The sequence below is a fragment of the Marinomonas pontica genome, assembly GCF_026191375.1.
GTDB classification, from domain to species: domain Bacteria; phylum Pseudomonadota; class Gammaproteobacteria; order Pseudomonadales; family Marinomonadaceae; genus Marinomonas; species Marinomonas pontica.
The window spans coordinates 1-115343 of record NZ_JAODTL010000022.1 but is presented as its reverse complement, the minus strand read 5'-3'; the positions used below and the strand labels follow the sequence as shown (position 1 = coordinate 115343).

Sequence of the window (115343 nt, the reverse complement as noted above, 5' to 3'; positions counted from 1 at the left end):
CGCTCTTGGCGCCACGTTAGCAGTAACAGAGATATTGCCTTTACCGCCCAAAAGCATCAACGAGACAGCGGTCGGATCGTCACCAGAATAGACAGCAAAACGGTCAGGCAACGCTTTGATTAACGCTTCGCCTCGCTCTAAATTGCCCGTTGCGTCTTTGATACCAACGATATTTTTGATGGTAGACAGGCGAACAACGGTGTCATTTTGCATATCACATGCCGTTCTACCCGGTACGTTATATAAAATTTGAGGGATATCCACCGCATCGGCGATGGCTTTGAAATGTTGGAACAAACCTTCTTGAGTCGGTTTATTGTAATAAGGGGTCACCAGCAAACAAGCATCTGCACCTGCGTCTTTCGCGCTGCGAGTCAAATCAATGGCCTCATGAGTTGCATTAGCTCCAGTGCCAGCAATAACAGGAACGCGACCCTTTACCGTATTAACCACTTGCCGAATCACATTGGCGTGTTCTTCTGGTGTCAGTGTTGAGGATTCACCTGTTGTGCCAACTGCCACTATACCGTGAGTACCCTCGTTGATATGAAACTCTATTAGATCATCTAATTTTTTAGTATCTACAGCGCCATCAGCTGACATAGGTGTGATAAGCGCAACTAAACTACCTGTGATCATTTCGAGTCTCCGATAAAATTATAAGCGCGCCTATAGTAACGTCCAGACTCTGGTTTAACAATAATTGAGGGGCGTAAAGCCCGAGTAAATTCATAAGAAAAGCAATCCAAGAGGATTTTTAACTTGGCTCTTGTTAAGCTAAAGAAACAAATGTCGCATACATAGAATAAATAATAGACAACCCACCGTCTTCGACTTTTAAAAATGAATAAAGAGAGCTATATGACAATTAAAATAGGACAAACTGCACCAGACTTTACCGCCAAGGATCAAAACGGTGACACGATCACCCTTGCTCAGTTCAAAGGCAAAAAAGTCGCTTTGTATTTTTACCCAAGAGACAACACGCCAGGCTGCACAGCTCAAGCGTGCGATTTGCGTGACAACTACCAAGCACTATTAGAACAAGGTTTCGTTGTCGTAGGTGTCAGTACAGATACCGAGAAAAAACATCAAAACTTCATAGCAAAATACGAATTACCTTTTCCTTTGATAGCAGACACCGAAAAAGAAGTGCATGAGTTGTATGGCACTTGGCAACTGAAAAAATTTATGGGGCGTGAATCCATGGGCACAGTAAGAACCACATTTATTATTGATGAAGAAGGCGTTATTTCCGACATCATCGGTAAAGTGAAAACCAAAGCGCATGCTGAACAAATTTTAAAATAGGCTGAATCACAAAATGGCGCGAGATTTTTCGCGCCATTCTCTCTCAGACACTTCCAGTTAAATCCCACCACGAATTGCATTTCTGACGTCGGACCGATAAAAATCCCCTAACATCTCATGCAACTCTTTACTCAGTGGAGGCAAACTCGATGCCGCTGCATTTCGTACCACTTGAGATGAGCGACTGGCTCCTACAATAATGCTTGATACCTGAGGCTGATCTAAAATCCAGCGCAAAGACACGTCCAGAATATTATGACCTTCAGGCAATTTCCCATTGAGTTTATCAACCAGCGCTACGCCTTTTTCATATGGGATGCCGTTAAAGGTTTCTCCAACATGAAATGCTGCGCCGTCTTTGTTATAAAATCGATGATCTTGCTCATCAAAAATACGATCCAACTTCATTTTCCCGGTTAATAATCCACTGGCGAGTGGCAAGCGAACAATAACACCGACATTATTTTTTTCAGCTAACGGCAACAATGACTCAACGGCATCTTGACGGAATACATTGAACAAAATTTGCAAACTGGCGATCTCAGGATGATCACAACAAAACATCGCCTCATCGAGCATTTCTACACTCGCCCCAAAATGCTGGATGATGCCGTCCTTTTTAAAATCTTCCATCCAGGCCAGCAAATCACCAGAAAACAAAACATCACGAGGCACGCAATGTAATTGCGCAAGATCGATAGATTCAACCCCCAAACGTTGAGCAGAAGCTTGCAGACTTTGCTTCACCTTTGCTTTGCTGTAACCATCCGGATAGAGCTCAGGATTTCTTCCCACTTTAGTGGCGATAACGGGCGGTTTACTCAATGCTGCTCGCCACTGCCCTATCCGCTGCTCACTTAGGCCTCCACCGTATACGTCAGCGGTATCAAAAAATTGCACACCTTCATTCAGCGCTGCTTGCAGTATCGCAGCGGCCTCGCTGTCTTCTATCGCGCCAAAGTCATTGCCTAGCTGCCAGCAGCCTAAACCAATTTCAGACACATTAAACCCTGTCTTTCCAAGCACTCTGGTTTTCATACACTCTCCAAATAGATTAATTGTCGAATATCCCTACTATACGAGCCTCTTCACTGTTTATAATTATCAATACATTAAAATTATTGTTTAATGAGACTGAACAATTATGAAAGCAAATTTTCCTGAAGGTATAAGAGAGTTCCTTGTCGTCGTTGAAGCACAAAGCTTTTCAAAAGCCGCCGAACAATTAAACATTTCTAGAGCTAGGGTCTCGCAAATCATCAGTCGTCTTGAGAAAGACATGCAAATCCAGCTCCTCTATCGTTCTACACGCTCCCTTTCTTTATCTCCTGCTGGCGAGACTTTTTACCAGCTCTCACGTCAGGGCGTTGATCAACTTGAGCATGCCGTAATGTCTGCCCAGAATGCACACGCAAACATTGCAGGTCAGATTAGAATTAACACTGTAGGCGGTCGATTTGGAGAAGAGATACTCGCGCCACTGTTACTTCAGTTTATGAACTTGCACCCAAAGGTAGACATAGAGTTGAGCTTTTCTAGCACGAGAGAAAACCTCATTGATGCGCAATACGATCTGGTGGTCAGAATGGGAGAGCTGACCAATTCGAACCTTATTGGCCGAAAACTCACAAGCTATACAAATCACCTAGTCGCCAGTCCAAATTACATTGAAACCATGTCAGCATTGCATCACCCGAAGGATTTACTTGAACACAACCTGATAAATGGCTCGGTGAAACGGTGGCCTTTTATTCATCGTGACAACCACGACAGGTATGAGCTGCCAATAAAGGGAAAACTCAACTGCCCTAACGGACATGTCGTAAAATCGGCAACTTTAGCGGGCATTGGCATATCAAGACAGCCTGAATACTATGTAAAACAGGAGATTGAGTCTGGAAAATTAATGGTATTACTGCCTGACTGGACACTGCCTCACTCTGATGTGTCTTTACTTTACCCCCATTCAAGAAATATCAGCTCTAGAGTCAATACACTAGTGAACTATCTTGTGGAAGCCTTTAACATAAAGGCAGACGACAACGAATAATATTCATTAAGGACATCTATGCTCTTAGCATTGGCAGGATCACTCACCCCGATTTTATTACTCATTTGTTTGGGCTTCATCCTCGGAAAAAAAACAGACTATTTAAACAGTCCTTCTTTGGGTGCGCTGGTTTCTAGCATTGGATTACCGGCACTATTGCTGTACTCAGTGCTGTCAATGCAAATGCAAGTTTTCAGCATGCTGAAAATCATCGCAGCAACGGTACTTGTCTTACTTATCGTGTCGTTGATCTCATTTATTATTTTGAAAACACTCAAGCTACCCACGCGATTTTATTTACCGCCCTTGGTGAACCCGAATACAGGCAATTTGGGCATTCCGATTGCGTTCGCTTTATTTGGTGCAGAAGGCATGGCCATCGCGGTGGTTATCTCATCTGTGGTTCAAATCAGCCACTTTACTTTGGGTGTTGGTTTCATGTCCGGCACCTATCACCCTAAACAATTGTTAAGGAATGGACCTGTCATCGCACTGGTCGTAGGCGCGCTTTTCTTAGGGTTTAACATTCGTTTGCCAACGCCCATAATGAGCACGCTAGACATGCTAAGTCACATCACCTTGCCAATCATGCTGATGCTGCTGGGCAAATCCATCAGCGGTTTGAAGGTAAACGAAAAAGGAAAAATAAGTCGGGCGTTATTACTGTCTGCGTTTCGACCTGCAGTAGGGGTATTCGCTGCGACCATCGTTGTGTTCTTATTTCCACTCAGTCCACTAGAAAGTGCCGTTCTCTTGGTACTTAATGCCATGCCTGTCGCTGTCATTAGCTACATGCTTGCCAGCAAATTTAAAGGGCCAGTAGACGAAATTGCCTTAATGATTCTACTGTCCTTACCACTATCTCTGTGTGCAGTGGGCGCTCTTTGGTGGCTGAAATTGCACTAATCATTACGACTTAAGCCAAGCTAGAAATGCCGACACTGGGGCTGTAGGCGTTCTCTGCTTGGATAGCACAGTGTAATACCCATTGTCTGATTGCACCGTAAAATCGGACAAAGCAACCAACACGCCACTTTGAATGTAATCATCCAAAAGGGGCGACCAGCCAAGACCAATTCCTTGTCCAGAAATAGCAGCCTGCACCAGAAGTGTGTAGTTATCAAATTCCATCACCGACTCAGAAGGCTGCCACAAAGACCCATTCAGCTGAAAGAGTCGCTCCCAGTCGATCCATTTTTGCCCCATGTCCGCATTTAATTTCAACAAGGGGGCTTTGATGAGATCCGACAGACTTTTGAAACCAGAACACTCCTCCAGCAATTTTGGACTGCAGACCGGATAGACCATTTCAGGCAACAATTTCTCAGTAAAATACCCTTGATACTGGCCTTCACCAAACAAAATAGCGATGTCCGCTTCCATCGAGACTAAATCAACTTCGGATTGCGACGTTTGAATGCGTATGTCTATTTCTTTATGCAGCCTCCGAAACTCTGGCAGTCGAGGCATCAGCCAAAAAGCGGCAAAAGCAAAATCCGTTGCGACAGTAATACGTTGAGTTTTCGGTTTTTGTTTAATTTTTTGCAACACTTCGCGCAAATCTCTAAGACTTGACTGTGTCGTTTTTAGTAACACATAGCCTGAGTCGGTCAATACAACACCACGGTATATGCGCTCAAATAAAGCCACGCCCAAAGTATCCTCTAGAGCACGGATTTGCTGGCTTACTGCAGGCTGGGTGGTGCCCAATTCACGCGCCGCCGCGGTAAAGCTCAACAATCTCGCTGATGCTTCAAAAACGACAAGTGACTGTAATGGTGGTAATTCAGAATCAGATAACATAAGTTCAGCTTATCCCATATATAAATATTTAGTCAGTTTACAGCTTCTTTTCGATAGCGCAATCTAGATAAAACAAGGCAATTTCTTTGTATTTGCCAATCTTTCCTTATTTATACATTAGAGATAATCATGGCAGAAAAACAACCCAATATACTTTTTATCATGGCTGATCAATTGGCTACATCCGCTCTTCCCATATACGGCAACCCAGTTGTAAAAACTCCCCACCTATCATCACTCGCTGAAAAAGGAGTGGTGTTTGATTCAGCGTACTGCAACAGCCCTCTGTGCGCGCCATCTCGGTATGTTCTCATGACAGGACAACTACCGAGTAAAATTGGCGCTTACGACAATGCCGCAGACTTCCCCGCTGACATTCCGACCTTTGCTCACTATTTAAGAGAAAAAAATTACAAGACCGCATTATCAGGAAAGATGCATTTTTGTGGACCCGACCAATTGCATGGGTTCGAAGAAAGGTTAACCACCGACATTTATCCTGCCGACTATGGCTGGTTTCCAAACTGGGACGATTTAACAACACGCCCTACTTGGTATCACAATATGTCATCCGTCACTCAAGCCGGTCCTTGTATTCGAAGCAATCAATTAGACTTTGATGATGAAGTGGTTTTTCATGCGCAACGATATCTATATGACTATGTAAGACGTGACCAAGATAGACCCTTTTGCTTAACCGTTTCCATGACGCACCCACACGACCCTTATGCCATTCCTCAGGAATATTGGGACAGATACACAAATGAAGAAATTGACCTACCAAAAATCCGTATTCCTAAAGACGAGCAAGACCCACATTCCGCTCGGCTTCAAGAGGTTTATGCATATTTCGACCAAGAGTTAACAGATCAGCAAGTTCGCAACGCGCGACGTGCTTACTATGGCGCCATTAGTTATGTCGATGACAAGATCGGTCTGCTTTTAAAAGCACTCAAAGAAACGGGCTTAGATGACAACACCATCATTGTGTTCTCAGGTGACCATGGCGACATGCTAGGCGAAAGAAACCTTTGGTACAAAATGTCATTCTTTGAAGGCTCTGCTCGTGTACCAATGATCGTACACGCGCCAAAACACTTCTCCGCAAAACGCATTAAAGAATCGGTTTCCACCATGGATTTATTGCCCACTTTTCTTGAAATGGCAACAAACAAATCGGATTATCAATACGCCATGCCCATTCAAGGAAAGAGCTTAATGCCTCACATTACGGGTAAAACAGAGGGCCATGATGAAGTCATTGGCGAATATTTTGGTGAAGGCGCAATCGCCCCGATTTTCATGATTCGCCGCGCCCAATACAAATACATCTATTGCCATATCGACCCAGAACAATTGTTTGATTTGTCAAATGACCCAGATGAACTGAATAATCTTGCTGAACATCCAGATTACAAAGACATTATTGATGAATTTAGGAAGGAAACCTCAGCGCGCTGGAATTCAGAAGCACTCACACAAGACGTGTTGGTAAGCCAACGCCGTCGTCGTCTCATTGTTAAAGCACTCAATAAAGGCAAAAAATTGGCGTGGGATCACCAGCCTATCTTTGACAGCAGTGAAATGTATATGAGAAACCATATTGATCTAGACGACTTAGAAACTCGCTCTCGCTTCCCTAAAGCAGAGTAAATTGATAAATAACTATCACAACAGGAGCACACAAATGAAAGCAATATCATTTAGTCGTACAGAACTCAAAACCTTTGGCCTCGTTAGTCTACTTCTTGGAAGCAGTGTTGCTTTGTCCGCAGAACCTGAACAATGCAAAAAAGTCACGTTTAGTGATCCTGGCTGGACCGATATTGGCGCCACAAATGGTGTAGCAACGACTTTATTAAAAGCATTGGGATACGACACACAAGTCTACCTTCTGAGCGTTCCCGTGGGCTTTGAGAGTATTAAAAATGGCGAAATTGATGCATTCATGGGCAATTGGATGCCCGCCCAGTCTGCTTTCATTGACAAATACAAGAACGACATTGATGTAGTTCGTACCAACTTGGAAGGCGTCAAATTTACACTGGCTGTGCCAAAATACGTCTTTGACGCAGGAGTGAAAGATTTCTCCGACTTGGAGAAATTCAGTAAAGAATTTCGTCAACGAATCTACGGTATCGATGCCGGCGCTCCAGCCAATCAAAAACTTCAGACCATGATAGATACTAATGATTTTGGGCTAAAAGACTGGAAAGTCGTCGAATCAGGCGAACAAGCAATGCTTTCACAAGTAGCAAGAACCATAAAACGTGATAACTTCATTGTCTTTTTAGCGTGGGAACCGCACCCAATGAATGTCAATTACGATTTAAAATACCTGACTGGTGGCGACAAATATTTTGGCCCTAATTATGGTGGCGCTACGATTAGAACTCTGACCAGAAAAGGCTATTCATCAGAATGTTCCAATGTTGGCAAACTGCTGTCGAACCTTGAATTTGGTTTGACCATGGAAAACGAAATGATTGCGTCTCCTGAAAAACCAGAAAAAGCCGCCGCCGATTGGATGAAAGCTCATCCAGAAATATTGGACAAATGGCTGCAAGGTGTCACCACCTTTGATGGCAAACCTGCGCTTAATATCGTGAAACAACAGCTTAGCGCCATGTAATACATGCACTAAATATAATGTCAAAAAAATGCCGCCTGATTTTTCAAGCGGCATTTTATCTTTACTTTATTGGCGCGTGAGACGATCATTCCCTAGCACCAATGGCACGGTTGAACGATAGGGATTGATATCTAATCCTCCTCGTCTGACATACCTTGCATACACGGTTAAACTTTCAGGCTGACATTGGCGCATAATATCAATAAAAATACGTTCAACGCATTGCTCATGAAAATCTGTATGCTCACGGAAAGAAATGACATATTTCAGCAGACTTTCATGCTGAATCTTTGGTCCTTTGTAGTCGATAAACACTGACCCCCAATCCGGTTGATTGGTAACAGGGCAATTAGACTTCAACAGATGGCTCACCAAACGCTCTTCCACTAAACCTATAGACGTATCTACCGCCAGCAAATAAGGGTTAGGGTGATAATCAGACACTTCAATATCCAATTCATCAATGCAGTAGTCTGGCGTTAGAACAACCAAGGATGCCATTGAATCCACATCGCGGATTATCACGGTGACGTCTGCGCCTGCGGCTGCCGACAAATCTTTTTCTAGCAACATCTGCACCGCTTGAGGCGACTCATATCGCATTTGATTTAACGAATTAAGATACAATTTGAACGATTTTGATTCGATAATATTAGGCGAATCATATGGCAAACGAAATTCTGCCAACGCAACAATTGGCTTGCCTTTCGTATTTAACCACGACAATTCATAAGCATTCCAAACATCTTCCCCATAGAATGGCAGGCGCTCAGATTCAATGCCCATTTCAGTCCATTTGTCCACTCTTGCAATGGGGTAAAGCAACCCTGCATCGTATTCAGAAACATATTCTGTTTGCTGACCTAAGGGTAAAAAGCCCATATAACACTACCTCAACTTCTAATACCTTTGCCCTGATTGAGCAAACGCAGACCGAAACTAAACAACACAACAATAAACACACTCACAATGACCAAGGCCCAATATACGTTAATATCAGATACCCCCAAGATGCCATATCGGAATGCATTAACCATGTACAACACAGGGTTTAACATAGAAACCGACTGCCAAAAGTCAGGCAACAAATCGATGGAATAAAATACCCCACCCAAATACGTTAACGGCGTCAGAATAAACGTTGGTACGATAGACACATCATCAAAGCTTCTTGCGTAGATTGCATTCACAAAACCACCTAAAGAAAACATCACAGCGGTTAAGCACACTACAAGCACCGTAAGAAACAAATTTTCTAGCGCCAAATGGGTAAAGAAAAGCGACAATAAGGTCACAATAAGACCAACACACAACCCACGGGCCACACCACCTAGCGTGTAACCTAATAAAATGACCCAATTTGGCGTGGGTGAAACCAACAACTCTTGCACGCTATGTTGAAACTTCGCAGAGAAAAACGACGAAGACACATTAGAGTAAGAGTTCGTTATCACAGACATCATGATCAACCCAGGCACAATGTATTGCATGTAACTAAAACCGCCCATCTCACCAATTCGGTCGCCGATTAGATTCCCGAAAATAGCAAAATACAAAGACATGGTAATAGCAGGTGGTAACAAGGTTTGTGGCCATATACGCGTGAAGCGACGCACCTCTCGCACAATAATCGTATAAAACGCGACCCAAATTTCTGAGTTTTTCATCTCGCTAGCCTTTAATTAATTTGACGAAGAGTTCTTCGAGTCGATTGGATTTATTACGCATACTTACGACATTAATCGAAATAGAATCAAGCGCACTAAAAATGGCATTGATCGATTGCCCTTTAACCACCTCTACCTCGATTGTACTGCCGTCTTTACTTATCGATACCGCGAAGTCCGACAATGACCAACCGGACGGCAATGCCTTGTCTAAATCAAGAATAAACGTTTCTTGATTCAAAGTTTTAAGCAACGCTTTCACACTGGTATTTTCGACAATTTCACCCGCATTGATAATCGCGATATTACGACATAGCTGCTCAGCTTCTTCCAAGTAATGCGTCGTGAGGATAATGGTAGTACCTTGCTCATTGAGTTTTTTGATGAACTCCCACATAGAGCGGCGCAATTCAATGTCCACACCGGCAGTAGGCTCGTCTAAAATCAACACTTCCGGTTCATGGATTAAGGCTCTCGCTATCATTAATCGGCGCTTCATACCGCCTGACAACATTCGCGACTGAGCGTCTCTTTTATCCCATAAATCCAATTGTTTCAGATATTTTTCGGCTCGCTCTTCTGCCACAGCGCGGCTAATTCCATAGAACCCTGCCTGCGTAACAACAACATTAAATACCGTCTCAAAAACATTAAAATTGAATTCTTGAGGAACGACGCCAAGAAACTTCTTAGCTTTTGCAAAATCCGTATCAATATCCGTATCGAAAATGGACACACGCCCCGATGTTTTATTCACCAACGAGCATAAAATACCAATAGTGGTCGACTTTCCTGCCCCGTTTGGACCCAGCAAAGCAAAGAAATCCCCTTTTTCAACTTTTAAATCGATACCTTTTAGTGCTTCAAAACCACCATCGTAGCGTTTTTTAAGGTCACTAATTTCGATTGCATATGTCATAATTGAAGTTCTCATACGGCATTGCCGACTAATATAGTTACTTACTTGAATAGGGTTTTACGTGGAATCACGCACACAATACATACTTGACGCATTTGCTGACTTGCGCCATCGAATCGCAGAACATGACCCCTTTAATCAGCCAGAACTGGCTGAAGAAGAAATTGACTTCTTAGCAAAATGGGATGAACTCGTTAAAAGCATTCAAGAAAACTCTCATGATTATACTTTTGACGCCCAAGAAGTGCTGTCTCGCTTCATACGATGCTACGCAAATCTCGTCCCTCTTATAAAAAGAGAGCTATTGTGGTTTGTAGGCGGAGAATGCCTACACTTTCTAGGAGACGAAGAAATCACCCTTTACCAGCAGCTAGAAGACCGCCTTTACGAACTCGACAGTCAACATCAAAGCTACGACATCTCAAAAGAAATAGCCGCTCTACGCGGCTTATCTACTCAGATACACTAAGTTGGGATACTAAGTAGAACTTCAACCCTCGCTAGTTTTTAAGATACTTTCTTAAAAACTAGCGTTCCATTTGTTCCACCAAAACCGAAAGAATTATTGAGCACAACATCAATCTTACGTTTTTGAGGTGTACCTGGCACGTAGTTCAAATCACAGCCTTCGCCCGGCTCCTCAAGGTTGATCGTAGGCGGTGCAACTTGATCACGAATGGCTAGAATAGAAAAAATAGATTCTACTGCGCCTGACGCACCAAGCAAATGACCAATCATGGACTTAGTTGAACTAATAGCAACATCTGAAGCGTCCGCGCCCATTAACGCCTTAACGGCCTGTGTTTCGGCCAAATCACCTGCTGGTGTTGATGTGCCATGCGCATTAATGTAATCAACATCCAGAGGCGTTAATTTCGCATCGTTTAATGCCGCCTGCATCGCCATTGCCGCCCCTTCACCGCCCTCTGGCGGCGCAGTCATATGGTAAGCGTCATCGCTCATCCCGAAGCCAGCAAGTTCTGCATAAATTGTCGCGCCACGCGCAACCGCATGCTCATACTCTTCTAGCACCAAAATGCCCGAGCCATCTCCCATGACAAAACCATCACGGTTTTTGTCCCATGGTCGACTTGCCGTTTTATGGTCATCATTGCGGGTTGATAACGCACGAGCAGCACCGAACCCACCAATACCCAACGGCGTAATAGCCATTTCAGCACCACCGGCAATCATGACATCCGCATCGCCATAAGCGATCATCCGCCCAGCCATACCGATATTATGGGTACCCGTTGTACAAGCTGTGACGATTGAAATGTTAGGTCCTTTAAACCCAAAACGAATCGCAACATGACCTGAAATCATATTAATAATCGCGCCTGGAACAAAAAATGGAGAAATACGTTTTGGACCAGATTCATTCAATAACTCAAGGTTCTTTTCGATCATTGGCAAACCACCAATACCGGAACCTATCGCACAGCCTACGCGGCTCAAATCGGCAGTATCTGCATTGAGATTAGCGTCTTCCAAAGCCTGAACTGCTGCGGCGATACCGTATTGAATGAAAAGATCCATTTTGCGAGCTTCTTTAACGCTCATGTACTGAGTCGCATCAAAATCATTAACTTGCGCTGCAAAACGAGTGGAAAACTGGCTAGCGTCGAAAGAAGTGATCTCCGATACACCGCTTTTGCCTTCCAAGATATTATCCCACGTATCTTTCACATTATTGCCAAGGGGTGTCACCATTCCCATTCCTGTGACTACAACCCGACGACGAGACATAAGATTTCTCCAACAATCCGCCCTCAACCGTTAAGGGCTATTAATAAGAAAAGCCGCTGTAACAAGTACAAGCGGCTTTTCGGAAAACTCAGTTCACTTATAGATTACAAGTTAGCGTTGATGTAGTCGTTCGCTGCTTGTACTGTAGTGATTTTTTCAGCTTCTTCATCAGGAATTTCAGTATCGAATTCCTCTTCAAGAGCCATAACCAACTCTACTGTATCTAGAGAATCTGCACCTAGATCATCAACGAAAGATGCTGATGCAACAACATCTTCTTCGTTAACGCCTAGTTGTTCACAAACGATTTTCTTAACGCGTTCTTCAATGCTACTCATTAGAAGTTCCTACTCTACTCATTAACAGCTCAGTGTGAGCATATTATAAAAATTCGGGCACCTATAAAGGTGTGATTCTCGACATGAACCGGAGACGTATTTTCGTTGAATTAAACATAAAATTCAACTCAAATTACGACATATACATACCGCCATTGACATGTAATGTCTCACCGGTAATGTAACCCGCGCCATTTGACGCTAAAAATGCAACTGCCGCCGCAATTTCTTCTGGTTGACCAAGGCGAGAAGAAGGCACTTTTTCGACTAATTTAGCCTTATGCTCTTCCGGTAAAACCTTAGTCATATCTGTTTCAATGAAGCCTGGAGCAACACAATTCACCGTGATACCACGAGAAGCAATCTCCGCAGCCAAAGAACGACTAAAGCCCTCTAGTCCAGCCTTCGCAGCAGAATAATTAGTTTGCCCGCCGTTACCCATAGAGCCAACCACGGAACTAATACTAATAACACGGCCAAATTTTGCTTTGGTCATGCCGCGCAAGCAGGCTTTAGTAACACGAAATACAGACGTCAAATTCGTGTTGATCACTTGATCCCACTCATCTTCCTTCATCCGCATCATTAGATTATCACGCGTAATACCAGCATTGTTAACCAAAACCGTTGGCGCGCCAAATTCGGCAGTGATTTCTTTAATTACCGCATCAACAGATTCACTTGAAGATACATCCAAAACCCAACCTTTACCGTTTTCACCCAAGTATTCACTAATACTCTGAGCACCGGATTCACTTGTTGCCGTGCCAATAACAGTAGCACCTTGTTCAACTAATGCAGTTGCAATCGCTTTACCAATACCACGAGTAGCCCCAGTTACCAGAGCAATTTTTCCTTCAAGACTCATGTTTGTCTCCAATTAGTTACTTTTAGATCAATAAAATGACGCTTACGCAGACAAAGCCGCTTCAAATCCAGACAAATCTCCCAAAGAAGCCGTCTCCAATCCTTTTACAATTCGTTTATTCAAACCGCTGAGCACTTTACCAGGTCCACACTCAATCGTAGAAGTCACACCCAACTCTGCAAGCAACGTAACCGACTGAGTCCATAAAACAGGTTCACTTAGCTGAGAAACCAAGTTCGCCTTAATGACAACAGGATCTGAAACTGCTTGAGCCGAAACATTCTGAACCAGAACACAGTTAGGTGCCTGAAAAGCGATAGACTCCAACTTTTCAGCTAATTTTTCACCAGCAGGAATCATCAACTCACAATGAGAAGGAACACTAACAGGAAGAGGAAGCGCACGCTTAGCCCCCGCCTCTTTCGCATTAACCATAGCCGCCTCAACCGCAGCAACATGACCCGCAATAACAACTTGACCAGGCGAGTTAAAATTAACCGCACTAACAACACCTGGCGCAGCAGCACATGCAGCGACAACGCTATCATCATCAAGGCCAATAATAGCTGCCATAGCACCTTCACCAGCTGGAACGGCCTGTTGCATATATTCACCACGCAACTTAACCAGCGCCACGGCATCCGCGAATGCAATCACCCCAGCACAGACTAAAGCAGAATATTCACCAAGACTATGACCAGCAACATAAACAGGCTTTTCACCGCCTTGCTGCTCCCAAAGGCGCCATAAAGCCACACTTGCAGTCAATAAAGCAGGTTGCGTTTTATCAGTCTGACTCAGTTTCTCTGCGTCATTCTGCACAAGATCCCACAAATCATAACCAAGCACACTGGATGCTTCTGCAAATGTTCGCTCAATGATTTCATGTTTCTCTGCTAAATCTGCTAGCATTCCCAATTGTTGAGAACCCTGACCTGGAAAAACAAAAGCTAATTTAGTGCTCATTTAATCTCCTGACTATACAGCCTCATTACAAAGACGCGCCTCTATCGCAGAATACAAATCCGCACGCGCAATATCAATTCCATACTCAATCGCACCTACCATTGCAGGCAAATCGGAACGACCATGACCTTTTACCAAATTGCCACGCACACCGACTAAACAAGCCCCATGTCGACGTTCAGTTTGGTAAAAAGTCTCAAACAATGAGGACACACCATTCGCATCCTTGAATTTTCTCATCATAAATGACAAAAGCCCTTCGGATGCCTTTAGAACCGCATTTCCGACCATCCCATCACAAACAATGACGTTTTTGTCACCCTCAAACAGCTCCGTACCTTCCGCATACCCCTTGTACGATAACCATGCATTTTCCGCCAGCAATCTATCCGCCTCACGAATTACAGCACTTCCTTTCGAGCTCTCAACACCAACATTCAAAAGCCCAACTTTAGGACTCTCTTGACTCAAAGCTTCAATGTAAGCCGCACCCAATTCCGCAAAGCCAACCAACATGGACGCAGGACAATGCACATTCGCCCCCAAATCAACCAAACAACGCAGTGGGTTAGAATGTAACTCCCTAATTAAAGCAGGATAAAGCTTAGGCCGCAAAACACCTAGAATGTGCCGCGCCAATGCCACTATAGCACCTGTATTCCCCAAGGTTACAACAACATCCGAAGACTTATCAGTCAGTGCTTTTAACGATTGATAGAGCGTACTATTACGACGGCGAAACAAAGACAAGACTATTTCTTCATCTCCATCAATGACATCAGAGCAAGAGATCAGAGATAAGCGTTCATGAGGCGCAGGAAGTTCCAGATCGGAATAAGGGGAATAATAAACAGTGATAAAGACATCGTGATGGCGGGAGAGGATCTCCACGGCTCCATCTAATGCAATGCGGGGACCTAAGTCCCCGCCCATAGCATCTAAAGCTACCCTGATCATGGGTATCTTAGTTACTCACCTTTAGGGGTGATAACTTGACGACCACGGTAGAAACCATCTGCAGAAATGTGGTGACGACGGTGAAGTTCACCAGTTGTCTTTTCTACAGAAAGAGTTGGACCAGTCAAAGCATCGTGTGAACGACGCTGGCCGCGACGTGAACGAGTAACTTTACTTTTTTGTACTGCCATTTTTTGGAGCTCCTAACTTTACTTGGCCTTTAATTGGGCCAATATACTAAATGGATTCGGTTTTTCGTCATCCGGTGCGTCATCGGTAGACGAGGCATACTTTACAGCTGTTGGGTTGCAACCACTTTCTTCGTGATAAGCGACAATTGGTAAGGCAAGTATAATTTCTTGCTCTACCATATCGGCTAAAATTACTTCACCATCGGTCATGACAACAGGATCGTAACTATTCGGCAGATTTTTCGCATGGTCTTCGTCATAAACAAAGCCAAGAGACAAATCCAACGCCAAATCATGAGCAACAGCCCCCATACAACGCTGACAAACAACGTGTACTTGAGCCGCTAATGATCCGGTAGCAATATAGCGCCTATCCTCATCAACTCTAAAGTCTAGATGAATAAATACATTACCCTCATCAGAGGCTAATATAGCACAAAGCTCCTCAAACTGATTGAGAGGCACGTACCCTTCGAATGACATCTCATTATGAGCGTACTTTCGAGGGTCAAAATATTTAGGTAATGAGTCATTCAACATGGCGGGGAATAATATTGCCAAGGGGGCTTTTTGTCAAAGTCTATGTGCCCTTAAAGTGCCTTTTTTTAGATTTTTACGCCTTTCCTGACAAAAAAAAGTAAAATAGCCTGTTACCGAAACAAATTGGCGAATCAACCATGCAAAAAAAATAATTTTAGGCTCATCATCAACTTACCGAAAAACACTACTGGAGCGCTTAAACCTAGCATTTGAATGCCATTCACCGAACATTGATGAAAGCCCTTTACAAAATGAATCTGCTCAAGATTTGGTAAAACGCCTTACCATAGAAAAAGCACAAGCCGTCCACGTCGAACGCAAAGCCCGCGGTCGTTCAGACCCTGCCCTAATCATCACTTCTGACCAAGTCGCAACCCTAGAATCACACATACTAGGAAAGCCACATTCAACGGAAAACGCTATAAAACAGCTGACGCAATTCAGCGGCAAGAAAGTCAGTTTTTTAACTGGGCTTTGCCTGTTTGATGAAAAAAGCCAGTCTCACCAATACGAGCTCAGTGAATATCACGTGTATTTTCGCGCTTTAAGCCAAGATGAAATTACTCAGTACATTGCGATAGAACAACCGCTTGATTGCGCTGGCAGCTTCAAATGCGAAGGTTTGGGCGTATGTCTGTTTGAACGAATGGAAGGCAACGACCCTAATAGCCTAATCGGCTTACCCCTAATATTACTGTCAAGTTTCTTAAGAAACGCAGGGGTAAACCCAATCGATCGATCAACTAATAGCCTTTAGGAAATGAGTGATAACTTGAAGCTGGAGACTCAAGGGCATCAATTGCCTTCAAAGCAACATCATAGCCAAATTCGATCAACTCATTGGCTCGCCAGAATTCATAAAAACCAGAAATATCTTTTGGAATGGAAATCAGTAAGTCTGGCGGATAACCGGCAAGCTTGTACTGGGTCAAGGACTCTTGCATGGTTTCAAACATCATATTAATTGTTTGTAATCGTCCCCAGTTTTCAGGCGTGTACTCTGGCTTATCCGCCTCTTTGTTTTTGCTAAAAAAGTCTTTTGTGTTTGACCACCAAGCAGGTTCTTCAGAATCACTCTCTTGTACCTCTTCATAATCCCCTTCTGCCGGACCATTAAGATCAACCGCAACAATATAGTCCGCACCAGCAGGCACACATGGAATGATTGGCAAAGGATTTAAAACACCTCCATCTACGTACATTCGACCATTAAAAGCCACAGGTGAGACTAGAGACGGTATTGCAGAAGAAGCTCTCATTGCACTAATAAGATCGCCACGCTGAAACCAGAATTCTTTCTGATTTAACAAATCAACCGCGACAGAAGTATAAGAAATCGGCAACGAAGCAATGTCTGTTTCGCCGATCATCTCTTCAATTTTCTCAAAAAAACGGTCCCCTTTTATGTAACCGCCCTTTAGTATTGACATATCCAATAAGCGAATCACCTTCATGCGGTCAAGCGACTCAGCCCACTCACGATATTCTGCTAGTTTTCCAGCGGCATAAACACCGCCTACGATCGCGCCAATGGAACAACCGGAAATACTGACAATGTCGTAACCTCGCTCTTCAAGTGCCTGAATAACACCAATGTGCGCATGACCACGTGCAGCACCACTCCCTAATACCAACGCTACTGTTTTCTTAGTTCCCACAACTCTCACCTAAGGCCGAACATACACAAATGAAATTCTATTGACACCAAGAGACTCACGCCCAAGGTCTGCCAAATTAATAAAGCGGACCCGCCCTTGTAACCGCTCACCAATGCCAGCACTCGCATCCGCTATCAACTTATCTCCAGACTGTATAGCGCTCAGCACGCCAGAGTTTTGACTTGTGACAAAAGCCACAACATTTTGACCCGCTGGCAAACCTTCGATAAATCGTCGAATACGTGGAATGTCCTTAGCATCCATTTGCGCCACAATTTCAAACTCAGTGTCTTTGGCATCAGCCGACTTCACTTCATCTAAACGCACCATCACATCACCTGCGCCGCGACGATTAAGATACAAAATCTGGTAAATACCCTGATTATTTTGCACCACCAGCAAATATTGACTTTGATCGGCACCGTAAAGCAGATAATCACCAAAAAAATTGTTCGCCCATGCATTACTGCTACCACAGCCACGGCTTTCGCATTCAAACAACACATCACGACCACCTGATAGCATTTGAGCACGATAATGCGCGTAAACATCAGGCAGCAGAGCATTTCTGTTAACCTTATAAAGAGAGGAAAAGTAATCACCTTGCAAACGAATAACGGATTCCGGCTCCCATCCGCTGCCAGCTCGGCGAATTTTACTCAGAGGTATTTCCACTTCCTGATCGGACTTAGTACTGCTTTTTACGAGCTGAGCTTCACGATAAGGCTCTAATCCAATAAAGCCAGCAAAAGACGCATTACTGCAAAACAAAAACACACAAAACATCGCACGAAACGTGTTCATAAAACCTTCCTCTCATCCCATTCAAGATGGATTAACACTCTAATTTTGATCAATAAAGCGTTGAATTTCAGTCGCCACAGAAAGACAAGTGTCTGGCTCCAGGTGAAAATGGTGATTTCCTTCCAACCATTTCAATTTAATCCATGGAAATTGAGCGGCACGCTTTTCCACCAACGGATGATCATTTTGATAAATACCGCCTTTTGCGACCAAAGCCAGCGTTGGGCACTTAATCTCTTTTATAAAAGCCTCTACGCTTTCCTCATCCATACGAAATGGCGACGGGAAAGTTAATTTGCCATCATGACGCCACACCCAATCATCTTGCGCATTTTGCTTCGCACCACGCTCCACCAGCATTTTAGAGGCATCATGCGACAATGAGGTAAAACCTTCCATACGAGCCTTAATCATAGCGTGCTTACTTGAATAACACGTTTCCCTACCTAGCCGATACTTCGCCATTTTATTAACGGCTCGTTGCAAAGTAGCCACTCGGGTCGAAGGAGTACCGCTTAGTGGACCCATGTTATCAAGAACAATCAAACCACGGATTTTGTCAGGAACGACAGCGGCAACCAACATGGCGACGGCCCCACCCATACTGTGCCCCACCAACCAAACACTCTGTTTAGATTGATTCAAAATAGACACAACGTCCAAGACATAGTCCCATAAATGATAAAAACTGCCCGCAGGACGATGCATAGACAAGCCATGCCCAGCAAAATCTAAAGCAACATGAGAAAAATCAGACAAATGAGGAGACAAGCTAGAAAAACTGGCCGCATTATCCAACCAACCGTGCAACGACAACACTTTTAGATCAGAGGCTTTCTTTGGTAACCACTGCAAACCAGACAATTCGGTATGCGCAAGCTTATACACAATTTCATTTTCCATAGCTTTAAATCTTCACCAACATCAAAATTTTAACTAAATAGACTACGAAGGAGATTCACTCCATCGAAACTGGCAACAGGCAGCCGCAAAAAGCTCACCTTCAACAGCGGCTAATGTGGCCGTGGTCATAGCAAAACTTACTGGAAGAGGCTCATCGACCAAAAAGTCCACAAACTGATGAGCAAATGGCTGATGAGTAACCAACAAAATAGAGTCGTAAGGTTGCTCATTCAACCACAGCGCAACGTCCATGTATTTTCCATTTGGTGTTATGAATGGACAGGTGATCACTTCAGCAGACACATCAAGGTCTGCTAACAATATTTTCGCCGTTTGTTGAGCGCGCACATAAGGACTGACGTACACGACATCAAACACCTCTGACTTAGCCTTTAATGTGCGAGCAGCCATTTTAACCTCTGCCACACCCAACTCAGTCAATTCCCTCATCTCATCACGATCATAACCGTAAGGCTGCGCATTACCGTGACGCAAAATAAAAAGGCGCTTACGCTTCGTCATCCAACGTCACCTGCGGCCAAGGTTGAAACGGATAAGGCTTTTCTTCTGTTTTATAAGACATGAACCAGAAAATTTGTTGGATAAAAGAAGCCATTTGCTTCAACCACGACGACAACGTTTTTGGCTCATGCTTTGAACCCAGCTTGATAAGGCTAACCAAAACAAGCAGCACACCAAAAATGGTCACGGAGATATTCAACACCACCCAATACAACAACATAAAAATTACACGAAACCAGAAACCTTGATCAGCATACCCAGGCTTAGACATTGTCATTCTCCTCATTTGTCGCGAATTCGACATCCCATTTTTGTTCACCAGTCATCATCGAACCAATCAACGATTCCAGCTTAGCATTCTCAAACAGCAGTTTAGATAAACCTTCAGCTAGCGGCATATAAAGGCCATGTTTATGAGCTTCATCCACCACCATTTTTAACGTATTCACCCCTTCGGCCACCTCGCCAATACCACCGACAGCCTCTTCTAAATTTTCACCTGAACCAATAGCAAACCCAACACGATAGTTACGGCTTAGCGGGGAAGTACACGTGGCAATCAAATCCCCCATACCAGCCAAACCTAAAAACGTCATAGGATTGGCGCCGAAATGCACAGCAAAACGGCTCATTTCCGCCAAACTACGCGTCATAATCATCGACATGGTGTTCTCACCAACATTCAGTGCTTTGGCCAAACCACATACAATGGCATAAATATTCTTTAAAGCCCCTGCCAACTCAACACCTTTGCTGTCTCTATTTTCATACACTCGAAAGGAAGGAGACTTCAATAATTCGATAACGCGCTGACGAACCAAATCATCAGAACTGGCAATCACCGACCCGGTCATTTGGCCTGCCGCAATTTCTTTCGCCAAATTAGGGCCGCTCAAGACACCTATTTTTTGCGTAACAGGATTTCGACGCAAAACATCACTCATAAGTTCAAAACGATTTGGATTAAATCCTTTTGTGGTACTGATTAATATTTTATCTGCCGTTAATAATGGCTCAATGCGCTTAACGACTTGCTCAAACGACTTGGATGGAATCGAAACAAAGACGGTATCGCTATCACGAATTGCCTGCTCAAGATTACTGGTTGCTAACAACTCTCTATGCAATGGCGCATTCGGTAAATAACGGCTATTTAGGCCGGTTAAATTAATTTCTTCTACTTGTTCTTCATTGCGCATCCACTGACTCACCTGATGGCCATTTTTCGCCATTATATTTGCCAATGCAGTGCCAAAACTTCCACCACCTAATACACACACCGAATGCTTCATATCATTTCTCTTTGTAAAAAATCGTCAACTAAACTACGACGAACAACTAACTTCTAAAGACTTACCCCATTCAGGTGCTCGCTGGGCCAAAACATTGGACTCAGGGTGCTCCTCGAATGGCGAATTGAGCACGTTCAATAGCCTACGAAAAGGGAGATAATCACCACGCTCGGCAGCTAAGATAGCCTCATGAGCCAAATAGTTTCGCAGTGTAAACTTAGGGTTAGCTTTCAGCATATCAAAACTGGTTTGCGACCAGTCCACATCAACCATTGCTAGCCTCGCCGCTTGATAACGCTCTACCCATGTTCGCAATCGCTCTCTATCCACCACTTCATCCAGCAATAGTTCACAGTCATTTGCCTCTAAATGACTCAACAATCGAAAGAATACAGTATAGTCCAGCTTTTCTGCGGCCAAAATGGTCAACAAATCAGGCACTAAATCCTGCATAACCTCTACAGAATCCAAGCCCATTTTTTGCATCATTAAAGTGTCGTAATGGGATTGAAGCTCAGGCTCATAGCATTGCAAGATAGCTATCAGTTGGTCACGCTCAAGGCACTTAGAAAAGCATCGCATTAGACAATTAAGATTCCAAAGCCCAACGCCAGGTTGACGCGAAAAAGCATAGCGCCCTTCGTGGTCAGAGTGATTGCACACCCAATTAGGCTCGTAGTCTTCCATAAAGCCATATGGCCCATAATCAATCGTCTCACCCGTGAATGAGAAATTGTCTGTGTTCATCACACCGTGCTGAAACCCAACAGCTTGCCACTTAGCGATCAATCTAGCAGTACGCTTGACAACTTCCGTCAACATACTTACCAAGGGCAATTCGGCTGCCAAACAGTCAGGATAATAATGCGTTAAACAGTAATCGATAAGCTGATCCAGCTCTGCATGCTTACCTTGATAGAAGAAATATTCGAAATGACCGAAGCGAATGTGCCCATGGGCGGTTCGTAGTAACATTGCCCCTGCTTCTGGGGTTTCTCGATAAACCGCTTCACGGCTATCATAAAGCGCCAAAGCACGTGAAGAAGGCACCGCGAGTGCAGTCATCGCCTCACTGGCCAAATATTCACGCATACAAGATCGCAACACAGCGCGCCCATCACCGCGACGAGAAAAAGGCGTGGGCCCAGCCCCCTTCATATGCAAATCATATAAAAGGCCATCTTGACCGTACACCTCACCCAGTAAAACACCTCGACCGTCACCAAGTTGCGGCGAGAATCCTCCGAATTGATGCCCAGCGTAAACCATACTCAAGCTCGATTTTTGCGGCAACTCTCCACTCAAAATGCGTTTGGTTTCAGGGGATTTAATATCGACTGACAAAAAAGCAGCAAGCGGTTGATTAAATTCAACCAATCGCTGCTCAAGAAGTGGCTGGATAAGGGTTTCCGAAGAAAACGCCTCACCCAAGCTTGCAAAGTGGTGTTCTAACTTCATTTTATCTCACTTAAAAGTAAGTGATGTTTATTGAGACGTATCAACCATGTATTCACAACGAATACTCTCGCCGACAACTTTCTCAATTTCAGGAATCATAAACGCATCGTCTTCGCTGGCAAAGCTGACTGATTTACCTGTTTCTCCACCACGCCCTGTACGACCAATGCGGTGTACGTAATCTTCAGGGTCTTCAGGCAAAGAATAGTTCACTACCAACTCCACATTGTCTACGTGAATACCACGGCCAGCCACATCCGTTGCAACCAAGACTTGAATCACACCATCTTTGAAATTTTTCAGCGTCTTGACGCGTTTATCCTGCGCCACTTCACCCGACAGAATTGCGCAGTTTATATTCGCTTTACGCAACCGTTCATACAAATCACGCGTTTCATCACGACGGTTTGCAAAAATAATGGTGCGTTGTCCGCCATTTTCCTCAATCAATTGTTTTAAGACTGGCCATTTTTGATCCGCTTCAACGGTATAAATCACCTGATCAATATTTTGGTTGGTCGCTTCTTTTGGGACCACCGACACCTCCTTAGGGAAGTACGTCCACTGTTGCGCCAACGCCTGAATATCTTTCGGGAAGGTTGCACTAAACAACATAGTTTGACGAGTCTCTTTATGAGGCGTCATACGAATAATGCTTTTCACATCCGGAATAAAGCCCATCGATAGCATACGATCCGCTTCGTCCAACACCAAACACTCAACCTTACCCAACTGCACTTTACGGCTGCGAGCAAAATCCAACAAACGCCCCGGTGTGGCTACCAAAATATCGACGTTTTCGGTTTCCAAAGCAATTTTTTGCTTCTCGTAACTCAACCCACCAACCAAAGTCACCACATTCAAGTGACAGTTCGTGGTTAACTTGATCGCTTCATCCGCAATCTGAATGGCCAATTCTCGTGTCGGCGCAATAATTAAACCACGCGCGAAATTGTTTGGTCGCTTTTCTTCCAGCGGATAATCAAGAAAGTCACTAATCATGGCGATTAAAAATGCCGCCGTTTTACCCGTCCCCGTTTGCGCCTGACCAATAATGTCATAACCCAACAAAGTCATTGGTAGCGTTTCCGCTTGTATTTCGCTGCAGTACTCAAAGCCCATTTCAGCAATGGACTTAATAACACGATCCGGAAGGTTTAAATCATGAAAACGAAGCTTTCCTTCCACTTCTGCAACCGGAAAATCTTCTATGGACCAAATATGACCTTTTGCATTGCTTGCAGACACTTTTGCGTCACTTGAATTTGTGGCGGTTTGTTTGGTGCTGCTAGATTCATCGCCATTGCTTTTTGGGCGTTTGTTAGGGCGACGAGTACGCTTAGGTTTTGTTGAGGTTTCTGATGGCACTTCTTGGTTTTGGTTTTCCATATTGGAATCTATACGCTTCTATTGTGTTTTGAGGTTAATTATTTGTGCATGGAGTGTACCTAAATGATACGGTTTTATCACCCTTTGCTTACGGTTTGTTAAATCACTCTTATTGATATCGATAGGGTGGCAAACTGTTAATCAGTTGCGAACCGTATCGTTTTGTACGCAATCTTTTGTCGAGAATGTGTATTTCGCCTTTATCACTCTCGCTCCTCAACAATCGGCCGGTCGCCTGGACCAAACGCAAAGAAGCATCTGGGATGGTAATCTCCATAAAAGGGTTGCCGCCACGTTTCTCAATCCATTCAGCCAAGGTCGCCTCTACCGGGTCATCAGGCACAGCAAAGGGGATTTTCGCGATATAAACACACGTCAAATAATCACCAGGCAGGTCAACCCCTTCTGCAAAACTGGCAAGCCCTAATAACAAACTTCCTTTTCCATCATCAATACGCGACTTATGAGAGTCTAAAATAACCCGCTTAGACTGCTCACCTTGCATTAACAATATTTCCTGCAAAGAAGGCGAAACGGATTGCGCAACGTCCTCCATTTGCCTACGCGATGAAAACAACACCAGACTGGCCTTATCAACATCCACATGGGTATTCAAGTAAGCAACAATTTCAGCGGTATGCTGCTCAACACGGTTAGGCTCGTGTTCCATATTTGGCACAACCAACACTCCATTTTCTTTAAAATCAAATGGGCTAAGCACACGCAAATATTCACTTTCTCTAGGAACGCCAGAACGCATATTAAAACGATGAAACTGATTAAGCGCCGTTAAGGTTGCCGAGGTTACGACCGCCCCGAAACATTTATCCCAAAGCTGCTGCCTCAATGTGTTGGCCGCCAAAATAGGCGAAGCACCAAGTTCAACATCCTGCTCCATGCCTTGCCCAGAAAGCACCAACCAACGAGCATTAGGCGGGAAATTTTCATCGTCTACTGTAGAATAAAGGCGCCACAAACCAACACACTGCTCTAATCGTCCAAGCACAACCCCTAAAATCGGCTGCCAAGTCTCTGCCGTTTCAGGGGTAACGCCCATACCTTCGTTTTGTTTGGTTTTTTTGCATTCATCTTGAATACTTTCAATATTATTAAACAGCTTCTGATAAGAGGTTTGTAAACTGTACGCCAATTGACGTAATTCATCTGGAATTTGACCAAATTCAAAGCGGTGCTGGTTATTTTCTTGATCCAAGCCCAAACCTTGAATATAAGGAGCTAAGCCTTGCTGAGCATATTGTATGAAGTTAACAATACTCTGTATCTGCTGAGGTATTTTTAATAATAATTGGCCCGTCAAGCTCACATCATCTGTTAGCTCTTGTTTCAAATTGACAAGATTTTTTTCGAGTTGGCGCAACCAGGTAACGCTTTGCTGCAACCTCACCTCATGACGAAAATGACCTATCGCCTTATCAGGAAGGTGATGCCCTTCATCAAAAACATAAATGGTCTCTTTAGGTGGAGTGAGAATAGCCCCTCCCCCTAATGACAAATCCGCCAGAACCAAATCGTGGTTTGCCACAATCACATCAGCCACTTCAATTTCAGCGCGCGCTTTAAAAAATGGGCACGCTGAATAATTTGCGCAATTTCGGTTGGTGCATTGTTGATGATCGGTTGTTAAACGACGCCAATCCTGATCACGCACAATGCCGGTCCAATTGTCTTTATCGCCATCCCAGTCACCTTTTTGCAGGGCAGCATCCATTTCTTGATACAGCACTGTATTCACATCATCAGAATGAAGATGTTGCTCAAAAAGACCAGCAAACATGTCGTCCATTGCTTGTTCTTCAGCGCTTAAAAAACCTTCAAGATTATTTAAGCACAAATAACGCCCACGCCCCTTGGCGAGCGTGTATTTGAAACTGAGCTCAGTGTGCTCAAGCAGGTTTGGCAGTTCCTTGTGAAGAATTTGCTCTTGCAACGCCACTGTCGCGGTCGAGATTATTAGTTTAAGGCCACGGGCTTTTGCAATGGGAATAGCCGCAAGACAATAAGACAAGGTTTTACCTGTCCCTGTACCTGCCTCAATTACAGCAACGTGTTTTTCATCAAGCCTTTCACCTTCTGAGCCTTGTTTTATGTTACCCAAAGTACGCGCTATTGCACCAATCATTTGGCGCTGGCCAGACCTTGGTTTATGGGACTTCGCATCTAACGACGCTCGGTATGCAAGTTGAATTTGATTTTTTAGTTCGTCTGAAAGCATTTATATCATTGAGTATAGTTAGGAATGCTGTATATAATAACAGTAACTGTATAAACAACCAGATAACCTATGATTAAATTAACCAAAAGACAATCTGACGTACTAGAAACCATTCGCGAATTTATTAATGAAACGGGGTTTCCACCTACAAGAGCAGAAATTGCGCGTCGACTTGGGTTTAAGTCCCCTAACGCCGCAGAAGAGCATCTAAAAGCCCTCAGCAAAAAAGGCGCTATTGAAATGCTATCTGGCGCCTCACGCGGCATCCGCTTAATCGACAATGAGCCCATCAATGATGCCTCTGACGATCTTGGCCTACCCGTTATTGGCAAGGTCGCAGCAGGTTATCCCATTTTGGCTCAGGAAAATATTGCTTCTCATGTCAACATACCTGCGACCATGTTTTCGCCACAGGCAGATTATTTCTTATCTGTTTCTGGCACAAGCATGAAAGACATTGGCATCATGGAAGGCGATTTGTTAGCCGTACACAAAACCACCACTGTTCGTAATGGCCAAATTGTCGTTGCCCGTATCGGTGACGAAGTCACCGTAAAACGATTTGAACAAAAAGGTCAAATCGTAAGACTGATTCCAGAAAACGAGGAATTCAGTGACATTATTGTTGACCTAGAAAGTGAAGAGTTTGCCATTGAAGGATTGTCCGTCGGTGTCATTCGACAAGGGCTTTGAGCAGAACGCTCAGCACTCTCGCCGCATCAACAAATAAAAAAGCGAAGCTCATGCTTCGCTTTTTATTTGTGAACACACCTTACATTTTGGACGCAGCCCATAGGCTTAATGCAAAATTTTAGGGCGAAACTCTTCATCATCAAGATAATCCGATTCATCATCAAAGACAGAATCGTCTGAATACACAAAATCTATCCCCGCATGAAACATGTGCTTCGCCAACTCAAAATACCTGTCTTTTAGGTAGGATCGAGTGTCGTCCGAAATTTTCAATGTTGCCAGGGGAACGGTTTCCTCACCATCTTCACTGGCCGGACGCAGCACAATATCGCCGTTATCCAGCTCAACAATCTCTAGGTAGGATTCTTTCATATTCAATACTCTGATGACTCTTCTCTAAAACGTAACACCAATTCTACCAATTTGGCCAAGTAAAAACTAACGGATGCGCCCGCGTCACTTCCTCGACCGATCAGGTTATCACTCTGAACCACAGACGACGCTGCGATTTTACATTCAAACTGCGCCAAATAAGCTTGTTGCAGCTGAAAACACCAAGAGTCCTTGCGAGAAAAAAGCTCAGCCAATTCCGCAAGCACAGGAACGATGATCTGTTTTTTCTCGGTTTCAGCAAACAAAACATCAACATCCAGCGATCCAGACAGCGAATAGGTCAACGATACCTCTTTAAGAAGGCCATTTAACGCGCTTCTTAGCTGAAAAAGCGCAGAGCTCTCTAAACCTACTTTTAGCCACGCCTCGTCACTGTCTTGACTTTGCTTGATGAAGCGCCGCGCAGTGTCCAGCTTTTGATTAGTTAAGCTGGCCAAACTCGCGCTACTCATTTCTTCTTACCTTCTTCAATAACCCACTTAGTGCCAACATAGAAGGCCTTCCAGCCCGTCGGCTTACCCTCTTCTTCCGTCATGACATATTGCTCTTTTGTCTTACGACTATATCGGATAATAGTAGGTCGACCTTCCGAATCTTTTTTAGGCGCATTGGCGAAAAAATGATATTTCGGGTCAATTTGATCCATATAAGGCAGCAACTCTTCAACTAACGGAGCGCGGGTTTCTCGCTTACGTGGAAATTGGCTTGCCGCCAAAAATAACCCCGTCGCACCGTCACGAAGAACATAATGATCCTCTACCTTTTGGCAAGCCAAATCGGGCATGGGAACAGGGTCCATTTTAGGAGGCGCGGCTTCACCGCTCTTTAGCAATTTACGCGTGTTTTTACATTCGTCATTCGTGCAACCAAAGTACTTACCAAATCGGCCAGTTTTTAGCTGCATCTCAGATTCACATTTATCGCATTCAAGCGTAGGACCATCATAACCTTTAATTTTGAACACACCCGTTTCGACTTCATAGCCAGAGCAAGCGGGGTTATTACCGCATACGTGCAGTTTGCGGTGTTCATCCATTAAATAACTGTCCATTGCAGAACCACAAATTTGACAACGATGCTTGTTAATAAGCGCTTTTGATTCGCCCTCTTCATCGTCCACCGCAACGGCTTCGTCACCACGCGTTAAATTAATGGTTGCCTTACAGCGTTCTTTTGGTGGCAAGGCATAACCAGAACAAGACATAAACACACCCGTACTAGCCGTACGAATCTGCATAGGTCGCGAACAGGTCGGACATTCAATGTCAGTCGGAGTAGGCTCATTCAGCATCATGCCACCTTCTGGCGATTCTGCTTTGGCCAGTACAGAACTGAAGTCCTTATAAAATGCATTAAGCGTTTTGATCCAGTCTTTATGTCCTTCAGCAATGTCATCCAACTGCTCTTCCATCTGAGCAGTAAAGCTGAAATTCATCAAAGAGTTAAAACTATCTACCAAACGTTCAGTAACGATATCACCCATTTTTTCAGCGTAAAAACGTCGATTCTCTACGCGTACATAACCCCGATCCTGGATCGTAGAAATAATTGATGCGTAGGTTGAAGGGCGACCAATGCCACGTTTTTCAAGCTCTTTAACCAAACTTGCTTCGCTAAAACGCGCGACAGGTTTAGTAAAATGCTGCTCAGGCAAAAGTGCTTGTAACGACAAGAACTCTCCCTGTTCAACATCTGGCAGGATATTATCTTCGCCTTTTTTAGCAACCGTTTGCATTGCACGAGTGTAACCATCGAAACGCAGAATTCTTCCTTTGGCTTTAAACTCATACTCGCCACTGGTAACAGTAATAGTCGTAGAAGTGTATTCTGCCGGTGTCATTTGACACGCCATAAATTGACTACGAATCAAGTCGTACAAACGATGTGCGTCTTTTTCCATACCGAGCAGGTCATCCACTCGAACAGTAACATCAGAAGGGCGAATGGCTTCGTGAGCTTCTTGAGCACCCTCTTTACTGCTATAACGGATTGGTTCTGCAGGCAAATACGCATCACCAAAATTAGAAGCAATATAGCCACGCAACGTCTCTACCGCTTCCGCACTCAAATTCGTCGAGTCGGTACGCATGTAAGTGATATAACCACCTTCATACAAGCGCTGAGCCAGCATCATGGTCTTTTTAACGCCATATCCTAGACGCGTGCTGGCAGCCTGTTGAAGTGTCGATGTAATAAACGGCGCAGACGGCTTGCTGCTGGTTGGTTTATCTTCGCGACTACTAACAAGGTACTTCGCATCATTCAAACGAGCAACATGCTCATCCGATTGCGCCTTGTTAACAGGGCGATATTCTTTGTTTTGATATTTTGCCGCTTCAAATTTTATGACGTCTTTCGCTGGCGTTGCCAGCATCGCATCCAACTCCCAAAATTCATCAGGAACAAACGCGCGAATTTCTTTTTCTCTTTCGACTATTAATCGCACAGCAACCGACTGAACACGACCAGCAGACAATCCACGAGCTACTTTCGCCCAAAGTAAAGGCGATACCATGAACCCTACGACACGATCTAAAAACCGTCGAGCCTGCTGAGCATTCACACGGTTCATATCCAATTCGGAAGGCGTTTCAAAAGCCGCTTTAATGGCTTTTTTAGTAATCTCGTTAAACACCACACGCTTATAACGGCTATCATCGCCACCAATGGCTTCACGTAGATGCCAAGCAATCGCCTCACCCTCTCTATCCAAATCGGTTGCGAGATAGATGGTGTCAGCGTTTTTAGCCAATCGTTTTAATTCATCAACTACTTTTTCTTTGCCAGGCAATATTTCATAATGAGCCGCCCAGTCTTTCTCAGGGTCAACGCCCATTCTGGAAATCAACTGCTTACGTGATTTGGCACTTTTGTATTCAAGCTTTTCTTCTGGGCTCATTTTTCGCGTCAAAGCAGCCTGCTTCGCACGCTCTTGAGGTGTAGAGGTTGCTGTTGTACCTGTAGGTAAATCTCGAATGTGTCCGACACTCGATTTGACAACAAAGTCATTACCTAAGTATTTATTGATGGTTTTCGCCTTAGCCGGCGATTCCACGATAACCAGTGATTTTCCCATTGAACTGTGTAAGCCTTTTAATAAAGTAGGTCTGCAAATCCACGTTGCACGAAGTTTAATCTCTAGGGGCGCTGATATTAAGCAAACACCTTTTATATGACAAGCGATCCCTGTATTGTTTCACACATTAAATCTTGCTGAACTTAGTATTTCTTATTTAACATACTGAATTCATTGCTTAAGGACAATCATGGCTACCCTTCAAATTTTAACCATTGCATTTTTGATCATCATTGTACTTTTGTCAGTGGTCATTGGATCACGCGCACACCAAAAAGAAAAAGAGATAACAGAACGACGCGTTAAGCAACTTCAACTATCAAACAGAGCAGACCGCGTTGAACAACATATTCGCGGTTTGAAAGATATTAATACTGACACAATTGCCACAGATGTCCTGTATGATTTCTATCTAGACACACTTCGCGAACTTCTGCAATACACCGATGACCCTGAAAAAATTGAAATCCGTATAGCCACAGCCGAAGAAGGCAGAGATACCGAAGCTCTTATTTTCAACCCTGAGCCCGATCTTTTTAGCTTCCAAGAAAAAACCAACTATAAAGAAAGATTAACCAAACTGGCAAAAATGCTGCTGTATTTACGCCGAAAAGGACGCATCAGTAATACGCACTACCAAGCCTGCTATGAATATTTACGCTGGCTGAATTTGTGGATTCAACTCAATCGCCAAATGGTACAAGCCAATAAAAACTTTGCCGGTGGTGATATGCGTGTTGCCCAGACTCTATACGGTGTCATTTTGTCTCACATTAAATCAGATGCAACCGAGAGACCTGAAAAAAACACACTTAAGAACTTCATTACAGAACGCATGAAAGAAATCCTTTCCCCTCAAATTGAAGCAATGAAAGACAGCGATAACCCGGAAGAAGCCTTAACCGAACTCATGCATGATCTAGAAGTTCCAAAAGGACACTAACCGACATCACGCTAGGTAAATAGCAATACACTCAATTCAAGCTGCTATTTACCTTTTCCAGCGCGTAAATCAATTCAGACAATTCATTTAAAGTAGACTCATCCCCCGCCTCATTCCAATACAATGAAACGCTTTCTGGTGCGATTTTTATCCCAGTCAATAACGAGCCATGCTTAGACAAAATGTGCCCCATCCGTTCTTCTATCAAAATAGGCTCACTGCACCACCAGCCCTTTGAAATACTCTGATATTTCCACACTTCGTAAGGCAAAATCCAAATACAATCAGGCAATGTGATCAACTGTTTGGGACGGTAATAGGAATAAGCGACTGTTTTTTGCCGATTTTTTGATTTATCCCACTTGTCAGGAAGGTCAATTGATGTAAGCTGAACCGTAATACCAAGCTTTCGAGCATGCATACGCAAGCTCATTTTTTGACGCTCTTTTTTAGGCGGCACTATCCACAACGCCGACCCCATTAACGAAAGTGTAATAAAGATAACAATAAGAGCAGTCATAATTTTAATGTCTCTCTGGTTTTAAACTAAAATAAGTATATCGAGCTAATATTGGAGGTGTTCTATGATGTATAGCAGAATTCTACTCGCTGTTGACCTAACAGATGAAAGTATTAAGGTAGCAAACAAGGCCGTTGCACTCTGCAAAGCCACAGGCGCAGAACTTACCATACTTCACGTCATTGAATCACTCAATTACGCCTATGGCGGTGACGTTCCGATCGATATCACAGACATTCAGGCCCAATTGCAAGAAACGGCCAAAGAGCGGATTGCCATACTGGAAGCACAACTGGACGTTCCTGTACAAGAAAGCTGCATTTCTCAAGGCGGCATCGAAAGCGAAATCCACCGCATTGCCGAAGAGAAAAAAGTAGATCTGATCGTTGTTGGCAGTCATGGCCGACACGGTTTAGCACTACTTTTAGGTTCAACAGCAAATGGCGTTCTTCATGGCGCACCATGCGACGTACTGGCCGTTAAGGTGATAAAAGACTAACGCCACTTCAATAAGCAATAAAAAAGGCGATGGAACACATCGCCTTTTTACTCACATCCTAAACTAGCTTCTGGTCCAAGTTGTCCCTTCTCGACTATCAAGAAGCTCTATACCCTGGCCAGCCAACTCATCACGAATTTCATCACTACGAGCAAAGTTTTTGTCTTTACGCGCTTGCGTTCTTTCATCGATCAAAGCTTGTATTGCCGCCTCATCCAACCCTTCAGACACCGTACTGTTTTGCAAGAAATACGCAGGATCTTGATAAAGCAAGCCAAGCAGCTCAGCCAAAGAGCGCAGCTCTGCAGCCAACGATGCCGCCTTCTTAGCATCTTCCGCTTTGGCTTTATTCAGCTCACGAACGAGTTCAAACAACACAGAAACCGCAACAGCCGTATTGAAATCATCTTTCATCGCATCTTCGAAGCGTTCAGTAAATACCGACGGCTCAAAGGTCTCAGCTACATCTTGATCTCGTAATGCTGTATACAGGCGGTCAAGGGCTACTTTCGCTTCCAGCAAACTTTGATCTGAATAATCTATCGCACTGCGATATTGACTGGAAACCATCAGATAGCGAACCACTTCCGGATTAAACTTAGCCAACACATCACGCACCGTAAAAAAGTTACCCAAAGACTTGGACATCTTTTCGTTATTCACACGAACCGCGCCACAGTGCATCCAATAATTCACATAGTCTTTTCCGGTCGCCGCTTCTGATTGAGCGATTTCGTTTTCATGATGCGGGAACTTAAGATCAGGTCCACCGCCATGAATATCAAAATGACTACCAAGGCAGTTTGTTGACATAGCAGAACACTCAATGTGCCAACCAGGTCGACCATCACCCCACGGAGAAGCCCAAGAAACCTCACCCGCTTTTGCCTGCTTCCACAAAACAAAGTCCGCTGGGTGCTCTTTTGCCACCTCAACATCAATACGCGCACCAGCCAACATATCTTCAAGTTTACGATTATTTAGCTTGCCATAATCTTTAAATTTAGTTGCACGGTAATACACGTCGCCAGACGTACCCTGATAAGCAAACTCTTTATCGATAAGGATTTGCACCATATCGATTATTTCTTGCATAAATTCTGTGGCTTTTGGCTCACGGTCTGGCATTTTGTTGCCGAGGCGCAACTCATCTTCGCGCTGCGCTGCGATCATGCGCTCAGTCAAAGACTGAGTTGATTCATTATTTTCTTCTGCTCGCTTGATAATCTTGTCATCAACGTCGGTAATGTTACGAACGTAATTGAGTTCGTAACCTAGGTGACGAATAAAACGCGAAATAATATCAAAGGAAATCATCGCGCGTGCATGACCAATGTGGCAAAAGTCGTATACCGTGTTACCACAGACATACATGCCTACTTTGCCTTCTTCGATTGGCTTGAAAATTTCTTTCTTCCCGCTAAGGGTGTTGTAAACCTTCAACATGCGCTTAATTTCCTTTCGCTTCGATTTTCGCCCAAGAATCACGTAGTGTCACAGTACGGTTAAATACCATACCGTCTTCTTTCAAATCGCGACAGAAGTAGCCTTCACGCTCAAACTGGAACCCTTGACCTTTATCAGAATTTACCAAAGAAGGCTCAACTTTGGCGTTAGTTAATACCGTCAAAGAGTCTGGATTGATAAAATCCAAGAACGTTTTGTCTTCATAGTTAGCGTCTGGCGCTTCATTGACGAACAAACGATCATAAAGATTCACTGTCGCGTCTACCGCGTGTTTCGCACTCACCCAATGGATAACGCCTTTTGGCTTATAATCTTCTGGGTTCACACCAAGAGTTTTTTCATCGTAGCGACAAAGTAATTCGACTACTTCACCCGCTTCGTTTTTAATGGCTTCATCACAAGTAATCACATACCCGCCGCGTAGACGAACCGCACCATCAAGCGTTAAACGCTTCCATTTACGCGGTGGCACTTCAGAAAAATCTGCAGCGTCAATGTATAACTCTTTACTAAACGGTACTTCACGAGTACCCGCTTCTTCGTTTTTCGGATGATTACCCACAATGAAGATTTCTTCTTTGTCAGCTGGGTAGTTGGTTAAGGTCACCTTAATGGGATTCAACACGACCATTACGCGATTAGCGCTCGCATCCAAATCTTCGCGAATAGCGTGTTCAAGCATGCCAACATCGACGACACTGTCTGACTTGGTCACACCAATACGCTCACAGAAATTACGGATGGACAAAGATGTATAACCACGACGACGCAAACCAGAAATCGTAGGCATACGCGGGTCATCCCAACCATGGACATGTTTTTCATCCACTAACTGCTTCAATTTACGTTTACTTGTCACTGTGTAGTTTAAGTTCAAACGAGCAAATTCAATTTGCTGTGGATGAGCTGTTTTTAACGTTTCCAATACCCAATCATACAAAGGACGATGGTCTTGGAATTCCAATGTACATACAGAATGAGTAATGTTTTCCAATGCATCAGACAAACAATGAGTGAAGTCATACATTGGATATACACACCATTTATCGCCTGTTTGATGATGATGCACATGGCGAACACGGTAAATAATTGGATCACGCATGTTGATATTTGGGCTGGCCATATCAATTTTGGCACGCAAAACCACTTCACCGTCTTTGTACTTACCGTTTTTCATGTCCATGAAAATGGCCATATTTTCTTCAACGGTACGATCACGGAATGGGCTGTTCTTACCAGGTTCTTTTAATGTGCCACGGTATTCACGCATTTGCTCAGCATTCAGCTCACACGCATACGCTTTGCCAGCTTGGATAAGCTGCACCGCAAAATCAAACAGCTGATCAAAATAATCTGAAGCAAACTTTGGCTCATCTTTCCATTCAAAGCCCAACCACTCGACATCACGCTTGATGGATTCAATGTATTCAACACTTTCCTTCTCTGGGTTAGTGTCATCGAAACGTAGATTACATTGACCGTTGTAACGCTGTGCTAAGCCAAAATTAAGGCAGATGGATTTAGCATGACCGATGTGTAAATAGCCATTTGGTTCAGGTGGGAAGCGAGTAAGAACCTTACCGCCGTGCTTGCCTGATTCGTTATCTTTATCAATGATTTGGGTAATAAAATTACCTGGTTTAGACGTTTCTGACATGTTTGATGTAAGTCCCGATAAGTGTTGATCTAACAATATTGTTACTTTGACCGACAAGTATATAGTATTTCGGATTGCATGGGATATTGAGCAAAAAATCTTTTCGACCTTTTTGTGCTTTTTAACCAAAAATTTGCCCACAATTAAAAACAAAAACCTGATGCCACCAAGGATTAGATAGTTTGAATGATTGGCTGTCTGGTATACTCCGCAATTCACCAACTCTCGCCCTATGCTTACCGCTCAAATAACGGTTTACAGGGTTAATTGTGAGGAACAAAATAGATGTCTGAAAAAGCCGTTGTTGTGTATTCCGGTGGGATGGATTCATTTACCGTCTTGAATACCGCTATCCAAAATGGTCTTGAAGTGTTCGCCTTGTCCTTTAACTATGGACAAAAACACAGCAAAGAATTAGAAGTCGCTGCACAGGTATGTCGTGAATTAGGCATTTCCCATAAAGTTGTAGACATTACCGCGATCAATAGCCTAATGGCTAACTCGTCGCTTACAGGCGATGCCGAGATTCCTGAAGGACACTACGAAGACGACAACATGAAGTCTACCGTGGTGCCAAATCGCAACATGGTTTTGCTTTCGATGGCGATTGCTTATGCCGTTTCCCTAGAAGCTGGCAAGGTTTACTACGGTGCTCATTCAGGTGACCATCATATTTATCCCGATTGCCGTCCAGAATTTGTTGAAGCAATGAACGCCGTGTCCAAAATTGCCAACTATCAATCGGTTGAAATTGTCACACCATTTTTACATGTTTCAAAAGGTGAGATTTTAAAAGCCGGATTAGAGATGAATCTTAACTATGCCAATACATGGACTTGTTACAATGGCCGCGAAAGATCATGTGGCAAGTGTGGCGCTTGCTGTGAGCGTTTAGAAGCGTTTGCCGAGCAAGGTAAAACCGACCCTTTGGATTACGAAGCGTAACCAAGCAATTAAATATTTTTTTCTGATTTTAGTGTGTTTGTTTTAGTGCTGATTGGCTTTTGTTCCACAAATGACCCATGTAGCCGTTAAATTATCAACTAAAGTTATAACCCTTACCTCGACTGTTTTTCGAGACGCTGCTTGTCAGCATGTAAATGGTGTAACCCAATGTATTCTATTAAAGAAGCTTTTTATTCACTACAAGGTGAAGGCGCTCATGCTGGACGCCCCGCACTATTTTGCCGTTTTACCGGCTGCAACTTATGGTCTGGTCTTGAGAAAACGCGCGCAAAGTCCGAATGCCAATTCTGTGATACTGATTTCATCGGCACAAACGGCCAAAATGGCGGAAAATTTAACTCTGCCGAACAACTATGCTCTCACCTTGACGCACTTTGGCCAGACGGACAAGATCATAAATATGTGGTATTTACTGGCGGCGAACCTGCCCTTCAATTGGACGACGAAGTCATCGCAGAAATGAAACAGCATGGATACACCATTGCGATAGAAACGAACGGCACAATGGCATTACCTCAAGGAATTGACTGGGTTTGTGTTAGCCCTAAAACAACCACACCATTAATTGTTAATAAAGGCCATGAGCTCAAACTGGTGTACCCACAAGCGCACCTTTCGCCAGCATTATTTGAGAGCCTAGATTTCCAGAACTTTTATTTGCAACCTATGGACCAAAGCCACTTATCCGCCGACCAAATTCCACTTATTGACACTCAACAAGCTACTTTGAACTATTGTTTATCGCATCCACGGTGGCGTCTTAGCTTACAAACACATAAAATGCTCAACATTGATTAGACAATCGACACTTCGCTATTAATTAAACAAGGAATCTTAAATGATCATTCTACACACCAACTACGGCGACATTCACGTTGAACTCGATTATGACAAAGCACCAAAGTCAGCAAAAAACTTTGAAGATTATGTAACATCCGGCTTTTACGACGGCGTTATTTTTCACCGTGTAATCAACGGCTTCATGGTTCAAGGCGGCGGTTTTGAGCCAGGCATGACACAAAAAGAATCCCGCACAGCGATCGAAAACGAAGCGGATAACGGCCTAAAGAATGAGATCGGTACATTGGCCATGGCTCGTACTATGGATCCTCACTCTGCCTCTGCTCAGTTCTTCATCAACGTTGCAGACAACAGCTTCCTAAACCACCGCAGCAAAACGCCAGACGGTTGGGGCTATGCCGTATTTGGTAAAGTCACTGCAGGAATGGACGTTGTGAACAAAATCAAAGAAGTGAAAACAACGATGAAGTCAGGACACCAAGACGTTCCTGCTGAAGACGTAATCATTGAAAGCGCTGAACTAGTAAAAAGCGAAGACTAATGCTTCGCTATTTTATTTCAGATCTGCACTTAAGCGACAAACGCCCGGATTTAATCCGGGCGTTTGTACAAATGAGCGAAGCACTTATTGCGCGAAATGAGGCATCTGAACTCTATATTTTAGGTGATTTCTATGAAGCGTGGATCGGCGACGATTATCACGCAGACTGGAATACTGAAATAGAGAATGCATTGCTAAATGTGTCTAAAGCTGGAATTGGACTGTTTTTTCTGCATGGCAATCGAGACTTTCTAATTGGCAAAACTTGGTTAGATCGCGTTGGTGCCACGCTCATTCAAGAGCAAACGACAATCGAGCTTGATGGCAAATCTGTGCTACTCACTCATGGTGATGAATACTGTTTAGAAGACACAGAATATCAAGCTTTTAGACAAACCGTTCGCTCGCCCGTTTGGCAGGAACACATTCTAACTTTGCCACTTGAGCAACGTATTGCGTTGGCTGCCCAACTTCGAAATGACAGCAAAACCATGGCATCCGAGAAATCTCTCTCCATTATGGATGTAACACCATCAGCCGTTGAGCATTCGCTAATTCAACACCGCTGCAACAGCGTGATTCATGGGCACACTCACCGCCCAGACCTTCATCAGGATAGCTCTTATCTTAGGTGCGTTCTTGGAGACTGGGATGAGTTTGTTTGGCTAGCAAGCATTGAGAGCAATGTCTACACTCAATACAAAGCCTCGGTTGACCGTTTCTCAAAGCAAGTACTGGCAGGACTGGAAGAAGTGCATAAAGTAGTGCTTACTTAAAAGCACTACATGATACCTATCGATTTAGACAAAAACGCCAGCAACCGCTGGCATTTTTTGACTCATCGTTTTAATAACTCGCGAACCCACACAGTTTCATCTGCATTCCTCGACCGACTAAACTCAATATTGCGGTTATGCAGCATCGCAACAGCACGGAAAAAAGCATTGTTTACAATAACTGGACTCAATTGAATTGAATATTCATTCCACCAATGTTGCTGCGCTTTGCAGGTTAATAATTGATATAAAAAATCCAACTCCAATGAGCCTCGATACATGACATCCAAATCAACTATAGGGTCGACTTTTGCAATTTCTAATGCAAGCCAATAAGTGACATCTGGCAGGGTTTCACTTTTATGTATGCCCATCATATCCTCCAGAATCGCGAGTGAATATTATGAGTGTAGCACCCCGCTAAAAAGGCACCATTAACACAAAGCAAATGATTGTGGCATTTTGTAAATTACGCGTTGCTTGGTGGGCCACTGTGCATGCGAAATTCTTCATCTGGCTCTGTTATAAGCTTTTCTTCTAAGTCACGGAAAAAAGCCACACGATCCTCTATAGGTTCATTGGAATATTCTTTAGCAAGTTCAAGATAATCCTGAAAATGTCTTGCTTCGGATTTTAATAATGACACATAAAACTTCGACAACTCTTCGTCCAAATGCGGAGCCAAAGCGGCAAATCGTTCACAGGAACGTGCCTCGACAAAAGCACCAATAATCATGGTATCGACCAAACGAGCAGGCTCATGGGTACGAATGTGCTTGCGCAAACCATCAGCGTAACGAGAAGCCGACAAATGATCGTACGCCACGTTGCGCTTTCGCATGATTTTATGAACTTGTTCAAAATGCAACAACTCTTCACGAGCCAAACGAGACATCTTATGCAGTAAATTATCGCGATCTACATAGCGATACATTAAGCTCATCGCAGTCGATGCCGCTTTCTTCTCACAGTGAGCATGATCATTTAAAAGCAATGTTTGATTCTCTATCGCCCAATTTACCCATGCTTCAGGAGATTCGCACGGAAGAAATTCAACAAGCTCTGGGTACGCAGATAACATTACTCTACCTTTTTATGTTAAAAAACGTGATTATACCTTGTATTAATTGCTTAGGCAGCAACGTCTTGATTTGGATATCAAATTCGTAATGAATGATTTTTATGAACCTCAAAAACTAAAGATTGGGCAACACGTTGGCGTCGAACTAGACCCTTATGTTTTAAATTACCCAATGGACAGCCAAAAAACCACTTGGGTAGCAGATCAAGGTGGTCGTCCTTTTGTATTGCGCTTCTTCCAATCAAACAAAGGCAAAGTGGAAGATTTTCTGCAAAATGCAAGAAAATACGCCGCGGTAAAACACCCTGCTATTACACCTAACTACCCCCTTTTTATTCCAACTTGTGGGTATTTTCTTGCTCGGCCGTATGCGGTGGCGAAAACCTCTATAGCTTTTTGGGTAAATATCCAGACGGTGCCCCACTTAATGTTGTGATCAGCCTTTTCGATAATATTGCCAAAGCATTGGATCAGGTACACAAAAACAGACTGTTCCATGGCCATTTAGACCTTAGTTCCATCCATGTCGTTAACGGCTTAGGCATTATGACAGGCTTTGGCTCTCACAATTGGATGAAACGAATTGAAGAAAGTGAAATGGACATTCGTTTGTTCCCTAGTGAGTATCTAAAAAAGGACCAACAACGTACTCCATCGTCTGATAAATTTGCCTTTATGCGATTGCTTATGGCGGCGTTACTAGGCGAATCCATTCTTGATAAAGACTTTGCAACGGGCCTTCCTGACACCCACCCATTATTAAGCGATGTGGCATGGGAGCGCATAGTAAAATGGAGCCGTGATAGTGAGCGTCATCGCCCTAAATCATTAGCCGAAGTGATCGGTATTATCCGAGCAAACTTATACAAACCAGAGCCTAATGAGAGCTCTGCCGCGAAACGCGCAGTCAAGCGCTATATTAGGACGCTAACACCTTTGACTATCGGCATTGGCTCAGCAATGGCTCTGGCATTGATGACTGCGGTCATTTTTTGGCCTGAGACACCGCCCCCTAAAGCGGCTATCGTTACACCAAAAATAGAGCCAAAACCCTCAAAAGCCGCTTCATTTGACGCCTTACCACAAATTTTAGAGGAGCCACTGAGCTCTGGTGGCACAGCACCCAAAATTGAAAAAATAGCCCCTTCTACTTTTATTATGGGCGACCAAACGCACGTAGGCGATGACAATGAAAAACCCGCTCATGAAGTTGACATACCAAACGGCTTTTACATTAGTAAGTACGAAGTAACCTTTGATCAGTATGACAAATTTGCTAAGGCCACCCATCGCGAATTACCCCCTGACAATGGCTGGGGGCGTGGCAAACGCCCAGTCATCAACATCAGTTGGTACGATGCGAAAGCATATACTGCATGGGTATCTGACGAAACCAACCAAGAGTACCGCCTACCTACTGAAATTGAATGGGAATACTCGGCAAGAGCAGATTCAGATACGGCATTTTGGTATGGCGATACTGTCAGAGCTGGCTACAGCGTATGCGACAGCTGTGGCAGCAAATGGGATGGAATTTCTTCTGCGCCAGTTGGCAGTCAAGCCAGTAATCCACTAGGCTTGTTTGATATGCACGGCAACGTTGCTGAATGGGTTGAAGATTGCTATCACGACACTTATGACGGCGCACCAACTAAAAACCAAGTATGGCTTGCAAACCAGTGCGATCATCGTGTGTTGCGAGGTGGTTCTTGGTTTGACATCCCTAGAGTTGGTCGAAGCTCGACACGATACCGCGCTCAACCTGACTTAAAAGCCAGTAATTGGGGGTTCAGAGTGGTTAGAGTCATTCAGCAATCAAATGAATAGGCTAAATCAGAATAATTCCGCTAAATGTCACCTATTCGAAATTGTTATGGTACACAGTAAGTCTTTAGCGCTTTTTTTCTATAAAATGTACCCATCAAAAAAGTAATACGCCGTTAGCGAAATGTATCGGATTGCATTCGCTAACCACAGAAAATTAAGGTGGCCGTGCCTTAGGCATGCTGTAACAATACTGAAAAGCCAAGGCTTGAATATGATGTTGCATACGCCACCAGATGCAAAGTAAACGATCTGTATAAAAACCGCTATTCAAGGAACAAGACATTAAGGTTTGGCGTTCTATTTTCTCTAGAGTGAATACCGTTGACCTGATCTTAGCCCTCACGTTTAGCATATAACATAATCGTAAATTATTATTCAGAGGTGCAAATGAGCTTATATTTAGAGTACTTACAAGAGATAGAGAATCGTAAAAGCCAAGGGTTGCATCCTAAACCTATCGATGGCGGTGATCTATTAACAGAAATCATTGCTCAAATTAAAGACACTGGGCACGAACACCGTAAAGACTCCCTTTCTTTTTTCATTTATAACACTTTACCGGGTACAACAAGTGCCGCAGGCGTAAAAGCAAAATTCTTGAAAGAGATCATTCTTGGTGAAGCCGTTGTTGAAGAAATTACACCAACGTTCGCACTAGAACTTTTGTCTCACATGAAAGGCGGCCCATCTGTTAAAGTATTAATCGATCTTGCCTTATCTGATGATGCTTCTGTAGCCGTTGCCGCAGCCGACGTACTTAAAACGCAAGTATTCCTATACGAAGCGGATATGGAACGTCTTGGTGATGCTTTCAAAGCGGGCAACACCGTCGCCAAAGACATTCTAGAAAGTTACGCTAAAGCCGAGTTCTTTACCAAACTTCCTGACATTGACGAAAAAATTGATGTGGTTACCTACATCGCCGCTGAAGGTGATATTTCAACCGACTTATTGTCTCCTGGTAACCAAGCGCACTCTCGTTCTGACCGTGAACTTCACGGTAAGTGCATGATTTCTCCAGAAGCTCAACAAGAAATCAAAGACCTACAAGCTAAACACCCGAATGCTAAAGTTATGCTTATCGCAGAAAAAGGCACCATGGGCGTTGGTTCTTCACGTATGTCTGGCGTAAACAACGTCGCTCTTTGGGCAGGTCAACAAGCAAGCCCATACATCCCATTTGTTAACTTTGCCCCTGTAGTAGCAGGCACAAATGGCATTTCTCCAATTTTCATGACCACTGTTGGTGTAACTGGCGGTATCGGTCTAGATTTGAAAAACTGGGTTAAGAAACTAGACGAAGCTGGCAACCCTGTTCGTGACGCTAACGGCGACACGGTTCTTGAACAAGCTTACTCTGTTGAAACTGGTACGATTCTGACGATCAACACAAAAGAAAAGAAACTGTATAACGGTGATAAAGTTCTTGTTGATGTCTCTTCTGCCTTTACTCCTCAGCAAGTAGAGTTCATGAAAGCAGGCAGTTCTTACGCAGTGGTTTTCGGTAAGAAACTACAAACATTCGCCGCGGAAACACTGGGCATTCCAATGCCAACTGTTTTTGCTCCTGCGAAAGAGATTTCAAACGATGATCAAGGCTTAACCGCTGTTGAGAAAATTTTCAACAAGAACGCCGTTGGTGTTAATTCCAAGAAAGCCCTTCATGCTGGTTCCGACGTTCGCGTTAAAGTGAACATTGTAGGTTCGCAAGACACTACCGGCTTGATGACGTCTCAAGAATTGGAATCGATGGCGGCTACCGTTATCTCCCCAAGTGTTGACGGTGCATACCAATCTGGTTGTCACACAGCCTCTGTTTGGGACTCTAAAGCACAAGCAAACATTCCAAAATTGATGTCTTTCATGAATCAGTTTGGTTTGATCACGGCTCGTGACCCTAAAGGCGTTTACCCACCAATGACAGACGTTATTCACAAAGTATTGAATGACATTACTGTGGATGACACAGCGATCATCATCGGTGGTGACTCTCACACACGTATGTCCAAAGGTGTAGCGTTTGGTGCCGACTCAGGTACAGTTGCGTTGGCATTAGCAACAGGTGAGGCAACTATGCCAATTCCTGAGTCTGTAAAAGTTACCTTTAAAGGCGAAATGAAGAGCTACATGGATTTCCGTGATGTGGTTCATTCTACTCAGGCTCAAATGCTAAAACAGTTTGGCGGCGAAAACGTTTTCCAAGGCCGTGTCATTGAAGTACACATCGGCACGCTGATGGCTGACCAAGCGTTCACATTCACTGACTGGACTGCAGAAATGAAAGCAAAAGCTTCCATCTGTATTTCTCAGGATGAAACACTTATTCAGTCTCTTGAGTTGGCGAAAAAGCGTATCCAAATCATGATTGACAAAGGAATGGAGAACGCAGCACAAACGCTTCACGGCCTTATCAAACTTGCTGACAAGCGCATTGCTGGCATTCAATCTGGCGAGCAACCAGCACTTGCTCCAGACAACAATGCTAAATACTACGCGGAAGTGGTTGTTGACCTTGATGAAATCAACGAGCCAATGATTGCTGACCCAGATGTAAACAATGAAGATGTATCTAAGCGTTACACGCACGATGTTATTCGTCAGGTGTCTTTCTACAAAGACAAGCCTGTTGACTTAGGATTTGTTGGCTCTTGTATGGTGCACAAAGGCGACATGCAAATCATTGCGTCTATGCTACGCAATCTAGAAGCACAAAACGGCAGCGTTGAATTTAAAGCCCCTCTTGTTGTTGCGCCACCAACTTACAACATTGTTGATGAGTTAAAAGCCGACGGCGACTGGGATATTTTGAAGAAATACGCAGGTTTTGAGTTCGATGACACAAACCCAAAAGGCGTAGCACGCACAAAATACGAAAATATTTTGTATTTGGAACGCCCTGGTTGCAACTTGTGCATGGGTAACCAAGAGAAAGCAGAGCCTGGTGATACAGTAATCGCAACGTCTACTCGCCTATTCCAAGGCCGTGTTGTTGCAGACTCCTCTGAGAAGAAAGGTGAATCTTTACTGGGTTCAACGCCATTGGTTGTCTTGTCTACCGTTTTGGGACGCTTCCCAACATTGGAAGAGTACAAAGCAGCGGTTGCAGGCATTAACCTGACTGACTTTGCGCCACCATTAGAAGCAATGACAACAGCGCCAGTAGAATTCATCCCTGCTACTAATATTTAATCAACTTTCGATTAAATAGTACTTTTGCTAAAAAGCGACACTCGCTGAGTGTCGCTTTTTTTATGCCTACATTTGGCGTATGAGGCTTAGGGCTGAGGAAATAGATTTAGTCAAAATAAAGGCACAAAAAAGCCCCGCAATGCGAGGCTTCTCCTAAAAGGTTGATAAACTAAATAACTTCTCGTTCTACCAGCTCATCAAATTCGGCTTGCAATTGACGCTCTATAGGACTCTCTACATCCTGAGCATTAATATGGTGCTGACGACCAGCGTGTTTTGCTTTGTGCTTTATCAACTGCTTTTCTAATTTCCCAACTAAAAGATCAAGGGCTGGCTTTAGTTGCTTGTCTGTCTTAACCGTTGCAAAAAGATCATGACCAGGAATATGAACACTGGCTTCTACAATTAATTCATGAATCTCATGCTTCTCTGTGTTTAGTATCACTTTAATGGTCGTTATTTGGTTATTAATACGCGCCAAGTGATCCATTTTTTCTTTTACTACTTCTTGAACTTCTTCACCAGATTGGACGTGGTGACCGCTAATATTCAATGTATACATAGAGAATTTCCTTCTGTTTTGGTCAGGTGTTTTATTAACGTACTTTTTATTCCTCCTCTTCTGCCCTTACCTATAATCTATGGATGAAGTGATCTAATTTCAATGCCTGTAATGTAAAAACTTGTTCAAGATCATGAACAAACAAAAACACCGAAGAAAGCCACTTATACTCCTTAAACACTTTATATATCAATACCATACCACTTTAAAAGAGCAAAGCATTCAATCGCTCTTTCATTAAAATAAATATTTTTTACACCTATAGCAAGCTTTAGTTTTAACCGCGAAGTGATCTTATTCAATCAGTCGCTAGGTAAGTGTAGCAGCCTAAAAACAAATGAGAGAAGAATTGCACCTGCCATATAGCGGAACATTAAAAATCAGCAAAAAAAACGCCAGTCGGTTAAGACTGGCGTTTCGGTTAGCCTAGAAAAATACGCGACTAGTCGTTTAGCAAAATCCGTAACATACGACGTAGAGGCTCTGCAGCGCCCCACAACAACTGGTCACCAACAGAGAAAGCACTAATGTACTCAGGTCCCATATTCAGCTTACGAATACGACCAACTGGAATAGTCAATGTTCCAGTGGCAGCCGTAGGAGTTAAACGCTCCATAGTCGCTTGCTTATCATTAGGAACCACACTCACCCAATCATTATGCTCTGCAAGCATTCCTTCGATATCCGCAACAGGGATGTCTTTGTTTAGCTTGATCGTGTAAGCCTGACTATGACAACGCATCGCACCGATACGAACACATAGACCATCTACAGGAATAGGTTTCCCGTTGATACCTAAGATCTTGTTACACTCAGCCTGTGCTTTCCACTCTTCACGGCTCTGGCCGTTATCAAGCTGACTATCAATGTAAGGGATCAAAGAGCCCGCTAGCGGAACACCAAACTGATCCGTCGGCAAATTACCAGAGCGCATTGTCTCTGCCACTTTACGATCAATTTCAAGAATCGCACTAGCAGGATCAGCAAGCTCAGAAGCAACAGAACCTTGCAACATGCCCATTTGATTAATCAATTCACGCATGTGGCGCGCACCACCACCAGAAGCGGCTTGGTAAGTCATAGAAGTCATCCACTCGATATGGCCCTTCTCAAACAACCCACCTAGCGCCAATAGCATCAAGCTAACCGTACAGTTACCACCCACAAAAGTTTTAACGCCGCTATTCAAACCTTGCTTGATAACGTTTAAGTTCACTGGATCAAGCACAATAATTGCGTCTTTTTCCATGCGAAGTGATGACGCCGCATCAATCCAGTAACCTTTCCAACCAGCATTGCGCAACTGTGGGTAAATAGCCTTGGTGTAATCCCCGCCTTGACAGGTAATAATAATATCCATTTTCTTCAATGCTTCGATGTCGCTGGCATCTTGAAGCAATGGAATATCTTTACCAATTTCTGGACCTTTCTGCCCCGTTTGAGATGTCGTGAAAAAAACAGGATCAATATGATCAAAGTCTTTTTCTTCCATCATGCGTTGCATCAACACGGAACCGACCATTCCGCGCCATCCGACTAAACCTACAGTGTGTTTTGACATGGTTAACGTTACCTTTTTTTGTGGGGCCACTCATACCAAGAGCAGTATCCCTAATGAATACCCAATATCGTTATGATATTAAGCTTTTTAATGCTGCGCTGTTAACGCGTTAAGTACGGCATCGCCCATGGCTTGCGTACTAACAGTTTCGCACCCTTCTGATGCAATATCTGCCGTTCTAAGACCTAGATCTAGAACCTTGCTTACCGCTGCTTCAATAGCATCGGCGGCTTCTTTTGCGTCTAAAGAATAACGCAACATCATAGCAACTGACAAAATTGTCGCCAATGGGTTAGCGATTCCTTTGCCTGCAATGTCTGGCGCAGAGCCGTGACATGGCTCATACATACCGCGACCTTCCGCATCAAGAGAAGCAGAAGGTAGCATACCAATAGAACCTGTCAACATCGCAGCCGCATCAGAAAGGATATCACCAAACATATTGCCAGTAACCATTACATCAAACTGTTTTGGCGCTCGAACAAGCTGCATAGCAGCATTATCGACTAGCATATGAGTCAATTCGACGTCTGGATACTCTTTCGATACTTCTTCCATGACTTCTTTCCAAAGTACCGTCACTTCTAGCACGTTGGATTTATCAATAGAACAAACACGCTTACCACGCTGACGAGCCGCTTCGAAAGCAGAACGACCGATACGACGAATTTCTGATTCGCTGTAGACATAGGTATTGAAGCCTTCACGTTCGCCATTTTCTAACGTACGAATCCCACGAGGCTGACCAAAATAAATACCACCCGTTAGCTCACGAACAATCAGAATATCCAAACCTGCAACGATTTCTGGCTTCAAGCTAGACGCATCAGCTAGCTGTGGGTATAGAATCGCAGGACGAAGATTCGAAAATAGCTCTAGGTTAGAACGCAAACCAAGTAAGCCTTTTTCAGGGCGAACTGACATGTCTAACTTATCCCACTTAGGGCCACCAACCGCACCAAGCAAAATAGCATCAGCCGCTTTCGCCTTTGTTAATGTAGCTTCTGGCAACGGAGAGCCAGTCTCATCGTAAGCAGAGCCACCGACTAAAGCGCTTTCATGCTGAATATTCAAAGAAAACTGCTCATTCACTGCATCCAATACTCGAACCGCTTGCGCTACGATTTCTGGACCAATACCGTCGCCCGGCAATACCAATACATTCTTAGTCATGTTAAACCCTTTAAAAATCTGTCTTCTAATATGTTGTTTTGAAAACTATTGACCGCGTGGCAAGAAAAGCCACGGCGCATCATTCATGCGTTTTTCTTCGTAACGACGGATCGCGGCATCTTGCTGTAACGTTAAGCCGATATCGTCTAAACCATTCAACAAACAATGTTTACGGAAATTATCGACATTAAATTCGAATGTCGCACCAGAAGGCGAAGTGACGGTTTGGTTTTCAAGGTCAACAATCACTTGAGCGCCTTCACGTAATGCCACTTCTGCAAACAATTGATCCACTTCTTCGGCTTGTAATACGATAGGCAACAAGCCATTTTTGAAACAGTTGTTGTAAAAAATATCCGCAAAGCTGGGCGCAATAATGGAACGGAAACCATAATCATCTAATGCCCAAGGCGCGTGTTCACGGCTAGAACCACAACCAAAGTTCTGACGTGCCAACAATACACTCGCACCTTTGTAACGATCTTGGTTTAACACAAAATCCTTACGAATAGGACGACCATCGCATTCTTGGTCTGGCTGTCCTTCGTCTTCATAACGAAGTTCATCAAATAAATTCTTACCAAAACCAGTGCGCTTGATGGATTTCAAGAACTGTTTTGGAATGATCATATCAGTATCAACGTTCGCCAAATCCAAAGGAGCGGCTAGACCTGTATGTTTAGTAAAAGGACGCATACTGTTCTCCTAGTGTTTAACAAACTCATTAACATCAACAAAATGGCCAGCAATCGCTGCCGCCGCGGCCATTGCAGGACTAACCAAATGCGTACGACCACCAAAGCCTTGACGACCTTCAAAGTTACGGTTGGACGTAGACGCACAATGTTCGCCAGCACCTAGTTTGTCAGCGTTCATTGCCAAACACATAGAACAACCCGGCTCACGCCATTCTAATCCAGCGGCTTCGAAAATTTCATGCAAGCCTTCTTTTTCCGCTTGCGCTTTTACCAAACCAGAGCCAGGCACAACAATCGCTTGCTTAAGTGTAGAAGCAACTTTACGGCCTTTAACAACTTCAGCGGCAATACGTAAATCTTCAATACGAGAGTTTGTACAAGAACCAATGAAAACACGATCTAGAACCACATCAGACAACATAGTTTTGCCTTCTAGACCCATGTATTTCCAAGCACGCGCGTAGCCTTCTTTTTTCACTGGGTCTTTCTGATCTTCCGCACGAGGAATTGGTTCATCAATGGCAATAACCATTTCTGGAGAAGTTCCCCACGTGACTTGTGGCTTAATGTCTTCCGCTTTGATCACAACCACTTCGTCAAATTGCGCGTCTTTGTCAGAAACAAGGTCTTTCCAAGCCTCTACCGCCATATCCCAATGAGCCCCTTTTGGTGCATAAGGACGACCTTTAACGTATTCGACAGTCGTATCATCTACCGCAATCAAACCAACGCGCGCGCCGGCTTCAATGGCCATGTTACAAACGGTCATACGACCTTCCATCGACAAAGATTGAATACCTGTTCCGCCAAATTCAATCGCAAAGCCTGTTCCGCCGGCGGTTCCGATCGCACCGATAATAGCTAACACAACGTCTTTCGCCGAAACCCAAGGTGATAATTCACCATCCACGCGAACCAACATGTTACGGCTTTTCTTCTGCACCAAACACTGAGTCGCTAAAACGTGCTCAACTTCAGAGGTACCGATACCATGTGCTAAAGCACCAAACGCACCGTGCGTGGATGTATGTGAATCGCCACACACAACCGTCATGCCTGGAAGCGTTGCACCCTGCTCTGGCCCAACAACGTGCACGATTCCTTGGCGAATGTCTTTCATGTTGAATTCAGTGATACCGAATTCATTGCAGTTATCGTCCAAAGTCGTTACTTGGATCTTAGAAACTGGGTCTTCAATACCATCAACACCCGAAATTCGCTCTTTCTTAGTTGTCGGTACGTTATGGTCTGGTGTTGCCAAGCTTGAAGACACACGCCAAGGCTTACGCCCAGCCAATCGAAGACCTTCAAAAGCCTGTGGTGATGTCACTTCATGAAGCAGCTGTAAATCGATATAAATCAAAGCGCTGCCGTCATCTCGTTGCTGAACAAGGTGGCTATCCCACAGCTTGTCGTAAAGGGTTTTCGCTGACATAAGTTCTCTCCTCAGAAATCTATTGCGCTATCCTAAAACTTTGACTTAAATTACTCAAATTCATATTTTTCATATTTTGGATAATTTTTTGGAATGATAGACATTGCAGAGCTACTCACCTTTATAAAAGTCGCCGAAACCAGCTCCTTTTCGGAAGCGGGCGCCCAACTATTCGTGACTCAGCCCGCTGTCAGCAAACGCATTGCGGCACTAGAAAGTAACTTAGGGGTTACGCTTTTTGATCGAATAGGACGCCAAGTGCAATTGACTGAAGCCGGTATACGCCTTCTCCCCAAAGCAATAAAAATGGCGGAAGATCTACAAGACATAAAACGCAGTATGACATTGCAAATGCAAGATGTGAGCGGCGAATTACGCATTTCAACCGGCCATCACATTGGCTTGCACCGTCTACCGAAATTTCTCAAACGATTCCAAGAAGACTTTCCAAGCGCGCAATTGGAAATTGAATTTGTTCAATCAGAAGAAGCCTACCAAGATGTTTTGAAAGGACGCGCTGAATTAGGGATCATTACCTTATCTAATAAAGAAAACGCGCTTATAGAATCCTTGCCGATCTGGTCCGATCCGTTGACATGTGTTGTCAGTCAAGATCACCCACTGGCGTCATCTAACAATCTAACGCTTATCGAGCTAGCGAAACACGCATGTGTACTGCCAAATAAAAACACGTTTACCAGGCAAATTGCCGAGCAAGCGTTCGGTAAACAAGGACTAAAACCCAAAGTCCGTATGAATACCAACAATCTAGAAACATTGGCCATGCTGGTAGGTATTGGCTGGGGATGGTCTTTGCTACCGTCTACTTTAGTTGATGACAAATTGGTTGTACTTAACCTTGCCGATCTGAACGTAGAAAGAGAGTTAGGTGTTATTCATCACAAGCAAAGAACGCTTAGCCGTGCTGCCATTGCCTTTATCGAATTATTAAAAAATGACAGCAGTACAATGTAACATGGCCATTTTTTCAACGGCGCTGGCTGAGTATTATAATTGCCAGCGCCGACGCGCTAACACAGGCGGCGGCTGTAAACACCCACGCGCCACCGATCCACTCCCACAAATATCCAGCAATCACCATCCCCAAACCGCCACCCAAACCTATCGCGAAAGCACTGTACATGGCTTGCCCTTGACCAGCATAACGCTCAGGAAACAATCGACGAATTTGTTCAATTGACACCATATGAAACAAAGCAAAAGTGACACAATGCAGCAACTGGGTAAGCACCAATACCCAAACAATAGAAGCGAACCACCCAACCAATACCCAACGAACAACACCACAAACGAAACACAACATGATAATGTGCACAACATCGAATTTTTTAATGGTGTTGCCAAAAACAAAAACAAAAAAATCTCAATCACGACGCCAAGCGCCATTAATAGACCAATAGACTGACCGCTGTATCCGAGGTTTGATAAATGCACCGCAAAAAAGACATTGAATGGCGCGTGGGACATAAAAGCCAAAAAAGCCAGCGTAAAGAACAACATTGACTCTGGGGTCTTCACTAGAGCCATAAAGGAGGTGGTCGCTTTTTGCGTATTAACTTCATACGCTTGTTCTTTCAGAAAAAACGACGTCACCACCGCTAAAGCAAGAAAAGTACACATGGTCGGAATGACAACAACGGTACCAAATTGTCCAATCAAGAAACCCGCACCCGTCACTGCAAACACATACCCTATCGAACCACCAACTCGCAATCGAGTGTACGGTACGTCTAAGTGTCTTATGCTTCTCACAGCCAGAGAGTCAGTCATAGGGATCAACGCCGAGTAAAACAGCGCCATAGTGCACGTTAATAACCACAAAGTTTCGAATTCATTACTCCAGTTAAAAGGAATCACGGCAACAAAGCAGCCCAATATCCCAAGCTGAGTATGCGCTTTGGCAGCCCTACTTTTGCCGTCAACCACCCCCAAAAATGCGGAATGACAATACCCGACAAAGTAAACGTCGACATTAAACGGCCAATTTCAGAGGCACTTAAACCAATCGATTTATAATACATCGAAATATAAGGCATCATGACGCCTACCAAGGCACAGAAAAAAAGTAAAAAAAGAACAAGGGGCCATGCCACAGGACGAGCATTTTCAGAAAACATCAGAGCTCCAGAAAAACCAGAAATTTGGTAGGTTATAACGGCAAATAAGTATGCATTAATAGGAATCATTGAGTATGCTGGAAACAGCAACAAAAAGCACGACAGAGAATGGAACCTATCCTCTATAAATCTAACTAATTCTGTTAGCGCTTATACCAAAACTTCCCTATTTTAAGAGAGAAAAATCATGACTAATAATCAAGAGTGGTGGCGTGGCGCAGTCATTTATCAGGTTTATCCCAGAAGTTTTTTTGATTCGAATAACGATGGCATTGGCGACCTACCCGGTGTCACCGCAAAAATGGACTATATTGCCTCATTGGGCGTTGATGCGATTTGGCTCTCGCCTTTTTTCACCTCTCCAATGAAAGACTTTGGTTACGATGTGTCTGATTATTGTGACGTAGACCCTATTTTTGGCGACATGAGTGATTTCGATGCACTAATAGAGTCAGCCCACCAACATGGATTAAAGGTCATGATTGATCAGGTGCTGAATCACAGCTCAGACCAACACCCTTGGTTTGTTGAATCTCGTAGCAATCATGCTAACGCTAAAGCCGATTGGTACATTTGGGCAGACGCGAATTCGGATGGCACTGTCCCGAATAATTGGCTCTCAGTGTTTGGTGGACCAGCTTGGCACTGGGACAGTCGCCGCAAACAATATTATCTGCATAATTTTTTAGACAGTCAGCCTGATTTGAATTTCCATAACCCTGACGTTGTAGACGCGCTATTAGAAACCGTTGAATTCTGGCTCAAGCGCGGCGTAGATGGATTTCGTTTAGATACTGCCAATTACTATTATCATGATGTCGAACTTCGCAACAACCCACCAAAAGAAGATGTAGTCGAAGGCAGTATTGGCGTTCGTCTCGACAATCCATACGCTTACCAACTTCACCTTTACGATAAATCTAGACCTGAAAATATCGGCTTTTTGCAACGTTTACGAGGCTTACTGGATCATTACCCCAATACCACGACAGTGGGTGAAGTCGGCTGTGATTTTGCTCTCGAAACGATGGCGGCCTACACTCAAGGAGGAGACAAATTACACATGTGCTACTCCTTTGACTTACTCACCCACGACTCCTCGATGACACACATTCGCAACACAATGCAGACTATAGAAGCCGGACTGGGCGATGGCTGGCCATGCTGGTCAATCGGCAACCATGATGTGGAACGAGTAGCGACTCGCTGGGGGAACAATCACGACCCAATCGCAAAAAGTAAAATTTACATGGCGATGCTCTTAACGCTAAGAGGAAGTGTGTGCTTATACCAAGGAGAAGAACTGGGCTTACCCGAAGCAGAACTTGAATTTGATCAATTGGTGGATCCATTTGGGATCGCTTTTTGGCCAGAATTTAAAGGAAGAGACGGTTGCAGAACGCCTCTTCCATGGAAAAATGAAACATTAGGCGGCTTTACTCAAAACAATCAACCCTGGTTACCCATAGCTGAATCACAACGTGCTCTGGCGGTTGATGTGCAAGATGGCAATCGCGATTCTGTTTTGCATGCCTACCGTGATTTTCTGCATGTTAGACGTGGCCATCCAGAACTGCGATTCGGTGACATAGAGTTTTTGTACAACGATGACACCACCCTTACTTTCTTGCGCAGTTTCCAAGGCAAACGTTTGTATGTCGCGATCAACACGTCACACCAAGACAAAATTCTGCCTGTTGAACAAACATTGACGGTTTTAACGCTTCCAGAAGCCATTCCAAGTGGCTATGTGGACCATCACAATACCGTCGTCTTACCGCCATACAGTGTTTTACTTGCAACAGTAAACACATAATAAAAATGCCCGTTCTACACTGAACGGGCATGTTTTTAACCGCAAAAACCAAAGTCTAAAGGCGTAAAAAGCTTAATACGTTAACTGCTCTTGGTTCGGCCACGCATTAATAATTGCTTTGACCAATGTAGCTAGTGGAATGGCGAAAAATATTCCCCAAAAACCCCAAATACCACCAAAAAACAACACAGCAACAATGATCGCCAGTGGATGTAAATTAACCGCTTCAGAAAACAGCAACGGCACAAGCACATTGCCGTCTAAGGCCTGAACCACCAAATACGCAACCACTACATATATAAAATCATTTTGCGTACCGTATTGATAAAACGCCACCAACACCACTGGAATCGTGACCGCAGCCGCCCCTATGTATGGAATCAGCACAGATAGGCCAACAAGCAACGCCAACAACTCCGCGTACTTTAAGCCAAAGATCAAAAATACAACGTAGGTAACTGCCCCAACAACAATCATTTCAATGAACTTACCACGTATGTAATTGGCAATTTGATCGTTCATTTCGTGAGCAATGTTTCGCATCATTTTTCTTTCTTTTGGCAACCATGAGGTTAAATAACTCAATATACGCTCTTGGTCCTTTAGCAAGAAAAACATCACTAAAGGCACCAAAACCACATAAATCACCACAGAAAATAAAGACGGAATACTCGACAAAGAAAAGGACACCAGCCATTGCCCTAGATTGGTCGATTCGTTTGCCAATGAATTGATCAATTCATCAATCGCAGACTGACTCACAAGGTCGCTATGCCCTTCTGCAAATTGCTGTATTTCATCACGAATCACTGTAAACATTCTGGGGGCATCTTGCACAAAACGCACAGCTTGTCGCCACAGTATCGGCACCATCACCCCAATAAACACGGTACAGGCTGTGATAAAGCTGGAAAATACAATCAGTACCGAAGTCAAATGACCAAGACCAAGCCGCTGTAAACGATCCACCACACCTTGCAGCAAAAAAGCCAACACGATTGCAATCAAGATAGGCGCTAAAATCCCACCCCAAAACGCCAAAACACAAACCGTTGCCATCAGCAAAAGTAGAAAGACCACCACTTCTTCATTAGAAAAATATCGTTTAATCAACGTATCTACAATTTTAAACATACTAGACTCGTTCAGTGTTTTTGAATCACGAAGGTATATTCACTCTCTTCTTCGCGCATTTCCAGCAAAGAAAAACCAACCAACGCCACGTATTGCGGGATATCTTTCAAAGAACCCGCGTCCCCTGCCCTAAGACACAGACACTCACCTGCTGACATTCTGTTTAAAGCCATTTTGGCTTTTAGCAAGGGCATTGGGCAACGATCTTCTCTTGCATCCAAGATTACGTCATACTGATTCTCTAAATTGACCGTCATTTTATTATTCATCCACCCAATGCATTTGCCGTATTATGAGACTATTTCGAAACGTTACAACAGGGTTCGCGCTCTTAACCCTTGTTTTTACAACTACTTTTACAAACGCTAGCATACCAGATCTAGAAGCCAATCAAGACGAAAGAGCCTTATCTAATCCTTCATACATCCTAGGACAATACTGGTTTCGCAAACTAAATGGTAGTCGGGCTTTGATCGACTTTCCTCCAGCTTACGATTACCTCAAGGACACCATTTCACGCATTCTTCCGCAAACCAACTTGTACAACACAACGGTGGAAATGACCCTTTTAAACAGTTCACAAAGCAATGCTTTTGTCATTCCGGGGAATCATTTATTTATCTACTCTGACATCATGGAAATGATCAGCGAAGAAGACATGCTGTTTGGTTTACTGGCTCATGAAATTGCCCACCTTGATTTAAGGCACTATGAAAGACAGCAACAGCATTCAGGTGAAGAGCTGCAAAAAACATTGATGATGTTAGGAGCAGGGATTGCAGTCGCGCTTGCAGGAGCAGGATCCGATGCCACTAGCGCGTTATGGCTAGGCGGAATCGCCAATCAAGCAGAAAACACCCTAACGTATAGCCGCAATCAAGAACAAGAAGCCGATAGACAGGGACAAGAGTATTTACATGATGCAGGATTGGCACCGGAAGGAATGAGAAAACTATTCCAAGCGTTCTTTAAAGAAGCTTTAGGTCGCCCCAAGCTAGAATTCTTGTCAACACACCCCTCCCCAAACTCTCGAATGTCGGATTCTTTTTCGACGGACAAAAAAAACACCATTTTAAGTAAAAAAGAACACACTGATTTTGAATTCTTCCGCGCCAGCCTTTTGGCTTATAGAGCCGGAATTGAAGACAAACCCTATGCCTATTTAGATCAAGAGATTCGTGACAATGATGCAAAAAATTTTGCCAAAGCGTTGTTCTCTTACCTGATCCAATCCCCTGAACGGTCCGTTGATTTCTTAGACAAGCTTGAAAACCACAATAACTTTACGGATTACCTTCAAGCACTTAGTTTGAGCGCCACCAGCAATAATGAAAAAGGACTCGACATTGTCCAAAAGAGATTAGACATTGATCCTAACAACGTTATGTTTTCTATGCTTTATTCTCAATTAACCCAGAGCAAACCCATCTACGTTCGCTCAAATTTTCTTTATGAGCGCCGCCTAGTGTGGCGAGCAAATATTCAATATTATAAATCATCAAACAACATTCCAATGGCACTGTATTATCGAGCCATGTTGGATTTTAGTCAGGGAAAAGGTAAATCCGCACAATATTTGATTCAAAGAGCAAAAAGAGACGCAGCTAGTAGCGAAAAAAACACAATAATATATACCGAAGAGGAATTTAAATTAATCGCAGAGGCAGAGAAAAAAGAGGATTTAGAGGAAGACAAATAATAAAAATAAAAAGTAATAGAAAAGCAACAAAAAAGCCAAACAAACGTTTGGCTTTTTAGAACTTAGAACATCGCATTATTCTGCAGATTGCGCGTGAAGCTCATCAAATTGCGCTTGAAGCTCAGCGTGTTTTGCATTGTATACAGACACTTTCTGATCCGCTGTGTAAGCACCTTTAAGGTTAACACTTGAATCAACATCAGCACCCATGTTTTCTAGAGTCACAGACAAAGCTTCAACGCTGCCTTTTGCGCTTTGGATACGCTCTGAAGCAGATTCACTCGCTGCAAAAACAGAAGTTGACATTGCAGAAGCTGTAACGAAGGCAAGCATTGCTTTATTTAGGTTATTCATAATTGTATTCCTTAATAATATTTAATTCTAAGACAATGATAATGGGATGAATTATTCAGCTGTTTGGGCGTGAAGAGCGTCAAATTGATCCTGTAATTCAGCGTGTTTTTCATTATAAACCGCTACTTTTTGATCAAATGTATATGCACCATTCAAGTTAACATCTGTATTAACAGCTGCACCCATGTTTTCTAATGTTGTCGCCAATGCTTCAACACTGCCTTTTGCACTTTGAAGACGCTCTGTTCCAGTTTCAGCAAATGCTGACGTAGTCATTACTGCTGCAGTTAATAGAGCCAAAGTTGTTTTAGTGAACGTTTTCATATTTATCTCCTTGTGAGATCATTCATTAATATTTAAAAACTAAATCGTTTATCGTTTCGATGTATTTATAATAGTCCTTTCATAAAAAGATAAAAGAGGGATGAGAACGCTTCCACCTTTGTTCCAAATACGAACAAATGCACGTTAGTTTGAACAAAAATCACATCAATTTCGTATGAATCAAATAAATAAGACTAAGAGCACTAAGAATGAGGAATAAATAAACACGATATTGCGTCATAAGAGTGCGAGATAGGCGTTTTGAGGCAAAACCGATAGGGATATATCAAAAAATTTGTTAATCTAATGCGACTATTTGGATAAGAATGATGATGACCCCACTTGCTTTGATCGATAACTTAGAACACCTGCCTAACCCTTTCACCCAATTTGAAGGCATTGTGTCGCAACTCAGCAAAAACATACCTCAGCTAAATAAAGCAGAGTACCGTAGAGACCTTCAGCTGGCGCTGTGTTTTATTTACAGTTACAACGGTTCGCAAGCAACCTTCAACTCATATCGCCGAGAAGTAGAAAGGCTGTTGTTATGGTCTTGGAACATTGCACATTGCCCATCCACAGAACTCAGAAGAGATCAAATTGAAGAGTTCATCCACTTTTGCATTACCCCTCCAGAAAGTTGGATTGGTACCAAGAACGTTGCGCGTTTTAAGTTGCACATGGGACAAAGAACAGCAAATGCAGACTGGCGCCCTTTTGTCGCCCACGTCAGTAAACTTGAATTTAAAAATGGCGAAACGCCACAAGCCAAACAACACTCACTGTCTCAAGCCGCCATTCGCGCCACCTTTTCAATTTTGTCTTCATATTATGGCTTCCTAATGCAAGAAGACGCCGCCCATCAAAACCCTGTGGCACTTATTCGACAAAAAAGTAAATTTGTAAAAAAAGAAGTGACTCGAAAGCAAGTAAGACGTATTTCCAACCTTCAATGGGATTACGTCATTGAAACAGCCGAAATGCTGGCCGAGGAAGACCCAGCCAATCACGAACGCACTCTTTTCATAATGAATGCTCTACTTGGCATGTATTTGCGTATTTCTGAACTTGTTGCGGATGAGCGATCAGCGCCCGTGATGGGGGACTTTATTAAAGATTCGGACGGTCACTGGTGGTTTAAAGTATTGTCTAAAGGAAACAAAGAGCGACTCGTTGCTGTATCAGATGAAATGTTAAACGCCCTGATCCGATACAGACGTTTTAGAGACCTGCCGTTGTTGCCCACCATTGCCGAAAACACGCCCCTTGTGCCCAAAAACAGAGGACAAGGCGCAATGACAAGTTCAAGACAGGTGCGAAACATCGTGCAATATTGTTTCGACAAGGCTTACGAGCGTATGTGCGAAGACGGCATGAGAACAGACGCCGATGACTTGCGTGTGGCCACCGTCCACTGGTTACGACATACTGGCATTTCAGAAGATGTAAAAACTCGCCCCAAAGAGCACGTCAGAGAAGACGCCGGACACGCCAGTATGGCAACCACAGACAAGTACATAGACACAGAATACCGAGAGCGCCACGCGAGTGGGCGTAAGAAGGCGCTTCGTCCGCATTGATTATTCCGGTATAGCATTCAACTATTTAGACCAACGCGCTAAACTGTGTTGATCTTTTTCATTCGCTTCTACCCAATGGCTTTTCGCGCCTTGGGTCTCTTTTTTCCAGAAGGCGGCACGGCTCTTCAAATAGTCCATGATGAAGTCACACGCCTGAAAGGCTTCTGCACGATGCGATGCACTCACTCCTACAAAAACGATTTGGTCATCCACCGATAATCGTCCGACTCGGTGCACCACGCAAACGTCAATAAGCGCCCAGCGCTGGTTTGCTTCATCTACAATGGCTTGTAGATTTCGCTCCGTCATGCCCGGGTAGTGCTCAAGTTCGAAACTACATTCATCGTTCGGTAAATCCGAAAACTGTCGAACCAAACCAACAAACATTGCGACGGCGCCCGTTTTATTGGCGTGTAATAAACGTTTATACAAAACGTCTACGTCAAAATCCTCTTCCTGCACAAGAATCATTTAGCCTCCCGTCACAGGTGGAAAAAAGCGACTTCACGAACCCCAGCCGTTACCAAATCTGAGTCTCTAGTGAATTCAAAGTCCACCGAGGATTGCACACCATCTTTCAGCAAGATCTGCCCATTGTCTAAATGATCAGCCAGCACCGCTTTAAGCTCTGCGATACTAATGGGTAAATCAGCATCGATAATGCAATCACTCATTCCAACACCGTCTTTAAGAGAGGCAAAAAAGACCACCTTGATGCTAGTCATTTTGCTTACTCCAATCTCCACTTTTGCCACCTTTCTTTTCCAATAAAGACACATTCTGAATGACTATGCCTTTATCAACTGCTTTGCACATATCATAAAGTGTTAACGCTGCAATGCTCGCACCCGTTAACGCTTCCATTTCAACCCCCGTTTTACCGGACAAAGAACAAGTACACAGCACCTCTAATCGACACTCATCCAATACCGAAATATCGACAGTGACTTTCGTTAGCATTAAAGGATGACACAAAGGAATAAGGTCGGCGGTTTTTTTAGCCCCCTGAATACCGGCAATGCGTGCTGTTGCTAACACATCCCCTTTGGGCAAGCCGCCTTCAATCACTTTGGTTAATGTTTCAGGTCTCATCACTAAAATAGCTTGCGCCGTGGCGGTGCGCTTAGTGATGTCTTTATCTGAAACATCCACCATGTGAGCATGGCCTTGGTGGTCCAAATGGGTCAATTTATCACTCATAAAAATCCTAAACAGTGTACATATATTAAAAATGTCGCCTATATTTTAAGAAAGCCAACCTGATTGCAAGCAAAGATTGTCGATGTTGTCACGACAAAATGATCAGCAATCATAACTACATCTTTGTTCATAATCGTCTTTGTTATATAGGATCAAATGGAATGGTATCTAGACGAATTTTTTACTTCTTTCTACTGACAATGCAATTATGTGTCCATTCCGTCATAGCCTCAACAACGGACAACGCGCGACTGATTGGCGCTCTCCCCACTTTGCAAGACACAACAAACTTATCTGTCGAAGAAGCGCTGCGCTCAACAAAGTTTAAGACAAGCACCTACGCTGAATCGCAAGATTTCGCTAAAAGTGCTTACTGGCACAAGCTCTCTTTCCCAAAACTAGCACCGAATGCTCTCGAAAAGACGCTTTACCTTAACTTAAATTACTATGTTATCGAACATTTGGACTTTTACCTTTTCTATGGCGACACCCTACAAGAGCAATGGAAGAAAGGCGCGCTGGATAACTGGCAAGGTGATATTGAACATTATGATGGTATCTGGGTGCCAATCACTCTGTCCACTCAGGAAGACACAACCTTATTGATCCGTAAACAGGGAAACAGCCCACTGCTTACGCCATTTATGATTTTCGACGAGCAAGACTCCATTAAACAAAAAGAGCAAAAATTGCTGTTTTGGACATTTATCATCAGTAGTCTAAGCATTTTGTTGGCGCACAATATCTTTGTTTTTATTCTGCTTAGACAGCCTGGGTTTATTTATTATCTAGGTTTAAACATTGTTATTTTGGTCGCGCTGGGGGTGATAACGGGCTTTAACCGCTGGCTTTTTTCGGAAGAAATTAGCCAATGGATTATTCGAAACTTGTTTGTTTTATTTGGCGTGGCGGCATGGATACTCTTCCGCTTCACGTTGCACTTTCTCAAAGAAGTGAAGGTTCCTTCCAGTAAATCCATTCTGCGTAAATATGGTGATGTTATTTTCATCGCCTTTTTAATGTCCACACAACTAACTTCCGTTAAAACCTCCGCACAGCTTTTTGCAACGCTCGAAGTTTTTATGTTCATCATTTGCTGTTATTGGGGGATTAAAGCCTATCTAAAAGGATTCGTTGCCGTTCGCTTCTACTTATTTTCATGGTTCTTTTTGCTCACCGGCAGCATCCTCAACACAATGATTTTTTGGAAAATGCTGCCTATTAATGTCTTTACTGAGTCTATATTTCCTGTTTCAAGCATTTTACAGCTGCTGGGATTTTCCTTTGCCTTTGCCGATAAAGCCAAACAGATTGAATACAATCGACAACGGCAAGCCATCACTGATTTGCCCACCGGGTTGCCAAATAGGACGTACTATTTCGACACATTGCCTCAGTTACTAAAAAGTCATGATGAAACGTCAACACTTGCTCTCATCATCATTGATATCAGTAACTATCAGACATTAAGTCAAGCATTAGGGCCAGCCAAAGCGGATGCCGCGATATGCGATGTCATTCAAGGAATTCACCAACAAACCCTCGACCTAAAAGGATTAATGTCTTTCCCTTTACCCGATCAAAACACCAAAAAGTTGATTAGATTAACCACCACAAGCATGGTACTAATCAGCGTATCGCCCGAAACGCTGCATCAGCAAATAAAGGCCATTCAGGCCATTTTAGACAATCCAACGCTGATCGATAAAACCCCTTTTAGGCACCAATATAAAATTGGGAGCGCTATGTACCCATCGCAAGGGTCAGATTTGGATAAGCTCTATAAAAACGCCTTAATTGCGACACATTCAGTGACTTATTCATCTGGAAATTGGGCGGCCTTCAACGACAACCTCAAAAGCAACCACGCGCATCAACTTAACCTTATCACCCTACTTACCAATGATATTGAGCATGAAAAGCTCTACTTTGACATTCAACCTCAAGTCCATCTAGTAAACAGAGACATCATTGGTGGCGAAGTTTTGATACGTTGGAACAACGATCTATTAGGTCCAGTTTCACCGGCGGAATTTATTCCTTTAGCCGAACAAACTGGACTCATTTACAAGCTAACAGACATGCTGATTGAAAAGGTTTTCAAATGGGTTTCCGAGCACCCCCAGGTGCTCGCCACACAATGTCTATCGATTAATATCTCTGCGCTGGATTTATTACAAGAAGGGTTTGCAAGACGTGTCATCGGATCGGTTTCGACACACCGATTGTCAGCGCATAGGTTTACCATTGAAATCACCGAGACCAGCGTATTCAACAATAACGAGACCGTTCATAACAACGTCAAACTGCTTCATCAAGCTGGCTTTAAATTGGCCATCGATGACTTTGGCGTGGGCTACAGTTCAATGCAAAATCTAGTCGCATTGGAAACCGATGAACTTAAAATTGATCAGTTTTTTGTCATGAATTTACTCAACGATGCACAAAGTCAAACCTTGTGCCGAAGCATGATCGACTTGTGCGACGCCTTGGAAATCGCCAGTGTAGCAGAAGGCATTGAATCCGAAGGCATTTTACAACTCTTGTTACAATGGAACTGTCAAGTTGGGCAGGGTTACCATCTCTATCGCCCCATGTCTCCCGTACACTACCTCGAGCTTTTGGCTGAAAAAGATCCATCTTTGTCCGCACCAACAAATCGTGCATAATGCGTAACAGACTTATTCATTCACACTGTATAACACGGTTAGTAACCCAAAAAGCATGAGCTTAATAGACGACTATCAACTACTGGAAATCCCCACCAGTGCCAGTGAGCAGGAAGCAAAGGCCGCGTTTAGACGTTTAGCTCGGCGTTACCATCCCGACAAAAACCCAGATACAGACACCACAGAATTGTTCCAGCGACTGCAAGCGGCGTATGAAAATGTATCGAATGCCATTCGCCAAAGCGCGCAAGTAAACGACTGGAAGCCTTTTAGCTTTACCAGTGAAAACACACAAAGCTCTGGGGCTAAAAATCGATATTCGCACGCCTCCACTGCCACAGACAAAGAACAAGAAGCCTTCATAAAAGAGCGGCAACGGGCATACGATGAAATGAAGCGCAATAACGCGCATCAAGAAAAAGCCCGTGACGACGCCATAAAAGCAGCGCGAAACACGCTCAATGAAAAGCGCGTAAAAGCCCTGTATGAAGAAGCCTTCAAGGCTTCTAAAAATTTCACGGCCCAAGGCTATGATTACTCATCTAGCCACACTGGTGACGACACCAAACACTACCAATCGGATACATCGGATATTCCACCTTACCAATCGTTTGTTGATGAAGACGAAATTGAGCCAAAAGAACACCCAGCAAGCAGACCTGTTAGCCAACCCATTCGATTAGATGCAGCCAAAGCGGCTTTTCGCGCCGCCACCTACATCGCTTGTTTTGCAGCGGGTATTTACAGCACGCTTTACTGGCAATCAGCTAACAAAACGAGCCAATTCGAATCAAACGAAAGCCCTTACGTTAGCGGGCTGTATCCTCAGTTTCGAGTGGGATCCGGATACACCCTTAACGAGACCCGTTTATTCTCTGAGCCTGACGCCAGTGGAACAGTAATTCAAACTATTCCACCGCAATCCAATCTACAAAGTATTAAATTGCAGGGCGACTGGTTAACCGTTCGTTACCAAGGGATCAATGGCTGGGTAGAAGCAAAAAATATTGGATATGGAAGTGTGCAACAAGCCATGAGAACGGGCTGTATTGGCCAGCCAGGGATTGCACCACAACACGGTGAATTAATTGGCAAAGCTGATGGCAGCAGCCGACTGCGCATTCTCAACCAACTCCCCGAGCACAGCATGCTGACGTTCGAATCCTATGACGGTCAAGCGCCCTTTTCCATCTACTTGTATGGAAAACAAGCGTATGCCGCCAATTACATTCCAAGAGGCAACTACCGATTGGTGTTAGAGACAGGTTCCCTGTATCATCACGCCTGTAATCAGTTCCTCTTTAATGACACAACCAAAGTCATCTTAGACAACGTCGATTTCGCCAGCACCGAGCAATCGCTCACGCTAAAGCCATAATCTGACGACAAGACAATAAGTCTAAGTGACAAACAACCCTGAGTGCTTCACGACCCATGCTAAGTAACATCCGAATTGTATTGATCAACACCTTCCACCCCGGCAACGTAGGCGCCATCGCCCGTGCCATGAAGAATATGGGACTAACCAACTTATATTTGGTTGACCCAAACGACTACCCTTCAGAGGAAGCCACTAGCCGCGCGGCTGGCGCTGTTGATCTCCTTGAAAATGCGACCATCGTATCGACATTAGAAGAAGCCATCGCGGATTGCAGTCTTGTCATTGGCACCAGTGCACGTCATCGCACGTTTCAACTGCCTATCATGAATGCTCGCGAATGCGCTGAAAGCGTTATCCCCGAAGCGGTAAACCATAATGTTGCCATCGTGTTTGGTCGGGAAACCACGGGGCTATTGAACGATGAAATTGCTCAATGCCATCGCCAAGTGTATATCGATGCCAATGACGAGTACCCCGTGCTAAATATTTCCCAAGCGGTACAAATCGTTGCTTACGAAATATGGATGGCAAACCAGAACAAAGAATACATCAAGAAAGAAACGCCTGAATACCCCCACAAAAAAGACATGGATCTTTTCTACGACCACTTAGAAGAGACGCTGTATGGCATCAATTTCATCATTCGCAGCCATCCGGGTAAAGTGCTTGATAAGTTACATCGGTTCTTTAATCGCTCTCGCCCTGAGAAACAAGAATTAGGCATTTTACGAGGCGTACTGGCTGCTGTTCAACGTGAAGCGGGTCTAACAGAGGCCAACAATCACCCTGAGAAAAAGGTCAAAGACGCATTAAAAGAAACGGCTAAGAAAGACTAAATTTGGCTATCTTTACTTTTTATTCAGAACAAAAAAATGCAGCCTATTGGCTGCATTTTTTCATTCATTGCTAACGTATTAGAGAAATTATTTCTCAGCGCGACCGGCAAACTTACGCTCTTCTACGTTGACCTTAATACGGTCACCTGTAGAAATGTGCTCAGGCACTTGAATTACCGCACCCGTTGACAATTTTGCAGGCTTATTACGAGATGTTGCTGAGGCGCCTTTAATAGATGGGTCTGTTTCTACAACTTCCAACTCAACGTTGGTCGGCAATTCGATAATCACAGGCACGTCGTTAACCAAAACCACTTGAATACCCTGTGTTTCTTCGTTAACAAACAGAATCTCTTCTTCAATAGCACTCTTATTCAAGCTGTAAGGCGTGTAGTCTTCGTTATCCATGAAAACATATTCATCACCATCGGAATAAGAAAACATCGCTTGACGACGAACCAGATCAGCCAAATCGATCATGTCTGAATCTTTAAACGTTTCGTCCAATTTACGACCCGTAACCACATCGTACATGCGCATACGATATAGACTGCCACCAGCACGTCCTTGAGGAACAGAACGTTCGATGTCTTTTACGATGTACGTTTTGTTGTCATAACTGATAGCGATGTTCTTTTTGATTTCACTTGCCTTAGGCATTTTTTCTCGTCCTAAAATTACGTTCTATAAAAATAAAAAGGGCATTAAATTCATTGCAATTTTGAATTGGCAGATCGTAATCCAGTTTCACCAAGTTCGCTAGATAATAAATCACGATTTGCCCTTCAAATAACGCAAAACAGCGAAAATAGTCTCTTCTAATCAGTCATCTGCTTTCATATGCGAACTCATGATCACCTGATAAATTGGGTACAGAACATCGGCGCCTAAAATCTTAGCGCGTTCTGGCGACCAACCAACAACGTCATCTGGCAAGTTCTTATTGTCTTTAAATGGCATTTCCAAAGTGAAAGACAAGCACTTATAGGTTTCCCCCACCCACTTAGTTGCCACCGTCAAATTCGCTTCGCCAAATTGATCTGGGGTGTAGCCAATTTCAGTCTGAAAATCTGGACTGACTGCGGTAAACACATCTTTGAACAACGTCTCCATTGCTTCCATGCGAGCATCAAACGATGGTACGCCTTGGCAACCGTCTACAAAGTTAACAGGCAAAGCTTCATCACCATGAATGTCTAAAAACAAATCCACGCCTGTCTCCGCCATTTTCTTTTGCACAGCCAATACTTCAGGGCTGAACTCGGCCGTTGGGTTCTTCCATTCACGGTTCAGGTTTACCCCTTTAGAATTCACGCGCAAATTGCCATGCACAGCACCGTCTGGGTTCATGTTTGGCACCACATAAAAACGACAATTTCTTAATAACGCACGTGCGATTGGGTGCGATTCATCAAACAAGCGCTCAAGCAAACCTTCCACAAACCACTCAGCCATGGTTTCACCAGGATGCTGACGAGCAATGATCCAGATGTTTTTTGCAAGCCCTTGGGTTTTACTGATCTCTAACAAAGTAATATCACGACCTTCTGCCGTTTCACCCAAGTGATCGGTAATGCAATCTTCATTACTGGCCGCCCAAGCCATCATGTCTAAATGGCGCTCATAGCTGTATGGCGCAAAATAGGCGTAATACACACTGTCTTGTTCTGGCTGATGGGTAATCACCAATTTGCCGTCAACGTATTCTGTCGGGACTCGGAACCAATATTCACGGTCATATGAGGCAACGGCCTGATAATCCACCCAACCGTCTGGATAAGCGGCGTCGCTGGCGTTTTCAAATTGAATAACGCATTGCTCGCCCATTCCACCCTGCAATCGAAAATAAAACCACTGCAAAAATTTAGAGTTTGTATCATTAGGGATCTTTACTCTAATATTGTCCGGCTCCGAGGCATTAATAACGGAGATGTTACCGCCATCAAACGCACTACTGATCTTGATTCGGCTGGTCATTTATTCTTCCTTAACAATCAAACATTGGTTCTAAATTATGGCAAGTTTACCTATATTCATGACGGCTGTCGCCAACTCTTCCGACGAGCCCGCATTTCCACTCCTTTTCACCTGGTCCACTCATGAAGCACAAGTAAAAGAAGTCTTAGTCATACCAGATGATGAATGGCTTGAAAACCATCGCATCGAACCTAATGCACTCGATTTGGATGAACAACAACTGTACGAGTTCGGCTTTGAAGCCAGTGACATTTTAGCAGAATGGATCAATGAATTTGATACTGATGTGATTTATGCACTGGAACCAGAGTCTGTTAGTCTTTTGGTGGAAGCAACCTATGACATAAAAGGCCTAGAGCCAAGCTTTGAAGTGCAAAGCATTCACTCCTGGTTTGAAGAGCGCGATGTCAATTTAGACGACGCCGTTACAGAACAAGGCCAAACCACACCTCTGCATCTTTTACCACCAGATGAGCTGGTCATTCAGTTACTGCAAATCGCCGTGGAACATGGCTTGATTGATCCAAACGACATTCCCGCCGTAGAAGATTAATCACATCACTGAATAGTGACTATAGGTCAGAACAACTGGCTATATTACAACCACCTATTTAGAGTCAAAGGCATTCTTTTTTCACTCTAAATAGGTGCCGAACATGAAAGACCTTCTCCCCGATCTTTGCGACCTGTACCCAGAACAACTTCAAATTGCCGACCCTATTTTTACCTCTTACGGAAAGCGTACGCATTTTTATGGCGAAGTCGTCACGATTTCCTGCTTTGAAGACAACAGCCGAGTTCGAGAGCTAGTCACTCAAAATGGCAAAGGTAAAGTCATGGTGATTGACGGTGGCGGCAGCAAACGACGCGCTTTGCTTGGGGATATGTTGGCGGAAAAAGCCGTTAATAATGGCTGGGAAGGATTTGTGATAAACGGGGCTATTCGTGACATTGCGGCGCAATCACAATTAAACATTGGCATTCATGCTTTATGCGCTCACCCGATGCCAACAGAAAAACGAGGTTTGGGCGACCTAGGAAAAACGCTTCGTTTTGCGGGTATAACAATCGCCCAAGGGGATTATATTTATTGTGATTTCAATGGCATTGCCGTCTCTAAACAGCCATTAGCCCTTCCGTAGAAGGGCTAATCTCTTAGAAAGCATTATAGCGCGGCCAAGGTATGAGTAAACAAACTGCGCACACCGTTGACCAGCATCTGCACTGACATCATCAGCAGCAACATCCCCATCAAACGCTCAAGTGCCGCCAAACCTTTCTCTCTCAAAACACGGTTCAACAATGGCGCCATCGCCAAAATAATCACAGAAATCGCCCATGCTGCACCAACAGAAATAAGCAAGTCTTGCTGATCATTCGGGTAACTCTTCACCATCACTAACAACGTTGCCAGCGTCGACGGTCCTGCTAACATAGGAATGGATATCGGCACAATAAATGGTTCCATCACGGGGCCTGCGTCTTTCGTATACGGTGATGGGAAAATCATCTTCAAGGCAATAACAAATAAGACGACACCGCCAGCAATCGAGATAGATTCCGTTTCCAAATGCAACAGCGCCAAAAACTCAGCACCGAAAAACAAGAAACTCACCAAAATAATCAAACCGATTACACCGTCGCGCATCACGATTTGATATTGACGCTTCTGTGGAACACCCTTCATCACAGACAACAAAATTGGAATATTACCAAATGGGTCAATAACAAACAGGAACAATAAAGTGGCGGATAGAATAGAAAACTCAGTGCTCATAACAACTCTTAGTTAGATAAAGGAACAAATGGCGGAACCATTCAAAGCCGATAATTATAGCCCATTGCAAAGTCATTTTGGTGATATTTGCTTTCGAAAAAATACACGCCGAAAGCCATCTTCATGCTTTCGTTTCACTTCTACATAACCCAAGCGTGGGTGCATCGCTAGGTTTTCAGTCATTACCTCAGAAATACCGCACTCTAATGTTTGATGCGTTTCAACTTACATGTCCATTTGGTCAAAACATTACAGCCACATTATCCCGCCCCCTATAAAGGGTCGCTAATTAAGTAAATACAATGGTTTATTTTCCTTAATTTTCGGCAAGTTAACCCACAATTCATACATTCTTAACACAATACATTCAGGTGAATATAATTCATCAATTCGATGAAAACATGTCGTTTGTTGCGAATAATTTGCCTCTTTATTATGCGTCCAGACATCACCCGAAGAGGAAAAAATATGTACGCATTAACATCCAAAATCACACTGTTCAAGATCTCAAAAGCACTTCGTATAGCCTATGCATTTTATACAATGAAAGGCACTTTTACGGCATTACCTACTCTCAACGTAGAAGGCATTCAACGCATTAACTGGAGTGGTTGCGAGTGATCACACTCATCATCGCTTCTTCACTAGGTTGGTACACGCAATGCTAGACTCACCAACCTAGGTTTCCGCTTCCCCCAATAAAAACACTGTCCGTAAAAAGTATTTTTTAGTACCCTGCGCTCCCCTAATCGCCATCGGGTTTTAATCTCACTATGTTCAAGTCCAAATGTTTTTTATTGTTGGTTCTTTTCACATCACTTGCTCACGCGTCCCCAGATTTTTCTATCATTAAGAGCCAAGCTCAATTGTCTAATGACACATACCTTGAAGCCAATCAGCTGCAATCTCGTCTCAAAACACAAAATCAAACATTGGTTCACCAATCAATCATTCCAGAATCTCAAGTGAGCTATTTTCTGAGTCGTACTAATGGTATTCAAACAATAGCAATACGAGGTACGGCCAACCTCGAAAACGTAATGCTAGACCTAGACCTGGAATTAAAACCCGACACGGCACTCGACATAAAACTGCATCAGGGCTTTGGTTCCGCAGCCAAAGCAGTCTACACCGACGTTAAACCTTACCTTAATGAAAAGCTGCCGATTCATATAACTGGCCACAGCTTAGGTGGCGCAATTGCCGTTATATTAGGCTTGTATCTACAGCAAGAGGATTACGCCGTTACCCAAATCATCACTTTTGGTCAGCCCAAAGTGACCAATGTCACTGGCGCTAAAAAATACGATCTACTGCCGTTAATCAGAGTCGTCACACTTAACGACATAGTGCCGTTAGTCCCTCCAATCAGTCCCATGCAAATTCGAGATTTGGACATTTTTTGGCACATCGGAGAAGAAGTCATTTTGATGGGAGACAACAAATTCTCACAAACAAATGGGGTCAAAGCGATGTTAAGAGCCACAAAATTCACCACCTCTGTCCCTAATGAAAAGAATCTCATCGCCCATAAAATGGACACTTATCTAAGTCTGATTGATGGGTTAACCCAAACAGCAACTAACGTGCCGTATAAAACCGGCATCAGTATTTTTGGCTTTTCATTTGACTAGTTACTCTCTTTATTAAGCGTGGCCTAGCATGATTTATAACGAGATATAAAACACAGCGTTGCACATTAAGTGATAAATTTATGAAGGCAAACAGTTAAAAACTGTAATAAGAAGCGTTATCATTACTATAGTTGATTCATACATTAAGGAATGTGCTATGACGCTTAAACGCCTCTCATTGAAAAAAATATTACTCTGCGCCTGTATTACTACCTCTTTTAGCGCATTGGCAAGCGAACATACTGTCACCACAAAATATGGCAATATACAAGTAAACGACAACGTCAGTCGTGTTGTCGTCTTATCTGAAGACGCGCTTGACAGTGCCATTGCGCTTGGCGTGAAGCCATTGGGCGCTGTCGCTACACGAGGCGGTGATTCCGTAGCAGAATACATCCAAGAAAGAGCCAACGGCGTTAAAATTGTCGGTACGTCCAGACAAAATAATTTGGAAGCCATCGCTGCGCAGCGTCCTGATTTAATTTTGGCGTCAGCGTCTTTGTCTCAAGACAAATACAATATCTTGTCTAAAATTGCGCCAACAGTCGTTCCCATTTCTCCGGGAATGGTGTCGGATGGCTGGATTACTCTAGCGCGAGTTTATGCAAACGCATTGAATAAAAGCGCGGAAATGGACACTATTTTAAACAACATTGCCGAACGCGAAGAAAACCTGAAAGCCGCCATCACCACCCATGTACCAGAAGGCAAACGCACTGCGGCATTGGCTCGATGGATGCCACAAGGGCCTATTGTCATGTCGTCTCAGATATTCGCATCCGATGTATTGGCATCAACGGGGTTTGTTATCAATGATGCTGGCGTTATAAAAGAAGGTCGCCCTCACAGCAGCCCACTTAGCTTAGAAAATTTATCAAAAGTAGACAGCGACTGGTTGTTTCTTGCAACGCTAAATAGCGAAGGCAAAGATGCTCTAAATGCCGCGAAATCATCACCGTCGTTCTCTCGCCTTAATGTGGTAAAAGAAAACAAGGTTATCACGGTAAATGGTCAACTATGGACTAGCGCAGCAGGTCCACTCGCGGCTCACGCCATCTTGGATGATATAGAAGCCGTAATTAACACAAAAATGAAATAAACCCGATGCTGAAATGGTTTTCTGTTACACCCGCACAGCGGCCACTGCCCAGCGTCTTAATGTCAGCACTTTTCGTGCTGACATTTTGCTGTGTGCTGAGTTTATTATTGGGGGCTGGGGGACTAGCGCCTCATGCGTCACTCCTAACCCTTTTGGGTCACGGTTCTGCTGATGCGGAATTCACCGTGTTTCATTTGCGTTTAACAAGAACACTGGTCGGATTGTTTGTCGGATTAACCTTAGGTATTGCGGGCGCTCTTATGCAAGCCGTTGCACGCAATCCATTGGCAGAACCTGGCTTACTCGGCGTCAGCGCAGGCAGCTCTTTCGCTGTTGCCATGGCACTTGTTTTGGGTGCAAGTACGGCGACACTGACTGTTGGTATTGCACAAATTGGTGCCTTAATCGGTTGTCTCTGCGTCATCGGCACGGCAAAAATGCAAGGCCAGAGAAACGACCCAATACGCCTCGTACTCGCAGGCGCGGCGCTGTCCAGTTTACTGCTCGCCATGACATCACTGATTTTATTGTTTGATCAAAGAGCCGCTGATGAAATCCGCTTTTGGGTAACCGGCAGTGTTGCCGGACGTGATACCAGCACACTCATCAGCGTATTGCCTTCCATGCTATTGGCATTGATTTGTATTTTATATACAGCAAAGCCTCTTGCGTCCTTGGCGCTAGGAGAGCGCGTGGCTATTGGTCTTGGCCATAAGCCACGACGAATTCGAGGCATCGTTATTATTGCGGTTGCATTATTGGTGGGTGCTGCGACTGCGATTGCAGGCCCAGTCGCGTTTATCGGTTTGGTCGTGCCTTTCGCTGCTAGGGCTTTAGTAGGTCCCGATATCCGTAGAACGTTATGGCTTTGCCTACCATTGGGACCCATTATCGTAATCACAGCAGACATTATTTCTCGACTTGTGGCTCAGCCTGCTGAAATGCCACTGGGTGTGCTAACGGCTATTGTCGGCGCGCCTGTTCTTTTATTCATAGTCCGATCACATAGACTGCCCACATTATGATTCCTAATCGTCTTTTTATGCCCAATGCGACACAAGAAACCGTGCCACCCAATGGATATAAACTCTTAACCTTGGGTCACAAAGTCCGCATTCTGATCGAGAAAAAAGCCGTCGTGCGCAACATTTGGTTGGTGCTAATTCTGCTTCTTTCTTGTGTCATGACTCTGGGTATTGGCACCATGATGATATCCCCCAAAGAAGTCATCGCTGTCGTATTTGGCCACGGTTCCCCCATGAGCCAATTCATTGTTCAAGACTTGCGCTTACCACGCTTACTTGCCGCTGTCTTTACTGGTGCGGCTTTTAGTTTAGCAGGCTGTCTAATGCAAACGATGGCGCGTAATCGTCTGGCAACGCCGGGCATTATCGGCATTGATAACGCGGCGATGGCGTTTGCTGTTTCATCTGTTGTGGGTATGGGGTTGTCGATTGCGCCGTCAGCGATGGCATTAGCGGGCGCTGCAACCGCAACTGCGTTAGCTTTTGGCTTAGCCGGCGGCAGTGGTACTCGAGGCTATCGCTTTATTGTGGCGGGCATTGGTATTGGAGCCATCGCTGGCGCTGTCACCCAGCTATTATTAAGCCAAGTAAGTATCGATGTGGCCAACAGCGCTTACCCGTGGACAGTAGGCAGTTTGAGTGCGCGAGACCCATTCATGGTACACATTCTAGGGGCAGGCGTTGCCGTTTGTCTTGTGGCGTGCCTGGTATTCGCGTCTCAATTTGCCCTATTGCCGTTCTCAGATCAGGTAATAACGGGATTGGGAGCAAACATCAAATACATCCGCATTATTGCGCTGGTGTTGTGTATTACATTGACAGGACTTGCTGTGTCAGTGGCCGGGCCTGTTGGCTTAGTTGCGCTAGTAGGTCCAGAAATTGCCCGAGTATTGGCACGCTATCGGGGGATCCCATTAGTGAGCTCTGCATTAACTGGGGCACTTGTGATGGTTATTGCTGATTTAGTGGGGCGCACAATTCTTTCCCCCATCGAGCTGCCCGTAGGCATTGTAACGGCAGTTGTTGGTGGACCTTATCTAATTTGGATTCTTATTAAACGCTCTTCAAGGAGCTCGTTATGACGGCCTCTGCTTTTCAGCACACCCACTCCTCCTCTTATGCTCGCCTAGAAGCAGAGCAGCTTACCCTTAAACATGGCAAGACCACGATTATTGAACGACTCAATGTCACGCTGCCAGAAGGTCAAGTAACCGCGATAGTAGGGCCAAATGGGTGCGGAAAGTCGACATTGCTCAATGGTTTATCTCGCGTCCATGCGCCAAGCTCTGGCGTGGTATTACTTAATGGCAAAGACATTCATTCTCTTCCTTCGAAAGAGGTAGCGCGTCGTTTAGCCTTATTACCCCAAGATACGTTGGCACCTGATGGTATTACCATTGAAGAGCTAATCCGCTTTGGTCGCCATCCACATCAAAGTGCTTTAAAGCAATGGGCGATGAATGACCAAGATGCGATTGATTACGCATTAAAAGCGGCGGATTTGATTGGTCTAAAAGACCGCCTACTAGACACCTTATCTGGCGGGCAAAGGCAACGGGCTTGGATTGCGATGTCGATAGCACAAGAAACGCCATTGCTTTTGCTAGACGAGCCAACCTCAGCTCTGGATTTGGGTCATCAGATCGAAGTGTTTGAGCTGATCCGAACCTTATCAAAACAGGGTAAAACCTTAGCTATGGTGGTCCATGATTTACCAAGCGCATGCCGTTATTCCGACCACATAATTGCCATGAAATCAGGAGAAATACTCACCCAAGGCAGCCCTAAAGACATCATGACCAAAGAACTTGTTCGTGAACTGTATGGTGTTGATTGCGATCTTATTCCCGATCCTATGACAGGAAGCCCTATCTTAATCAACATTCAACGAGTAAGAGGCTAGCGTCTTTCCAGCAGAATGCTTTCTTTTGCCTTTTTAGCGTTAAAAACACGGTAAGAGGAAGCATTTGTTGTCCAAATAGCCAATTTGATTTTACTCTGCCCCCACTTATCGAAGATAATTGCCGCATTGATCATTACCAGCGCACTTGCTTGGTAAATCCCCTGCACACACGCCCTACAAAGTGGACAAATCCAATGGAAATCAAAGTTAATTTTCTCGACAATCTCAGACTCGAAGCCAAGTTTGATGATTTCACCATCACCGCCGATCAACCGATCCGCTACAAAGGTGATGGGTCTGCACCCAGTCCATTTGATTATTTCTTAGCGTCCTCAGCGTTGTGCGCTGCGTATTTTGTTAAGGTGTATTGCAAGGCGCGTGACATCCCTACGGACAACATTCGGTTGTCGCAGAATAATATCGTCGACCCAGAAGATCGCTATAACCAAATATTTCAAATTCAAGTCGAGCTACCAGACGACCTTTCCGACAAAGACCGCGAAGGCATTTTGCGCTCCATCGATCGCTGTACGGTTAAAAAAGTCGTACAGACTGGCCCAGAGTTCAAAATTGAACATGTAGATAACCTAGATGCTGACGCCAATGCCATGCTGATGGCGCAGCCTGACGGTACAGCAAGCACAGTGATTTTAGGAAAAGACTTACCGCTCGAACAGACCATTGCTAACATGACAGCCATGTTAGCGGACCTTGGGATGAAGATCGAAATTTCATCGTGGCGCAACATCGTCCCCAACGTATGGTCACTTCACATTCGCGATGCGGCCTCGCCTATGTGCTTCACCAACGGCAAAGGCGCAAGCAAAGAGAGCGCGTTGTGCTCTGCTCTTGGTGAATTTATCGAGCGCTTAAACAACAATTTTTTCTACAATGACCAATTTTTTGGGACAGAGATTGCGAACAGCGAGTTCGTTCATTACCCAAACGAAAAATGGTTCCCTTTGGAGGAAGATGACGCCCTACCTGTCGGCTTACTGGATGAGTATTGTTTGGATATTTATAACCCAGACGACGAATTGTTCGGCTCACATCTGATTGATACAAACTCTGGCAATAAAGCGCGTGGCATTTGCGCTATTCCCTATACGCGTCAATCTGATGGCGAAACCGTCTATTTCCCTCCAATTTGATCGAGAATTTATTTTTAAGCAATGGCATGAGCGCAGGCAATAATTTACTAGAAGCGCAAGTCCAATGTTTGTCTGAAATTTTCGAGCGCGCGGTCAAGCGTCAAATCATTGAAGAAGAAATCGTATTACCAGATGTCCCTATGCAGGTATTGGAGCAATTTCCCAGCATATTGGCTGGCATCCAAGGTTTAGAAGAGCAAGGCTTCCCGATTGTCGTCAAAGACGCCTCGTTAGGTGGACAATTTCCAGTGATGAACGTCACGCTTATGAATCCGAAAACAGGTGGCGTATTTTCTTCTTTTGGCGCCCACCCAAGCTTTGAAGTAGCGCTTGAACGCAGCTTAACGGAATTAATGCAAGGCCGTAGTTTTGAAGGCCTAAACGACGTACCTAAGCCCACATTCAATAGCATGGCGGTTAGCGAGCCAGAAAATTTTGTGGAACATTTTATCGATTCAACTGGCGTAATTTCATGGCGCTTTTTAGCAGCAAACACGATTACGAATTTTGTGAGTGGGACTTCTCAGGCACAAACGAAGAAGAAGCCAATACGCTTTTTGCCATACTTGAAGATCTGGGGAAAGAGGTTTACGTCGCGGAATTGACCGATTTAGGCGCTTCCGCTTGCCGCATTCTGGTGCCAGATTACTCCGAAGTCTATCCTGTGGAAGATCTGGTGTGGGACAACACCAACAAAGCATTAGATTACCGTGAAGACATTTTAAACCTTCACTCTTTAAGCGATGAACAACTGGAAAACCTGGTGAATCGACTTGAAGAAAGCCAACTTGATAATTACACAGACATTCCCACCTTGATAGGCATCGTGTTTGATGAAAACACAGTCTGGGGTCAGTTAACCATCATGGAACTTAAAATCCTCATCTACTTGGCACTGGGTGCTCATGAAGACGCCCTCGAACTGGTGGGAGAATACTTGCAATTTAACGACAACACCGTTCAACGTGGGCTATTTTACCAAGCAATGAATGCGGTACTGGAAGTCACGTTAGATGAAGAGCTGGAACTAGAGGACTTCCGACATAACTTCAATCGAATGTTTGGTAAAGACATTATGGATAACGTGGTCGGTTCTGTGACGAGCGAAGTCAGATTCTATGGCCTTACAAAAACCAGCATGCAACTCGAAGGAATAGAACCGCATTTGCGTTTAATCGAAAGCTATAAGAGAACTGCACCATGCTCGCAAAGCAAACGCATTGAAATAAACGATAATACACAAGGTCATTTAATGTTAGAAACTATTGCCCGACACTCCGCCACCGCATGCATCGGCTTTTTATTACTAACATTAAATGGCTGCCAGTCCCTGCCATTGTCCTTTGACTCTGTTGATTCTGTGGATCAACTTTCAAAGCAAATCAAAAACGCAGACGACATTGATGACGTTAAAGCCATTGCCAAGCAAGCAAAAGTCACCAGAGACGCGATAAGAGCAGACATCAAAGCAATCAAAGCGCTGTACGCCGAATTGGATCAGAAAGTAAATAAAAAATGGGGGAAAGGTAATAGCGAACTTCCTGAAAAGAAAAAGTACGTTAAGTACACAAATGACTATCAGGCAAGAACCATTGTCGACTTTGAAAAAGGCACCGTGCGTGTCGAAACATTAACGACCGAGCAACCTCTCAACACCCTTAAACAAGCCGTAGCCACCACATTACTGACCACGGCGGACCCAACAAAAACCGATATTTTTTCCAGCGATGCACCCAATACCGAAGGTGTGCCTTTTTTATACCCTCAAGTCATAGACCACGATGGCAAATTGGTACAATATCGCTGGCGAGCGGAACGCTACTCTAATTATCTAGTGTCCAATAAACTAAAAAAGTCCACATCCAATGGCAAAACGGTTTACGCCGTAGAGTTTAATTTAGTCGCCCAACACGAACACCTTCGGCAAGAAAAATACAGCCAATACGTGATTGCCGCGGCGCAACGCTATAACTTATCGCCCGCGCTTATTTACGGCATAATTGAAACCGAAAGCTCGTTTAACCCATACGCCGTCAGCCCAGCGAACGCCTATGGTTTGATGCAAGTCGTACCTGCGACAGCAGGTCAGGACGTTTATAATTTAGTAAAGAAAAAATCCGGCGAACCGACCAAAGAAGTGCTTTTTTCACCCGCCAACAACATCGACATCGGCAGCGCCTATCTGTACATTTTACAAACGCGTTACCTCTCCAAAGTCGCAAACAAAACTAGCCAAGAATATTCGATGATCTCTGCCTATAACGGCGGCACTGGCAATGTATTAAAAACATTTGATACTGACCGGACTCGCGCAATGAGCAAAATTAACCAGACATCCACAAGCAATGTGTATAAGAAACTTAGATACGATCACCCAAGATCGGAATCTCAAATGTACTTAGAAAAAGTCACCAAAGCGAAAAAGAACTACGAGTGATTGGGTCAAACACATTGCTTTGGTGACCGTGATAAAGCGTTAATTTATAAACGCAAACCGATAGGTAAGCTTTCACCGACCAAGGCATTCAGTTCATCACTGTTAATCTCAATTTGACTTTCTAACCGTTCCAACCATTGCGCTGGGCATTTGCCCTTTTTGAGTTTGTTCGCCACTTTTTTACGTAAAAAGCCCAGTTTTTCGGATTCACCAAGGCTGACTTGGCTCATCAAAACCGCGGCCAATCCGGCTTGTTTGCGCTTCTTCCAATCTTCCTTAAGAACGGTTTCTAGAATCGGAAAGAGCTGATCCTCAGCAATTCTTTGCGCTTGCTTGCCAGATAAAAGATGACGAGAAGCGATGCGCCCTATTGTCCACCAAGCCGTGTCTGGCTCAGACGTTTTTTGCAAACGCTTTAGTAACCAATCTATGGCAGTGGTTTTATCTTCGTTAGACAGACTCTCTAACGCACCAACTAGACGGATCAGATCATCGCTGGATTTTGTCGTCAGCGCTTTCATCTTGTCACGAGAGCGCTGCCCTGTTGGCGAATAGTACTGGCTAAACTGTTTAAACAAATGCGTTTGTTGTTCCACCGATAAGCCACCAGCAATTCGGCGATACAAAGTCCAATACTGCCCCCAAACGGGTGCCGTATCGAACTGGACGCCTGCTTTAGTAATGTTAACTACTTGCTGAACTCGCGCTAAGTCATCCTCAGCACCAAAGCCTGGGCGCAAACAATAACCCATGAGCTGCAACCATTGCCGTTCATGCTGAGCACTTTTTGTTCGACCTGATTTCACACTTAACAGTTTATCCACCAAACGCCGCGACGTGGCAAGATTCCAATTATCTCGATGGCCCAACAGCTGGTCCAAATCCTGTTTAAGCGATTTAACCAAGTCAGGATTTTGTTTTTGACCCGCACTGGAAAAACACTTAGCTAAATGCTCTTCAGCTTGCCCCATATTGGCATGCAGCAAACCACTTTCATCAGCTTGCTCACTCTCTTGTGAGGAACCCTCATGGGTCGAGAAATCCAAACGCCACTGGTCTTTCTGATTATTGGCGTTTAACACCACTTGCAACACACCCACTTCGGTCATTTGCACCGATAGGCTTACCGCCGTTTCTTGCGACTCGATGGAACCGTCTAGTTCTGTCATCAAGGTGGAAATGTAATGCAGCCCATTTTGATCGCGTACCTTACCGACGACACAATCGATATGGTCGTCGGATCGATACAAAGGAAACTGAACTTGCTGACCCAAAGTCACAAAGAACTCTTGTTCCAAGTGAATGGTTTCGCCTTTCAGGGTGTCCTTTGGCAAGATGCCAACGAATTGATCTTCACCAAGTTTCAAATACAAACTATGCGCCACACCACTTTCAATACGCGCACTTTCGCCTGCTAAAGCGTTTAGATACATGGCCGCACCTTTGGCCACCGCGTCGTTAGGTTCGTCCGCAGTACAAGCAAGAATCGGTTCAGCAGACCAAGCATTAAGTTGTTCTATCAGACGTGACTTCAACACTGGACTATTAAACAGACCACCATTAAACAACACCGCATCCGGCATAGGAGAGCCTGTTGCTGCTTCAATTGCCGTTTTATGCTGCTGCAGGAACGCCGCTAAATGGCGTGTAAAAGCAGGATCTGATTCGTAAGGTAAGCCCAAGGTGTGCATAGCGTAATCGCTGTTTTGCACCTTGTTATCATGATTCACCAAAGGGAAAAAGCCATTGTGAATTTGTTCTAACAAGGCGTCTCTGGAGACATCAAATTTCTGCGAGCCACCAATTAATCGACTACCACCACCAAGTACTGTAATGCTTAACGAGTCTGGCGCGCCTTCTCCCAACAACGTCTCTTTTGCCTGACGAGTTTGCTGAACCAAGGCCGCTAAACGCGTGGCTGATAAAGCAGAAATTTGCTTTGGATCTAACTGAAACGCCAAGGCTTGATCTAGGTTATCGCCACCCAGCAATAAATGTTCGCCTACGGCAACACGCTTAAGGGATACGCTGCTGTTTTTAGCTGACGTGGGCTTGATCGCCACCAAACTAAAATCACTGGTGCCACCGCCGATATCGACAACCAAAAGCATTTTTTTGTCCGCTAATGCAGCGAGTTTTTCGTCATCACTGATGTAGTGATAACAAGCTGCCTGTGGCTCTTCCAGCAGATATAAATCCTGCAACCCCGCCAATTTCGCCGCTTCCAAAGTTAACGCTCGCGCCTCTTCATCAAAAGATGCTGGCAAGGTTAACGCGATGGATTGTGACTCTAGCGGTGCATCGGCAAAACGATGATTCCAGCTTTGCTTAATGTGTAATAAAAGAACCTTGCTGGCCTCAAGAGGGCTGAGCTTTTTCGGGAACTCACTCGCCCAAGGCAAAATAGCCGAGCGCCTATCGACCTGACGATGGCTTAACCAACTTTTCGCGCTTTGTATCAATTGCCCTGCTCGACGCTGACCTAATGCCAACGCACCAACACCCACGATGCGCTCTTTATCATGATGACGCCAAGGCAAAACCGGATCGATTTTACCCACTTCATCGGAGGCCAAAACATAAATAGCACTGGGCAAATGCGTGAACTCTTGCACAGAACCATCCGCCATCACTTGCGGAATCGGCAATAATTCTGGCGCATTGACATTCGAATCATTTGATACTTGAATATAAGAGACAACACAGTTGGTTGTCCCCAAATCAATGCCTACGCGATAAGTAGAAGGAAAAGCCGTCTGCGCCATGGTTTAAGACTCCCTGACTTGAAACTCAATCGTCCAACTTAGATCCGATTGGGTGTCGTGTGCTTGTAACAGCAGCAGCCCCAATTCAGTAACACGGGCCGTCAGATAGACTCGCACCATGTCGCCAGCTTGGTAGTGACCGGCATCAAGTCGAATCGATAAAGGATTCAATTCATTTAGCTGGGGAACAGAAAATGACGCAATGACTTTACCAACCGAATCGACATCACTGTGTTGTGATTGGAAGAAACGGAATGTCACACTTTCACCAACCACAAGAGAAAACTCATTCGGCAGCATTTGCTCTTCTGAACCTTCCTCCAAACCAAATGGCGCGACACAAATCGCATCAACCGGTGGAGCCATGCCAGGAATCGCCGGCATGGGGCTGGCAACACCAATGTAGTAGTTTGCCGCTAGTCCACTTTTTACTTTAACACCGCCTTCGGCTTGCACCTGGGCATAATACGTTGCACCTTTGGCCACCGCGTGATCCAAATGTGATGGTGTCAGCATCGTTATTTCACGGCCACCCAGCATACTAGCCAATCGCGCTTCCAATGTACTGCGAATGACATTGGCGTTAAACACACCGCCGTTTAACAAAATCTTACTTGGCTTAACATCGTGTTGAGCTAAGAACTCGCTGATGTGACGAGTGATCGCTGGATCACCTTCGTAATCCAAATTGATCGCACTAAAACCACTGCGGGCCGTTTTTTGAGCCTGCTCACCGAGTTGAACTTGAGGAAAAAAACCATCGATCAAAAGTTGCTGAACGTCGCTTTGTGTCAGGGTGGCTTTGATACTGTTATTAAATAAACTGCGACCTCGACTTGGCACAACAACGCTCATGTCTTCTAAATCCGCATTGGTTAACAAACGCTCTTTTGCTTCACGGCAAGCTTGGGTCAATCCGCTAATTTGCCACGGTTCAAGATTCGTGCCGTTTTGCGCTAGCTGAGCCGCCAAATGGTAAGTCAGCGTCAAATCCATATTGTCACCGCCAAGCAAGATATGACGACCAACCGCTACACGCTCAAGGCCAAGCGCTCCATCCTGCTCTACCGCTTGGATTAACGATAAATCTGTTGTACCACCGCCCACGTCGACAACCAAGATATGCTCGTTAACATCTAGGCTGTCGGCCCAATTTGGCTGATCGCTCAGCCAAGCATAAAACGCCGCTAACGGTTCTTCGATTAAACGTGCACGCAAACCAACTTTTTCTGCGGCTTGTTCGGTAATGGCACGCGCAGCTGGGTCAAATGACGCAGGCACAGTTATAACAAGGGTTTGCTCAGCAATGGGCGCATCAGGAAATTGATGGCTCCATGCACTGACCAAATGCGCTAATAAGGTTTCTGTCACCTGGGCTGGAGACACTTTTTCTACTTCTTCAAGCGCATCCACAGGTAATACCGCTTCATCCGCACTCACGCGAGAATGGCATAACCAGCTTTTAGCACTTTGTACCAATCGGCCAGAAGATCTCGCTCCTAGCTCACGAGCCAACTGTCCGACGATAGCGCCTGCTTTGCCCCAAGGAAGTTGTAGATCACTTTCTAGGAATTCGCTTTGGTGAGGAAAATACACAAAGGAAGGAAGCAAAGGACGAACATCCACTTGACCAGCCGCAATAAACTGCGGAATTGCCAATTGCTGAATGCGCCCTACTTGATCAGGTTCGCTTGCGGTTTGGCTAGATGGAGAAAAATAGACAGCAGAATGCGTGGTACCCAAGTCGATACCAATGAAATATTGACTCATGGATTTATACCTCGACTTCAGCTGGCGCCAAAATGTTCAGACTTTCTGTATTGGTTACTTTTGGTAAACGTGTTTCTGTTACCTTCCAGCCTGGGTGAATTAATGAGCCAGCATAAGGACCATCGCCTTCAACACGACCTTCAAGCTTAATTTGCTTAGCGTCATAGCCGGCTGGCACTTCAACACGGCTGCTTTCCGCCGCGGTATTCAATACGTCAAGAGACACCACATCAATGGTAAAATGTTGCTTGAGCACTTTAGAACAACCAGCGTGAATTTGGCGAGATGCCGCACCTACGTCTGCATCGCTGTAATCATCAATGCTTTCTTGTATGAAATCGATAAAACGTGCTTCTTGTTGCAACAGTTGCAATAACTGATGCGCACCGTCAGCATTAACCGTGTCCAAAACAGGGGCAGCGACTTCGATTTCACGAATAACTTCCACTTCTTCTGTAATGACTTTCGGCTCGACTTCGAAGGCAAATGGCTCGCCTTGATCCACCGTTTGACAGCGAGCGGCATAGTCGCCGCTCCCCATGTATTTAAAGAACTGACCGAAAGCGCCAAAAAAGCGCGGTATAAATGAAACTGGTTTAATTTTATTCGTCATAATCTACCCGTTTTGCATCTCTTCAAGCTCTAACCAACGCTCCATGGTTGTTTCAAGCTCTTCTTCTTTATGCGCTAATTTTGCCAAAGTTTTCTGAACCTTATCCGCATCATCGGTATAAAATTCTGGCGCGCTCGTGGTGACATGCAATGCGGCGATCTCTTCTTCCAACTTCGCAATGGTCGCAGGCATAGTGTCAAATTCGCGCTGCATTTTATAACTGAGTTTGGCTTTTGGCTTAGCTTGCACAGAAGATTTTTTCTCTTCTTCGACTTTTTTGGCTTCCGCTTTGGCCTTTTCTTTTTTGCTTGGCGCGTCGTCCGTTTGTGACGTGGATTCTGTTGGGAATTTACCACCTTGACGGATCCAATCTTGATAGCCACCAACGTATTCTTTGACTCGACCTTCGCCTTCAAACGCAATCACACTGGTAACCACGTTATCTAGGAAAGCACGATCATGGCTAACCAACAACAATGTGCCGTGGTAGTTCATCAGAAGTTCTTCAAGCAGCTCTAATGTTTCAACATCTAGGTCGTTGGTTGGCTCATCCATGATCAAAAGGTTGGCTGGGCGAGTAAATAACTTCGCTAGCAACACACGATTTCGCTCACCACCAGACAAGGCTTTTACAGGCGTACGAGCACGCTCAGGTGGGAAAAGGAAGTCTCCAAGGTAGCCAATAACATGTTTGTTCTGACCATTGATTTCGATAACGTCTTTGCCCTCACCCACGTTTTCCGCAACCGTTTGTTCTGGGTCAAGTTGCTCACGCAGCTGATCGAAATAGGCGACATCAAGCTTGGTGCCTTGACGCACTGTGCCGGTTTCAGGCTCTAGATCGCCTAATAGAATTTTTAGGAAGGTACTTTTACCACAACCATTTGGACCAATCAGACCAATACGATCGCCACGATTCACCATAAAGTCCATCGGCTGTAGGATGACTTTATCTTCAAAAGAGTGACCAACTTGCGTAAATTCGGCAACCAATTTACCAGATTTATCTTTGGTCTCAATCGCCATTTTGGCATTACCTTGACGATTAATACGCTGAGATCGTTCTTCTCGCAACGCTTTCAAAGCACGCACTCGCCCTTCGTTGCGGGTCCGACGTGCTTTAATGCCCTGACGAATCCACACTTCTTCTTCAGCAAGGCGTTTATCGAACAAGGCGTTTGCGCGCTCTTCTTCTTCAAGCATTTTCTCTTTAAAAGCAAGGAAAGCCGTGATGTTGCCGCTGAAGGAAATAAGATTGCCACGATCAAGTTCAATAATGCGGTTAGCCAATTTTTCTAGGAAACGACGGTCATGGGTAATGAACAAAATCAAACCACGGAATTGCTGAAGCTGTTGCTCCATCCATTCGATGGTTGGCACGTCCAAATGGTTCGTCGGCTCGTCTAATAGCAAAACATCTGGATTAGAAATCAACGCTTGCGCCAAAATAACACGACGACGCCAACCACCAGAAAGTTCAGACATCAGCTTATCAGCAGGCAAAGCCAAACGCTGAATCATGTGGTTCACACGTTGCTCTAAATCCCAACCCTGAATGCGATCCAATTCAGTCTGAATATCACTCAGCTCGTTGGCGTGATCATTCTCGAAATCTTCTAATAATTTGAAATAACGAGTCATAAGAGAGTGCGCTTCACCCGCACCTTCACTGACCACCTCTCGCACGGTTTTGTCATTTGCGTCAGGCAATTCTTGTGGTAACTGCCCGATGGTCATGCCACCTTCTAAACGCACGACCCCTTCATCAGCAACTTGCTCACCAGAGATGACTTTTAATAATGTAGATTTACCAGCACCGTTACGACCGATAATGGCAACACGCTCTCCAGCTTCTGCTGAAAAACTGATTTTTGACAGCAGTGGATTATGCCCAAAAGCAACACTGATCTGTTCTAACGACAATAGACTCATATCTATCCATATAAAGTAAAAATTTTGTGGCCGTATAGTATCATTCTTCTAAGCGAAGGTTCAGCAAATACCATTCTGAATAAAAAGAAAAGGAATATTTTATTCAGAATGGTATTTGCTTCTTTAATACTGGAATCGAACAATTAACATCATGACCAATTGTTCAGATATTATAGAATACCTCTTTCTTCCTTATTATTTGCGAATATACTAAGGCTTACATAACAATAACTTTTCAATAGCTTGGAGCGTTAAATGGCGTTAAAAAATAAGTTAGGCCCAATCACAGCCGTTGTCGTAGCAACCGCAACGGTCGGCTGGATGCTTGCCGGTGGTAATGGCGTTACCGTCAGTCCAACAGAAAGCCAACCTACAGAAAACACCGCTTCTTCGCATTCAACAGAGAGTAAATTGGCCTATTCTGTACAAGCCAAAACGCTCACACCAAAGCGTATTGAAATGCATTTGCCATTGAGCGGTAAAACCTTAGCCGATGAGACGCTCACTCTGGTCAACAGCTACCAAGGACGAATCACCAAGCTCCCCATTGAAAAAGGCCTCTTTGTCAAAAAAGGCCAACCGATTCTACAAATTGACACCCGAACACTGAAATTACAAATTGAGCAAGCCACTCTCTTGGTCAAACAACGACAGCTTGAGCTAGATGGCATCAAAAAGCTCAATAGCACTAATCTATCTTCAAAAGTGAACTTGGCTCAGGCCGAAACCGATCTAGCGTCTGCGAAAGCCACGCAAAGTGCGTTAATGGTTGATTTAGAAAACGCTACGCTAACAGCGCCTTTTTCCGGCATTTTAAATACATTAGACGTACAAACTGGCCAAGTTCTGTCGAATGGCGCAACGGTTGGTACTCTGGTTTCACTCAACCCCATTAAAGTTCGAGTGGACATCCCGCAAAATAAAATCCATCAGATTGCTGTTGGCACGCCCGGCAATATTCGCTTGGAATCCGGCTACGAAGCGGAAGGCTTTGTGTCTTATGTTAGCACTACAGCCAACGAATCCAGCCGCACCATCAGCGTTGAGATGCAAATTGACAACCCCGATAACAAAATTTCAGCAGGGCTTACCGCGGCGGTCGATTTCATTGTGGATGAACAAAAAGCCCATGCTTTGTCTCCTGCATTGTTAACGCTAGACGACACCGGCAGAACCGCCATTAAAACCATCAGTATTGACAATACGGTGACGATTACGCCGGTGGAAATTGTGAAGTCTGAACGGGATCAAGTTTGGGTGGTGGGCCTGCCTGATAATGTAAACATCATCACCGTCGGACAAGGTTTTGTGTCGGCTGGCGATCTTGTTGACGCACACTATCAAAACTAAGGGGGCCCACTATGCAAACGTTAATTGAGGCAGCCTTAGCGCGCTCTCGAACTGTCATGATGTTTTTTGTTCTCATACTGATTATGGGAACGGTTTCTTATATCGAAATAGCCAAAGAAAGCGATCCGGACATTACCATTCCCATGGCTTATGTGTCCGTATCCTTAGAAGGCATTTCACCGGAAGACGCAGACAGCTTATTGGCTCACCCGTTAGAAAAAGAACTCAAAGGCCTTGAGGGATTAAAAGAACTCAAGTCAACCGCTTCCGAAGGTCATGCGTCCATCATGCTAGAGTTTGAATCTGGCGTGGATATTGACCAAGCAATCAGCGACACCAAAGACAAAGTCGACCGCGCTAAAAGTGAATTGCCTGACGACGCCGACGAACCGACGGTAACAGAAATCAATTTATCGACCTTCCCTGTCATTCGTGTCAATTTATCCGGCAATGTCGATTTTGGTACACTCAGCAGAACCGCCAAGAATCTACAAGACTCCATTGAAGCCATCGACGGTGTATTAGAAGCTAAAATAAGTGGTGACAGAGACCAACAAGCCCAAATCATTATTCGTCCCGAACAACTTGAGTCTTATAACCTTTCTTTAAATGACGTTGCCAACTTTGTATCAGGAAATAACCGCCTTGTTGCCGCAGGCAACTTAGATACTGGCGCAGGTCGATTCTCACTAAAAGTTCCCGGTCTACTGAAAACCAAAGAAGACATCCTAAACCTACCCATCAAAGCCGATGGCGACCAAGTCGTTTTGCTGGGAGACATTGCAACGGGAGAGTTAACCTTTGAAGACCCTAGCAGTTACGCCCGTGTAGAAGGCAAACGCAGCATTACACTCGCGGCCTCAAAACGCGTCGGTGTAAACATCATCGAAACCATTGAAGCCATCAAAGCCGTTGTTAAGAGCGAAAGCGAACAATGGCCGAATGGTGTCGAATACAATCTCACTGGCGACAAATCCATTGATATTGAAACATCTCTCAACGACCTATTTAACAACGTCTTAGCGGCTACCTTATTGGTTATGATCGTTATTGTTTGGGCGCTTGGGGTTCGCAGTGCCATCTTAGTGGGATTGGCAATTCCTGGCGCGTTCCTTTCTGGCATCCTGATCCTTGACCTACAAGGCTACACCATCAACATGGTGGTGCTATTTGCACTGATACTCAGCGTGGGCATGCTCGTCGATGGTGCCATTGTCGTAACCGAATACGCCGACAGAAAGTTAGCGGAAGGCGCGTCTAAACGACAAGCCTACAGTGAAGCGGCAAAACGTATGGCATGGCCAATAACGGCTTCAACAGCCACCACCCTCGCTGTTTTCATGCCATTGCTATTTTGGCCTGACATCGTGGGCGAATTCATGCAATTCATGCCCATCACCATCATTGCCACCCTGTCTTCTTCCTTAGTTATGGCGCTGATCGTGTTGCCTACGATCGGCTCCATTATTGGTAAAAAAGGCGCGTACAGCGACAAAACCATGCACGCCTTGCGCATTACTGAAACGGGTGACCTTCGCGAATTAACTGGCCCAACAGGTATGTACGGGAGATTACTGACTCGCTTGGTCGAACGACCTGTTTGGGTTTTGCTGTTTACCATCACCCTGTTGATCAGCATTTTCATTAGCTATGGTAAATTCGGCAAAGGCGTGGAATTTTTCCCGAATATTGAACCCGAATCCGCTAATTTGGATATCCGCGCCCGTGGCGACCTATCCCTTGAAGAGAAAGACGCTTTAGTGCAACTGGTCGAACAACAAGTTATTGGCACAAGAGAGCTAAAAAGCGTTGTCTCTACATCTTATGCAACACCAAGCAACAACGCGGCACCAGACAGCATTGGCTCCATCAGTATGGAGTTTATCGATTGGTACAAACGCGAGTCGGCCAGTGTCATTTTGGATAGAATTCGTGAGCGAACCAAACAAATTCCAGGTATCGAAGTCAGCGCTGAAAAAGAACAAGGCGGCCCACAATCGGGTGCCGACATACAGTTGCAATTGAGTTCAAATTATTCAGCCGCCCTCAATCAGGCTGCCGATGAAATCACCAAACAGCTACTGCAAAGAGACGAAATCGTTACCGTAAGCGATGACCGCTCTTTGGCGGGTATCGAATGGCGAATTGATATCAATCGCGCAGAAGCGAGCCGCTATGGTGTCGATGTGAACAGCCTTGGTAATGTAATCAAACTGGTTACCACAGGCATCACATTGAGTGATTTCCTACCTGAAGGTGCAGACGATAAGATTGATATCGTCTTACGTTATCCCGTTAACCAGCGTAACTTGGATCAATTAGATCAACTGCAAATCCCCACTAACCAAGGCAGCATTCCAGCGAGTAACTTTATTCATCGTTATGCCGCACCGAAGCAAGGCGTTATTAATCGAACAGATGGCAAAAAAACCATCAAAATTGATGCAGACGTAAAAGACGGACTAGTGGTAGATGAAGTCATCAAGACGATTAAGGCAAAACTGGATGCGTCTGGTATGGACAAATCGGTGAGTTATGAATTCCGAGGCAATACGGAAGAACAACAAAAATCGATGATGTTCTTAATGAAGGCATTTGGCGTGGCGTTCTTCATTATGGCCATTATTTTGGTTACCCAGTTTAATAATTTCTTCCAATGCTTGTTGATCCTAAGTGCGGTGATTTTCTCTACCATGGGCGTATTAATTGGCCTAATGGCCAAGGGACAACCCTTTGGGGTCGTCATGAGTGGGGTTGGTGTAATCGCCCTAGCAGGGATAGTCGTCAACAACAATATTGTCTTGATAGACACATTCAACGGCCTTCGAAAACAAGGCATGTTAGTCCGTGAAGCCGCCATTAGAACTGGTGTTCAACGCTTAAGGCCGGTAATGCTGACTACTATTACGACCATCTTGGGGTTGGTTCCTATGGTTTTTCAGCTAAACATCGACCTTGTACACCAGTCATTTAGTATTGGTGCTCCGTCAGCACAATGGTGGACTCAACTGTCTACCGCCATTGCTGGCGGATTAACCTTCGCTACGCCATTAACTCTAATCCTAACCCCGTGTTTGTTAGTATTGGGTTATCGACGAAAAGAGCGAAAACAATTGCAAGCGCTGGAATCTCAAGCTATTGAGTCGCAAGCATTCGAAGCCCAAGCTCAGGACGAACCACCTAAAAGCACAGTAGACACCAAAGGAGAGCAACCCTAATTGTCTTCCTTTCTTATCAACTTTTACGTAAAAAAAGCAGACAAAAAAAGCAGACTTAGTGCATTCTAAGTCTGCTTTTTTAGTCTCTATGACAGTTAGCAATGAACGATAATTTAAGGCAACTGAGCCAATGCACTGTCAACATCAGCAATAATGTCTTCAATGTCTTCTAAACCAACTGACACACGAATAAGCCCTTCAGCAATACCCGCTTTGGCTTTTTCTTCATCGGTTAAGCGTCCGTGTGTCGTTGTTGCAGGATGCGTCACCAAGGTTTTCGTATCTCCGAGGTTCCCTGTAATCGACATTAACTTAGCGGCATTGATTACTGACCAAGCAGCCTGACGCCCACCTTCCACTTCAAACGACAATAGACCACCGAAGTCTTTTTGCTGACGCTTAGCAAGCTCATGGTACTTATGACTTGGCAATCCGCCGTAATTCACTTTCAATACTTTAGGGTGTGCCTCTAAAAACTCAGCCAACTTAAGTGCATTTGCTGAGTGCGCGGTCATTCTTAGCGACAAAGTCTCAAGGCCATTTAGCAATACCCAAGCGTTAAATGGGCTCATGCATGGACCGGCACTACGCATAAAGGCGGTAAACACATTCACAATATCTTGGCTCGCTATCAAAGCACCACCCAAACAACGCCCTTGACCATCAATAAATTTGGTCGCAGATTGCATTACAATGTCTGCACCTTGCGTTAGTGGGTTTTGCAAAGCGGGGGTTGCTAGCACGGTATCCACACACAACAACGCCTCTTTGGCATGCGCTAATTCCGCCACTCGGGCCACATCAACCACTTCATACAATGGGTTAGACGGTGTTTCGAAATAACAAAGGCGAGTTTTATCATTAATGGCTTCTTCCCACGCCGCATAGTCGGTGGCATCGACATACACCACCTCAACACCAAACTTCGTAGTATAGGTGTTAAAGAATTTCACGGTTGATCCAAAGATATTACGAGAACAAACAACACGATCACCCGCGCTTAGTAAGCTGTACGCCAGCGTCATCAAAGCCGCCATTCCGGAACTTGTTGCGATAGCCGCTTCGCCTTTTTCTAAAGTCGCTAGGCGTTTTTCAAATAATTCAACAGTCGGGTTGGTAAAACGCGAATACACGTTACCGTCTTCTTCACCGGAAAATTTTCCGGCCGCCTCTTCAGCACTGCCATAGGCAAAGCTTGAGGTCATAAAAATAGCTTCACTGTTTTCTTGTTCTTGTGTTTGTCGAATACCTGCACGAATCGCATTCGTCGCGTCTTTATAATCAGACATTTCTTCACTCCAAGCCCGTTACTAAAATCTACCCTAAAAACAACTAAGCCAGGTGTGACCTGGCTTAGTGTAATCCGTCACTGCAAGTTTCCAATATTACATTGGGTGCATCATATCGCTGCTTTGCATGTCTTCAACTGACGCTTTATTCATATCATTGCGCGCGCCTTCAATGCCAGCCAAGTAGGCTTCATCAATATTACCTGCAATGTATTTTGCATCAAACACAGACGTATCGAATTCACGAACATCAGAGTGTTTCTCATCAATACACGCTTCGATCAGATCCTGTAAATCTTGAAATATTAATTTGTCCGCGCCGATTAACTCACAAATTTCATCCACATTTCGATTATGCGCAATCAACTCTTTTGCCGCAGGCATATCAATACCGTAAACATTTGGGTATCGAACTTCTGGCGCCGCTGATGCAATGTATACTTTCTTCGCACCGGCCTCTCTTGCCATTTCGATGATTTCTTTACTCGTGGTTCCACGAACAATGGAGTCATCAACAAGCAATACCGTTTTATCTTTGAACTCGAAAGGCACAGGGTTCAATTTCTGACGAACAGACTTCTTACGAATAGCCTGGCCCGGCATGATAAAGGTGCGACCAATATAACGGTTTTTGACCAAGCCTTCACGGAAAGGAATATTCAGAGCTTGCGCTATTTGCAAAGCTGCCGTTCGACTCGTGTCAGGAATAGGAATCACCACATCAATGTCATGATCTTTCCATTCGCGCTGAATTTTCTCAGCAAGACGATCACCCATATTGATACGCGCTTTGTACACAGAAATACTGTCAATCACGGTATCTGGACGAGCAAAGTACACATATTCAAATAAACAAGGGCGCGCCACTTTTTTCGGCGTGCACTGACGAACATGGACGTTATGGTTTAGGTCAAAAAAGATTGCCTCACCAGGCTGGATGTCACGCTCGATTTTAAAGCCTGCCGCATCCAATGCCACACTCTCAGACGCCACCATGTACTCAACGCCAGAATCTGTTTGACGAGAACCGTAAATCAAAGGACGAATACCATCAGGATCACGGAAGGCCAAAATACCATAACCAGTGATCAGGGTAACCACCGCGTAACCCCCTTCGATACGTTTATACACACGCTCAAGCGCATTAAAAATATCTTCCGGTGTCGGAACCAACTTACCTTCTTCGTGAAGTTCGTGAGCTAACACGTTAACCAAAACTTCTGAATCCGACGTGGTATTTATATGACGCAAATCAGATTCAAATACTTCCTGCTTCAACTTAGCGGTATTGGTTAAATTACCATTGTGAGCAAGCGAAATACCGTATGGAGAATTAACATAGAAAGGTTGAGCTTCTGCAGAACTGGACGTACCTGCTGTTGGGTAACGAACATGCCCTATTCCAATGTTACCGTGTAGTTTTTTCATATGGCGAGTACGAAACACCTCACTCACCGGACCATTGTCTTTACGTAAACATAACCGTCCATTATGGCTAGTCACCATACCTGCAGCATCTTGCCCACGATGCTGAAGAAGCGTTAACGCATCAAAAATTGCTTGGTTAACCACCGACGTGCCTACGACACCAACGATACCACACATGTTCTAGATCCTCGTGTTGGGGAATTGCGACAAACGTCGCAAATTTTTAAATCTATTTTTGGTTGCTATATAAGCAACTAATTACCTAGGGCGCGATCTATGAGAGTCGAATCCATAAGATCCGAGCTCTTGCCTAACATATCACGCGTCCAATCATTCAATTGCCCTAATTGAGGAATCAATTGTGACGTTTTCCAAAATTCAGTTTGTTCAACCGCTGGACTTAAGCTCAACAAAGAAACAAAAGCCACAACAACTAAGCCTCCGCGAGCAAAACCAAATAACATCCCTAATACTCTGTCTGTACTCGACAAGCCCGTCACTTGAATAAGCGACCCCAGTAGAAAACTTACCAGCGCCCCCACCACTAACGAAGCGATGAAAAGAGACACAAAAGAAACGATATAACGAATCTGGTCGTTCTGTACTTGATCCATTAACAGAGACTGCATCTGATCTGAAAACTTTACCGAAACCACAAAAGCGATTACCCAAGTAAGTAACGATAAAACTTCTTTTACAAACCCTCTCTTTAAACTCAAAAGAGTCGAAAGAACCACTACTGCAATAATTAACCAGTCAACCGTTGACATTGAACTTACCTGCTCCATGAGTACCTCTAAAAATCGCTGCGGAGTTTAACAGATGCCTAACTTTTTCCAAATACTGCGCCACACATCAATGAACTAATTCACCGAATATTTCACAACAATACCGTTCAACCTAAATTCCTTTTTGATGTCATCACGCATTTTATCCGACACTTCTCGTTTCAGTTCCGGTCCCACATACACTTTATAGAGTGAGTTAGTGGTTAAACTGTAAGCATCGTAATTGGCGTTTTTAAGTTTTTCGACCAGACGCTTCGCGTTGTCTTTACTTTTGAAAGTAGCTATTTGAAGAGTCCAGCGATCTGCAACGACAGTCGGTGCAAGCTTTTCTGATGGCGTCTTGGGCCCCGCCTTAGCAGCGGGCTCCGGCTTGCTAATGATCTTCACATCTTGTGACGGTTTAGGCAGTGGAATCAAACGAATGTCGTCTTCACTGCCCTCAATCTCGGCAACGGGCTCATTGGATACACTATCCGCAGGCTGTACGGGAGAAATTTCAATCACTGGAAAAACCGGAGGCGCAGTGACTTGGACTTGCATGTCCAGCTCAGCCGGCCGTTCACCATCCAAAATCAGTGGCAACACAATGGCTGAAGATAAGACCATAATCCCCGCGCCAATCAGCCTATACGTTACGGCTCTATCTATCATAAATCACTCTTTCAATTGGCTAAGCGCCAAATACTCCGAGACAGTTACAAAGGACCCAAACACAATCACCGGACAGTGTTCTACTCTCGCCTGAGCAAGCGCTGCCGCGAACGCTTCACGAACAGACTGAAACGAATATTCTTCCAATGACGATTTATGGGACTGTTGAGAAATAGATTTTATCAATTCACTGGCTTTGGCGCCTCTTGGGCCCGGTAAGTCACAACAAAACCAACGTGAAAAACTACCCGAGAGATGATCCATGACAGCATCTATGTCTTTGTCTTTCAACATACCGCACACGGCGATGGGTTTGGTTGGCAATTCACTTAGGCGTAAAGACAACTCCACAGCCGCCTCAGGATTATGGGCAACATCAATATACACATCTGGCGAAGAAGCCACCTGCTGAAAGCGCCCCGTCAACTGTGCGTTTGCAAATAACGTAGACAAATCGGCCTGTGTTGGCGTGAACCCCATATAAGCTAAAACGGCAACGACAGTTGCAGCGTTTTGCAATGGCAACGCAGGCACAGGCAAATTGTCATATTGAACATCCTCACCCAACCAAGACCAAACACCGCCATTACGACTAAAATGAAAATCTTCGCCTTTTTGTCGTAATATAGCCCCAATTTCCTGAGCAGTACTGGCAATAGTAGAGGGTGGATTCACGACGCCGCTAATCAGTAGTTTGTCTTTTCTTGCAATGCCTGTTTTTTCCCGTGCAATAACGTCTAAATTATCACCGAGCCAATCCATGTGATCCAATGCGATTGAAGTCACTACAGCCACATCCGTATCGACCATATTGACCGAATCCAAACGACCGCCCAACCCCACTTCCAGAACCCAGTAATCCAGTTTCGATTGATCAAATATCCACAAAGCTGCCAACGTACTGAATTCGAAATAGGTTAACGCAATGCCTTCACGTGCCGTTTCTATAGCATCAAAAGCACGACACAACATATCGTCGTCACAAGGCGAATCATTGAGAGCAATACGCTCATTGAAATGCAGAAAATGTGGGGAAGTATAGGTGCCGACAGAATAGCCCTGAGCACACAGATATTGGGTCAACATGGCACATGTGGAGCCTTTACCATTGGTACCGGCAACCGTAATAACCTTATGTTTAGGCCTAGATAGATTCAGTCGAGCTAATACAGTATTCCCTCTTTCTAGACCTAACTCTATTTCAGAGGGGTGCTGACTTTCGATATACGAAAGCCAGCTCGCTAATGACGTATGCGTCATCTAATTACGCAACCTTATGGGTAAGCAAAGACAAAATATTAAATAGGCGATCACGCATTTCTTCGCGCTTAATAATCATGTCTAGCGCGCCTTTGTCTAGCAAGAACTCACTGCGCTGAAAGCCTTCAGGTAATTTTTCACGCACTGTTTGCTCAATAACACGAGGGCCAGCAAAACCGATCAACGCGTTTGGCTCGGCAACGTTCAAATCTCCCAACATTGCCAAGGAAGCCGATACACCACCAAACACAGGGTCAGTCATAACCGAAATGTATGGAATACCTTCTTGCTTCATACGCTCAAGTCCAGCACTTGTCTTCGCCATCTGCATCAATGAAATCAATGCTTCTTGCATACGCGCACCACCACTGGCAGAAAAACAAATCAATGGAATACGCTTTTCTAAACACACATTAACGGCTTGAATAAAACGTTCGCCAACAATCGCTCCCATCGAGCCACCCAAGAAGCTAAATTCAAACGCCACAGCAACCACTGGCATGCCATTCAAGACACCTTGCATAGCGACTAATGCGTCTTTTTCACCAGTTGCTTTCTGGGCGTCTGCAATTCGGTCTTTATAACGTTTTGAGTCTTTAAACTTCAATTTATCTTCTGGCTCAAGATGAGCACCAATTTCATGACGGCCTTCTTTGTCTAAGAAGATGTCTAAACGACGACGAGCACTAACACGAAGATGATGATTGCATTTAGGGCACACATCTAGATTCTTCTCTAACTCTGGACGATATAAAACGTTTTCACATTTTGGACATTTTTTCCAAAGCCCTTCAGGAACAGAACCCGATGCAGCGCGCTTTGATTCGCTGCGCACAATTGAAGGGACAAATTTATCTAACCAGCTGCTCATTTATTTCTCCATATTTCTCGTTTGCTGCCGCTTAAGCGTCCATTTCATTACGCATTGGTAATAAAATGGCCTCTAAAGCGTCAGCTATATATTCTTTTTGACGATCTTTATTTTCAGCGATAGCGTTTACTAAAACACTGCCCACAATCACACCATCCGCGCATTTGCTTACGGCTGCCGCCGTTTTTGCATCACGGATACCAAAACCTACGCCAATTGGTAAAGAAGTAATCGCACGCAATGAATCAACGTGATTTTTTACACTATTAACATCTAACTCGGCCGATCCGGTCACACCTTTAACAGAAACGTAATACACATAACCTGTCGCCAAGTCACAAATTTTCTTAGCACGTTCAGGGGTTGTCGTCGGTGACAGCAAATAAATAAGATCAATCTCATTTTCTCGGAAGCATTCTACTACATCTGTCGCCTCTTCTGGAGTCAGATCTACTAATAAAACACCATCCACGCCGGCATTTTTTGCGGCATTTGCAAACGCTTGATAACCAAAAAACTCAATAGGGTTCAAATATCCCATCAAGACCACAGGGGTTTGCGTATTTGTCTGCCTAAACTCCGTAATGATTTGCAGTACTTTTTTAATATTAGTACCCGCCGCCAAGCTACGTTCGCACGCCAACTGTATCACCGGACCATCGGCCATCGGATCAGAAAAAGGCATGCCGATTTCAATCACATCAGCGCCAGCATTAACCAAAGAATTCATCATCGTCACGGTAAAGTCTGGACTTGGGTCGCCCGCGGTAATATACGGAATGAGCGCCTTTTTACCAGACTTTTCTAAATTTTCAAAACATTGTTTAATGCGACTCATACTTCTATTCCATCCAATTCTGCAACGGTAAGGATATCTTTATCACCTCGACCAGAAAGATTGATCACGACAATCTTATCTTTATCCATTGTCGCAGCCAGCTTCATGCCGTAAGCAACTGCATGACTTGACTCAAGCGCGGGCATAATTCCTTCCAAGCGGGTCAGGTCTCTAAAACCATCCATTGCTTCATCATCATTAATCGCAACATAATGCGCGCGACCAACGTCTTTAAGCCACGCATGTTCAGGACCAACACCCGGATAATCAAGACCGGCTGAAATGGAATGCGTGCCAATAATTTGACCATCATCATCTGCCATTACATATGTACGGTTACCATGCAGCACACCTGGACGCCCCGCACTAAGAGGCGCTGCGTGTCGACCCGTTTCAATACCATCGCCCCCTGCTTCAACACCATACATAGCAACGCTTTCGTCTTTTATAAATGGGTGAAACATTCCGATGGCATTAGAGCCACCACCCACACACGCCACGACAGCATCAGGCAAACGACCTTCTTGCTCTAAACATTGCGCTTTGGTTTCACGACCAATTACCGCCTGAAAGTCTCGAACGAGTTTTGGATAAGGGTGAGGACCTGCGGCCGTACCAATGATATAAAAAGTATCATCGACATTACCAACCCAATAACGCATTGCCTCATTAAGTGCATCTTTTAACGTCTTGGTACCAGACTCAACAGGAATCACTTCTGCACCCAATAATTTCATTCGATAGACATTCAATGATTGACGACGAATGTCTTCCGCCCCCATGAATACCTTACATTTTAAACCCAATCGAGCCGCCACGGTTGCCGAAGCAACACCGTGCTGTCCGGCACCCGTTTCAGCAATGATATTAGGCTTGCCCATGTGCTTCGCGAGAAGCGCCTGGCCAATTGTATTGTTTATTTTATGAGCGCCAGTGTGATTCAGATCCTCACGCTTCAAATAAATTTTTGCTCCACCCGCTTTTTCAGTAAGACGCTCAGCAAAATAAAGCGGAGATGGGCGACCAACATAATGCGCCAAGTCATGATCAAAAGCGGCCTGAAAAGCACTGTCTTTGGATAAACGCTCGTACATCTCTGCCAAGTCTTCTAAGGCAGACATCAATGTTTCTGAAACAAAAATGCCGCCGTATTGGCCAAATCGCCCATGGGAGTCAGGTAAATCGAAATCAATATTTTTATCCACGTTTTGCTCCACGTATAAACTCTTTCACCTTAGATTCACTCTTAAGGCCTTTAGACAACTCAACTCCCCACTTACATCCACCGCATAAGGAGAAACTTGCGCTATCGCTTGATTCACATTATTGGGCGTTAACCCACCTGCCAACACAATAGGTTTGGACAATTCATCAGGTATTAACGACCAATTAAACACTTCACCTGTTCCGCCAGGCACACCTTCTTTAAAGGCATCCAACAACATTGCACTGGCACTTGGGTATTGGGTAAAAAGAAAGGCAACATCATCCCCATCCCGCACCCTCAAGGCTTTAATATAGGGCCGCTGGTAGGAAAGACACTCTTGCTCAGACTCATCTCCATGAAATTGAATGACCCAACGAGAACTTCCCGCAATCACCGAATCGATTAGGGACGCTTCAGCATCAACAAATAACGCCACGGGTGTTACAAACGGGGGCAATTGAGCGACGATAGCGTTGGCTTTTTCGGGTGCAATATAGCGTGGACTTTTTTCATAAAAAACAAAACCCAACGCATCCGCCCCATGACCACACGCCATCAGCGCATCATCCATGTTTGTTATGCCACAAATTTTAACCTTGCAATTCATACTTTGGCTCTTCAACAAAAGGTAAAAAGTGAGGCCCCAACGGACGAACAGGCACATTAAATTCTTCTGGATATTGGGCATCCACAAAATACAAACCCGTTGGCGGGGCAGTAATCCCCCCTTCGTTCGATCCTTCGCATCCAAGGTTTGCTTAGCCCACGAAACCGGTTTTTCGCCTGCCCCAATTGCCATCAACACACCAGCGAAGTTACGGATCATATGGTGCAAAAACGCGTTTGCCCTAACATCTAAGACAATGTATTGCCCGAGTTGCTGAACATCAAAATGCAGAATGGTTCGGATTGGCGTATTCGCTTGGCATCCAATGGCCCGAAAAGACGAAAAATCATGCGTCCCTAAAAAGACTGACGCTGCCTTTTTCATGGCCTGTACATTTAACGTTTTATAGGTCCATGTTACCCCTTTTGATAATATTGCGGGGCAAAAATCGGAGGAATAAATCACATATCGATAACGACGACTCAATGCACTAAAACGAGCATGAAAATCATCAGCAACATAACGCGCAGCCACTACGGTTATATCTGTAGGAAGGTAAGTATTAACCCCTATTGTCCACGCGCGCTCATTACGTTCTACCTCTGTTTCAAAATGAACGACTTGCGCACTTGCGTGAACACCAGAGTCAGTTCGACCTGCGCAAACCACCTTTACAGGGTGATTTGCGATCACAGCCAACGCTTTTTCTAGATTTTCTTGAACACTTGGAACACCAAACTTTTGTGCCTGCCAGCCCTTATATTCAGAGCCGTTATACTCAACCACCAGAACTACTTTTTTAGTCACTTGGGAACATTCGCTCCATCATATTTTGAGCTTCAGCAATCTGCTGCTCATTACCAGATTCAATAACATCTTCAAGAATGACTCTTGCACCTTCTTCATCCCCCATATCCATATAGGCTCGTGCAAGATCAAGCTTCGTTGCCGCTTCGTCACCACTTGCATCAAAGAAGTCAAACTCTTCTTCGTCATCACTAATTTCTTCATCTTCAGCCGCTTCAGCCTCACCAAAAGCAGGAACATCAAACTCCTCTTCTTGTTGAGTTTCTGCCAATGACTCCTCAATAGAGTTGGCTAATGTATCGCTAGGCGAACCACTAAAAATAGCAGACTCGTCTGCATCATCTTGCTCAACGTCATTCAACAAACTGGAAACAAAAGACGCTTCCTCGCTTTCAGCTTCACTTAGCTCTTCACTTTCTGTCTCAGCAATAGTATCAACATCAGACTCTTCGGCTTCTGGCGAGACAGTTGGAATGTCATCATCTTCAACAAACGCTTCTAATTCATCAAACTCATCCGCATCATCTGAGGGTTCTGACAGAGCTGAATCCTCCTCAAAAGAAGCGAACATATCATCAACATCATCAGAATCCGCTTCCAAAGCGCTTTCAAATTCGTCATCCAGGCCATCAGAAAGATCCATATCATCAACAAGATCTGGCTCTGACAGAGCAGCAGGTGTCTCTTCCTCACCGAACGAACCAAAGTCACTTAAATCCTCGTCCGCATCCGGCGTGTCAAAATCAAATGCGAATGGGTCCTCTTCTTGAAGCTCTTCTTTAGGGCTAGGCTCTTCCGCTGAAGCGAATTCTGTTGCCGCTGCGGCAACAGCGACAGGTGCAGCTACTGCGGCTGGAGAAAGATCAAATTCATCCTTTTTTAATGACTCTTGATCCTCCTGTTTTTTCCCTGAACGTCGCATAACCAAACCAATCAGCAGCCCCATCAGCAATAGAACAACCGCACCAATCGCCACAACTATCGGATTACCAAAAATTTTATTAACCAGTGAATCAGCTTCTGCCTGTTCTTTTTCACGACGAATTTGATCCGCCTCTAATAACTGGTCAACCGTATTTTTTTGCTCTTGAAGTGCCTGTTGCGCACTGGCAAATTGCTGTTGCAACTCGGCCATTTGCTTATCTTTCAGCGTTATAAGCTGTTCTAGTGTTTCTAGTTGCTTATTCAAGTCACCTAGCTGATTAGACAACTCACTTTTCTCACGCTGCTCCTTATCTAACAATTCCTTTGAAGCAGACAGCTCACTTTGCAATGCATTCATGGCCGCATTGGAATCTTCACCGACATTAGAGCTGGCCATTTCCTCAGGCAACAAACTTTGCCCTGACGCCAAGGTGAGTTTGTCACCACCCGCAGAAGGCGACGTAGCGGCAGACTTAGCTTTTGCTTGTGTGTTTAACTGAGCCTGCTCAACTGAAGCGTTTCCTTGAGTGCCTTTCAATGCCATCCATGCGTCATGTTGACGCTGGAATTCTTCTTTTGAAATGGATTTGTTAAACAGAGCGATCTGCTCTTGTGTTGGCAGACGCAAGATTACGCCTTCTTTTAAAAGATTGATGTTATCTGAATAAAAAGCGTCTTTGTTCAACGCCTGAATTGCCATCATCGTCTGATAGATGGTCAACTGATTAGTAGGATTATTTTGCCCAGCGATAGACCAAAGCGTATTGCCTTTTACTACATTCAACTGCCCCTTTGGTGTCATAGTTTCTGCAGTGGAGGCCGCTTGACGGAATACAGAATTATTTGCAGAAGTTTGCGGGGCAGAAATAGGCGATGATTGAACCACCTCTTTTTGAGACTTTTCAACAAGCGCGGATTGGTTCAATGGCGTTTGGTATTCACGAACCACCTGACCACTGGGCCAGCGAGCGGCTAAAATAAAATGCAACTGATCCACTCGCAAAGGTTGGTCAGAGGTAACGGCGACAACAAGTTCACCATTTTCGCGAGTCACATTAAATTTGAGTTGCGATAGCACCCTTGTTGGTGCGAATCCAGCTTGGCGAAACTCACTTTCGCTCCCCAAACGGATCAAAATGTCGTTATCAGTTAAAGCCCCAACATCGGAAAGTTCTATTCTTCCTCGGTAAGGCTCATCCAAATTTGATTGAGAGGTTAACTCACCCAGTTCCAATCCGTAACTGCTGGACACATATAGCGCACCTGACACAGCAATACTAACGAGGGTTTTTCTGAGCATAAGCTTCCCTTTATTTACAAAAAATGGACATAAATATCTGAACAAGTATCTTACACAGGTGACTATTTATCAATAGCTTTAGAATCAATGGTTTGCACTTAATGCAACAGAGAGAATAAAAATACAAAAGTACGATTTATCGTTTACTCCTACTTGAGCAAAACCACCAACAAATCATGCTATTCAGCAGCCGTTATAAACAAGTATAGACGCTATCGAAACCTACTCTCAATTCAACCTATCAAAAAACATAGCTGGTGCAATCGAAGTATAAAAAAAAGCCCCGCTAAACAGCGAGGCTCCTTTAACTTCAATGGGTTAGGGAAGGATCACATCATCCCTCCCATGCCACCCATTCCGCCCATGCCACCCATATCAGGCATGCCAGCATCTTCTTTTGGTAAATCAGCGATCATTGCTTCTGTTGTGATCATAAGACCAGCAACCGATGCCGCCGCTTGAAGTGCAGAACGCGTTACTTTGGCTGGATCTAGGATACCCATTTCCAACATATCGCCGTACTCACCAGTTGCTGCATTGTAACCGTAGTTACCTTCACCTTGTTTTACTTTATCAACCACAACTGACGCTTCGTCACCTGCGTTTGTTACGATTTGACGCATTGGCGCTTCCATCGCACGTAAAGCCAAAGCGATACCGACGTTTTGATCTTCGTTATCGCCAACAAGACCAACCACTTTAGTTAGTGCGCGAACCAATGCAACACCACCACCAGCAACTACGCCTTCTTCTACTGCTGCACGCGTTGCGTGAAGCGCATCATCAACGCGCGCTTTCTTCTCTTTCATAGCTACTTCAGTTGCTGCGCCAATTTTGATAACAGCAACACCGCCTGCCAATTTAGCAACACGCTCTTGAAGTTTTTCTTTATCGTAGTCAGAAGAAGAGTTCGCAATTTCAGCACGGATCTGCTCAACACGGCTTGTGATGTTAGCGGCAACGCCTGCACCATCAACAATAGTTGTGCTTTCTTTAGTCAGTGTAACGCGCTTCGCTGTACCCAACTGCTCAAGAGTCGCCGTTTCAAGGCTCAAGCCCACTTCTTCAGAAATAACAGTCGCACCAGAAAGAACCGCGATATCTTCTAGCATAGCTTTACGACGATCACCAAAACCTGGCGCTTTTGCCGCCGCCACTTTCACAATGCCACGCATGCTGTTGACAACAAGTGTAGCAAGCGCTTCACCTTCAACATCTTCAGCGATGATCAACAAAGGACGAGATGCCTTAGCAACACCTTCCAATACAGGAAGCAATTCGCGGATATTGGAAATTTTCTTATCAACCAACAAAATAAATGGGTTTTCTAGTTCCGCACTCATTGTTTCTTGGTTGTTAATGAAATAAGGAGACAAGTAGCCGCGATCAAACTGCATACCTTCAACCACAGCCAGTTCGTCATCAAAACCAGAACCTTCTTCTACTGTGATAACACCTTCTTTACCAACACGCTCCATCGCTTCTGCAATGATTTTACCTACAGAAGAATCAGAGTTCGCAGAAATAGTACCCACTTGCTCCACTGCACGAGTATCAGCACAAGGCGTAGACAATTCTGCAATTTCTTTAACAACAGCCGCCGCAGCTTTGTCGATACCGCGCTTAAGATCCATTGGATTACGACCCGCTGCAACGGATTTTAGACCTTCAGTAACAAGCGCTTGAGCCAATACTGTCGCCGTTGTTGTACCATCACCAGCAACATCATTTGCTTGAGATGCCACTTCTTTAACCATTTGCGCGCCCATGTTTTCAAACTTGTTTTCAAGTTCGATTTCTTTAGCTACAGTGACGCCATCTTTTGTCACTAACGGTGAGCCAAAAGATTTTTCAATGACAACGTTACGACCTTTAGGTCCCAACGTGACTTTCACTGCATCCGCAAGAACATTAACACCTTTCAGCATTTGCTGACGTGCGCTATCTCCAAACTTTACTTCTTTAGCTGACATTCTTTTATACCTTTAACTGTTTTAAGTGTTACAAATCGAATATGAACTACCAGGACAAATTAGGCTTCAACAACGCCGTAAATTTCGTCTTCTTTCATAATAAGTAGTTCTTCACCATTGATTTTCACTGTTTGACCTGAGTACTGACCAAACAACACAGTGTCACCAACGCTAACAGCCAACGCTTGCACGTCACCATTAGATTGAATACGGCCAGTGCCTACAGCCAAAACCTCGCCTTGTGTAGGCTTTTCTGTAGCAGATCCAGGCAGAACGATACCAGATGCGGTTGTTGTCTCTTCTTCTTTACGGCGAACAACGACACGATCGTGCAAAGGACGAATATTCATCAATCATTTTCTCCAATTAAAACAATACCAGGACGCCCCTGGCAGGACTTATCTCGCTTTCTAAAAGCAAGAATCTCTATCGAGGTTTTATATACGGCTAGTAATTCGTATTTCAACCCAAGCAGTGAATTATTTTTTATCTATTAAATCATTATCATCCTGAACATATTCCCCTTCGATAATGTCTCCATCACGGGAAGAATATGTCCCTTGTCCCGCACGCCATTGCGTGCCGCGCGCCATCATTGAACTGATGAATTTCACAATGAGACCCGCCGCAAAAAGCTTTCTTAGTGGTGGCACCAATAACAGCGCCCCTATGGCATCGGTTACAAAGCCTGGAATCAACAAACACAAACCAGCGAAGATTAACATTACCCCTTCCGCCACTTCAGCTGCAGGTAACTCTCCACGACGCATTTTTTCCTGCGCTTTTAACGACGTTTCCAGACCTTGTTTACGAATCAAAGTCACACCAATAATGGCCGTCAAAAAAACCAAACCAACCGTCGCCAGCGCACCAATTTTGCTGCCGACTTGAATCAACACTGTCATCTCGACAATGGGCACCAAAATAAAAAGTAACAGTGCAAATCTCATAATCACCTTCTTTATGTCATACTTAAATTCGAACAATACATGATATCTATGGGCGAACCTTTGACTAATCAAGCAATGTTGCATTTTAAATCTCAAGTACTACTTATATTAAGCGAGGTTCCGTTCGGACAATACATCGCCTATGGGGAACTGGCCAAGCAAGCCGGCTTCCCCGGATATGCCCGCCATGTTGGCACCCTGTTGAAAACACTCCCTAAAGACACCAAACTGCCTTGGCACAGAGTCGTAAACGCACAAAAAAGAATCAGCTTTACAGAAAATTCAGACGCTTATGTCAGGCAGAGAGAAAGGCTGGAACAAGAAGGCTGGGTAATCGTGGGAACAAAACTCGTACTGAATGAAAAGAGCCAAGCAAAATAAACAACAAAACAGGTCATTATTCTTTCACTTGGCTCTCGTAAATCAAGACTAATCTCTAAAATTCGTAAATTGCACTGGCTGAGCCAAATCCGCACCACGCAATAAAGCCATTACCTGCTGAAGGTCATCTCGCTTCTTACCCGTTACGCGCAATTGATCACCTTGAATCTGAGCTTGCACTTTCGCTTTGCTGTCTTTGATCATTTTAACGATCTTTTTCGCTTCGTCTGTTTCCAAACCTTCTTTCATTTTAACGGCTTGAGAAGCGCGCATATTGCCTTTAACAACACTTTCTTTTTCCAGACTTTTCAGGTCAATCCCACGACTTACCAACTTTTGATTCAAAATATCAGACATTTGGCGAAGTTGGGGCTCGGCTTCCGCTTCCATTACGACACTGGATTTATCTTTAATTTCGTAATGCGCTTTTACGCCCTTAAAATCATAACGTGTAGTAATTTCTCTGTTGGCCTGATCGACAGCATTGCTGACTTCGTGCCAATTCAACTCGGATACTACGTCAAATGATGGCATTTTCTGCTCCTTAGCATTTCCAAATAATGTATTTTGGCGCGATAATAACAGGGATTGAAATAAAACACCTAATGGAAACCTATTTATGAAGAACACGCCTTGGTTAGTCATCGGCGCTGGCGCTATTGGTCTTTTTTGGGCCTGTAAGCTAGAAAAGCTCGGCAATAAAGTCCATCTTGTGTATCGATCTGAGAGTCCCGGAAAAAAAATCACCCTAGAATCATTGACCGATGAAGAAGGACAACAGCAGGTCAGTGAATCCAAGCATAAAATTAAAAGCTTCAAAGCCAGCGAACTAACCGATCAATATGACAAGGTCCTACTGTGCACTAAGTCTTTCGATCTTAAAGACGCTTTCTTACAAATCGCTGATCATGTCACCGAAAACGCAGACATCGCTTGTTTGTGTAACGGCATTGGCGCGCAAGAAGAGCTGCAAAGCACCTTGCTAGATACCCAAACATTGTGGGCTGGAACCACCAGCGAAGGCGTACTAAAGATCGAAAGCAACCATATTAAGCACACTGGCCTTGGAGACACTTACTTCGGTCAATGGCGTACGCAATCAGAACCCAAAGAGTTCCCTGTTGACAACATGACGGTAACCAACATTCACCAAAGAATGATTGAAAAACTGGCGGTAAATGCCGTCATTAACCCTATCACAGCCATTTTCAACATACATAATGGCGACATATTAAATGACGAATTTAAACCTTTAGTTGAAGCCACACTGACCGAACTGTCCAGTGTTTTTACTCACCCACAATTCAGTTACGCCCAAGAAAGCCAGCATCTCACTTCGGAAAATTTAAAAAACAGAGTGCATACCGTTGCCCAGTTAACGCGACTTAATCGCTCGTCGATGCATGAAGACATTCGCCTACACAGACAAACGGAAAACAGTTTTATTTCAGGGTTCTTGTTGGCAAACAGCCCGATTGAACTTCCCGTTCAGAGATTACTATACGATGGTGTTGCCTTTGCAGAACAACGTGAAGAAGTCAAAAAAAGCTGCTAAGTCTTCCTTAGCAGCTTTTTAGCAAATCAACAGTGACGACTAAATTTTTGTGATTTTTTCTTTTGTCAGAAGAATTTTCTTTTCTTTGTACAATGCGCCAAGGGCTTTTTTATACGTCGCTTTACTGACTTTAAAAACCGCATATATGGCTTCTGGAGAGGCTTTATCCGTCAACGGAGACTCGCCGCCATGAGCGTCTAAGTAGTCCAAAATATCATCTAAAATGTTTCGAACTTTCTTATAGCCGACTTCTTGCAAACTTAAGTCGATTTTACCGTCTTCTCGCATTTGCTTAATAAAACCCACTGTTTTTTCGCCTTTACGCAATTGTCTAAAAGCGTCTTCAAAAAACAAAACACCCCAGAAGCGGTTATCGATAACACACTTAAAGCCGATGTTGGTTTTATCTCCAATAATGATAGAAACCTTGTCACCCACTCGGTAAGGCGCTTCTTCTCGATTTAATAAAGCATCTACCTTAGTCGTAGCAACAATACGGTTTGTTATTTGATCCAAGTAAATAAACAAAAGGTGCGTTTCACCTTCTTCCACTCGGTTCTTCTGTTGACTGAAAGGCACCAATAAATCTTTTGGCAATCCCCAGTCAAAAAACGCACCCACTTGGTTAACCGCAATGGAAGTCAATGCAGCAAACTCACCTACTTGCGCTTTAGGGAAGTCGGTTGTCGCAATCAATTTATCATCTGAATCAAGGTAAACAAACACCTCGACTTCATCATCTATACCAACGCCTTTTGGTACATAACGTTTAGGCAACAATATTTCGCCTAGGAGGTCGGCGTCTAAATACACACCAAAATCTTTTTCTTTAACGACTCTTAATGTGTTTAAGCGCCCAATTTGAGTAGCCATGCGTTCTCCGGCAAGCAATTTTTTTCGCACTATACGCACTTCATTTTTAAGCGCAATACAGACAGTTTAATTTCAACGCTCATTCACTCTCGGCTTTCATACAACCAGCAAACATATCGTCTAGTTTTGTCTTTCCAAGCGTTTCCATTTTTTCTATATTTTGATTGGGGATATCAGACGTATCACCATAAAACTCAATCGCTTTATCAACACTCGCCTCCCTCAAAAGATGTAACATAGGGTAAGGCGATCGATTCGTGTAATTGGACACATCATCCGGTTCGGCGCCAGAAAAACAATAATCCGGGTGGAACGTTGCCAACTGATAAACGCCTTCGCACCCTTGGTCAAACATGACATTTTCCGCTGTTTCAACAAAGTCCAAATAGCGATGAAAGTCTTTAAACAACGTAGGAAAAATCAACAAAGTCGTTTCTGTTTCAGGGTGTTCATCAAGCCACTGCACTTCCGCCATCAGCTCTTCCAACGCCACATCCATTTTTTTTGAACGCAATACCACACAGCGCACTGTTTCGCGTTCTACTTCTCGCTTGGCGAAAGGACAAACATTCAACGCCACAATAAACTCTTTCACCCACGACATAGTTTGGGTGGTGACCAACTCATCCGATAGCAACATATCTTGTCTTCTTATCAATATTTGTTTGTATTTTAGAGCAAAGCCAACACAGGGTCTAACTTATCAAGCCATCCACTGATGTTTAGATTTCGAATCCACAAAAAACAAGGTATCATGAATGCAAATACAGTCCATTATAGTGGCCATACCTCGATATTTATTATGATAACCATAGTAGATTTATGATTGTCATGGTTAACCAATGATTTTCATAAATGGTCTTGCCATTTATCCCGCTACAGAGAGTTTACATGTCATTTGCTGAATTAGATTTGGATTTCACCATTGAACAAGCCATTAGTGACCTTGGCTTTGAATCCCCAACGGAAATCCAAGAACAAGCCATTCCTATCGCCTTAGATGGCTCTGATCTTCTGGCCACCGCACCGACTGGCACAGGAAAAACCATTGCATTTTGCGCACCAGCGATTCAGCACATCCTTGACCGTGACGAGCAATCCACCACCGCCCCTAAAGTCCTTATTTTAGCCCCTAGTCGTGAGCTAGCCCGTCAAATTTTTAATGTGGTAGAACAACTCACAAAACATACTCGCATCCAATCGCAGCTCATTATTGGCGGCACGCCTTATGGCATGCAGCAACAACAACTGAGCGAACCGTGCGATGTCCTAGTCGCTACGCCAGGGCGCCTTGTCGAACTGGATGAAAAACAATGGCTGGATCTCACGGATGTATCGTACTTTGTTATCGACGAAGCCGATCGCATGTTGGACATGGGCTTTGTAAACGCCATCAATCACATTGCTAAAGAGCTACCAACAGAACACCAAACTCTGATGTTCTCAGCCACACTTGAAGGCGAAAAAATGGGGCGCTTTGCAAGTGCACTTTTGAACAGTGAAACTCAGCAAATTCGTCTGGGTGAATCTGCTCGCACTGTACCGAGCCAAATCCGTCAAATTGCTTACCGCGTAGACAGTGAAGAACACAAAGAAGCCGTTTTGAAACACCTACTCACGCAAGAACGTGTGCAACAAGCCGTGTTATTCGTATCCAACCGCGAACACGTAGACGTCTGGGTTCAACGAATTCGCAAAATGGGGTTAATGTGTGACGGCTTGCATGGCGAGATGAAGCAAGGCGACCGCAGTGAGCACATGAAACAAATGAAACGCGGCCGCCTACAGGTCTTGGTCGCAACGGACGTTGCGTCCCGCGGCATTGATCTACCAGAAATCAACACCGTCATTAACTTGCGTTTACCACGCAAAGCAGACTCCTACATTCACCGAGCGGGTCGAGCTTCACGTGAAGGCGCACCGGGTGATTGCATCTCGTTAATCGACATTAACGACCTACCAATGATCGAAAAGATTCAACGTTTTATGCAAGCCAACATCAAGTTTGGTCGCATTGAGGGGCTTGAGCCTAAAACCAAAGCTCGCTCACCAAGCAATAAGAAAAAAGCAAGAAGAAGCCTGCCCCAAGCAAAAAATAGCCAAAGACCATTATCTTAAAGGGCGCAATATGCGCCCTTTTATACTCAGCAACCTTCAACACTGGTCGCTCTGACGACAAATTGATCTACTGGACAAGAAATAGAGTTTGGTACTTGCACCGTGTCACCATAACACCCGCCAGTATTACTGATCATATTGTTCAATACTCCCCGATACTGAACCACACTGCTGGCTGGACATTGCACAGTAAAACTCACATTAACACAACTCACCAGTCTAGGTTGTATGCTTGGCAATACACCGTATACATGACTTTCCCCAAAACAATTTCGAGCCGCAAGGCGAGTACCTGCTTTTAGACTTCCCAGATAGGCCAGTTTATTGGCTTCCTCCTGCTCATTCTCCCTTTGCCTTGCTAACCTTCGAGCTTCTTGCTCACGCTTACGGGCTTCGTTAGCTAAGCGCCTTTCCTCTTCAGCTTTACGCCTTTGCTCCGCTTGACGTCTAGCTTGCTCTTGCTGTTGCTGCTGTATCGCCAAGGCATTTTGCTGCTGCTGTTGCAAACGTCGTTGCTGAGCTTGTTGTTCTTGTTTACGAAGCTCACGCTCTTGACGTTGGGCTTCATATTGCTGCATCTGCCTCTGAAAGTCTGCTTGCTGACGAGCCAAATCTGCCTGCAATTGGCTATTCACTTGATTCAATGCAGCACTAAATGCCGCAAGAGTACTATTGGAGCTACTTGAAGATGAATCATTTCTTCTCGGCGCAGGGACGTCAGTACAATAGTAATGAATCATATCTCCCACTACGCACATGCCATATTCTTCAGACCTTGGACAACTAGACGCACACTGCTCTTCCAGTTTCATCTGTGCAGCCAGACGCTTTTGTTCATTATAAAAGTCTTCTTGTTTTTTGCGATACGTCACAAGTTCAGCAAGAGTAACGCTTGAAGCTTTATCAAAAACCAAAGCCCGCGCCCTTTTTATTTCACGATCCGCACAATTAAAACGTTCGTTTTCAGCGCAATCATAGGCCTTATCTACAGCTTCATTAAACTCAATCTCATCCAATTGATCCAGTTGGTCCAGTTGATCCAACAATGACATTGCATCGTCTTTAGATGACTCTGCGTGTACATGAGTCGCAAAGCCCAACCCTACTAAAAAGCTAATTACCATGAAGCGATTCATTAAAAAAACCTCTCTAATGTCTCTATATTGTCCAATGCCTGCGCCAATTCATGCTCTAGCCCTTTTAGCTTTTTAATCAATGAATTATCCGACACTAACGCAGAGTTAATAACGTCGAATACACGCTGTTGAGCTTCTTGGGAATGGCAGCTCCGTCGTTTATCAAAGATGTATTCGGGTAACTGCGACACACTCGGTATTCCATTGAATCGTTCGACTTCCCTACTAATTTGTCGCAAAGGCTGCATATAACACTGCAGCAATAACTGCTTATCCTCGCCATCTGACATTTGCGCTATTTTTACTTCAAGAAGCTGAATTAAATTTAGCTCCACAATGATAGAGACTACCTGCTGAAAAGACTCAAACCACAGCAACATTAACCATCTTTCCTCAAGCAAGCGCTGTGCTTCAACAAGTCGTTCATTTCGCTGAAATGCTTTATAAATAGCATCGTCAGAAAGCAAAGCAATTAATCTGGCCGAAGCGCGGGTCTGACCGTATTCATCTAAAGAATAAAAAGGATAGTCAGCTATATTGCTCTGCAAATAATCCAAAGCCTGCTGGTAATAAATACGGTTACGCGGAAAAAAATAGCCTTGCTGTTCCGCCAACGCTAATGATGCAAATACATCACCACGGGCCAACTTACTATCACGCAAAGCGCTAAATAATGAATCAGGACGTAAAAAATCTAACTCGGTTTCTTCTTCCTCCTCCAACCCAAGGGCTTGATTTAACAAATCCTGCAACAAAGTCGCACAATTGGCGGTAATGAATCGATAATTTCCTCGATATGCCCAGTGAATCTCTGACAAATCACGCACGATCTGTATTATTTCATTTTCACTAAGATTCAAAGGCAGCGAATAGACATCACGGTCAGCCAATACGGTATTACTGCGAAAAACTTCCCGGAACGTGGAGCCGAACAAATGCGCGTCATACCCACCAACTAAACCTTTTAAAAGGTCCATCTCCATTCCATCAATCCGTGCGACATAGCCTAGAAAAATGTGATTAAGAAGATTCTTGCGACAGTCCAGAAGCGATGAGCTCACATCAGGACACACTAAAAAACGTACAGAAACATGACCAAATGAAGAAGCAACCCCCTTCCCTTCTGAAGCAAAGACCAAATGTATTTCTCGCACAGCTCTCGGATCAACCGTAACAAGCTGCCCACCAACATGCGTGTCAAATAGAAAAAAGGCACGGATTGAAGACAATGATCGTAATTTAACTGACCATCGAAGCGCTTTCTAAAATAGGATGCGTAAATAGGATGTCGGCACTCAAAATCGGCTTGAGTCAAATAAGCCATCAAAAGCGAAGAGAAGCTCACCACATCTTGTCTATGCCTATCCGAAACCAGTGATTGTACATACATAAAACGTTGATCGGCTATTATGCCTGCTGTATTGAGAGCAGAGGTCGTATCATCTTGTGCTATTTCCTCTCGTGACAACGCAGAAATTGCATGACACAAATCAGGCTGAGCTGATGCCTGAGCAATCAGTTTAGGGGCCTTTTTTTGTAACACGCCATCTGCCTCAATATTGCAAGAACCAACTCTTGATACGTCTGCTCTATGAAAGGCACAACCTGATAGTGCTAACAAGATCACCAAACATCCAAGACGGCACGCGACAAAAAAACTCATAAAATATTACTGGGAGACTTGCGCGACCATTGAGTCAGGGTTCGCCCAACGAACAGCATGCACCTCCAAGTCTTCTATTCGGTTTTGTATTCCTCGACGAGTTGAGTAAATAGAGGGAGACGATAGTAAATCAACAACGGTCAAACTCGGCAAACCTGTCACCATCGTTGAACTTGCGCTTGAGTTAGAGTTTTCTATCGCTCGTGGAAACAAACCCAACCAATAAAAATAAGGATTCGCTTCCAACTCTTTATTAAGCGCTGCCAGTTTTATTTGACGATCTTTTTCCTTTTTCAAGGCCTGATATTGATCAGTCCAAAAGCTAACTTTTTGTGGGTCTTGATCTACGCCGTCACCCGTTTGATAGCGGGAAATTAAACGTTGAATCGCCTTAAGGTCGCCTTTTTCAGATTTCTCTATATCGGATTTCACTGCCGCTGCTAGCTTCCTTTCTTTTTCTAATGCTAAGCGCCGAGCAGCTTCTTGATCACGAAGTACTTTCATCTCTACACCATATGCGGTTAGTGATGCAGCTGGTAAGATAACTCTTACTCGCTGTGGGCGACTAGAAGAAGCCTCTATAGAGGCTGAGAAAATTTTCTCCTTTTCTTTATTTACGCTTAACACCGCTCGAATTTGATACGTTCCCTCATCTACTAAAAATGCCTCCCGCTGAAAATCTTCACAATCAAACTTATAACTGTCATTTAGATAAACCTTAGCGCCATTGGTATTTTCCTGACAATAAATACCAATTACTGCGTCAGCAGAGAACGCAGAAGAAGAGAAAGCAAGTAGGAGTAAAACAAGGCTTTTTTTCATCGTTATGCCCACATTGATATGAATTGAGAAAAGCAAACCATGTAACAACAACGTCAAGAATAATAAAAAAAACGCAAACACAAAGTTTTAAGCAAAAAAAGCCCCCATGCAGGAGGCTACAACACTCTTAAATCGCTTTAATCAAACTTCAAGGTATGTTGTTTTCGCTTTGCTTTAGTTTCTAAATACGATCGGTTATGCTGATTCACATGCACCTTGGTTGGCACCAACTCAACAACGTCAATGCCATGCTCAACCAATTGTTGCGCTTTGTCAGGGTTATTGGTCAATAAACGCACCTCTTTAACCTCCAATGCTTTCAACATTTCTGCCGCCACCCCAAAGTCACGCCCATCATCAGGCAAGTGCAGCATCTCATTGGCTTGGTAAGTATCATACCCCCTATCTTGCAAGGCATACGCTTCTAACTTTGCGTACAAACCAATGCCACGACCTTCTTGACGCAAATAAAGGATATAGCCACCTTCTTCATTTATTCGATCAATTGCTTCATCAAGCTGCTCACCACAATCACATCGCCCGGAGCCGAATACATCCCCCGTCAAACATTCTGAATGCAAACGTACTAATGGCACCTTCGATTCTGCCGGTGTGTTTTGTCCTTCAAAAAATATCCCTATATGTTCTTTGCCTGAGTCATCGCCGTTAAAGGAAATAAACTCAGCCATCACGTCGCCCGCCCTCACGGGGATCATTACTCGACGTTTAATTGTCAAATCACTCATCACATCTTCTCTACTAGGGATTTTTTACTGTATCTACTTAGTACAAGTATAACGCTCATTAATTTGGTCAAAAGCTAAAATATCAATACTAAATAAGGAAATAAGCTTTTAAATCAAATGATCCAGTGGCAAAGAAGTACTTTCTTTTACACTGCGTAGCAAAAAGCTTGACTGAACACCGGTCACGCCAGGAATACGTGTTAATTTTCCTAATAGAAAATCGTGGTATTTCTCCATATCCTCAACAACAACCTCCAACAAGTAATCACAATTTTGACCTGTTACTAGATTGCAGTTCCTTACTTCAGGAAACGCGTCCACTTCATCTTCAAACACACTAAATCGATCCGGAGTATGTCGGTCCATGCTGATTTGCAAAAAGGCCGTCAATTTTAACCCTAAGCTCGACTTTTTTAAGATGGTCACCTTTCGATCAATTACGCCAATGTCCTCTAGTGCTTTTACACGACGCAAACAAGGAGACGCTGACAACCCTACTCGATCCGCCAACTCTTGGTTTGTTAAGCTAGAATCTTGCTGCAGTTCACGCAAAATATTTAAGTCGATTTTATCAAAAGCCATTATGGCGACTCCAAATTGCTAATTTTTTCATGTTATACGCAATATAATGCCATTCACATTGAAAATTCCACAAAAAACGCAATCTTTTACCCAATAAAATTCGCTATGATAGAAGCATAAAGAATCACTTAACCAAGTGACGCATTAAGAACCAGAGCTTACCCGCTCAACGACATGAAGAAGGGAAAGATCATGACATCTTTTGACCATACTAAGTATACGCCATTCAAACCAGTCGCCATTACAAACCGCACGTGGCCAGATCAAACCATCACCAAAGCACCAATTTGGTCTAGCGTTGACCTACGCGACGGCAACCAAGCATTGGTTGAGCCAATGACAGTGGATCAAAAGAAACAATTTTTCGCCCTACTAGTAGACGTTGGATTTAAAGAAATCGAAGTCGGCTTCCCGGCTGCCTCACAATTGGATTTTGACTTTGTGCGTTGGTTGATCGAAGAAGATCAAGCCTTGATGACATTGAAACGACATTGGTGGTGGGGTTGATCGACATGCGTCTCTGGGTGAAAAGGCCGTAATTACGTTGCCAATAACGTCTTGCAACGTGTTGATGTTCATGGACCTGGAAGACATTGGCAAATCGCCGTGATGACGTAATTACGTGAAAAGACGTGGCAATACCTGACGAATGAGTGCCTGACCTCACTAGCTTTGTTTGAAATT

110 protein-coding genes and 4 pseudogenes (1 of these 114 running past the window's edge) are annotated in these 115343 nt (G+C 44.2%); 40 read left to right on the top strand and 74 right to left on the bottom strand.

Features of this window, described 5'->3' with window-relative positions; genetic code table 11:
* A protein-coding gene (dapA, locus tag N5P32_RS03620) for a 4-hydroxy-tetrahydrodipicolinate synthase (protein ID WP_265727815.1) crosses the window boundary here: on the bottom strand, positions 1 to 639 show its 5' portion. It extends 243 nt beyond the left edge of the window; the window shows 639 of its 882 coding nt (coding positions 1–639); it begins with the start codon at positions 637 to 639; its stop codon lies off the left edge, out of view.
* 222 nt (positions 640 to 861) lie between these two features.
* On the opposite strand from dapA, the gene bcp reads away from it, so the two are divergent.
* Complete coding sequence (bcp, locus tag N5P32_RS03615) at positions 862 to 1311, top strand: thioredoxin-dependent thiol peroxidase (RefSeq protein ID WP_265727814.1); 450 nt, start codon at positions 862 to 864, stop codon at positions 1309 to 1311.
* Between the two features lie 57 nt (positions 1312 to 1368).
* On the opposite strand, the gene N5P32_RS03610 is transcribed toward bcp, so the two are convergent.
* Positions 1369 to 2349 (bottom strand): aldo/keto reductase, encoded by a 981-nt coding sequence (locus N5P32_RS03610; RefSeq protein ID WP_265727813.1) that lies wholly within the window; start codon positions 2347 to 2349, stop codon positions 1369 to 1371.
* Between the two features lie 106 nt (positions 2350 to 2455).
* On the opposite strand from N5P32_RS03610, the gene N5P32_RS03605 reads away from it, so the two are divergent.
* Positions 2456 to 3361, top strand: coding sequence for a LysR family transcriptional regulator (locus tag N5P32_RS03605; protein ID WP_265727812.1), 906 nt, complete (start codon positions 2456 to 2458; stop codon positions 3359 to 3361).
* 18 nt (positions 3362 to 3379) lie between these two features.
* Positions 3380 to 4267 carry an AEC family transporter gene (locus N5P32_RS03600; RefSeq protein WP_265727811.1) on the top strand — a complete coding sequence of 296 codons (888 nt, stop codon included), beginning with the start codon at positions 3380 to 3382 and terminating at the stop codon, positions 4265 to 4267.
* Between the two features lie 3 nt (positions 4268 to 4270).
* On the opposite strand, the gene N5P32_RS03595 is transcribed toward N5P32_RS03600, so the two are convergent.
* A complete protein-coding gene (locus N5P32_RS03595) occupies positions 4271 to 5164 on the bottom strand; it encodes a choline sulfate utilization transcriptional regulator (RefSeq protein WP_265727810.1) in 894 nt (297 codons plus the stop codon).
* A gap of 129 nt (positions 5165 to 5293) precedes the next feature.
* Between N5P32_RS03595 and betC the strand changes: the two genes are divergently transcribed.
* Both betC and choX read left to right on the top strand, forming a co-directional pair.
* Positions 5294 to 6817: a choline-sulfatase gene (gene betC, locus N5P32_RS03590; RefSeq protein ID WP_265727809.1), complete on the top strand. Its 1524-nt coding sequence runs from the start codon at positions 5294 to 5296 to the stop codon at positions 6815 to 6817.
* Positions 6818 to 6851: 34 nt separating this feature from the next.
* Positions 6852 to 7796, top strand: coding sequence for a choline ABC transporter substrate-binding protein (choX, locus tag N5P32_RS03585; RefSeq protein ID WP_265727808.1), 945 nt, complete (start codon positions 6852 to 6854; stop codon positions 7794 to 7796).
* Positions 7797 to 7862: 66 nt separating this feature from the next.
* On the opposite strand, the gene queF is transcribed toward choX, so the two are convergent.
* Genes queF through N5P32_RS03570 form a run of 3 tightly spaced genes read right to left on the bottom strand, consistent with a single transcriptional unit; the run spans position 7863 to position 10382 of the window.
* Entirely contained in the window at positions 7863 to 8678 is an 816-nt protein-coding gene (gene queF / locus N5P32_RS03580; RefSeq protein WP_265727807.1) for an NADPH-dependent 7-cyano-7-deazaguanine reductase QueF, read from the bottom strand.
* A gap of 11 nt (positions 8679 to 8689) precedes the next feature.
* A complete protein-coding gene (locus N5P32_RS03575) occupies positions 8690 to 9463 on the bottom strand; it encodes an ABC transporter permease (RefSeq protein ID WP_265727806.1) in 774 nt (257 codons plus the stop codon).
* Positions 9464 to 9467: 4 nt separating this feature from the next.
* Complete coding sequence (locus N5P32_RS03570) at positions 9468 to 10382, bottom strand: ABC transporter ATP-binding protein (protein WP_265727805.1); 915 nt, start codon at positions 10380 to 10382, stop codon at positions 9468 to 9470.
* 61 nt (positions 10383 to 10443) lie between these two features.
* Between N5P32_RS03570 and N5P32_RS03565 the strand changes: the two genes are divergently transcribed.
* Positions 10444 to 10851, top strand: a complete 408-nt coding sequence (locus N5P32_RS03565) for a PA2817 family protein (protein WP_265727804.1) — start codon at positions 10444 to 10446, stop codon at positions 10849 to 10851.
* A 38-nt stretch (positions 10852 to 10889) separates the two neighbouring features.
* On the opposite strand, the gene fabF is transcribed toward N5P32_RS03565, so the two are convergent.
* The 7 genes from fabF to N5P32_RS03530 all read right to left on the bottom strand — a co-directional run bounded on the left by fabF (position 10890) and on the right by N5P32_RS03530 (position 16012).
* A complete protein-coding gene (fabF, locus tag N5P32_RS03560; RefSeq protein ID WP_265727803.1) occupies positions 10890 to 12131 on the bottom strand; it encodes a beta-ketoacyl-ACP synthase II in 1242 nt (413 codons plus the stop codon).
* 104 nt (positions 12132 to 12235) lie between these two features.
* Positions 12236 to 12469 (bottom strand): acyl carrier protein, encoded by a 234-nt coding sequence (gene acpP, locus N5P32_RS03555; protein WP_265727802.1) that lies wholly within the window; start codon positions 12467 to 12469, stop codon positions 12236 to 12238.
* A gap of 133 nt (positions 12470 to 12602) precedes the next feature.
* Positions 12603 to 13337: a 3-oxoacyl-ACP reductase FabG gene (gene fabG / locus N5P32_RS03550; RefSeq protein ID WP_265727801.1), complete on the bottom strand. Its 735-nt coding sequence runs from the start codon at positions 13335 to 13337 to the stop codon at positions 12603 to 12605.
* 42 nt (positions 13338 to 13379) lie between these two features.
* Positions 13380 to 14303 carry an ACP S-malonyltransferase gene (gene fabD / locus N5P32_RS03545; RefSeq protein WP_265727800.1) on the bottom strand — a complete coding sequence of 308 codons (924 nt, stop codon included), beginning with the start codon at positions 14301 to 14303 and terminating at the stop codon, positions 13380 to 13382.
* Between the two features lie 12 nt (positions 14304 to 14315).
* Positions 14316 to 15260, bottom strand: coding sequence for a fatty acid synthesis protein (locus N5P32_RS03540; RefSeq protein WP_265727799.1), 945 nt, complete (start codon positions 15258 to 15260; stop codon positions 14316 to 14318).
* Between the two features lie 11 nt (positions 15261 to 15271).
* Positions 15272 to 15451, bottom strand: coding sequence for a 50S ribosomal protein L32 (rpmF, locus tag N5P32_RS03535; RefSeq protein WP_072839128.1), 180 nt, complete (start codon positions 15449 to 15451; stop codon positions 15272 to 15274).
* An 18-nt stretch (positions 15452 to 15469) separates the two neighbouring features.
* Positions 15470 to 16012 (bottom strand): YceD family protein, encoded by a 543-nt coding sequence (locus N5P32_RS03530; protein WP_265727798.1) that lies wholly within the window; start codon positions 16010 to 16012, stop codon positions 15470 to 15472.
* A 109-nt stretch (positions 16013 to 16121) separates the two neighbouring features.
* Between N5P32_RS03530 and N5P32_RS03525 the strand changes: the two genes are divergently transcribed.
* On the top strand, positions 16122 to 16748 hold the full coding sequence (locus N5P32_RS03525; protein ID WP_265727994.1) for a Maf family protein: 627 nt from the start codon (positions 16122 to 16124) through the stop codon (positions 16746 to 16748).
* On the opposite strand, the gene N5P32_RS03520 is transcribed toward N5P32_RS03525, so the two are convergent.
* The 9 genes from N5P32_RS03520 to dinG form a co-directional block, all read right to left on the bottom strand.
* Positions 16735 to 17649 (bottom strand): patatin-like phospholipase family protein, encoded by a 915-nt coding sequence (locus N5P32_RS03520; RefSeq protein ID WP_265727797.1) that lies wholly within the window; start codon positions 17647 to 17649, stop codon positions 16735 to 16737. The genes N5P32_RS03525 and N5P32_RS03520 overlap by 14 nt on opposite strands.
* A gap of 9 nt (positions 17650 to 17658) precedes the next feature.
* The gene (locus N5P32_RS03515; RefSeq protein ID WP_265727796.1) at positions 17659 to 18453 is read right to left on the bottom strand and encodes a DUF4892 domain-containing protein; all 795 of its coding nucleotides are present in this window, start codon (positions 18451 to 18453) and stop codon (positions 17659 to 17661) included.
* Positions 18454 to 18492: 39 nt separating this feature from the next.
* Positions 18493 to 19356 (bottom strand): alpha/beta fold hydrolase, encoded by an 864-nt coding sequence (locus N5P32_RS03510; protein WP_265727795.1) that lies wholly within the window; start codon positions 19354 to 19356, stop codon positions 18493 to 18495.
* Positions 19357 to 19398: 42 nt separating this feature from the next.
* Positions 19399 to 19878 carry a phosphohistidine phosphatase SixA gene (gene sixA / locus N5P32_RS03505; RefSeq protein WP_265727794.1) on the bottom strand — a complete coding sequence of 160 codons (480 nt, stop codon included), beginning with the start codon at positions 19876 to 19878 and terminating at the stop codon, positions 19399 to 19401.
* On the bottom strand, positions 19865 to 20149 hold the full coding sequence (locus N5P32_RS03500; RefSeq protein ID WP_265727793.1) for a DUF4389 domain-containing protein: 285 nt from the start codon (positions 20147 to 20149) through the stop codon (positions 19865 to 19867). Before N5P32_RS03500 ends, sixA begins: the two co-directional genes overlap by 14 nt.
* On the bottom strand, positions 20142 to 21170 hold the full coding sequence (locus tag N5P32_RS03495; protein ID WP_265727792.1) for an NAD(P)H-dependent glycerol-3-phosphate dehydrogenase: 1029 nt from the start codon (positions 21168 to 21170) through the stop codon (positions 20142 to 20144). The genes N5P32_RS03500 and N5P32_RS03495 overlap by 8 nt, the downstream gene beginning before the upstream one ends.
* Before the next feature lie 33 nt (positions 21171 to 21203).
* Positions 21204 to 22628: a protein adenylyltransferase SelO gene (locus N5P32_RS03490; protein ID WP_265727791.1), complete on the bottom strand. Its 1425-nt coding sequence runs from the start codon at positions 22626 to 22628 to the stop codon at positions 21204 to 21206.
* 27 nt (positions 22629 to 22655) lie between these two features.
* Positions 22656 to 24017: a DEAD/DEAH box helicase gene (locus N5P32_RS03485; RefSeq protein WP_265727790.1), complete on the bottom strand. Its 1362-nt coding sequence runs from the start codon at positions 24015 to 24017 to the stop codon at positions 22656 to 22658.
* 109 nt (positions 24018 to 24126) lie between these two features.
* Complete coding sequence (gene dinG, locus N5P32_RS03480) at positions 24127 to 26250, bottom strand: ATP-dependent DNA helicase DinG (RefSeq protein ID WP_265727789.1); 2124 nt, start codon at positions 26248 to 26250, stop codon at positions 24127 to 24129.
* Between the two features lie 69 nt (positions 26251 to 26319).
* Between dinG and lexA the strand changes: the two genes are divergently transcribed.
* Positions 26320 to 26943 (top strand): transcriptional repressor LexA, encoded by a 624-nt coding sequence (gene lexA / locus N5P32_RS03475; RefSeq protein WP_265727788.1) that lies wholly within the window; start codon positions 26320 to 26322, stop codon positions 26941 to 26943.
* Between the two features lie 105 nt (positions 26944 to 27048).
* On the opposite strand, the gene N5P32_RS03470 is transcribed toward lexA, so the two are convergent.
* From N5P32_RS03470 to topA, 3 genes are read right to left on the bottom strand one after another with little or no spacing between them, the layout of a single operon-like run.
* Positions 27049 to 27315, bottom strand: a complete 267-nt coding sequence (locus N5P32_RS03470; protein ID WP_265727787.1) for a hypothetical protein — start codon at positions 27313 to 27315, stop codon at positions 27049 to 27051.
* 2 nt (positions 27316 to 27317) lie between these two features.
* A complete protein-coding gene (locus N5P32_RS03465) occupies positions 27318 to 27788 on the bottom strand; it encodes a DUF6586 family protein (protein ID WP_265727786.1) in 471 nt (156 codons plus the stop codon).
* A complete protein-coding gene (topA, locus tag N5P32_RS03460) occupies positions 27785 to 30412 on the bottom strand; it encodes a type I DNA topoisomerase (RefSeq protein WP_265727785.1) in 2628 nt (875 codons plus the stop codon). The genes N5P32_RS03465 and topA overlap by 4 nt, the downstream gene beginning before the upstream one ends.
* 190 nt (positions 30413 to 30602) lie before the next feature.
* Here topA and N5P32_RS03455 point away from each other — a divergent pair, with 190 nt between their 5' ends.
* A complete protein-coding gene (locus N5P32_RS03455; RefSeq protein WP_265727784.1) occupies positions 30603 to 31355 on the top strand; it encodes a DNA topoisomerase I in 753 nt (250 codons plus the stop codon).
* Positions 31356 to 31386: 31 nt separating this feature from the next.
* Here the strand turns inward: N5P32_RS03455 and N5P32_RS03450 are convergent, their stop codons facing one another.
* Complete coding sequence (locus tag N5P32_RS03450) at positions 31387 to 31875, bottom strand: hypothetical protein (RefSeq protein WP_265727783.1); 489 nt, start codon at positions 31873 to 31875, stop codon at positions 31387 to 31389.
* A gap of 64 nt (positions 31876 to 31939) precedes the next feature.
* Between N5P32_RS03450 and N5P32_RS03445 the strand changes: the two genes are divergently transcribed.
* Positions 31940 to 32374: a universal stress protein gene (locus tag N5P32_RS03445; protein ID WP_265727782.1), complete on the top strand. Its 435-nt coding sequence runs from the start codon at positions 31940 to 31942 to the stop codon at positions 32372 to 32374.
* 63 nt (positions 32375 to 32437) lie between these two features.
* Here N5P32_RS03445 and cysS read toward each other — a convergent pair whose 3' ends face one another.
* Positions 32438 to 33820 carry a cysteine--tRNA ligase gene (cysS, locus tag N5P32_RS03440; RefSeq protein ID WP_265727781.1) on the bottom strand — a complete coding sequence of 461 codons (1383 nt, stop codon included), beginning with the start codon at positions 33818 to 33820 and terminating at the stop codon, positions 32438 to 32440.
* A 4-nt stretch (positions 33821 to 33824) separates the two neighbouring features.
* A complete protein-coding gene (locus tag N5P32_RS03435; RefSeq protein ID WP_265727780.1) occupies positions 33825 to 35498 on the bottom strand; it encodes a glutamine--tRNA ligase/YqeY domain fusion protein in 1674 nt (557 codons plus the stop codon).
* A 285-nt stretch (positions 35499 to 35783) separates the two neighbouring features.
* Between N5P32_RS03435 and queC the strand changes: the two genes are divergently transcribed.
* From queC to N5P32_RS03415, 4 genes are all read left to right on the top strand, one after another.
* A complete protein-coding gene (queC, locus tag N5P32_RS03430) occupies positions 35784 to 36443 on the top strand; it encodes a 7-cyano-7-deazaguanine synthase QueC (protein ID WP_265727779.1) in 660 nt (219 codons plus the stop codon).
* Between the two features lie 168 nt (positions 36444 to 36611).
* Positions 36612 to 37262: a 7-carboxy-7-deazaguanine synthase gene (queE, locus tag N5P32_RS03425; protein ID WP_265727778.1), complete on the top strand. Its 651-nt coding sequence runs from the start codon at positions 36612 to 36614 to the stop codon at positions 37260 to 37262.
* Between the two features lie 40 nt (positions 37263 to 37302).
* Positions 37303 to 37806, top strand: a complete 504-nt coding sequence (locus tag N5P32_RS03420) for a peptidylprolyl isomerase (protein ID WP_265727777.1) — start codon at positions 37303 to 37305, stop codon at positions 37804 to 37806.
* Complete coding sequence (locus tag N5P32_RS03415; RefSeq protein ID WP_265727776.1) at positions 37806 to 38582, top strand: UDP-2,3-diacylglucosamine diphosphatase; 777 nt, start codon at positions 37806 to 37808, stop codon at positions 38580 to 38582. The genes N5P32_RS03420 and N5P32_RS03415 overlap by 1 nt, the downstream gene beginning before the upstream one ends.
* A gap of 62 nt (positions 38583 to 38644) precedes the next feature.
* Here the strand turns inward: N5P32_RS03415 and N5P32_RS03410 are convergent, their stop codons facing one another.
* Positions 38645 to 38959 (bottom strand): hypothetical protein, encoded by a 315-nt coding sequence (locus tag N5P32_RS03410; RefSeq protein WP_265727775.1) that lies wholly within the window; start codon positions 38957 to 38959, stop codon positions 38645 to 38647.
* 92 nt (positions 38960 to 39051) lie between these two features.
* Positions 39052 to 39663, bottom strand: a complete 612-nt coding sequence (gene miaE, locus N5P32_RS03405; protein WP_265727774.1) for a tRNA-(ms[2]io[6]A)-hydroxylase — start codon at positions 39661 to 39663, stop codon at positions 39052 to 39054.
* Between the two features lie 88 nt (positions 39664 to 39751).
* Between miaE and N5P32_RS03400 the strand changes: the two genes are divergently transcribed.
* The 3 genes from N5P32_RS03400 (at position 39752) to N5P32_RS03390 (ending at position 44679) form a co-directional block, all read left to right on the top strand.
* The gene (locus N5P32_RS03400; protein ID WP_265727773.1) at positions 39752 to 40099 is read left to right on the top strand and encodes a hypothetical protein; all 348 of its coding nucleotides are present in this window, start codon (positions 39752 to 39754) and stop codon (positions 40097 to 40099) included.
* A complete protein-coding gene (locus N5P32_RS03395; protein ID WP_265727772.1) occupies positions 40096 to 41490 on the top strand; it encodes a formylglycine-generating enzyme family protein in 1395 nt (464 codons plus the stop codon). The genes N5P32_RS03400 and N5P32_RS03395 overlap by 4 nt, the downstream gene beginning before the upstream one ends.
* Positions 41491 to 41877: 387 nt before the next feature.
* Positions 41878 to 44679 (top strand): bifunctional aconitate hydratase 2/2-methylisocitrate dehydratase, encoded by a 2802-nt coding sequence (locus N5P32_RS03390; RefSeq protein WP_265727771.1) that lies wholly within the window; start codon positions 41878 to 41880, stop codon positions 44677 to 44679.
* Positions 44680 to 44848: 169 nt separating this feature from the next.
* On the opposite strand, the gene hpf is transcribed toward N5P32_RS03390, so the two are convergent.
* The 5 genes from hpf to leuC all read right to left on the bottom strand — a co-directional run bounded on the left by hpf (position 44849) and on the right by leuC (position 50108).
* Complete coding sequence (gene hpf / locus N5P32_RS03385) at positions 44849 to 45241, bottom strand: ribosome hibernation-promoting factor, HPF/YfiA family (RefSeq protein WP_265727770.1); 393 nt, start codon at positions 45239 to 45241, stop codon at positions 44849 to 44851.
* Positions 45242 to 45683: 442 nt separating this feature from the next.
* The gene (asd, locus tag N5P32_RS03380) at positions 45684 to 46802 is read right to left on the bottom strand and encodes an aspartate-semialdehyde dehydrogenase (protein WP_265727769.1); all 1119 of its coding nucleotides are present in this window, start codon (positions 46800 to 46802) and stop codon (positions 45684 to 45686) included.
* A gap of 87 nt (positions 46803 to 46889) precedes the next feature.
* Positions 46890 to 47975, bottom strand: coding sequence for a 3-isopropylmalate dehydrogenase (gene leuB / locus N5P32_RS03375; protein WP_265727768.1), 1086 nt, complete (start codon positions 47973 to 47975; stop codon positions 46890 to 46892).
* A 45-nt stretch (positions 47976 to 48020) separates the two neighbouring features.
* Positions 48021 to 48671: a 3-isopropylmalate dehydratase small subunit gene (gene leuD, locus N5P32_RS03370; protein ID WP_265727767.1), complete on the bottom strand. Its 651-nt coding sequence runs from the start codon at positions 48669 to 48671 to the stop codon at positions 48021 to 48023.
* Positions 48672 to 48680: 9 nt separating this feature from the next.
* Positions 48681 to 50108 carry a 3-isopropylmalate dehydratase large subunit gene (gene leuC, locus N5P32_RS03365; RefSeq protein WP_265727766.1) on the bottom strand — a complete coding sequence of 476 codons (1428 nt, stop codon included), beginning with the start codon at positions 50106 to 50108 and terminating at the stop codon, positions 48681 to 48683.
* Between the two features lie 93 nt (positions 50109 to 50201).
* Here leuC and N5P32_RS03360 point away from each other — a divergent pair, with 93 nt between their 5' ends.
* Positions 50202 to 51083, top strand: a complete 882-nt coding sequence (locus tag N5P32_RS03360) for a LysR family transcriptional regulator (RefSeq protein ID WP_265727765.1) — start codon at positions 50202 to 50204, stop codon at positions 51081 to 51083.
* 13 nt (positions 51084 to 51096) lie between these two features.
* Here the strand turns inward: N5P32_RS03360 and N5P32_RS03355 are convergent.
* A pseudogene (locus N5P32_RS03355) lies at positions 51097 to 52165 on the bottom strand (MFS transporter).
* A gap of 268 nt (positions 52166 to 52433) precedes the next feature.
* Here N5P32_RS03355 and N5P32_RS03345 point away from each other — a divergent pair.
* Positions 52434 to 54062: an alpha-glucosidase gene (locus N5P32_RS03345; protein WP_265727763.1), complete on the top strand. Its 1629-nt coding sequence runs from the start codon at positions 52434 to 52436 to the stop codon at positions 54060 to 54062.
* Positions 54063 to 54134: 72 nt separating this feature from the next.
* Here N5P32_RS03345 and N5P32_RS03340 read toward each other — a convergent pair whose 3' ends face one another.
* Together N5P32_RS03340 and N5P32_RS03335 are read right to left on the bottom strand one after the other, a co-directional pair.
* Positions 54135 to 55196 (bottom strand): AI-2E family transporter, encoded by a 1062-nt coding sequence (locus N5P32_RS03340; RefSeq protein WP_265727762.1) that lies wholly within the window; start codon positions 55194 to 55196, stop codon positions 54135 to 54137.
* A gap of 11 nt (positions 55197 to 55207) precedes the next feature.
* A complete protein-coding gene (locus N5P32_RS03335; protein WP_265727761.1) occupies positions 55208 to 55453 on the bottom strand; it encodes a sulfurtransferase TusA family protein in 246 nt (81 codons plus the stop codon).
* A gap of 212 nt (positions 55454 to 55665) precedes the next feature.
* Between N5P32_RS03335 and N5P32_RS03330 the strand changes: the two genes are divergently transcribed.
* Complete coding sequence (locus tag N5P32_RS03330; protein ID WP_265727760.1) at positions 55666 to 56895, top strand: M48 family metalloprotease; 1230 nt, start codon at positions 55666 to 55668, stop codon at positions 56893 to 56895.
* Positions 56896 to 56970: 75 nt separating this feature from the next.
* On the opposite strand, the gene N5P32_RS03325 is transcribed toward N5P32_RS03330, so the two are convergent.
* Both N5P32_RS03325 and N5P32_RS03320 read right to left on the bottom strand, forming a co-directional pair.
* Positions 56971 to 57249, bottom strand: coding sequence for a hypothetical protein (locus tag N5P32_RS03325; RefSeq protein WP_265727759.1), 279 nt, complete (start codon positions 57247 to 57249; stop codon positions 56971 to 56973).
* A gap of 51 nt (positions 57250 to 57300) precedes the next feature.
* Entirely contained in the window at positions 57301 to 57573 is a 273-nt protein-coding gene (locus tag N5P32_RS03320) for a hypothetical protein (RefSeq protein WP_265727758.1), read from the bottom strand.
* A gap of 332 nt (positions 57574 to 57905) precedes the next feature.
* On the opposite strand from N5P32_RS03320, the gene N5P32_RS03315 reads away from it, so the two are divergent.
* A complete protein-coding gene (locus N5P32_RS03315) occupies positions 57906 to 59153 on the top strand; it encodes a tyrosine-type recombinase/integrase (protein WP_265727993.1) in 1248 nt (415 codons plus the stop codon).
* A gap of 21 nt (positions 59154 to 59174) precedes the next feature.
* Here N5P32_RS03315 and N5P32_RS03310 read toward each other — a convergent pair whose 3' ends face one another.
* From N5P32_RS03310 to moaC, 3 genes are read right to left on the bottom strand one after another with little or no spacing between them, the layout of a single operon-like run.
* A complete protein-coding gene (locus N5P32_RS03310; RefSeq protein WP_265727757.1) occupies positions 59175 to 59624 on the bottom strand; it encodes a molybdenum cofactor biosynthesis protein MoaE in 450 nt (149 codons plus the stop codon).
* 11 nt (positions 59625 to 59635) lie between these two features.
* The gene (locus N5P32_RS03305) at positions 59636 to 59878 is read right to left on the bottom strand and encodes a MoaD/ThiS family protein (RefSeq protein WP_265727756.1); all 243 of its coding nucleotides are present in this window, start codon (positions 59876 to 59878) and stop codon (positions 59636 to 59638) included.
* On the bottom strand, positions 59871 to 60353 hold the full coding sequence (gene moaC / locus N5P32_RS03300; protein WP_265727755.1) for a cyclic pyranopterin monophosphate synthase MoaC: 483 nt from the start codon (positions 60351 to 60353) through the stop codon (positions 59871 to 59873). The genes N5P32_RS03305 and moaC overlap by 8 nt, the downstream gene beginning before the upstream one ends.
* A 161-nt stretch (positions 60354 to 60514) precedes the next feature.
* Here moaC and N5P32_RS03295 point away from each other — a divergent pair, with 161 nt between their 5' ends.
* The 3 genes from N5P32_RS03295 to trmJ are packed head-to-tail and all read left to right on the top strand — an operon-like array spanning position 60515 to position 65239.
* On the top strand, positions 60515 to 63022 hold the full coding sequence (locus N5P32_RS03295) for an EAL domain-containing protein (RefSeq protein WP_265727754.1): 2508 nt from the start codon (positions 60515 to 60517) through the stop codon (positions 63020 to 63022).
* A gap of 55 nt (positions 63023 to 63077) precedes the next feature.
* The gene (locus N5P32_RS03290) at positions 63078 to 64400 is read left to right on the top strand and encodes a J domain-containing protein (protein WP_265727753.1); all 1323 of its coding nucleotides are present in this window, start codon (positions 63078 to 63080) and stop codon (positions 64398 to 64400) included.
* A 56-nt stretch (positions 64401 to 64456) separates the two neighbouring features.
* Positions 64457 to 65239 carry a tRNA (cytosine(32)/uridine(32)-2'-O)-methyltransferase TrmJ gene (gene trmJ / locus N5P32_RS03285; protein WP_265727752.1) on the top strand — a complete coding sequence of 261 codons (783 nt, stop codon included), beginning with the start codon at positions 64457 to 64459 and terminating at the stop codon, positions 65237 to 65239.
* 87 nt (positions 65240 to 65326) lie between these two features.
* Here the strand turns inward: trmJ and efpL are convergent, their stop codons facing one another.
* On the bottom strand, positions 65327 to 65899 hold the full coding sequence (gene efpL, locus N5P32_RS03280) for an elongation factor P-like protein EfpL (protein ID WP_265727751.1): 573 nt from the start codon (positions 65897 to 65899) through the stop codon (positions 65327 to 65329).
* Positions 65900 to 66061: 162 nt separating this feature from the next.
* Positions 66062 to 67216 (bottom strand): M14 family metallopeptidase, encoded by a 1155-nt coding sequence (locus tag N5P32_RS03275; protein ID WP_265727750.1) that lies wholly within the window; start codon positions 67214 to 67216, stop codon positions 66062 to 66064.
* Positions 67217 to 67253: 37 nt separating this feature from the next.
* Here N5P32_RS03275 and N5P32_RS03270 point away from each other — a divergent pair, with 37 nt between their 5' ends.
* Both N5P32_RS03270 and N5P32_RS03265 read left to right on the top strand, forming a co-directional pair.
* A complete protein-coding gene (locus tag N5P32_RS03270; RefSeq protein WP_265727749.1) occupies positions 67254 to 67769 on the top strand; it encodes a hypothetical protein in 516 nt (171 codons plus the stop codon).
* Positions 67770 to 67872: 103 nt separating this feature from the next.
* A complete protein-coding gene (locus N5P32_RS03265; protein WP_265727748.1) occupies positions 67873 to 68358 on the top strand; it encodes a putative 4-hydroxy-4-methyl-2-oxoglutarate aldolase in 486 nt (161 codons plus the stop codon).
* A 23-nt stretch (positions 68359 to 68381) separates the two neighbouring features.
* Here N5P32_RS03265 and N5P32_RS03260 read toward each other — a convergent pair whose 3' ends face one another.
* Entirely contained in the window at positions 68382 to 68993 is a 612-nt protein-coding gene (locus N5P32_RS03260) for a MarC family protein (RefSeq protein ID WP_265727747.1), read from the bottom strand.
* 468 nt (positions 68994 to 69461) lie between these two features.
* Here N5P32_RS03260 and N5P32_RS03255 point away from each other — a divergent pair, with 468 nt between their 5' ends.
* The 6 genes from N5P32_RS03255 (at position 69462) to N5P32_RS03230 (ending at position 74654) form a co-directional block, all read left to right on the top strand.
* Entirely contained in the window at positions 69462 to 69614 is a 153-nt protein-coding gene (locus N5P32_RS03255) for a hypothetical protein (RefSeq protein WP_265727746.1), read from the top strand.
* Between the two features lie 245 nt (positions 69615 to 69859).
* On the top strand, positions 69860 to 70627 hold the full coding sequence (locus N5P32_RS03250; RefSeq protein ID WP_265727745.1) for a lipase family protein: 768 nt from the start codon (positions 69860 to 69862) through the stop codon (positions 70625 to 70627).
* Between the two features lie 157 nt (positions 70628 to 70784).
* Positions 70785 to 71726 (top strand): ABC transporter substrate-binding protein, encoded by a 942-nt coding sequence (locus N5P32_RS03245; protein WP_265727744.1) that lies wholly within the window; start codon positions 70785 to 70787, stop codon positions 71724 to 71726.
* Positions 71727 to 71785: 59 nt separating this feature from the next.
* Positions 71786 to 72751, top strand: coding sequence for a FecCD family ABC transporter permease (locus N5P32_RS03240; RefSeq protein ID WP_265727743.1), 966 nt, complete (start codon positions 71786 to 71788; stop codon positions 72749 to 72751).
* Positions 72748 to 73833: a FecCD family ABC transporter permease gene (locus tag N5P32_RS03235; protein WP_265727742.1), complete on the top strand. Its 1086-nt coding sequence runs from the start codon at positions 72748 to 72750 to the stop codon at positions 73831 to 73833. The genes N5P32_RS03240 and N5P32_RS03235 overlap by 4 nt, the downstream gene beginning before the upstream one ends.
* On the top strand, positions 73830 to 74654 hold the full coding sequence (locus tag N5P32_RS03230) for an ABC transporter ATP-binding protein (protein ID WP_265727741.1): 825 nt from the start codon (positions 73830 to 73832) through the stop codon (positions 74652 to 74654). The genes N5P32_RS03235 and N5P32_RS03230 overlap by 4 nt, the downstream gene beginning before the upstream one ends.
* Here N5P32_RS03230 and N5P32_RS03225 read toward each other — a convergent pair.
* The gene (locus N5P32_RS03225) at positions 74651 to 74821 is read right to left on the bottom strand and encodes a hypothetical protein (RefSeq protein ID WP_265727740.1); all 171 of its coding nucleotides are present in this window, start codon (positions 74819 to 74821) and stop codon (positions 74651 to 74653) included. The two genes, N5P32_RS03230 and N5P32_RS03225, sit on opposite strands and share 4 nt — an antisense overlap.
* A gap of 27 nt (positions 74822 to 74848) precedes the next feature.
* Here N5P32_RS03225 and N5P32_RS03220 point away from each other — a divergent pair.
* Together N5P32_RS03220 and N5P32_RS03215 are read left to right on the top strand one after the other, a co-directional pair.
* Positions 74849 to 77034, top strand: a pseudogene (locus tag N5P32_RS03220) (OsmC domain/YcaO domain-containing protein).
* 23 nt (positions 77035 to 77057) lie between these two features.
* A complete protein-coding gene (locus tag N5P32_RS03215) occupies positions 77058 to 78242 on the top strand; it encodes a murein transglycosylase domain-containing protein (RefSeq protein ID WP_265727992.1) in 1185 nt (394 codons plus the stop codon).
* 44 nt (positions 78243 to 78286) lie between these two features.
* Here N5P32_RS03215 and N5P32_RS03210 read toward each other — a convergent pair whose 3' ends face one another.
* Genes N5P32_RS03210 through N5P32_RS03195 form a run of 4 tightly spaced genes read right to left on the bottom strand, consistent with a single transcriptional unit; the run spans position 78287 to position 85322 of the window.
* Positions 78287 to 81007, bottom strand: coding sequence for a hsp70 family protein (locus tag N5P32_RS03210; RefSeq protein ID WP_265727739.1), 2721 nt, complete (start codon positions 81005 to 81007; stop codon positions 78287 to 78289).
* A gap of 3 nt (positions 81008 to 81010) precedes the next feature.
* Positions 81011 to 82777: an Hsp70 family protein gene (locus N5P32_RS03205; RefSeq protein WP_265727738.1), complete on the bottom strand. Its 1767-nt coding sequence runs from the start codon at positions 82775 to 82777 to the stop codon at positions 81011 to 81013.
* A 4-nt stretch (positions 82778 to 82781) separates the two neighbouring features.
* Entirely contained in the window at positions 82782 to 83390 is a 609-nt protein-coding gene (locus tag N5P32_RS03200) for a DUF2760 domain-containing protein (protein ID WP_265727737.1), read from the bottom strand.
* 3 nt (positions 83391 to 83393) lie between these two features.
* Positions 83394 to 85322: an ATP-binding cassette domain-containing protein gene (locus N5P32_RS03195; RefSeq protein ID WP_265727736.1), complete on the bottom strand. Its 1929-nt coding sequence runs from the start codon at positions 85320 to 85322 to the stop codon at positions 83394 to 83396.
* Positions 85323 to 85577: 255 nt separating this feature from the next.
* Here N5P32_RS03195 and N5P32_RS03190 point away from each other — a divergent pair, with 255 nt between their 5' ends.
* Together N5P32_RS03190 and N5P32_RS03185 are read left to right on the top strand one after the other, a co-directional pair.
* Positions 85578 to 86672 carry an efflux RND transporter periplasmic adaptor subunit gene (locus tag N5P32_RS03190; protein WP_265727735.1) on the top strand — a complete coding sequence of 365 codons (1095 nt, stop codon included), beginning with the start codon at positions 85578 to 85580 and terminating at the stop codon, positions 86670 to 86672.
* Positions 86673 to 86683: 11 nt separating this feature from the next.
* Positions 86684 to 89890, top strand: a complete 3207-nt coding sequence (locus N5P32_RS03185; RefSeq protein ID WP_265727734.1) for an efflux RND transporter permease subunit — start codon at positions 86684 to 86686, stop codon at positions 89888 to 89890.
* A 113-nt stretch (positions 89891 to 90003) separates the two neighbouring features.
* Here the strand turns inward: N5P32_RS03185 and N5P32_RS03180 are convergent, their stop codons facing one another.
* The 14 genes and pseudogenes from N5P32_RS03180 to N5P32_RS03115 all read right to left on the bottom strand — a co-directional run bounded on the left by N5P32_RS03180 (position 90004) and on the right by N5P32_RS03115 (position 104783).
* Positions 90004 to 91179, bottom strand: a complete 1176-nt coding sequence (locus N5P32_RS03180; RefSeq protein WP_265727733.1) for an O-succinylhomoserine sulfhydrylase — start codon at positions 91177 to 91179, stop codon at positions 90004 to 90006.
* A 96-nt stretch (positions 91180 to 91275) separates the two neighbouring features.
* Positions 91276 to 92784: an amidophosphoribosyltransferase gene (gene purF, locus N5P32_RS03175; RefSeq protein ID WP_265727732.1), complete on the bottom strand. Its 1509-nt coding sequence runs from the start codon at positions 92782 to 92784 to the stop codon at positions 91276 to 91278.
* 77 nt (positions 92785 to 92861) lie between these two features.
* Positions 92862 to 93377 carry a CvpA family protein gene (locus N5P32_RS03170; RefSeq protein ID WP_265727731.1) on the bottom strand — a complete coding sequence of 172 codons (516 nt, stop codon included), beginning with the start codon at positions 93375 to 93377 and terminating at the stop codon, positions 92862 to 92864.
* 93 nt (positions 93378 to 93470) lie between these two features.
* Complete coding sequence (locus tag N5P32_RS03165; protein ID WP_265727730.1) at positions 93471 to 94046, bottom strand: SPOR domain-containing protein; 576 nt, start codon at positions 94044 to 94046, stop codon at positions 93471 to 93473.
* Positions 94047 to 94049: 3 nt separating this feature from the next.
* Positions 94050 to 95306, bottom strand: coding sequence for a bifunctional tetrahydrofolate synthase/dihydrofolate synthase (gene folC, locus N5P32_RS03160; RefSeq protein WP_265727729.1), 1257 nt, complete (start codon positions 95304 to 95306; stop codon positions 94050 to 94052).
* Positions 95307 to 95310: 4 nt separating this feature from the next.
* Positions 95311 to 96177: an acetyl-CoA carboxylase, carboxyltransferase subunit beta gene (gene accD / locus N5P32_RS03155; protein WP_265727728.1), complete on the bottom strand. Its 867-nt coding sequence runs from the start codon at positions 96175 to 96177 to the stop codon at positions 95311 to 95313.
* Positions 96178 to 96208: 31 nt separating this feature from the next.
* Positions 96209 to 97015, bottom strand: coding sequence for a tryptophan synthase subunit alpha (gene trpA / locus N5P32_RS03150; RefSeq protein WP_265727727.1), 807 nt, complete (start codon positions 97013 to 97015; stop codon positions 96209 to 96211).
* The gene (trpB, locus tag N5P32_RS03145; protein ID WP_265727726.1) at positions 97012 to 98220 is read right to left on the bottom strand and encodes a tryptophan synthase subunit beta; all 1209 of its coding nucleotides are present in this window, start codon (positions 98218 to 98220) and stop codon (positions 97012 to 97014) included. Before trpB ends, trpA begins: the two co-directional genes overlap by 4 nt.
* Positions 98221 to 98244: 24 nt before the next feature.
* Complete coding sequence (locus N5P32_RS03140; protein WP_322783825.1) at positions 98245 to 98778, bottom strand: phosphoribosylanthranilate isomerase; 534 nt, start codon at positions 98776 to 98778, stop codon at positions 98245 to 98247.
* A gap of 34 nt (positions 98779 to 98812) precedes the next feature.
* Positions 98813 to 99636: pseudogene (gene truA / locus N5P32_RS03135) on the bottom strand (tRNA pseudouridine(38-40) synthase TruA).
* Complete coding sequence (locus tag N5P32_RS03130; RefSeq protein WP_265727725.1) at positions 99629 to 101860, bottom strand: FimV/HubP family polar landmark protein; 2232 nt, start codon at positions 101858 to 101860, stop codon at positions 99629 to 99631. Before N5P32_RS03130 ends, truA begins: the two are co-directional and overlap by 8 nt.
* Before the next feature lie 329 nt (positions 101861 to 102189).
* A complete protein-coding gene (gene groL / locus N5P32_RS03125; protein WP_265727724.1) occupies positions 102190 to 103833 on the bottom strand; it encodes a chaperonin GroEL in 1644 nt (547 codons plus the stop codon).
* 59 nt (positions 103834 to 103892) lie between these two features.
* Positions 103893 to 104183 (bottom strand): co-chaperone GroES, encoded by a 291-nt coding sequence (locus tag N5P32_RS03120; RefSeq protein WP_024022707.1) that lies wholly within the window; start codon positions 104181 to 104183, stop codon positions 103893 to 103895.
* Between the two features lie 129 nt (positions 104184 to 104312).
* Positions 104313 to 104783, bottom strand: coding sequence for an FxsA family protein (locus tag N5P32_RS03115; RefSeq protein ID WP_265727723.1), 471 nt, complete (start codon positions 104781 to 104783; stop codon positions 104313 to 104315).
* 60 nt (positions 104784 to 104843) lie between these two features.
* Here N5P32_RS03115 and N5P32_RS03110 point away from each other — a divergent pair, with 60 nt between their 5' ends.
* Positions 104844 to 105164, top strand: coding sequence for an MGMT family protein (locus tag N5P32_RS03110; protein WP_265727722.1), 321 nt, complete (start codon positions 104844 to 104846; stop codon positions 105162 to 105164).
* Positions 105165 to 105212: 48 nt separating this feature from the next.
* Here the strand turns inward: N5P32_RS03110 and N5P32_RS03105 are convergent, their stop codons facing one another.
* A complete protein-coding gene (locus N5P32_RS03105) occupies positions 105213 to 105698 on the bottom strand; it encodes a YajQ family cyclic di-GMP-binding protein (protein ID WP_265727721.1) in 486 nt (161 codons plus the stop codon).
* An 85-nt stretch (positions 105699 to 105783) separates the two neighbouring features.
* On the opposite strand from N5P32_RS03105, the gene N5P32_RS03100 reads away from it, so the two are divergent.
* A complete protein-coding gene (locus N5P32_RS03100; RefSeq protein WP_265727720.1) occupies positions 105784 to 106719 on the top strand; it encodes a ketopantoate reductase family protein in 936 nt (311 codons plus the stop codon).
* Positions 106720 to 106758: 39 nt separating this feature from the next.
* Here the strand turns inward: N5P32_RS03100 and N5P32_RS03095 are convergent, their stop codons facing one another.
* Both N5P32_RS03095 and N5P32_RS03090 read right to left on the bottom strand, forming a co-directional pair.
* Positions 106759 to 107592, bottom strand: a complete 834-nt coding sequence (locus N5P32_RS03095) for a CvfB family protein (protein ID WP_265727719.1) — start codon at positions 107590 to 107592, stop codon at positions 106759 to 106761.
* Positions 107593 to 107671: 79 nt separating this feature from the next.
* Entirely contained in the window at positions 107672 to 108232 is a 561-nt protein-coding gene (locus N5P32_RS03090) for a DUF1415 domain-containing protein (protein WP_265727718.1), read from the bottom strand.
* A gap of 251 nt (positions 108233 to 108483) precedes the next feature.
* Between N5P32_RS03090 and N5P32_RS03085 the strand changes: the two genes are divergently transcribed.
* Entirely contained in the window at positions 108484 to 109710 is a 1227-nt protein-coding gene (locus N5P32_RS03085; protein WP_265727717.1) for a DEAD/DEAH box helicase, read from the top strand.
* A gap of 26 nt (positions 109711 to 109736) precedes the next feature.
* Here N5P32_RS03085 and N5P32_RS03080 read toward each other — a convergent pair whose 3' ends face one another.
* The 6 genes from N5P32_RS03080 to N5P32_RS03055 all read right to left on the bottom strand — a co-directional run bounded on the left by N5P32_RS03080 (position 109737) and on the right by N5P32_RS03055 (position 114659).
* Positions 109737 to 110846, bottom strand: coding sequence for a hypothetical protein (locus N5P32_RS03080; protein WP_265727716.1), 1110 nt, complete (start codon positions 110844 to 110846; stop codon positions 109737 to 109739).
* Positions 110846 to 112000 carry a lipoprotein N-acyltransferase Lnb domain-containing protein gene (locus tag N5P32_RS03075; RefSeq protein ID WP_265727715.1) on the bottom strand — a complete coding sequence of 385 codons (1155 nt, stop codon included), beginning with the start codon at positions 111998 to 112000 and terminating at the stop codon, positions 110846 to 110848. Before N5P32_RS03075 ends, N5P32_RS03080 begins: the two co-directional genes overlap by 1 nt.
* Positions 111919 to 112389 carry a hypothetical protein gene (locus N5P32_RS03070; protein ID WP_265727714.1) on the bottom strand — a complete coding sequence of 157 codons (471 nt, stop codon included), beginning with the start codon at positions 112387 to 112389 and terminating at the stop codon, positions 111919 to 111921. Before N5P32_RS03070 ends, N5P32_RS03075 begins: the two co-directional genes overlap by 82 nt.
* Positions 112390 to 112515: 126 nt before the next feature.
* The gene (locus tag N5P32_RS03065; RefSeq protein ID WP_265727713.1) at positions 112516 to 113331 is read right to left on the bottom strand and encodes a hypothetical protein; all 816 of its coding nucleotides are present in this window, start codon (positions 113329 to 113331) and stop codon (positions 112516 to 112518) included.
* A gap of 137 nt (positions 113332 to 113468) precedes the next feature.
* A complete protein-coding gene (gene ribA, locus N5P32_RS03060) occupies positions 113469 to 114077 on the bottom strand; it encodes a GTP cyclohydrolase II (protein WP_265727712.1) in 609 nt (202 codons plus the stop codon).
* A gap of 108 nt (positions 114078 to 114185) precedes the next feature.
* The gene (locus N5P32_RS03055) at positions 114186 to 114659 is read right to left on the bottom strand and encodes an Lrp/AsnC family transcriptional regulator (protein WP_409371072.1); all 474 of its coding nucleotides are present in this window, start codon (positions 114657 to 114659) and stop codon (positions 114186 to 114188) included.
* A gap of 192 nt (positions 114660 to 114851) precedes the next feature.
* Here N5P32_RS03055 and N5P32_RS03050 point away from each other — a divergent pair.
* A pseudogene (locus N5P32_RS03050) lies at positions 114852 to 115127 on the top strand (2-isopropylmalate synthase); the annotation flags it as partial.
* Between the last annotated feature and the right edge of the window lie 216 nt (positions 115128 to 115343).

Coding starts and splice junctions, on each gene's coding strand:
- bcp (WP_265727814.1), top strand. CDS start 862: ATGACAATTAAAATAGGACAAACTGCACCAGACTTTACCGCCAAGGAT.
- N5P32_RS03610 (WP_265727813.1), bottom strand. CDS start 2,349: ATGAAAACCAGAGTGCTTGGAAAGACAGGGTTTAATGTGTCTGAAATT.
- N5P32_RS03605 (WP_265727812.1), top strand. CDS start 2,456: ATGAAAGCAAATTTTCCTGAAGGTATAAGAGAGTTCCTTGTCGTCGTT.
- N5P32_RS03600 (WP_265727811.1), top strand. CDS start 3,380: ATGCTCTTAGCATTGGCAGGATCACTCACCCCGATTTTATTACTCATT.
- N5P32_RS03595 (WP_265727810.1), bottom strand. CDS start 5,164: ATGTTATCTGATTCTGAATTACCACCATTACAGTCACTTGTCGTTTTT.
- betC (WP_265727809.1), top strand. CDS start 5,294: ATGGCAGAAAAACAACCCAATATACTTTTTATCATGGCTGATCAATTG.
- choX (WP_265727808.1), top strand. CDS start 6,852: ATGAAAGCAATATCATTTAGTCGTACAGAACTCAAAACCTTTGGCCTC.
- queF (WP_265727807.1), bottom strand. CDS start 8,678: ATGGGCTTTTTACCCTTAGGTCAGCAAACAGAATATGTTTCTGAATAC.
- N5P32_RS03575 (WP_265727806.1), bottom strand. CDS start 9,463: ATGAAAAACTCAGAAATTTGGGTCGCGTTTTATACGATTATTGTGCGA.
- N5P32_RS03570 (WP_265727805.1), bottom strand. CDS start 10,382: ATGACATATGCAATCGAAATTAGTGACCTTAAAAAACGCTACGATGGT.
- fabF (WP_265727803.1), bottom strand. CDS start 12,131: ATGTCTCGTCGTCGGGTTGTAGTCACAGGAATGGGAATGGTGACACCC.
- acpP (WP_265727802.1), bottom strand. CDS start 12,469: ATGAGTAGCATTGAAGAACGCGTTAAGAAAATCGTTTGTGAACAACTA.
- fabG (WP_265727801.1), bottom strand. CDS start 13,337: ATGAGTCTTGAAGGAAAAATTGCTCTGGTAACTGGGGCTACTCGTGGT.
- fabD (WP_265727800.1), bottom strand. CDS start 14,303: ATGAGCACTAAATTAGCTTTTGTTTTTCCAGGTCAGGGTTCTCAACAA.
- N5P32_RS03540 (WP_265727799.1), bottom strand. CDS start 15,260: ATGATCAGGGTAGCTTTAGATGCTATGGGCGGGGACTTAGGTCCCCGC.
- rpmF (WP_072839128.1), bottom strand. CDS start 15,451: ATGGCAGTACAAAAAAGTAAAGTTACTCGTTCACGTCGCGGCCAGCGT.
- N5P32_RS03515 (WP_265727796.1), bottom strand. CDS start 18,453: ATGAACACGTTTCGTGCGATGTTTTGTGTGTTTTTGTTTTGCAGTAAT.
- N5P32_RS03510 (WP_265727795.1), bottom strand. CDS start 19,356: ATGGAAAATGAAATTGTGTATAAGCTTGCGCATACCGAATTGTCTGGT.
- sixA (WP_265727794.1), bottom strand. CDS start 19,878: ATGACGAAGCGTAAGCGCCTTTTTATTTTGCGTCACGGTAATGCGCAG.
- N5P32_RS03500 (WP_265727793.1), bottom strand. CDS start 20,149: ATGTCTAAGCCTGGGTATGCTGATCAAGGTTTCTGGTTTCGTGTAATT.
- N5P32_RS03495 (WP_265727792.1), bottom strand. CDS start 21,170: ATGAAGCATTCGGTGTGTGTATTAGGTGGTGGAAGTTTTGGCACTGCA.
- N5P32_RS03490 (WP_265727791.1), bottom strand. CDS start 22,628: ATGAAGTTAGAACACCACTTTGCAAGCTTGGGTGAGGCGTTTTCTTCG.
- N5P32_RS03485 (WP_265727790.1), bottom strand. CDS start 24,017: ATGGAAAACCAAAACCAAGAAGTGCCATCAGAAACCTCAACAAAACCT.
- dinG (WP_265727789.1), bottom strand. CDS start 26,250: ATGCTTTCAGACGAACTAAAAAATCAAATTCAACTTGCATACCGAGCG.
- lexA (WP_265727788.1), top strand. CDS start 26,320: ATGATTAAATTAACCAAAAGACAATCTGACGTACTAGAAACCATTCGC.
- N5P32_RS03470 (WP_265727787.1), bottom strand. CDS start 27,315: ATGAAAGAATCCTACCTAGAGATTGTTGAGCTGGATAACGGCGATATT.
- N5P32_RS03465 (WP_265727786.1), bottom strand. CDS start 27,788: ATGAGTAGCGCGAGTTTGGCCAGCTTAACTAATCAAAAGCTGGACACT.
- topA (WP_265727785.1), bottom strand. CDS start 30,412: ATGGGAAAATCACTGGTTATCGTGGAATCGCCGGCTAAGGCGAAAACC.
- N5P32_RS03455 (WP_265727784.1), top strand. CDS start 30,603: ATGGCTACCCTTCAAATTTTAACCATTGCATTTTTGATCATCATTGTA.
- N5P32_RS03450 (WP_265727783.1), bottom strand. CDS start 31,875: ATGACTGCTCTTATTGTTATCTTTATTACACTTTCGTTAATGGGGTCG.
- N5P32_RS03445 (WP_265727782.1), top strand. CDS start 31,940: ATGATGTATAGCAGAATTCTACTCGCTGTTGACCTAACAGATGAAAGT.
- cysS (WP_265727781.1), bottom strand. CDS start 33,820: ATGTTGAAGGTTTACAACACCCTTAGCGGGAAGAAAGAAATTTTCAAG.
- N5P32_RS03435 (WP_265727780.1), bottom strand. CDS start 35,498: ATGTCAGAAACGTCTAAACCAGGTAATTTTATTACCCAAATCATTGAT.
- queC (WP_265727779.1), top strand. CDS start 35,784: ATGTCTGAAAAAGCCGTTGTTGTGTATTCCGGTGGGATGGATTCATTT.
- queE (WP_265727778.1), top strand. CDS start 36,612: ATGTATTCTATTAAAGAAGCTTTTTATTCACTACAAGGTGAAGGCGCT.
- N5P32_RS03420 (WP_265727777.1), top strand. CDS start 37,303: ATGATCATTCTACACACCAACTACGGCGACATTCACGTTGAACTCGAT.
- N5P32_RS03415 (WP_265727776.1), top strand. CDS start 37,806: ATGCTTCGCTATTTTATTTCAGATCTGCACTTAAGCGACAAACGCCCG.
- N5P32_RS03410 (WP_265727775.1), bottom strand. CDS start 38,959: ATGATGGGCATACATAAAAGTGAAACCCTGCCAGATGTCACTTATTGG.
- miaE (WP_265727774.1), bottom strand. CDS start 39,663: ATGTTATCTGCGTACCCAGAGCTTGTTGAATTTCTTCCGTGCGAATCT.
- N5P32_RS03400 (WP_265727773.1), top strand. CDS start 39,752: ATGAATGATTTTTATGAACCTCAAAAACTAAAGATTGGGCAACACGTT.
- N5P32_RS03390 (WP_265727771.1), top strand. CDS start 41,878: ATGAGCTTATATTTAGAGTACTTACAAGAGATAGAGAATCGTAAAAGC.
- hpf (WP_265727770.1), bottom strand. CDS start 45,241: ATGTATACATTGAATATTAGCGGTCACCACGTCCAATCTGGTGAAGAA.
- asd (WP_265727769.1), bottom strand. CDS start 46,802: ATGTCAAAACACACTGTAGGTTTAGTCGGATGGCGCGGAATGGTCGGT.
- leuB (WP_265727768.1), bottom strand. CDS start 47,975: ATGACTAAGAATGTATTGGTATTGCCGGGCGACGGTATTGGTCCAGAA.
- leuD (WP_265727767.1), bottom strand. CDS start 48,671: ATGCGTCCTTTTACTAAACATACAGGTCTAGCCGCTCCTTTGGATTTG.
- leuC (WP_265727766.1), bottom strand. CDS start 50,108: ATGTCAGCGAAAACCCTTTACGACAAGCTGTGGGATAGCCACCTTGTT.
- N5P32_RS03360 (WP_265727765.1), top strand. CDS start 50,202: ATGATAGACATTGCAGAGCTACTCACCTTTATAAAAGTCGCCGAAACC.
- N5P32_RS03345 (WP_265727763.1), top strand. CDS start 52,434: ATGACTAATAATCAAGAGTGGTGGCGTGGCGCAGTCATTTATCAGGTT.
- N5P32_RS03340 (WP_265727762.1), bottom strand. CDS start 55,196: ATGTTTAAAATTGTAGATACGTTGATTAAACGATATTTTTCTAATGAA.
- N5P32_RS03335 (WP_265727761.1), bottom strand. CDS start 55,453: ATGACGGTCAATTTAGAGAATCAGTATGACGTAATCTTGGATGCAAGA.
- N5P32_RS03325 (WP_265727759.1), bottom strand. CDS start 57,249: ATGAATAACCTAAATAAAGCAATGCTTGCCTTCGTTACAGCTTCTGCA.
- N5P32_RS03320 (WP_265727758.1), bottom strand. CDS start 57,573: ATGAAAACGTTCACTAAAACAACTTTGGCTCTATTAACTGCAGCAGTA.
- N5P32_RS03315 (WP_265727993.1), top strand. CDS start 57,906: ATGACCCCACTTGCTTTGATCGATAACTTAGAACACCTGCCTAACCCT.
- N5P32_RS03310 (WP_265727757.1), bottom strand. CDS start 59,624: ATGATTCTTGTGCAGGAAGAGGATTTTGACGTAGACGTTTTGTATAAA.
- N5P32_RS03305 (WP_265727756.1), bottom strand. CDS start 59,878: ATGACTAGCATCAAGGTGGTCTTTTTTGCCTCTCTTAAAGACGGTGTT.
- moaC (WP_265727755.1), bottom strand. CDS start 60,353: ATGAGTGATAAATTGACCCATTTGGACCACCAAGGCCATGCTCACATG.
- N5P32_RS03295 (WP_265727754.1), top strand. CDS start 60,515: ATGGTATCTAGACGAATTTTTTACTTCTTTCTACTGACAATGCAATTA.
- N5P32_RS03290 (WP_265727753.1), top strand. CDS start 63,078: ATGAGCTTAATAGACGACTATCAACTACTGGAAATCCCCACCAGTGCC.
- trmJ (WP_265727752.1), top strand. CDS start 64,457: ATGCTAAGTAACATCCGAATTGTATTGATCAACACCTTCCACCCCGGC.
- efpL (WP_265727751.1), bottom strand. CDS start 65,899: ATGCCTAAGGCAAGTGAAATCAAAAAGAACATCGCTATCAGTTATGAC.
- N5P32_RS03275 (WP_265727750.1), bottom strand. CDS start 67,216: ATGACCAGCCGAATCAAGATCAGTAGTGCGTTTGATGGCGGTAACATC.
- N5P32_RS03270 (WP_265727749.1), top strand. CDS start 67,254: ATGGCAAGTTTACCTATATTCATGACGGCTGTCGCCAACTCTTCCGAC.
- N5P32_RS03265 (WP_265727748.1), top strand. CDS start 67,873: ATGAAAGACCTTCTCCCCGATCTTTGCGACCTGTACCCAGAACAACTT.
- N5P32_RS03260 (WP_265727747.1), bottom strand. CDS start 68,993: ATGAGCACTGAGTTTTCTATTCTATCCGCCACTTTATTGTTCCTGTTT.
- N5P32_RS03255 (WP_265727746.1), top strand. CDS start 69,462: ATGTACGCATTAACATCCAAAATCACACTGTTCAAGATCTCAAAAGCA.
- N5P32_RS03245 (WP_265727744.1), top strand. CDS start 70,785: ATGACGCTTAAACGCCTCTCATTGAAAAAAATATTACTCTGCGCCTGT.
- N5P32_RS03240 (WP_265727743.1), top strand. CDS start 71,786: ATGTCAGCACTTTTCGTGCTGACATTTTGCTGTGTGCTGAGTTTATTA.
- N5P32_RS03235 (WP_265727742.1), top strand. CDS start 72,748: ATGATTCCTAATCGTCTTTTTATGCCCAATGCGACACAAGAAACCGTG.
- N5P32_RS03230 (WP_265727741.1), top strand. CDS start 73,830: ATGACGGCCTCTGCTTTTCAGCACACCCACTCCTCCTCTTATGCTCGC.
- N5P32_RS03215 (WP_265727992.1), top strand. CDS start 77,058: ATGTTAGAAACTATTGCCCGACACTCCGCCACCGCATGCATCGGCTTT.
- N5P32_RS03210 (WP_265727739.1), bottom strand. CDS start 81,007: ATGGCGCAGACGGCTTTTCCTTCTACTTATCGCGTAGGCATTGATTTG.
- N5P32_RS03205 (WP_265727738.1), bottom strand. CDS start 82,777: ATGAGTCAATATTTCATTGGTATCGACTTGGGTACCACGCATTCTGCT.
- N5P32_RS03200 (WP_265727737.1), bottom strand. CDS start 83,390: ATGACGAATAAAATTAAACCAGTTTCATTTATACCGCGCTTTTTTGGC.
- N5P32_RS03195 (WP_265727736.1), bottom strand. CDS start 85,322: ATGAGTCTATTGTCGTTAGAACAGATCAGTGTTGCTTTTGGGCATAAT.
- N5P32_RS03190 (WP_265727735.1), top strand. CDS start 85,578: ATGGCGTTAAAAAATAAGTTAGGCCCAATCACAGCCGTTGTCGTAGCA.
- N5P32_RS03185 (WP_265727734.1), top strand. CDS start 86,684: ATGCAAACGTTAATTGAGGCAGCCTTAGCGCGCTCTCGAACTGTCATG.
- N5P32_RS03180 (WP_265727733.1), bottom strand. CDS start 91,179: ATGTCTGATTATAAAGACGCGACGAATGCGATTCGTGCAGGTATTCGA.
- purF (WP_265727732.1), bottom strand. CDS start 92,784: ATGTGTGGTATCGTTGGTGTCGTAGGCACGTCGGTGGTTAACCAAGCA.
- N5P32_RS03170 (WP_265727731.1), bottom strand. CDS start 93,377: ATGTCAACGGTTGACTGGTTAATTATTGCAGTAGTGGTTCTTTCGACT.
- N5P32_RS03165 (WP_265727730.1), bottom strand. CDS start 94,046: ATGATAGATAGAGCCGTAACGTATAGGCTGATTGGCGCGGGGATTATG.
- folC (WP_265727729.1), bottom strand. CDS start 95,306: ATGACGCATACGTCATTAGCGAGCTGGCTTTCGTATATCGAAAGTCAG.
- accD (WP_265727728.1), bottom strand. CDS start 96,177: ATGAGCAGCTGGTTAGATAAATTTGTCCCTTCAATTGTGCGCAGCGAA.
- trpA (WP_265727727.1), bottom strand. CDS start 97,015: ATGAGTCGCATTAAACAATGTTTTGAAAATTTAGAAAAGTCTGGTAAA.
- N5P32_RS03140 (WP_322783825.1), bottom strand. CDS start 98,778: ATGGCGTGTGGTCATGGGGCGGATGCGTTGGGTTTTGTTTTTTATGAA.
- N5P32_RS03130 (WP_265727725.1), bottom strand. CDS start 101,860: ATGCTCAGAAAAACCCTCGTTAGTATTGCTGTGTCAGGTGCGCTATAT.
- groL (WP_265727724.1), bottom strand. CDS start 103,833: ATGTCAGCTAAAGAAGTAAAGTTTGGAGATAGCGCACGTCAGCAAATG.
- N5P32_RS03120 (WP_024022707.1), bottom strand. CDS start 104,183: ATGAATATTCGTCCTTTGCACGATCGTGTCGTTGTTCGCCGTAAAGAA.
- N5P32_RS03115 (WP_265727723.1), bottom strand. CDS start 104,783: ATGAGATTTGCACTGTTACTTTTTATTTTGGTGCCCATTGTCGAGATG.
- N5P32_RS03105 (WP_265727721.1), bottom strand. CDS start 105,698: ATGCCATCATTTGACGTAGTATCCGAGTTGAATTGGCACGAAGTCAGC.
- N5P32_RS03100 (WP_265727720.1), top strand. CDS start 105,784: ATGAAGAACACGCCTTGGTTAGTCATCGGCGCTGGCGCTATTGGTCTT.
- N5P32_RS03095 (WP_265727719.1), bottom strand. CDS start 107,592: ATGGCTACTCAAATTGGGCGCTTAAACACATTAAGAGTCGTTAAAGAA.
- N5P32_RS03090 (WP_265727718.1), bottom strand. CDS start 108,232: ATGTTGCTATCGGATGAGTTGGTCACCACCCAAACTATGTCGTGGGTG.
- N5P32_RS03085 (WP_265727717.1), top strand. CDS start 108,484: ATGTCATTTGCTGAATTAGATTTGGATTTCACCATTGAACAAGCCATT.
- N5P32_RS03080 (WP_265727716.1), bottom strand. CDS start 110,846: ATGAATCGCTTCATGGTAATTAGCTTTTTAGTAGGGTTGGGCTTTGCG.
- N5P32_RS03065 (WP_265727713.1), bottom strand. CDS start 113,331: ATGAAAAAAAGCCTTGTTTTACTCCTACTTGCTTTCTCTTCTTCTGCG.
- ribA (WP_265727712.1), bottom strand. CDS start 114,077: ATGAGTGATTTGACAATTAAACGTCGAGTAATGATCCCCGTGAGGGCG.
- N5P32_RS03055 (WP_409371072.1), bottom strand. CDS start 114,659: ATGGCTTTTGATAAAATCGACTTAAATATTTTGCGTGAACTGCAGCAA.